Here is a 103747-nt window from a genome sequence, read left to right as displayed (position 1 = left end):
GCTGCGCCGCCGGGCCGCGTCCGCAGCTGCGGCCCGCTGCGCGGAGCTGCTCCCCTCCCCGCCCTTCCACCGTTCCCCGGGGCTCCCGCCCCGGACTACGCTTCCGGGCTGCGCCCGGGGACCCAGTTCCCAGCTGCGCCGGACTTCGCGTCCGGGCTGCGCGCGGGGTGCCGGTTTGGGGCTGCGCCCCGGGCCCCGGTTTGGGGGCTGCGCCGCCGGGCCGCGTCCGCAGCTGCGGCCCGCTGCGCGGAGCTGCTCCCCTCCCCGCCCTTCCACCGTTCCCCGGGGCTCCCGCCCCGGACCCCGCTTCCGGGCTGCGCCCGGGGCCCCGGTTCCCGGCTGCGCGCCGGACTCCGCTTCCGGGCTGCGCCTCCAACCCCGCTTCCGGGCTGCGCCCGGGGACCCGGTTCCCGGCTGCGCGCCGGACTCCGCTTCCGGGCTGCGCCCCCCACCCCGCTTCGGGGCTGCGCCCGGGGACCCGGTTCGGAGACTGCGCGGGCCGGGCCCCGGGTCCGGGGCTGCCCCCGCCCCCGCCCCGGGCCCCGGGTCCGGGGCTGTGCCCCCGCCCGCCGGCGCCCGGGCTTCCCCGTCGGTGCACGCGCCCCCGGGGCGGGCTCGCGTACGACCCCCGTGCCACCGCGCGACCGCGCGGCCCCCCTTGACGGGGGAATGCGCCGGGGAGACGCTCCCCGGGCTCATGACCGAGGTTGCAGCTGGGGGGCCGGGGATGCCGGAGGAGTCTGTCCAGACGGCGGGGGAGCTGCGGGCGCGGCTCGCGCGGCTCGGGGCGCGCTGGAGCGTCATCGAGCGCCTGTCGGACGGCGACCCCGTACCGAGGCCCGCGCTCGGGCTGGAGCCGGGGCCGAACCTGACGCCCGCCGCGCAGGCGGGTCCGGTGGACCTGCGGGCGCTGGTGGGGAGGCCGAGCGGCAACCCGCACCTGACCCGGCGCCGCGCCGCCCACGGGTTGCTACCGGGAACGGCCGGCGGCGGTCGCGGCGGCACCGCCCGCCCCACCGCCGTCGACTGGCGTGACCGGTGGGGCCGGCCCTGGCTGACGAAGGTCAAGGACCAGAACCCCTGCGCCGCCTGCTGGGCCTTCGCCGCGGCCGGGCTCGTCGAGTCGATGGCCCGGATCGAGCACGACGTGTGGGCGGCGCGCTCCGAGGGCGACGTCCACGGCGGCCTGAAGTCCGCCTGCGGGCAGGGCGGCGACCCGGAGACCGCCCTCGACTGGATCAGGGACAACGGCGGCCTCGCCGACCCGGACTGCCGGCCGTACAGCCCCCCGCCCCCCGGTCTGCCGGCCGAGCGGCGCGACGCCTGGCGTGCCGAGTACACGCCCGGCTGGGACCGCTCGGGCCGCACCGTCCGCATCACCGACTACGTACGCCTCGGCGACGTCGAGCAGCAGAAGGTGTGGCTGGACACGGTCGGCCCGCTCACGGCCTGCTTCGACGTCTACGACGACTTCTTCGGGCTCGGCTCCGGCGTCTACCACCGCACCAGCGAGCGGCTCGCGGGCGGCCACTGCGTTCTGGTGGTCGGCTACGACGACGCGGCCGGCTGCTGGCTGTTCAGGAACTCCTGGGGGACCGGCCACCACGTCGGCGGCTACGGCCGGATCGCCTACGGCGAGGCCGACATCGACCACTGGGCCAAGTGCGGCCTGCGCGACACCAACGTGGACCCCTGGAGCAAGCGCCGCCTGCATACGGGCAGCGTCTACGAGAGCGGCAACGGCCGGGCCCACCGCAACTTCGAGATGGCGGCCACCGCGGGCGGCGGCCGGCTCCAGCACTGGTGGCGCGAGGGCGAGACCCCCTTCGCCTGGTCCCGGGGCCGGACCTTCGCCTGCGACGCCTCCGGCCAGCCCGCCTTCACCGGCAGCACCTACAACCGCAACATGGAGTCCCTGCACGTCACCACCGGCGGCCGGCTGCGCCACTGGTACTACGAGCAGGCCTTCGGCGTCTGGCGCGACGGCGGCGCCTTCGGCCCGGGGGACGCGGCCATCGGCTCCACCCCGGCGTTCATCCAGAGCGACTACGGCAGTCCCGGCAACTTCGAGGTGGTCGTCCGCACCGCCGACGGCCGCCTCAACCACTGGTGGCGGATCAACGGCGCCCCCTGGACCTGGCACGACGGCGGCCGCTTCGCCTCCGGCATCGCGCACTACGGCCCCGCCCTCGTCCAGACCCGCTCCCGGACCCTCGACCTGGTGGCCGCCCGCACCGACGGCCGGATGCAGCTGTGGTGGCGCGACGATCCGAACGGCTTCGTCTGGCGGGCCGGGGAGGTCTTCGGCGGCGGCGCCGGCTCGGCGCCCTGCCTGATCGAGGGCCCGTGCGGCGCCGCCGACGAGGACACCGCCGGGAACTACGAGCTGTGCGTGGCCCGCACCGACGGCCGGGTCGAGCACTGGTGGCGGGGGAACGAGGCCGGCGCCCCCTGGACCCGCGGCGCCGTCTTCGGGCACGACGCGCTCGCGGTCACCGGGATGCTCCAGGGCAGCTTCGGGTTCAACCTGGAGGTCGTCGTCCTGCGCACCGACCGTCTGCTCCAGCACTACTGGCGCGACGGGGCGGGCTGGCACGAGGGCGCGGTGATCGGCCCGGCGTGACGGCCCGGCGTGACGGCCCGGGGAGCCGGCCGGTGGAAGCCGTTCGTGCCGGAGGCCGGGGTCACCGGCGCCGGGTGAGCGCCCCGCCCCGTACGACCCCGGCCACGGGTCCCCGGCGTCCACATCGCGGACGGGGCAGATCGTTGTGTCCCTCATGTATCTATCCTGTGCGCATGCCATCAGCCACCCCTGTCACCACGGCCGCGGACCGGGTCTACCGCCACGTCAAGCAGGGCGTGCTCGACCGCCGTTACGAGGGCGGGATCCTGCTGACCGAGGGGGAGCTCGCCGGGGCGGTGGGCGTCTCCCGCACCCCGGTCCGCGAGGCCCTGCTCAGGCTGGAGACGGAGGGCCTGCTCCGGCTCTACCCGAAGAAGGGCGCGCTGGTGCTGCCGGTCTCCGCGCAGGAGATCGCCGACGTGGTCGAGACCCGGATGCTCGTCGAGGAGTTCACCGTACGCAGGGCCGTGCCGGCCCCGCCCGCCCTGCTGGAGCGGCTCGCGGAGCTGCTGGAGGAGCTGCGCCGGTGCGCGGCCCGGGGAGACCTGGCCGCGATGACCACCGCCGACCGGTGCTTCCACGCCGAGATCGTCCGCAACGCCGGGAACGAGATCCTCAGCCGGCTCTACGACCAGCTCCGCGACCGGCAGCTGCGGATGGGCGTGGCCCTGCTGCACGCGCACCCCGAGCGGGTGGAGCGTACCCTCGACGAGCACGCGGAGGTCCTGGACGCCCTGCGCGCCGGGGACGCGGAGGCCGCCGCCGCGGCGGTGCGCCGCCACGTGGCCCGGGCCGGGGCGCTGGCGCGGGGCTCCGGCGCCGGCGACGGCCGCGACACCCGCGACACCCGCGACGCCCGCGACGGCGGTGGGGAACGATGACCGCCGATCCGCGCGGCGGCCGCACGGCCGTCGCCGTCTGGTGCGTCGGCGTCGCCGTCTACTTCGTCGCCGTCATCTTCCGCACCAGCCTCGGCGTGGCCGGCCTGGAGGCGGCGGACCGCTTCCACGTTAACGCCTCCGCGCTCTCCACGTTCTCCCTGCTCCAGCTGCTGCTCTACGCGGGCATGCAGGTCCCCGTCGGCCTGCTGGTGGACCGGCTCGGCACCAAGAAGGTGCTGACGCTGGGCGCCGTCCTCTTCACCGCCGGACAGCTCTGCTTCGCCCTCTCCCCCTCGTACGGCATGGCGCTGGCCGCCCGCGCCCTGCTGGGCTGCGGCGACGCGATGACCTTCATCTCCGTGCTGCGGCTCGGCACCCGCTGGTTCCCCGCCCGGCGCGCCCCGGTGATGGGGCAGCTGGCCGGGCTGGTGGGGATGGCGGGCAACCTGGTCTCCACCCTGGTGCTGGCGCCCGTCCTGCACGGCTTCGGCTGGGTGCCCGCCTTCGCGGGCAGCGCGGTGGCGGGCCTGATCGTCCTCGTCCCCCTCGTCCTGTTCCTGCGCGACGAGCCCGAGGGGCACGGGCCCGCGCCCGCCGGCCCCGGCACGGGGGGCTTCGTACGCCGCCAGATCCGGGAGTCCTGGCGGGAGCCGGGCACCCGCCTCGGCCTGTGGGTGCACTTCACCACGCAGTTCCCCGCCATGGTGTTCCTGCTGCTGTGGGGCATGCCGTTCCTGGTCGAGGCGCAGGGGCTGTCGCGGACCACCGCGGGCGGGCTGCTGACCCTGGTCGTCGCCTCGAACATGGCCTTCGGCCTGGTCTACGGCCAGCTCATCGGACGCCGTCCGGCCGCGCGCCTCCCGCTGGCGCTGGGCACCGTCGGCGTCACGGCGCTGCTGTGGGCGTCGGTCCTGGCGTACCCCGGCGACCGGGCGCCGATGTGGCTGCTGGTCACCCTGTGCGCGGTGCTCGGCACCTGCGGGCCCGCCTCGATGATCGGCTTCGACTTCGCCCGGCCCGCGAACCCGGCCGACCGCCAGGGCACCGCGTCGGGGATCACCAACATGGGCGGCTTCCTCGCCTCGATGACCACCCTGCTGGCGGTCGGCGTCCTGCTCGACGCCACCGGGGACGACTACCGGACGGCCTTCTCGTCGGTGTTCGTGGTGGAGCTGCTCGGCCTCACCCAGATCCTGCGCCTGTACCGGCGGGCCCTGGCCCGGGAACGCGAAGCCTCCGCGCCGGAACGCGACGCCCCCCGCCCCGAACGCGACGCCCACGGCTCCGCCGCGCCGCCGGCCGGGGAGGGCTGCCGGAAGTCCGTCCGGCCGGCGCCCCGCTGACTTACGGGGTCACGGCGAACGCCCGGAGGATGGCGGCGGCCAGCTCGGCGTCGCCCTCCACCTTGACCCGGTCGGCGACCGCGCGCGGCCGGACCCGGCCCGCGGCCAGCCGTACGTACGTCTCCCAGTCCATGGCCAGCGACACCGCCGGGCCCAGCGAGGGGGTCTGGTCGAGGGTGGCGCGGCCCGCCGCGTCGACCCGTACCGTCCGCAGGAACTCCACCGGCCCGTGCACGTCGATGACGACCGCAGAGTTCGGCGGCGCGCCCGCGCCCTTCGCGACGACCTTCGGCAGCCCCGCCAGCAGGATGTCCCGCGCCACGAACGCGCCCGGCGAGTCCCAGTTCCCCGGCACGCCCAGCGCGGCGCGCAGGTCCTGCTCGTGGATCCAGGTGTCGAAGGCCCGCAGCCGCAGCGCGAACTCCAGCGTGATCTGGTTCCCCTGCGGCCCGCGCACCATCGTCGTGGCCGGATCCCGCTTCTCGTTCCGCAGCTGGCGTTGGCGCCGGATGACCGTGTACTCCAGCTCCGAGGTCATCTCCGGGGCGGTGTGGTGGCGGCGGACGTCGACCGGTACCTCCATGTACCGGGTGAACTCGTCCACCACGTGTCGCAGGTCGCGCGGCAGCGTGTGGATCGGCCGGGGATCGCCGAGCATTTCCAGCTCGAGGCCGATGATGTGGGACACGACGTCGCGCACGGACCATCCCGGGCAGGGCGTCGGAAGGTTCCACCGGGCCTCCGGGAGGGGGAGGACCAGCTCGGTTATCGCCTCGATGGAGTGGGTCCACGCGTCGGCGTAGGGCTCAAGGCTGGGATGGACGGTCAACGGGACCCCTCGCTGGCTGTTCAGTGGCGCGTTGTGGACTATTCCCAAAACTACGCTGCCGATGAGCACCCCGGCAGCGCTTTCGTGTGACGATCGTAGGCCTTGAGTTGACCGGCTGACATGCCAGGACGGTGGTAGCGTGCGCGCCTCGCTGATTCAAATCGCGGTGAACGAAGCGGAGTCGGTGGCGTCCCGCCGCCAGCGGGCCGCCGGACTCGTACGGGAGCAGAGCGGCTCCGATCTCGTGGTGCTGCCGGAGCTGTGGACCGTCGGCGCCTTCGCCTACGAGCAGTTCGAGACGGAGGCCGAACCGCTGGACGGCCCGACGTACGAGGCGATGTCCAAGGCGGCGCGCGACGCGGGGGTGTGGCTGCACGCCGGGTCGGTGGTGGAGCGCGCCGGTGACGGCTCGCTCTACAACACCGCCCTGGTGCTGTCCCCGTCCGGTGAGCTCGCCGCCACCTACCGCAAGATCCACCGCTTCGGCTTCGACCAGGGCGAGGCGGTCCTGATGTCCGCCGGTGACACCCTGACCACGGTGACCCTGCCGGAGCAGACCCTCGGCCTCGCCACCTGCTACGACCTGCGCTTCCCGGAACTGTTCCGCGGCCTCGTCGACGCCGGTGCCACGACGATGGTCGTCGCCGCGGGCTGGCCGGCCCGGCGGCGCGAGCACTGGACCCTGCTGAACCGGGCGCGGGCGGTGGAGGACCAGGCGTACGTACTGGCCTGTGCGACGGCCGGTACGCACGCGGGCGTGGAACAGGCCGGGCACAGCCTCGTCGTCGACCCGTGGGGCGAGGTGCTGGCCGAGGCGGGCCCGGGAGAGGCCGTGCTGACGGTGGACCTGGACCCGGCGAAGGTGGCCGCCACCCGGGAGCAGTTCCCCGCCCTGAAGGACCGCGCCCTGGGCCTCCACCCCCCGGTCCGCCCGTAGCCCGCCGGGGGCGGGGGCGGAGCTCCGGAACACCCGGCTCAGCCGTCGGAGTCCCCGTCCCCGCCGTCCTCCTCCCGTTCCTTCTCGGCCATCCTGATCACGCACACGGCGAGCGCCACCAGCAGCGCCGCGTCCGCGTCCTCCCGGACCACGTCGACGGCGTACGTCTCGCGGATCCGGTACCACTGGCGGGAGACCAGCGCGAGCAGCTCGCCCTCGTACTCGACCTTGAACTCGCGGTCCAGGATCCGTCCGCTGACGTCGAGTTCCGTGCCCTCGGCCATGGTCACGCGGAAGTGGTTGCGCAACAGGGACAGCCGCTTGCGCCGGATCACCGCGAGGCGCCGGCCGTCCCGCTCCAGGGTCATCGCGTCCCGCAGGGCGAAGAGCTTCTCCCGCAGGGTGAGCAGGATCCGCCCGTCGGGGTCCTTCAGCTCCAGGGTGTCGCGGAAGCGCAGCGCCTTCCCGTCGACGAGGAAGGCGTGCCGGCCGTCCTCGTCCTCGATCCGGTAGTCGTCCCCAATGGCCAGCATTTTGTCCCGAACGAGGTATTTCATGCGGTCATCGCTGCCCGGGATAGCGTGACCCCATGCCCCTCACGCGTCTCCTCTACGTGACCGACCTGGCGTACCCGGCGCGCGGCCGCCGCTACGGCGACGAGGACGTCTTCCTCACCGCCCGCCTGCGCGAACACTTCCGCCTGGCCCTGTGCCACCCACTGGACGCGCAGGCCCTGATGCCCGCCTTCGACGCCGTCGTCATCCGCAACAGCGGTCCGGTCCTGGGGCACCGGGAGGCCCACGACGCGTTCCGCGCGGCCGCCCTCGCCACCGGGACCCCCGTGTACAACCCGCTCACCGGCCGGGGCGACATGGCCGGCAAGCAGTACCTCCTCGACCTCACGGCCGCCGGGTTCCCGGTCATCCCGACCGTGGACGACCCCGCGCACCTGGACCGCCTGCCGAGCACCGGCACGTACGCGGTCAAGCCCAAGCAGGGCGCCGACTCCATCGGCCTCGTCTTCACGGCCACCCCGTCCGGCCCGCCGGGGGAGATCCTCATCCAGCCGCGGATCGACTTCGCGTACGAGGTGTCCTTCTACTTCGTCGACGACGCCTTCCAGTACGCCCTCCACGCCCCGGACCCCGCCCGCCGCTGGGAGCTCACCCCCTACGAACCGACCCGCGAGGACCTGGCCTTCGCCCGCCGCTTCATCGACTGGAACACCCTCGACCACGGCATCCAGCGCGTGGACGCCTGCCGGGCCCCGTCCGGCGAACTGCTGCTGGTCGAACTGGAGGACCTGAACCCGTACCTCTCCCTGGACCTGCTGCCCCGCCCCGTCCGCGACTCCTTCGTGCGGTCGCTGGTCACCTCCCTGGACTCCTTCCTCACGAGCCGCTGACCCGTCCCGCCGGGCTCGGCCGCGGTGGCCGGCGGGCAGCTGGCAAGCTTGAAGGATGAACGATGCTGCCCCGGCGCCCACCCCCGCGCCCGCACCCCGCAAGCGTGCCCGTGTCCGTGCCCCCGAGCTGATCGGCAAGGGGGGCTGGCTGAACACCGGCGGCAAAGAGCTGACCCTCGCCGACCTGCGGGGCAAGGTGGTCGTTGTCGACTTCTGGACGTTCTGCTGCATCAACTGCCTCCACGTCCTCGACGAGCTGCGCGAGCTGGAGGAGAAGCACCGGGACACCGTGGTGATCATCGGCGTGCACTCGCCGAAGTTCGTCCACGAGGCCGATCACGCCGCCGTCGTCGACGCCGTCGAGCGGTACGAGGTCCACCACCCCGTGCTCGACGACCCCGAGCTCGCCACCTGGAAGCAGTACGCCGTGCGGGCCTGGCCCACGCTCGTGGTGATCGACCCCGAGGGGTACGTCGTCGCGCAGCACGCCGGTGAGGGGCACGCGCACGCCATCGCGCGGCTCGTCGAGGAACTGGAGGCCGAGCACGGGGCGAAGGGCACCCTGCGGCGCGGGGACGGGCCGTACGTGGCGCCCGAGCCCGTGGCCACCGACCTGCGGTTCCCCGGCAAGGCGCTGGTGCTGCCCTCGGGGAACCTGCTGGTCTCCGACTCGACGCGGCACCAGCTCGTGGAACTGGCCCCCGACGGGGAGAGCGTCGTACGCCGCATCGGCAGCGGTGAGCGCGGTTTCGGGCCGGACGCCTTCAGCGAGCCGCAGGGACTCGCCCTGCTGCCCGACGGGCGGGTCGTGGTCGCCGACACCGTCAACCACGCGCTGCGGGTCTTCGACCCCGGGACGGGGGCCGTCGAGACCGTCGCCGGGACCGGACGCCAGTGGTGGCAGGGGTCCCCGGCCTCCGGGCCGGCGCTGGAGGTGGACCTGTCCTCGCCGTGGGACGTCGCCTGGTGGCAGGGCAGGGTCTGGATCGCCATGGCCGGCGTGCACCAGCTGTGGACCTGGGACCCCGAGGCGGGGACCGTCGCCGTCGCCGCCGGGACGACGAACGAGGGGCTCGTCGACGGGCCCGCCGCCGAGGCCTGGTTCGCGCAGCCGTCCGGGCTCGCGGCCGCCGGGGACCGGCTGTGGATCGCCGACTCGGAGACCAGCGCCCTGCGGTACGTGGAGCGCGAGGGGGACGGCTACGCGGTCCGGTCCGCCGTCGGCACCGGCCTGTTCGACTTCGGGCACCGGGACGGGGACGCCGGGCAGGCACTGCTCCAGCACCCGCTCGGGGTGACCGCCCTGCCGGACGGCTCGGTCGCGGTGTGCGACACGTACAACCACGCGCTGCGCCGCTACGACCCCGCGACCGGGCAGGTCTCCACCCTCGCCACCGACCTGCGCGAGCCCAGCGACGCCGTCCTGGTGGGCGAGGACATCGTGGTGGTGGAGTCCGCCCGCCACCGGCTGACGCGGCTGCGGCTCCCGGAGGAGGCCGTACGGGTCGACGCCGTCGCGCACCGCACGCGGCGCGCCGCGACCGAGGTGGCCCCCGGCACGCTCCGCCTCGACGTGGTGTTCCAGGCCCCGGCCGGCCAGAAGCTGGACACCCGCTACGGGCCGTCCACCCGGCTGCTGGTGTCCTCGACCCCGCCGGAGCTGCTGGCGGAGGGCGGGGGCGCGGGCACGGACCTGTTCCGCGACCTGGTGCTGGACCCCGCCGTCACCGAAGGGGTGCTGCACGTCTCGGCGATGGCCGCGTCCTGCGACGACGACCCGGAGAACGAGTACCCGGCCTGCCACGTCCACCAGCAGGACTGGGGCGTCCCGGTCGTCGTCACGGCCGCTGGCGCCGCCCGCCTGCCGCTGGTGCTGGCGGGCATGGACGCCTGACGGCGCGTCGGCCGGCGGGCGCTTCCTGGAGGGCTCAGCCCTCCAGGAAGACCAGCAGGGCGTTGGCGAGGAGGAACGGGTCGTCGGAGCCGCAGAGTTCGCGGGCCGAGTGCATCGACAGGATCGCGACGCCGATGTCCACGGTCTGGATCCCGTGGCGGGCGGCGGTGATCGGGCCGATCGTGGTGCCGCACGGCATGGAGTTGTTGGAGACGAACGTCTGCCACGGCACCCCGGCCCGCTCGCAGGCGGCGGCGAACACCGCGCGCCCGCTGCCGTCGGTGGCGTAGCGCTGGTTGACGTTGACCTTCAGGATGGGGCCGCCGTTGGCGCGCGGGTGGTGCGAAGGGTCGTGCCGCTCGCCGTAGTTGGGGTGGACCGCGTGCCCGGTGTCCGAGGAGAGGCAGATGGTGCCGGCGAAGGCCCGGGCCCTGTCCTCGTACGAACCGCCGCGCGCGAAGACTGAACGTTCCAGCACGTTGCCCAGCAGGGGGCCGTCGGCGCCGGTGTCCGACTGGGAGCCGTTCTCCTCGTGGTCGAAGGCGGCCAGGACCGGGATGTGGTCCAGGCCCTCGGAGGCGGAGACGGCGGCGAGCGCCGCGACGCCCGCGTGCACCGACAGCAGGTTGTCCATGCGCGGACCGGCCAGCAGTTCGCGGTCGCGGCCCAGGTAGGCGGGCGGCTCGATCGAGTGGACCATCAGGTCCCAGCCGGCCACGGAGCCCTGGGGCAGTTCCTCTTCCTCCTCCAGGAAGGAGATGAGGTCGCCCTCGCGGGCCTCGCCCAGCCCCCAGACCGGCTGCATGTGCCGCTGCTTGTCGAGCTTGAGGCCGTCCGTGTTGACCGACCGGTCGAGGTGCACGGCGAGCTGCGGGACGCGCAGCAGCGCGCGGTCCACGTTCACCAGCCGCTCGGTGCCGTCGCGCAGGGTCAGCCGCCCGGCGAGGCCGAGGTCGCGGTCCAGCCAGGTGTTGAGCAGGGTGCCGCCGTAGATCTCCACCGCGACCTGCCGCCAGCCCTGCGAGCCGGTGTCGGGGACGGGCTTGACCCGCAGGTTGGGGGAGTCGGTGTGCGCGCCGATGATCCGGAAGGGGGTGTGCGCGGCCGCGCCCTCCGGCACGTACCAGGCGATGATCGCGCCGCCGCGCAGGACGAACCGGCCTCCCGTGCCCGAGTCCCAGGCGTCCGATTCCGACAACTGCCTGAAGCCCGCCTTTTCCAGCCGCTCCGCCGCGTTCGCCACGGCGTGGTACGGCGACGGACTGGCCGTCAGGAAGGTCATCAGATCGTCGGTGTGGCCGCGGTCGAAGCGGGCGGGAGAGCTCATGTGGTTCACCTTAACGACGGTCGTGTTCGTCATGGCCGGGCAGCGGCGGATCGCCGAAAGGACGAGGACCGCGGGGGGATTGCCCCGTGGTCCCGTCGTTCTCAGCCCGGCGGACGCTCGAATCTGCGCTGCAGTTGTCTGCGCTCGCCCCGGCGGATGCGCGGAAGCATCTCGGGGGTCTGCGGCGGGCGCTGCGCGCGTCTTTTGCGTCCGGCGCAGAAGATACAGGCCTCACCGGGAGGGGCATCGGGGTCGATGGGCGCGCCGGGGTGCTCGGAGCATCCGGAGGCGTTGCGCGGCCGGGACAGTTCGCGGGCCACGATGAAGGCCCGGTGGAGGTCGTCGGCGATGCGGACGAAGTCCCGGTCGGGGGAGCCGAGGGTGAGGTGGAAGCGCTGCTCGTCGATCACGCGCAGGTAGTGGCGCAGGACGTCGAGGGTGTACGGGGGCTCGGGGACCGGGTACCCGAGGCGCCGCTGTTCGCCGGCGGGGGCGGGCCCGGCGGCCCGGCCGCCCTGGAGGCGCCGGCCGAGGCGGCGGCGGTCGTTGCAGATGAGGCAGCGGCCCCAGCCCTCGGGCGCCTCGGGGTCGAGGGCGCCGTTGGGGTGCTCGGGGCAGCCGGTGTAGCTCTTGGCGGGGGCCAGGCCGGCGGCCGTCTGGAAGGCGACGTAGAGGGCGTCGGCCACGGGGTCGTACTCGGCGGGGTGGGCGCCGTCGTAGAGGTCCTTGATCCGGTCGCCGAGCGCGCCCACGTTCGCCTGCAGCTCCTTGAGGGCGTACGGCCGCCCGGTGGGGACGGAATACCCCCTGCTGCTGTGCTGCTCCTGTGGACTCATGTCTACGAGCGTCCCATGAACCGCCGACAACGGCCGAAACGGCCGGACGGCAGTGGCCGGACCCTCCGCGGGGAGGGTCCGGCCACGGGGCGTACGTACACCGCGTACGGCTGTGTCCGGCGGGGCGGTGTGCCTTAGAAGGCGGCCTCGTCGAGCTCCATGAGGGAGTTGTCGACGGCCTCGGCCAGCGCGCGCTGGACCGAGACGCCGGGCAGGACCTGGCCGGCGAAGAACTTCGCGGCGGCGATCTTGCCGGTGTAGAAGGGGACGTCCTTGGCGGAGGCGCCCTCGAGCTTCTCGGCGGCCACGGCCGCGCCCTTGAGCAGCAGGTATCCGACGACGACGTCGCCGGAGGCCATCAGCAGGCGGGTGGTGTTCTGGCCGACCTTGTAGATGTTCTTGACGTCCTCGCCGGTGGCGGTGAGGTCGACGATCATCTGGCCGACGATGGCCTCGAGGTCGACGGCGGCCTTGGCGAGGGCGTCGCGGGCGGGGGCGAGGTCCTCGCCGCCGGGGCCCTCGGCGAGGAACTTCTTGATCGTCTCGGAGAGGATGTTCAGCGAGGCGCCCTGGTCGCGGACGATCTTCCGGAAGAAGAAGTCCTGGCCCTGGATGGCCGTGGTGCCCTCGTAGAGGGTGTCGATCTTCGCGTCGCGGATGTACTGCTCGATCGGGTACTCCTGCAGGTAGCCGGAGCCGCCGAAGGTCTGCAGGGACTGGGCGAGCTGCTCGTAGGACTTCTCCGAGCCGTAGCCCTTGACGATCGGCAGGAGCAGGTCGTTCAGACCGATCTCGGCGGAGGCGTCCTCACCGGCGGCCTGCTTGACGGCGATCTCGTCCTGGACGGAGGCCGTGTAGAGCACCAGGGCGCGCATGCCCTCGGCGTAGGCCTTCTGCGTCATGAGCGAGCGGCGCACGTCGGGGTGGTGCGTGATGGTGACCTTGGGCGCGGTCTTGTCCATGAAGTTCGCGAGGTCCGGGCCCTGCACGCGCTCCTTGGCGTACTCCAGGGCGTTCAGGTAACCCGTCGAGAGCGTCGCGATGGCCTTCGTGCCGACCATCATGCGGGCGAACTCGATGATCATGAACATCTGGCGGATGCCGTCGTGCTTGTCGCCGATCAGCCAGCCCTTGGCGGGGTGCTGGTCGCCGAAGGTCATCTCGCACGTGTTGGAGGCCTTGAGGCCCATCTTGTGCTCGACGTTGGTGGCGTAGACGCCGTTGCGCTCGCCCAGCTCGCCGGTCTCCCAGTCGAAGTGGAACTTCGGGACGAGGAAGAGCGACAGGCCCTTGGTGCCGGGGCCGTGACCCTCGGGGCGGGCGAGGACGTAGTGGAGGATGTTCTCCTCCATGTCGTGCTCACCGGACGTGATGAAGCGCTTCACGCCCTCGATGTGCCAGGAGCCGTCCTCCTGCGGCACGGCCTTGGTGCGGCCGGCGCCCACGTCCGAGCCGGCGTCCGGCTCGGTGAGGACCATGGTGGAGCCCCAGCGCTTCTCGACGGCGATCTGCGCGATGCGCTTCTGGGCCTCGTTGCCCTCCTCGTGGAGGACGCCCGCGAAGGCCGGGCCGGAGGAGTACATCCACACGGCGGGGTTGGAGCCGAGGAGCAGCTCCGCGTACGCCCAGATGAGGGAGCGGGGCGAGGTGGTGCCGCCGATCTCCTCGGGCAGGCCCAGGCGCCAGTACTCCGAGTCCATGAAGGCCTCGTAGCTCTTCTTGAACGAGGCCGGCACGGGGGCGGTGTGGGTGGCCGGGTCGAAGACCGGCGGGTTGCGGTCGGCGTCCGCGAAGGACTCCGCGAGCTCGTTCTCCGCGAGGCGGGCGATCTCGGACAGGATGCTCTTGGCGGTCTCGGTGTCCATCTCGCCGAACGGGCCGGTGCCGTACAGCTTGTCGCGGCCGAGCACCTCGAAGAGGTTGAACTCGATGTCGCGGAGATTCGACTTGTAGTGCCCCATGGCGACGGCTCCGTTAAGGCTCGGGGAGACAGGTTCCTCGTACATACCAATCGGTAACGTAATGATGCTACCCGCGAGTAATAAGGCGCAACCCCTACGGCGTGGAGTGTGACGGCTCTCTCGGCAGCTCGCACCACACCGTCTTGCCGTCACGCCCCCGGCTCACCCCCCACCGCAGCGACACGGCGGCCAGCAGGGCCAGGCCGCGTCCGGACTCCGCCGTGTCGCAGGCCTGCCGCGGCAGGGGCCGGGTGCGCGGATCGGGGTCGGTGAGCTCGACCCGCGTACGGGTTGCCCTTCCGCTCCCGCTGATCCGCAGGGTGACCGGGGTGCCCTCGCCGAGGTGGGCGATCACGTTGGCCAGCAGCTCGGTGACGCAGAGCTCCGCGTCGGGGGACGCCCCAGACCCGAGGTGCTCGCGCACGGCGTGCCGGAGCATGCCGGCGGCCTTGGGGACGGCGAGCAGCCGGATGGTCAGGTCGCTCACCGCTCGTCCAGCGCGGCCGTCAGGAGCCGGGCGGTGGCGACGTTGCAGTTGCCGAGGCTGATGAGGGGTGGGGTGCAGTGGCTACTGGCGTAGGAGGGGAGGTGGAGGTCGAGGGAGGGGAGGGTGATCCCGCGGGCCGCGAGGGCCTGCCGGAGGTGGTGGAGGGCGTCGATGGCTTCGCGGTCGTGGGCGTGGTTGCTCATGGGGGAATCCGTTCCGGTGCGACTGGCTGTGACGAACTGCTCACAGCGTGACGTCGCGCGGCGTAGCGTGGGAAGGGTTTCCGATTGCGCTGGGCAAGTGGCAAATGGCGGTGGTGGGTTGTGCCCTCTCGTAAGGACCCCGACGCGTCGGCGAACGTGCCGTCCTTCTACGGTGCCGAGCTGCGCTACAAGCGGGAGTCGGCCGGGCTGACGCTGGAACAACTGGCCGAGGGCAGCTTCCGGGGTGTCCCATTCCTGAGCCAGATCGAGCGCGGCGAGCGCCGCATGCCGGTGGATCTGGCCCGGCACGTGGACGGGAAGCTGGGGACGGACGGCTTTTTCGAGCGCCGCTGTGAAGATGCGCGCAAGGCGAAGCAGTCGGGGCATGCGGAGTACTTCGCGGACGTGGCGGAGATGGAGCCGTTCGCGGAGACCATCGAGGAGTGGGCCCCGATGCTGGTGCCGGGGCTGTTGCAGACAGCCGCGTACGCGCGGGCGCTCACGCGAGCAGCGATGCCCCGAGCCCTCGACAGCGAGGTCGAGGAGAAGGTGCGAGCCCGCATCTCGCGGGCTCACCTGTTCAAAGAGGAGAGGCCTCCGGCCTACTGGGTGATCCTGGACGAGTCGCTGATCCGTCGGCGGGTACTCGATGCGGAGCCGATGGCCGAGTTGTTGGAGCACATCGCGAACCTGGTCAGGGACACCCGCTCCATTCTGCAGATCGTTCCGGAAACCGCCGCCGCTCACCCATTCATGATGGGCATGGCAAAGGTGATGACCTTCATGGACGCACCCCCCGTCGTGTACACCGAGAGCCTGCACAGCGGCCAACTCATCGACTATCCGGCGCTCGTGCAGGAGTACCGCAGGTCGTACGATCTGCTCAGGGCTGCCGCGTTGTCACCGGAGGCGTCCCTCGCGATGATCGACGCAGCTGCAGAGGACTTCCGACATGGCAAGCACCGACATTGACTTGACGTCCGCCCTGTGGCGCAAGAGCAGCTACAGCAACGGCACTGGTGGGGACTGCGTCGAAGTCGCCGAGGCGTTCCCCGGCGCTGCCCGGTGGCGGACGAGCAGCTACACCAATGGCGACAACGGCGACTGCGTCGAGGTGGCCGACGGGCTCCCCGGGCTCGTCCCCGTACGGGACTCCAAGCGGCCCGACGGGCCCGTGCTCGTACTGTCGGCCACGGCGTGGGCCCCCTTCGTGGCGGAGCTCAGGGCGGGGCTCTGACCGGAACTCGGCGCCCTGGGCCCCCCGGGCCTCGGTAGGCTTCGCCTCATGTACGGCTACGACCAGAACCCGGGCGCCCAGCAGCAGTACGCCCCGCAGCAGCCCCCGCAGGGCTACGCGCCGCCGCTGTACCCCGAGCCGTCCCCGCCCTCCCTCGCCGACGCGGTCCGGGCCTTCACCACCGGGTCGCTGTCCGCCGAGGACTTCCAGCAGATCTTCGCCACCTCCAAGGTCTACTGCCCCCGCGGCGACACCCCCGGGTTCCTCGCGCTGCACAACACGCAGCAGCCGGTCATCCCGATGTTCACCACGCTCAAGGAGCTGCGCCGGTACGCCGGCAAGGAGTCCAAGTACTTCGTGATCACCGGCGCCGAGGTGATCGACCTGCTGCCGACCGGCTACGGCTTCGTCCTCGACATGGAGGGCGACCACCGGATGGTGTTCGACGCGAAGGCCGTCGAGCAGATGGTCGACTACGCCATGCGCCGGATGTACGGCTAGGAAAGTCCGGCGGGCCGCGGCCCGTCTCACCGTCCCCGGGCCGCCGAACCGCGCCGCCGCCACAGGACGATGCCCGCGGCCGCCACGGCCAGCGCCGCCGCTCCGTACGCGTACAGCAGCGCGGGGTCGGGGCGGTGCGCCAGGGAGAGGCGGATCCCGGCGAAGGCCGGGAGGGCGACCAGGCTCCAGCGGCCGTCGTAGTCGATCCCCGAGGTCGCCCACTGCAGGAGCAGGGAGGCGAGGAAGGTCAGCGCCGCCCACGCGCCGAGGTAGGGCCAGGGCGAGCCCGGCAGGGGTTCCATCGGCAGCCCGGTGGCCGCCCAGCGGTGGACGGCGTACCCGGCGGCCGTCATCGCCGCGCTCATGGCCGCCGCCAGGGCGAGGGCGCGCAGCCGCGGCGGCGGGCTCCACCGCTGTCGGCCGGGGGCGGTCTGCTCGGTTTCGGGGTGGACGTCGCTGCTCTCCATGTCCTCTCAGACGGCCCGGACGGCCCCGCTGGTTGTCAGGTACGGGGAAATGGCCCCCGGGAATGCCCCGGCCCGGCGCGCCGTTCCTCCTGGCGTGGCAGAAAGTTCGAGTTTCAACTAAACTCGAAGCAGAAGGAGGTCCTGACCATGCCCGCAGTGACTGTTGAGAACCCGTTGACCCTTCCGCGCGTGGCCGAGCCGCAGGCGGCCGCCGCCCGCAAGGTGCTCGCCGTGACCACGGCCCCGGGGGGATTCGAGGGCGAGGGCTTCCCGGTGCGCCGCGCCTTCGCGGGGATCAACTACCAGTACCTCGACCCGTTCATCATGATGGACCAGATGGGCGAGGTGGAGTACGCGCCGGGCGAGCCCAAGGGCACCCCCTGGCACCCCCACCGCGGCTTCGAGACCGTCACCTACCTGCTCGACGGGACCTTCGTCCACCAGGACAGCAACGGCGGCGGCGGAGTCATCAACGACGGCGACACCCAGTGGATGACCGCCGGTTCGGGCCTCCTGCACATCGAGGCCCCGCCGGAGCACCTCGTCGTCAGCGGCGGGCTCTTCCACGGCCTCCAGCTGTGGGTGAACCTCCCGGCCTCCGACAAGATGATGCCCCCGCGCTACCAGGACATCGGCGGCGGCAAGGTCAAGCTGCTGACCACCCCCGACGGCGGCGCGCTGCTCCGCGTCATCGCCGGGGAGCTCGGCGGGCACGAGGGCCCGGGCATCACCCACACGCCGATCACGATGGTCCACGCGACCGTCACCCCGGGCGCGCAGCTCACCCTGCCGTGGCGCGAGGACTTCAACGCCCTCGCGTACGTCATGGCCGGGCGCGGATCGGTGGGCACCGACCGCAGGCCGGTCCACACCGGGCAGACGGCCGTCTTCGGCGAGGGCGGCTCCCTCACCGTCCGGGCGGACGAGTCCCAGGACTCCCACACCCCGGACCTGGAGATCGTCCTGCTCGGCGGCCGGCCGATCCGGGAGCCGATGGCGCACTACGGACCGTTCGTCATGAACACCCGGCACGAACTCCAGCAGGCGTTCGACGACTTCCAGGCGGGCCGGCTGGGCCGGATCCCCACCACCGCCCGGGCCGGCCTGGGCCACCGCGGGGCGGGCGCGGCCGACCCGGAGGAGACGGCCTGAGGCCCTCCGGCCTCCGGAGGAGCCGTAGCGGCCGGGACCTACCCGGCCGCCGCGGCGCCGTCCCCGCCCGGGACGCCGTCGGCGGGCTTGGAACGCTCGTACAGCTCGAACCAGATCGACTTGCCGGCGCCCCTGGGGTCGACGCCCCAGGTGTCGGCCAGCATCTCCATCAGCAGGACCCCGCGCCCGCTGGAGGCCATCTCGCCGGGGTGCCGCTTGTGCGGCAGCTCGTCGCTGCCGTCGGCGACCTCCACGCGCAGCCGCCGGGTGCCCAGCTCGCCGGCCGCCTCCGCGACCAGCAGCGCGTCGCCGTCGGTGTGCACCAGCACGTTCGTCACCATCTCCGAGACCATCAGCTCGGCCGCGTCCACCTGCTCCGGGTCCGCCCAGTCGTGCAGCAGCTCCCGGACCTGCCGGCGGGCGCCCGCGATCCGCTCCGGCTCCGCCTGCGCCACGGTCAGCACCGTGCGCCGGGCGGGCCGTACCGGGTGCGGCACGTCCGTCCCGCAGCCGCGGCCCGCGCCCTCGCGGCAGAGCAGCACCACGGCTATGTCGTCCTCGCGGCGGTCGGCCAGCGGTCCGGTGGTGTGGTGCGAGGACGGCCCGTGCACGGCCTGGACCAGCAGGTCGGCGAGGCGCTCCAGGTGGCCGGAGGTGAGTCCGGCGCCGCCGGACGCGCCGGCCCCGTACGTCTCCGCGTCGGCCTCCAGGACCGCCCGCAGCCGCGCCCAGCCGGTGTCGAGGTCGTGTCCGCCGGTCTCGATGAGCCCGTCGGTGCACAGCATCATCGTCTCGCCGGGCTCCAGGGTGAACCGGGTCGTCGGATAGTCGGTGTCGGGGACGATCCCGAGCGGCAGCCCGCCGGCCGTGGGCCGCATCAGGACGGTGCCGTCCGTCATCCGGACCACCGGGTCGGGGTGTCCGGCGCGGGCCACCTCCAGCGTGCCGGTCGCCGGGTCGCACTCGACGTACAGGCAGGTCGCGAAGCGGGGGCTGAGGTAGTCGGACTCGCCGCCCGGGCCGCGTCCGCCGGCCTCCGCCTCCGCCTCCCCCTCCTGCTCCTGCGAGGAGCAGAGCCCGGCCAGGAAACGGGACGCCCGGGAGAGCACCGCGTCCGGCCGGTGGCCCTCCGACGCGTAGGCCCGTACGGCGATCCGCAGCTGGCCCATCAGCCCGGCGGCCCGTACGTCGTGCCCCTGGACGTCGCCGATGACCAGCGCGAACCGGCCCGAGGGCAGCGGGATCATGTCGTACCAGTCGCCCCCGACCTGGAGCCCGCCGCCGGTGGGCACGTAGCGCGCGGCGAGCGTCATACCGGGGATCTCCGGCCCGAGCTGCGGCATCATCGACCGCTGCAGCCCGGTGGTGAGCTCCCGCTCGGACTCGGCGACGCCGGCCCGCTGGAGGGCCTGGGCCAGCATCCGGGCCACCGTCGTCAGCACGGACCGTTCGTCGGGGGAGAAGGTCACCGGCTGCTTGAACGCGGCCATCCAGGCCCCCATGGTCCGCCCGGCCACGATCAGCGGGAGGAAGGCCCAGGAGCTCCGGCCGAAGGGCCGGGCCAGCGGCCAGGTGACCGGGAAGCGCCGCTCGTAGTCTTCCGGTGTGGGCAGGTAGATCGCCCGGCCGGTGCGGACGACCTCCGCGGCCGGGTAGTCGGTCGCCAGTCCCATGTCGGTGAAGGGGGCCTCGTCGCCGGGGTCGTGCCCGTGGTGGCCGATGACCGACAGCCGGTCGCCCGCCACCCCGAAGACGGCCAGCCCGTCGGGGCTGAAGCCGGGCATGGACAGCGAGGCCGCCACCCGCAGCACCTCGGCCGTGGACCGCGCCTCGGCGAGCGCCCGGCCGGCGTCGAGGAGGAAGGCCTCGCGGGAGCGCCGCCAGTCGCCCGTGATCGGGGTGTGGGCGGCGGTGGTGCCGGGCTGCGGCTCGGCGATCTCCTGGATGGTGCCGATCAGCTCGTAGTCGAGGCGGCCGTCGGCCGTACGGTTCTCCACCGGTTTGGAGCGGCTGCGTACGGTGCGCAGCACCCGCCCGTCCTCGTCCATGATCCGCAGCCGCGCCTCGGCGAGGGTGCCCTCGGCGACGGCGAGGTTCACGATGCCGTTGATCTCGTTCCAGTCGACCGGGTGGAAGCGCGAGCGCGCGGCGGCCTCGGGCAGGACGACGGGCTCGGCGGGCAGCCCGAGCAGCCGGGCGGCCTCGCTGTCGAGGGTGACCGTCCCGGAGGCGTTGTCCCATCGCCACAGGCCCGTCGCGATGGCGGCCAGGACGTCCTCGGTGCGCACCCGGTCATCTTTACAGGTCATCGCACGGGGCTGCCTGTTCAGGATCCCCTCGCGACCCCCGCAGGACCCTCTCCGGGCCCTCTCCGGGCGCGCCCGCGCGGTGCCCGGCCCGGGCGGTAACCTTGGGAGGGTTGAATCCACCCTGGTATCGCGTAGAACTGGATGACTGATGCATCGGTACAGGTCCCACACGTGCGGCGAGCTCCGTGCCTCTGACGTCGGCACCGACGTCCGGCTGAGCGGCTGGCTGCACAATCGTCGAGACCTGGGCGGCATCCTCTTCATCGATCTGCGCGACCACTACGGCATCACGCAGCTCGTCGCCCGCCCCGGCACCGCCGCCGCCGACGTCCTGGACAAGCTGTCCAAGGAGACGGTTGTCCGCGTCGACGGCAAGGTCGTCTCCCGCGGCACCGAGAACGTCAACCCCGACCTGCCGACCGGTGAGATCGAGATCGAGGCCGCCGAGGTCGAGGTGCTCGGCGCGGCCGGCCCGCTGCCCTTCACGATCAACACCGACGACGGTGTGAACGAGGAGCGCCGCCTGGAGTACCGCTTCCTCGACCTGCGCCGCGAGCGCATGCACCGCAACATCATGCTGCGCTCGGCGGTCATCGCGTCCATCCGCTCGAAGATGGTGGCCCTCGGCTTCAACGAGATGGCGACCCCGATCCTCACCGCGACCTCCCCCGAGGGCGCCCGTGACTTCGTCGTCCCGTCCCGCCTCAACCCGGGCAAGTTCTACGCCCTGCCGCAGGCGCCGCAGCAGTTCAAGCAGCTGCTGATGATCTCCGGCTTCGACCGCTACTTCCAGATCGCGCCCTGCTTCCGCGACGAGGACGCCCGCGCGGACCGCTCGCCGGGCGAGTTCTACCAGCTCGACGTGGAGATGTCCTTCGTCGAGCAGGAGGACGTCTTCCAGCCGATCGAGAAGCTGATGACCGAGCTCTTCACCGAGTTCGGCGGCGGCCGCCCGGTCACCTCGCCGTTCCCGCGGATCCCGTTCCGCGAGTCGATGCTGAAGTACGGCAACGACAAGCCCGACCTGCGCGCCAAGCTGGAGCTCGTCGACATCACCGACGTGTTCGAGGGCTCGGAGTTCAAGGCGTTCGCCGGCAAGCACGTGCGGGCGCTGGCCGTCCCGGACACCGCGGGCCAGCCGCGCAAGTTCTTCGACGGTCTCGGCGAGTACGCGATCTCGCTGGGCGCCAAGGGCCTGGCGTGGGTCCGCGTGGGCGAGGACGGTTCGCTGACCGGCCCGATCGCCAAGTTCCTCACCGAGGAGAACGTCAAGGTCCTCGGCGAGCGTCTGGGCCTGGCGCCCGGGCACGCGGTGTTCTTCGGCGCGGGCGAGTTCGACGAGGTCTCCAAGATCATGGGCCCGGTCCGGGTCGAGGCCGCCAAGCGCGCCGGCCAGTTCGAGGAGAACGTCTTCCGCTTCTGCTGGATCGTCGACTTCCCGATGTACGAGAAGGACGAGGAGACCGGCAAGATCGACTTCTCGCACAACCCCTTCTCCATGCCGCAGGGCGGCATGAAGGACCTGGAGGAGAAGGACCCGCTCGACATCCTGGCCTGGCAGTACGACATCGTCTGCAACGGCATCGAGCTGTCCTCCGGCGCCATCCGCAACCACGAGCCCGAGGTCATGCTGAAGGCCTTCGAGATCGCCGGTTACGAGGCCGAGACCGTCGAGCGCGAGTTCGCCGGCATGCTGCGCGCCTTCCGCCTCGGCGCCCCGCCGCACGGTGGCATCGCCCCGGGCGTCGACCGCATCGTGATGCTGCTGGCCGACGAGCCGAACATCCGCGAGACCATCGCCTTCCCGCTCAACGGCAACGCCCAGGACCTGATGATGGGCGCGCCGACGGTGCTGGAGGAGGCCCGCCTGCGCGAGCTGAACATCGCCCTGCGCAAGCCGGTCGAGACGAAGGCCGCCGACGCCAAGCCGGTCGCGGAGGCCGTCCACCCGGACGCCGCGCGCTAGTCGCGTCCGCTCCCGTAGCGGGAAGGGCCCGGGATCCGAGGATCCCGGGCCCTTCGTCCTGTCCTGCCGTCGTCCTGCCGTCGTCCTGCCCTGGTTCGGCCCGCCGGGATCAGAACCGCTCGAGGACGCCCTTGAGGAGGGCGGCGGAGGTCAGCTCCGCGGGGGCCGGGCCGGCGTGGAAGAAGCCGGCGTTCTCGGCGTCCAGCTTGCGCAGGAAGTCGAAGGCCTTCGCGTCGTGGTCGCCGAACGCGACGAACTGCCAGTGGATGCCGGGCGCGGTGGCCGCCGCGTCGGCGAGCGCCTGGCGGGCGGGACGGACGTTGTCGGGCGCGCCGTCGGTCTGGAACACGACCAGGGCCGGGCCCGTGCCGCCGTCCTTCCGGTAGCGCTCGACCACGGCCTCGACGGCGACGTGGTAGCTGGTGCGGCCCATCCGTCCGAGCTCGGCGTGACGGGCCTCCACCCAGGTCGCGTCGTGCGCGTCGAGGGTCAGCTCGGCGGTGCCGTCCAGCTCGGTGGAGAAGAACACCGTGTGGACGGTGGCCTCCTCGTCGAGGTGCGCGGCCAGGGCGAGGGCGTGGTCGGCGAGGTACTGGGCGCTGCCGTCCTTGTAGAAGCCGCGCATGGAGCCGGACCGGTCCAGTACGAGGTACACCTTCGCGCGGGCCCCGGCCTTCCCCTTGGCCCGCAGCACCTGCCCGGCGGCCTTGTACGCCCCGGAGATCCCGGCGGCCCGCCGCCGTACCGCTGCCGCGGCGATGGCGGGCCCCTGCGCCGGGTCCGCCTGCTCGGGCCCGGCCTGCTCGGGCTCGGCCTGCTCGGGCCCGGCCTGCTCCGGCTCCGGCTCGGCGGCGACGGCCGCTTCGGGCTCGGCGGCTGCGGCGACCGGCTGCGGCGCCTCGGCGACGGGCTCCGCGGCGGGCTCCGGCTCCGGCTCGGCGGCGGGTGCCTCCTGGGCCTGCGGCTCGGCGTCCTGCGGCTCGGGCTCCGGCTCGGTGGCGGGCTCGGCCTCGGGCTCCGCTTCGGCGGCGGCCGGCTCGGCCTCGGCCTTGGCCCCGGGCTCCGGTTCGGCGGCCGGCTCGGGCTCGGCCTCGGCGGCGGCGGCGGCCTCGGCGGCGGCCGGCTCGGGCTCGGCCTGGGCCTCGGGTTCCGCTTCGGGCTCGGCCTGCGGCTCGGCCTCGGCCTCGGCTTCGGCGGCGGCCGGCTCGGGCTCAGGCTCCGCCCCGGCGGCGGGCTCGGCGTCGGCGGACGCGGCCGGCCCGGCGGGGGTGCCCGGGGCCGCGGGGCCCCCGGCACCTTCCGCAGCCGCCGGCGGCACGGGGCGGCGGGCTTCCGGGACCGTGGGGTCCGCCGTCGGCGCCGGGGCGGCGGTGAGCAGCGTGCCCGGTTCGCGGTCCCGGGGCGCGGACTGCGGCGGGACGGTCGGGTTGTCGAAGGACGCCGCCACCAGATCGGCCGCCACGTCCAGGGGGGTGCGTTCGGCCTGGCTCGGGACGGCCGCCGAAGGGGCGTCGGACGTCTCGGGGACCGGCTCCTCGGTCCGTCCGAACACCTTGCGCAACAAGCTCCGAATACCCATGGGCCAGGCCTTTCGCATGAGTGCGTGCGTCATTTGTCCGTGCTGCGCGGTTGATCCCTGCCCAGAGTGGACACGTAAGGTTATCGGCCGCTCGGCTGGAACTTCGGCAGGGGCGCCTTTCGTGGCGCCCGGCCGTCCACCCAACCGTGGCCCTTACCCGAACTTCCCCTCCGCCGTGCCGGGTTCATCCACCGTTCATCCCCGCGCCGCCGCACCGGCGCCACCCGCGCCTAGCGTCACCGCTGATTCGTACCGACACCGGAGGACACCCTCGTGCGCAAGCTCCTGCCGTTCCTCGGCAATCCGCATGGCAGCGGCCGTTCCGCTCTCACCTGCCGCTACCGCTGCGGCGACGCATGCTTCCACGAGGTGCCCAACACCAGTGACAACGAGTACGCCGGCGACATCATGGCCCGTGCCTACTCCCGCCGCTCGATGCTGCGCTCCGCCGCGGTCGTCACGGTCGCCACCGCCGCCGGCACCGCCGTCACCCTCGGCGCGGGCGGCGGCCAGAGCGCCAGCGCCGCCCCGGTGCCCGGGGACGAGGCCAGGCGCGCGGGCGAGGCCGCCCGCGGCCTCCGCTTCAAGCCCGTCGCCCCGAACACCGACGACAAGGTCACCGTCCCGGAGGGCCACGAGCAGAACGTGGTGATCCGCTGGGGCGACCCGATCCTGAAGGGCGCCCCCGGCTTCAACCCGGACAAGCAGACCGCCGCCGCCCAGGCCGGTCAGTTCGGCTACAACAACGACTTCCTGAGCCTGCTCCCGCTCGGCGGCGACTACGAGCGCCGGCAGCTGCTGGTGGCCAACCACGAGTACACCGACGAGAACCTCATGTTCAAGGGGTACGACCCGGCCAACCCGACCCGCGAGCAGGTCGAGATCGCCTGGGCCGCGCACGGCCTGTCCGTGGTCGTCGTCCAGGAGGACCACCGCGGCGGCAAGCTGACCGCCGTCGCCCGCCACCAGCTCAACCGCCGCCTGACCGCCACCAGCGAGTTCAGGATGGCCGGCCCGGCCGCGGGCGGCGCCCTGCTGAAGACCTCGGCCGACCCCACCGGCACCAAGGTGCTCGGCACCCTCAACAACTGCGCCGGCGGCACCACTCCGTGGGGCACCACCCTCCACGGCGAGGAGAACTTCAACCAGTACTTCGGCAACGCCGGGCAGGTCACCGACCCCACGCAGGCCGCCCGCCTGAAGCGCTACGGCGTGACCTCCGGCGCCACCGAGCGCAAGTGGGAGTGGTTCGACAAGCGCTTCGACGTCGCGCAGGAGCCCAACGAGCCGCACCGCTTCGGCTGGGTCGTCGAGCTCGACCCGTACGACCCGGACTCCGTCCCGCGCAAGCGCACCGCGCTCGGCCGCTTCAAGCACGAGGCCGCGCAGCCCCGCCTGACCGAGGACGGCCGTCCGGTCGTCTACATGGGCGACGACGAGCGCTTCGACTACTTCTACAAGTTCGTCTCGTCGAAGCGGATGAAGAAGGGCGACTCGCGCGCGGCGAAGGAGCACAACCTCACGCTCCTCGACGAGGGCACCCTGTACGTCGCCAAGCTGACCGGTGACTCCCCCGCGGCCCAGATGGACGGCTCCGGGAAGCTGCCCGCCGACGGCGAGTTCGACGGTTCCGGCGTGTGGATCAAGCTCGCGACCGGCAACGTCTCGCACGTCGAGGGCATGACCGCCGAGGAGGTGTACGTCTTCACGCGCCAGGCCGCCGACAAGGTGGGCGCCACGAAGATGGACCGCCCGGAGGACGTCGAGCCCTCCCCGCGCACCGGCCGCGTGTACGTCGCGCTGACCAACAACACCGACCGCGGCAAGCCCGGCAAGGCCGAGGGCGCGACCGAGGCCAACCCGCGCAACCTGAACAAGCACGGCCAGATCCTGGAACTCGCCGAGAACTTCGACGACCCGGCCGGCGACGGGTTCGCCTGGCGGCTGTTCCTGGTCGCCGGTGACCCGAACGACCCGGCGACCTACTTCGCCGGCTTCCCGAAGGACAGGGTCAGTCCGATCTCCTGCCCGGACAACGTGGCCTTCGACCCGCACGGCAACCTGTGGATCTCCACCGACGGCAACCAGCTCGGCTCCCACGACGGCCTGTTCGGCGTCGCGACCACGGGTGAGCGCCGCGGCGAGCTGAAGCAGTTCCTGACCGTCCCGCGCGGGGCCGAGACCTGCGGCCCGGTCATCCAGGACAAGCGCGTCCTCGTCTCGGTGCAGCACCCGGGCGAGATCGACGGCGCGTCCGTGGAGAAGCCGCAGTCGGTGTGGCCCGACGGCCCGGGCAAGATCGTCCGGCCGGCGGTGGTGTCCGTGTGGCGCAAGGACGGGAAGAACATCGGCGTCTGACGTCCCGGTGAGGGGGCTGACCGCCCGGCCGCCACCCCCGGCCGGTCAGCCCGGCTCCGGCAGCCGTCCGACCGGCAGCCGGAGCGTCGTCAGCGCACCCCCGTCCGGGGCGTTGGCGAAGCTCAGCCCGATCTCCAGCACCGCCGCCTGGCCCGCCGCGATCGTCAGGCCCAGGCCGTGGCCGCGCCCGCGTCCGGGGTCCCCGGTGCGGAACCGCTTGGGACCCCGCTCGATCAGCTCGGCGGGATAGCCGGAACCGTGGTCGCGGATCACCACCACCGGGCCGTCGACGGTCACCTCCACCGGCGGCCGCCCGTGCTTGTGGGCGTTGACCAGCAGGTTGGCCAGGATCCGGTCGAAGCGCCGGCGGTCGGTGCAGACCACCGCGTCCCGCACGATCCGTACCTCGGCGGGTAGTCCGGTCCCGGCGACGGCCCGTTCCACGGCCCGGCCCAGCTCCAGCCGGGCCAGGTCGGCGCGTTCCACCCCGGAGTCCAGGCGGGAGATCTCCAGCAGGTCCTCGGTGAGCAGGTGCAGGGCCTTGAGCCGGTCGTTGATCATCTCCTTCGGCCGGCCCTCCGGCAGCAGCGAGGCGGCGGCCAGCGAACCGGTCAGGGGAGTGCGCAGCTCGTGCGCCACATCGGCGGTGAACCGTTTCTCGGCGTCCAGCCGCTCCTGGAGCGAGGCGGCCATCGAGTCCAGGGCCAGCGCGACGTCCCGTACCTCGTCGCGGTAGCGGCGCCGGCCGGACCCGGTGTCCACGGCGAGGCCCACCCGGGCGTCCAGGTCCCCGGCGCTGATCCGGCGGGCCACGGCGGCGACCGTCGCGAGGCGGCGGCTGATCCGGTCGGCGAGGAACACGCCCGCCAGGGCCACCACCCCGGCCGCGAGTGCCGAGGAGGCGAGGATGGCGGTGTCGATGTCGCGCAGCCGGTCGCGGGTGGCCCCGTACGGGATCCACACCGCCAGGGCCTTCCGGTCGGCGGGCGCGGCGGCCCACATGACGGGCTCGCCGTCGTGCGCGCCGACCATGCTGCCGGTCCGCCCGCGGGCGACGAGCTCGCGCAGCGGGCGGGGCAGGCCGGGCGGGTCCAGGGCCACGTTCACGTCCCCGTGCGAGGTGCCGTACTCGTAGTGGCCGAGGGCGTGGTCGAGGTCGCGTTCGACGTCCTTGCGGACCTCGCCGACCACCTGCCGCGAGACCACGTTGTGCACCAGGATCCCCAGGGCGGCGGCCACCGCGCAGCACACCAGGGTGGTGGTGAGGGCAATCTTCCAGCGCAGGCTGCTCAGCGGGCGCATCGGAACCGTCCCTCGCCCAGCGGGACGTCCGAGATGGCCGGGCACTCGTCGAGGGTGAGCTGGGACAGGCTCATGCTGCGGGCCCCGGGGTCCCACACGTAGTCGGAGACGGAGATGTAGGCGGGGTTCGAGGTCGGCTCGCGGACCGCCAGGTGCTCGGCGGCGACCTCCACCCCTTCGAGCACCGCGCGCCGGGACAGGATCCGGACGATCCGGCCGTCGCCCCGGACGGTGTAGACGCGCAGCTCGCTGACCCGGCCGTCCACGTCGAGGGCGGTGATCAGCTCCTGCTTGCCGTCCCCGGTCAGGTCGTGGAGGACTCCGGGGCGGACGGGGCAGTACGGACCGCCGTCCACAGCCTGTGTGCAGAGCGTGAGCCGCTGGACGGCGCGGGGATCCACGAGCCGGCCCGTGCCGGCGTCGGCGGCGGCGGAGGAGGTGATGTCGGCCCGTACGACGGCCAGCGCGTCCACCCCGCGCATGTCCGGCCCCTCCGGCGCGGGCAGCCCGGGCACCACGGCGGCCGCGCCGGGCTGCTGGCCGGGACCGGGCGGGTCGGGCCGGTAGGCCTTCCACAGGCTCCGCGGGGCGTGTGCGGTGCCCAGGTCGCCGGCGCTGCGCAGCCCTTCCGCGTCGGCGCAGCCGGCCGTGGCCGTCAGGAGGGCGGCGAGGGCGGCCAGGCCGTGGGGGCTGCGCATGTACCCGATGCTGCCCCGCCACCGGCCTCCCGGCCCGGTCACTGCTCCATCCGGGCGGCCTCGGCGGGCGTGCGGAGGCCCAGTGCGACGGACGCGTCAGGACGGGCGGTGGGAGAGGGCGCGGGCCGCCGCCAGTTCGTGCCGTACGGGGGCCAGGACGCCGGTCTCGTCGTCCTCCTCCGGGGGCGTGTCCACGCGGACGGGTACGGGGCTGCTGCGGACGGCCCCGGCCAGTTCGCGGAGCTGCCGCGCGATCCGGCCGACCTCGTCCGCCGAGGGCGTGGCGGCGCCGTGGTTGACGCGGACCCGCGCGGCGGTGGTGGCGTCCACGATGCGTTCCAGGGCCACCACCAGCGGCCACCAGGCCGCGGCCCTGGCCCCGGTGGGCGGGGGCTCGGTCAGGGCCCGCTGGAACTCGGTGCGGACCCCGGAGAGGTCGCGGTAGATGCGGCGCCGGGCCTGGAGGCGGGACTGCCGGGCGGCCCGCAGCGCGGTTTCGTCCGCGACGGGGGCGAAGGCGTGCTCCACGTAGCGGGCGGCGTCGTCGACGGCGTCGGCGAGCCGGTCACCGATCCGGGTGTGCCAGCTCTCGGGCCACAGCAGGTAGCCGGCGACCAGGGCGATGGCGCAGCCGATCATGCTGTCGAGGAGCCGGGGCAGGATGAGGTCGAAGCCCTCGTGGTTGAGCTGGTCCGACAGCAGCAGGATCACCGGGGTGATGGCCGCGGTCTGGAAGGCGTACCCCTTGACGGAGAACACCGGGATCAGCGCCGCGAGCGCCACCATCACCGGCACGTCCCACCCGCCGCGCGGCACCTCGGAGAGGACGGCGGCGGCGAGGACGAGCCCGGCGGCCGTGCCCAGGGCGCGCAGGACCGCCCGGGAGAAGACCGAGCCGAAGTCGGGCTTGAGGACGAAGGTGACGGTCAGGGCCACCCAGTAGGAGCGTTCCACTTCGATCAGGGAGACGAGGGACTGGGCGAGGCCGATGCACAGGGCCAGGCGCAGCCCGTACCGCCAGGAGGCCTCGGACAGCATCATGTCGCGCACCCCGCGCCGCGCCCGCACGCGCAGGGAGGCCGGCCGGCCGAGGCGGTCGTCGACGTTGTACGGGTCGGGCTCGGCGAGGTGCACGATGACCGCCGCGTGCCGCAGCGCGGAGTCGATGGCCCGCTCGGACGGGGTGTGCGGGGCGGGCAGGTCCAGGACGGGGGTGCCGGTGCGGCCCTCCTCGACGGCCACGGCCAGGTCCCGTACGGCCGCCGGGATGCGGGGTGCCGGCGGGCGGCCCCGCAGGTGCGCGGCGGGCGCGGCCTCGACGAGCGGGATCAGCACGTTCAGCTGGGCCAGCATCCGCACCAGGGAGGGGCTGCGCCCGTGCACCCGGGCGCGGCGGCCCAGGACGAGGTCGTAGGCGTGGTCGAGGGCCTGTGTGACCTGTCGGCGGCGTTCGTCGTAGGCGTCCTGGGGTCCGCCGCCGGCTTCGAGGGCGTCGGCCAGCGCCCGGTACGCGGCGGCGACGGCGGCCCGTTCGGGCTGCCGGCCGCGTACGGGCCAGCCCAGCAGGGTCAGCGCGAGCACGAACAGGCCGCCGGTGGTGAGCAGCAGCGGCGCGGTCCACCAGGGCTGGGGCATCGGCAGACCGGCCCCGACGACGGCGTTGAGCAGGAGCAGCAGCCCGGACACGGAGGCGACCGAGCCGATCGAGGAGATCATCCCGGAGAGCAGGGCGATCAGGGTGAGGACGGCGACGGCCAGCCAGCCGCGCCCGTAGACGAGGGTGCCGAGGGCGACCCCGACGGCGCCGAGTGCCTGCGGGACGGCGATGTTCAGGACCCGCATCCGGTAGGCGTCGGCCGTGTCGCCGATCACCCCGGCGAGGGCGCCCATGGACACGAGGGCCCCGTACTCGGGTTCGTCGAGGGCGAAGCCGACGGCGAGGGGGGCGGCCATCGCGATCCCGGCGCGGGCGGCCGCGGCCCAGGGGATGCGGCCGCTGCTGGGCCGCAGTCCGGCGAGCAGCCAGGCGGGCGGAGCCAGGGGACGGGGCCGGGGGCGTCCGGGCGGTATGTGCTCGCTGCGTCGTTGGGTGGTCATTCCGCTTCCGTGTCGCCGCTCTTCCGTGTCGCCGCTCGCGAATCGGTCGTTCTGGGGTGTTCTGCGGAGGATGGGTGTCTTCCGAGCTTATGGGGTGCGGCGTAGCCGGCCCATCAGCCATGCGGTCAGCGCGGTGGCCAGCCCGAGGGCGAGGACCACCCACGCGGTGGTCCGCAGGAAGGCGGTGAGCGCGTCGTACACGGCCGCGGCGGCGGGCCGGTCGATGTCGGCGGGCAGGTCGTCGAGGGTGACGCGGCGGCACACGCCCACCGCCGCCCACAGCAGCAGGGATCCGGCCGCGAGCCCGGCACCGGTGGCGAGGAGGGCCCGCCGGCGCCGGACGGCGACGGCCACGGCGGCCACGGCCAGCAGCACCGTGAGGACGGGCAGCCAGACTCCGGCGATCTGGAGCACGTGGAACCCCTCCCGGAGCGCGCCGAGGTTGTCGTACTCCATGACCTTCACGGAGAGGTGGGTCTCCGGGATGCGGTCCGCGAAGGGCACGTCGTCCGCCACCAGTTCCTCCTTGACCTGTGCGATCACGGGTGCGAGGTCGACGGTGACGGCGTCACCGCGGCCGGTCTGGAGGGCGTCGAGGAAGGCGGTGTGCGCGGCCCGGTTCGCGGTCTCCCACGCCGTCCGGTAGGCGGGGGTACCGGTGAAGGAGTGCAGGGCCTCGCCGATCAGGGCGTCGACGGCGCCCTGGAAGGGGCCGGCGTCGATCTGCCCGGAGAGGGCCCGGGTGGCCTGGGCGGTGACCACCTCCCGCACGGCCGGGTCCTGGGCGAGCGGGGCCATGGCGGCGGTGTAGTGGTCGGCGTCACCCAGCCGGCGGTCGCCCCAGTACGCGACCGCGCTCGCGGGCACGAGCAGGGCCACGAGCACGATCAGGGCCGCCGACAGATAGGTGCGCACGTCACCAGGGAAAGCGGACGCGGCGTACGGCGCTACCCCCGCTGCTGCGTCCGGGGGCCCCGATTCCCTCCCCGGTCCGGGCGGGAACCGCCCGGACGGGTGATCCACTTGCCGGTCCCGGGTGCCGGGTGTGCCCTTGAGGGTGGAAGAGAGGAGCCCCGCCATGGCACATGCGGCACCCACCGCCCCCCGGCGGCACCGCCCGATGACGTCGGCGGACGCGCAGCGGCACACCGACCGCGGCGCCCTGATCCGCGCGCTGCTCATGGGCCTCGTCTACGGGGTCTGGGCGGCCTTCATCCAGCGTCAGACGGGCCCGGTCGACGCGGGGAACGTGTTCTACGGGATCCTGTGCGGCGCGCTGTTCGCCGCCTGCATGTTCGCGCTCGCGCGGGTCGGCCCCAGGCTGGGGCGGGAGGTGCACGCCACCGCGTACGGGGTGTTCGGCGGCATCGCCGTCGGCTACCTCCACAGCCTGACCCACGCGTCCGTGCTCCGCTCGACCGTGATCGGCCTGTTCGTGGCGCTGGGCGTCGGGCTCACGGCGTTCTACCGGTACTACACGCACGAGGACTGAGCCCGGCGCCGGTTCCCGCACCCGCTGGGAGGGTGCGGGAACCGGCGCCGTCATGTGGCGTTACGCCGCCGAACCGGCGGTGTCCGGCCGTGGCTCGCTCCCGGCGACGGCCGCCGCCGCGGCGCCGGACTTCGGCGCGCCGGGGCTCGCGGGCTGCGGGACGGTCGGATCGGCGGCGGCCCGGTCGGAGGCGACCCGGCCCGGGGCCCGGCGGTCGGCGAGCGGGCGTTCGGTGCTCCGGAGGTCGGCGCTCCGGAGGTCGGCGCTGGGGCGGTCGGCGCGCGGGCGGTCCGAGAGGGCTTCCTCCTGCCGGGCCGGCGGCGAGAAACGGGCGACCTCGGCGCGGAGCATGGCGTTCAGGGCGGCGTACGGGTCGATGGGCATGACGGAACCTCACGGTGGCTCGAGGGTGTGGGGGGTCGTTCACGCTGCTCGGCCCGCTCAGCAGCGCAGGACCATGCTCCGCACCGTCCGCCGGGGCAGGGCCGGTGCGGCCGTCCCGTACGAGGCCGCACGGGCGACCTGACCCGCGTGTTTCACGTGAAACATCCGCTGCGGCAGCCGCCGTACCGCCGGGGCAGCGCGCACGGCCGTCCGCAGCGCGGCCCGGCCGACGGCGTCCCCTGCCGGATCCGACTGTCCCTCGGTGGGGTCGGCCGGTGCCGAGGAGACGGGGCGGGGCTCACCGCCGGCCGTGGCCGTCGTCGCCGGACCGGCGCCGAACAGACACAGCAGAGCCACGCAGACCACCGTCAGGGCCCGCGCCAGTGGCGCCCGCGCGTCCCGCGCACCGTTCATGGGGCCTGCATGCCCCGACACGCCGTACGGCTCTCCGCGGAACCCCGAGAAGCCGCCGACCGGGGGACGAAGACGCCCCCCAACGGCCGACTCAGCCGGTACGCCGGGGACCCGTCAGCCGGGCCAGCACGGAGGTCTCGCCGCTGACCAGCCGCAGCCGGGCGAGACCGGCGTCCCCGGCCGGCGCCGCGACCGGGTGCGGGGAGACCCGCTCGACGGTGAACACCGCCGTACGGTGGTCCGCGCGCGGGATCTCGATCACGCGGCCCCTCCGCAGCCCGGCGAGCGGGAGCCCGTCGCCGGTGACCACGGCGGTGCCGGCGGATCCGGGAGCCGGGCCGTCGGCGTCCCAGCCGGCCCTGCCCTCACCGTCCTGCGGACCCGCGGCCAGCGGGACGTCCACCCCCAGAGCGGGGATGCGCAGCCGCAGCGGCCGTGAGGCCCGCATCGGCGGGGCGGACACCGTCCGGCGTTCCGCGCCGGGACCGCGCGCACCGGCGTGTTCCAGCCCGCGTACCAGCCGGCGGTGCCCGGACAGGCCCAGGGCCCGGGAGGGCAGGGCGTCGGTGACGCTCGCGGTGGCGGGCTCCGCGCCCGCGCTGCCGCGCAACAGGCCGATCCCGGTGCAGAGCAGAGTGACCGTCAGGGCGGCGGCGGCCCACCGGGCGCGGGACATGGCATTCCTCCTGTCCGGCTCGGGCGGCCGGTCCTGGGAGCAGTGGACCGCTCCCGGCCCGCCCGCACATCACCGCCCCCCGCGGAAATGACGGCGCGTCACGGGGCGTTCGCGGCCCGGACCCCCCGTCCTCCCAGCTGGCGGCGGGTGTGCCGGCCGTACACGGCCGGCCGGGCTGCTACGCCCGAAGGGGTGAGGGGTGAAGACGGTTACAGCGGGCGGGCCGGCCAGTCCAGCAGCCGGGCTCCGATGACGGCCGTCTGGAGGGTGTACCGCTGCACGGGGTCCCCCGGGTCGGTGCCCGTCAGTCGGTGGATCCGCTCCAGCCGGTAGGTCAGCGCCCGCACGCTCAGGTTGAGCCGCCGGGCCGCCTCCGCCGCCACGCACCCGGAGTCGAAGTACGCGGTCAGGGTGTCCAGCAGCGGCGCCGCCCCGCCCCGCCCGGCCCGCAGCGGTCCGAGGGCGGTCAGCACCAGCTCGGCCATCGCCGCCCGGTCGCGGGTCAGCACCGGGAAGACCAGCAGGTCGGCGGCGCGCAGCAGCGGGCCCTCGAGGCCGAGCCGGTCCGCGAGCTCCAGTGCGTCCAGGGCCTCCGCGTACGAGACCGCGACCCCGCCCGGGCCCGGCTGCGGGCGCCCCACCGCGACGATCCCCCGGCCCGCGGACTCGTCGTGCAGGAGCTGTGCGAAGTGGGCCAGTACCGCGTCCTGGTCGCCCGGCGCCACGCAGACCAGCCGGCCGTCCTTGGTGGTGAGGAGGAAGGCGCGGTCCCCGGAGCGCCGGGCCAGGGCCGACTCCAGCCGGTGCTGTTCCGGGCTCCCGTCCTCGTACGGCCCGGGGCCGCGCGCGACGGCCACCGCGTGCGTCCGTGCCGGGCGCAGTCCGAAGCGGGCGGCGCGTTCGCCGAGGCGGACGGGGTCGCCGCCGGCGAGGAGCAGGTCGTCGACGAACTCACGGCGGGCCGCCGTCTCCCGGTGCGCGGCCGGCCCGTGGGCCCGTTCGTACCCTTCGGCGAAGGCGTCCACCGCCTCTTCGACCGCCGCCAGCAGGTGGTCGGGGGCCGCGCGTCCGGCGAGTACGGTGCGGGTCGCGATGAGGTGGGCGCCGATGAGGTGCCGCAGGCCGTAACCGGCCCCGGCGGCCTGCTCGCCGAGTGCCCGGCGGGCGTCGAGTTCCGCGCGGTCCGGGCTCCGGCCGGTGGCCGAGACGCCGGCGAGCATGCGCACGTACCCGTCCAGATACTCCTCGGGTATGTCCCGCCCTGACCCCACACCAGCTCCCCGGTTCGTCCGAACCCCCATTCTCACCCGGACCAAGATCAACTACTGGCCGGGGAGGAAGCGGGGGTGCTCAGACCACCACCAGCGCCACTGCCGCCGCCCCCATGAGGGCGGCGGCGAGGTGCATCGCGGAGTGGCCGTAGTCCCCGAACCAGAGCTGGCGGGCCAGGCCCCCGAGGGCGGCCAGGGCGCCGATCACGCCGATCTGGGCGAGGAGGGTGGCGGCGGTGAAGGGTGCCAGGATCAGCAGGACCGAGTTCAGCCAGAACGGCGCGGCGCCGGTCCAGCCCCGCCATTCCCGGATCGCGGACTGCACGCCGGCTCCCACCTCCACACCCGTCACACGCGCAACAGGCGTGTCTCGCTCAACTCGTCGGCTGTACAGCCTCCTTGGGTGCGGCTGCCGGGGCAAGTGCGCGTTCGGCTAGAAAGCCGGGGGGCCAGGCCGAAAGTCGTCCCCGGCGCCCCAGGCGTCCCCGGCGCCCCCGGCCTCCCCGGCGTCCCGGGACAGCGCGGGACGCGCGAGAGCACGCTCCCGCCCCGGGCGTGCGCCTACGCTCCCCGCATGTCATCGGTACGCGTGCACCTCACCACCCCGCCGCTCGACGCCGCCGCCCGCGAGGGGCGGTTCGGGTACGGGGAGCCCTGCCCGGGCCACGACGGCCTGGCCGCTCCGTCCATGGGGGACTGGGCGGGCCGGACGCTGGAGGAGGTGGCCGCCGAGGACCCCGAGGGCATCCGCCGCTGGCTCACCGACCCGCGGTACGCGCCCCCGGGCGGCGGGGAGCCACTGGCCGCGCTCCTCGTCCGGACGGGCGCCTACCTGAGGGGCCTGGGCCCCGGCCGGCACCACGCGGTGGTCGCGCAGGCCGTCGTGCGCGCGGCCGTGGTGGCCGCACTGGAGCTGCCGGCCGCGGCCTTCTGGCGGCTCGACGTACGGCCGGACACCGTGACGGTCCTCAGCGGGCGGGCGGGCCGCTGGAACCTTCTGGTGGGGCGGCCCGCGGCGGAGGACCAGGAGTGAGCCGCGGCGGGCAGCAGGACGGCCCGGACCCCGCGACGCGGTCCGGGCCGGCTGGACGGCACGGGGGGCCGGAGACCGGTCAGGCGACGATCCAGTCGGAGGTCGCGATCACCGGCTGCACGCCGTCACGGTGGACGGTGCCCTCGATCAGGCCGTACATGCGGTCCGCCGCGAAATACACCTCGTTGTCGTTCTTGAGGCCGAAGGGCTCCAGGTCGACGAGGAAGTGGTGCTTGTTGGGCAGGTTGAGGCGCACCTCGTTGACCTTGGGGCAGTTGTCCAGCACCCGCTCGGCCATCTGGTTCAGGGTCTGCTGGAGCGAGTAGGAGTACGTCTCCGCGAAGGCCTCGAGCAGGTGCTTGCGGACCTTCTTGTACGACTGGTCCCAGTCGTACCCCGCGTCGTCGCCCGCCAGCGCCGAGTGCGCCCAGCGGGCGGTGACCTTGGTCGCGAGGATGCGGTCGTACGCCTCCTTGAGCGTCGTGTACTTGTCCTTGATGTAGCCGTGGAACTCGGAGTTGGTCGAGTTCATCACGGTCAGGTCCTTCAGACCCGAGATCACCTGGAGGCCGGTGGTCTCGCTGTAGGTGACCTGCGCGGTACGCACCTCCTGGCCCTTGCGGACGAAGGAGTGCTGCTCCTTGCGGGTCGGGACGGGGATCCGCTCCCAGGCGTACTCCTCGATGCGGATCTGCGCCTCGCGGATCGGGGCCTGGGAGGAGACGAAGTGCTTCGCGAGGAGGATGCCGAAGGCCTCGGGAGAGGCGATGCCGTGCTCCTTGCCGAAGGCGTACACCGTGTTCTTGGTGGTGTCGGTCGGCAGGCAGTTGGCGTTGTCACCGGTCAGGTGGACGTCGCGGAACTCGCCGCGCAGGGCCACCGAGACGTTCAGGTCGCGGATCTCGTGCCAGGAGCCGTCGTTGCCCTTGCGGGTGACCACGACGATGCGGTTCTCGGCCTTGCCGTACTGGTTCTGGCCCAGGACGTGCTTGCTCATGCTGTCTTCCTTCGGGTACTCGGGAACACGGAGTCCGTTGGTCTGGATCCCGTACGCCCGGCGTCCAGCGCCCGCCCTCCTCGAAGGACGTCCCGCTCCCCGCCGTTCGGCCCCGCAGGACCGCCCCGGGACTGACGTGCATCCCGGTCCGTAGGTGCTGAGTCGTACTGAAGTACTGACGGGATTGCACCATGTGCGCGGCCCCTTCACCACCGCACGGAACATCCCAACACCAGCACCCACGGATTGGGCGACCGCACAAGCTCGCAGGTCAGGCCATGTGCGCATCCGCGACGGACAGGGCCTCGTCGATGATCGCCAGCCCCTTGGCCACGTCCTGCTCCGCGATGTTGCAGGGCGGTGCGACGTGGATGCGGTTCCCGGCGAGGAGGGGCCACAGGCCGGCCTTCTTCAGGGCCGCGCCGAAGGCGGCCATCGGGGCGTTGTCGGCACCGGAGGCGTTGTACGGGACGAGCGGCTCGCGCGTCCGCCCGTCGCGCACGAGTTCCAGCGCCCAGAAGGTGCCCATGCCGCGGACCTCGCCGACGGAGGGGTGCCGGCCGGCGATCTCGCGCAGACCGGGCCCCAGCAGCTCGGCGCCCGTGCGGGCCGACTGCTCGACGACGCCCTCCTCGGCCATGGTGTTGACCGTCGCCACGGCGGCGGCGCAGGCCAGCACGTGCCCCGAGTACGTCAGCCCGCCCGGGTACGGCCGGCGCGCGAAGGTCTCGGCGATGGCGGCGGAGATGGCGACGCCGCCGAGCGGCACGTAGCCGCTGGTGATGCCCTTGGCGAAGCAGAGGAGGTCCGGGGTGACGTCCCAGTGGTCGGCGGCGAACCAGGCGCCCGTGCGGCCGAACCCGACCATGACCTCGTCCAGGATGAAGACGATGCCGAAGCGGTCGCAGAGCTCGCGCACGCCCGCCAGGTAGCCGGCGGGGGGCACGAGCACGCCGGGGGCGCCGCCGACGGTCTCCAGGATGATCGCGGCGATGGACTGCGGCCCCTCGAAGACGATCGTGTCCTCCAGGTGGCGCAGGGCGCGCTCGCACTCCTCGGCCTCGGTGGTGGCGTGGAAGGGCGAGCGGTAGAGGAACGGTCCCCAGAAGTGGACGACGCCCGCGGTCGCGGAGTCGTTGCCGAAGCGGCGGGCATCACCGGTGAGGTTGATCGCGGTGCTGGTCGCCCCGTGGTACGAGCGGTACGCGGCCATCACCTTGGGCCGGCCGGTGTGCAGCCGGGCCATGCGGACGGCGTTCTCCACGGCCTCGGCGCCGGCGTTGGTGAAGAAGATCTTGTCGAGGTCGCCCGGGGTGCGCTCGGCGATGAGGCGTGCGGCCTCGGAGCGGACGTCCACGGCGAAGCCCGGCGCCAGGGTGCAGAGCCGGTGGGCCTGCTCGGCGATGGCGGCGGCCACCTTGGGGTGCTGGTAGCCGATGTTGGTGTAGACGAGGGAGCTGGAGAAGTCGAGGTAGCGGTTGCCGTCGTAGTCCCAGAAGTACGAGCCCTCGGCGCCGGCCACGGCCAGCGGGTCGATGAGCTCCTGCGCCGACCAGGAATGGAAAACGTGCTTCCGGTCTGCTTCCTTGACTGCGTCTTTCACGGCGGCGGTGGCATCGGCTTCTGCGTTCATATATCGAGGGTAGTTGTCCATGATGTGGACTCCGGGGTGCCTCGGTCCCGACACCCCGCGCCGACGACTTGACGGATCGCGGACCGGGTTCTCGACGCGCCCGGGCAGCGCGCATAGCGTCCCCCGGACCGGCCGCTCCACGGGGGAGAACGGCGGGACACTCATGGCGGGAGCCCTTCGCGGTTCCGCCTGAAGCCGGGGGCGCGTCCAGGGCCGCCGCGCGGCCGCCCTGGACGCGCCGTCCAGGCGCCCTCGACGGGCCCTCGAGGCCCCTTCGCGACCGCCCCACCGCCCGGCCGCGTGCCTGTGGGCGTGCGGCCCGGGGGCCGGGCGGCGGAGGGCCCCGCCGTGACCTCTCCCTGCCGCGTGCCGTGCTTCCCCGTACACACTCGGCAGTAGCGTGGTGCCCGTGCGGGATTTGTCCGTCCCGGCCGGGGGTAGGTGCGGCGCCGGGGGAGCGGTGTCGGAGACAGGAGAGCCTGTGGCGGAGCAGACGCGGCGGCTGGTCCTGGGCGGCGCCACGACCGGGGTCGTAGCCCGGTGCCGGGACTTCACGCGACGGGCCCTCACCGACTGGGCGTGGCCCGAGGGCTCGGAGGCCGAGGAGGACGTGCTCCTGCTGGTCTCCGAGGTGGTGACCAATGCCTGTCTGCACGCGGGCGGCCCGCGCGAGCTGGTGCTGCGGCACAGCCCCGGCCTGCTGCGGGCCGAGGTCAGTGACGACAGCCCCGAACCGCCCGTGCGCCGGGCGACCCGCGACCGCTCCCGGCCGGGTGGGCACGGGCTGGTCCTGATGGAGCGCCTCGCCAAGAGCTGGGGCTCCGTGCCCGCCGCGGACGGCCGTGCCGGCAAGACGGTCTGGCTGGAGATGACGGCCCCCGGGGCCGCGGTCGCCGCTCCCACGCCCGAGGAAGGCTCCGGCCCCACGCCCGAGGAAGGCCCTGTTCCCACGCCCGAGGAAGGCTCCGGCCGGGCCTGAGTCCCTGCCGCCCGAGCGGCGGCGGGCACCCCGGCCCTGGCGGCCGGGGGCGACCCGGCCGCGCCAGGGGTGCACCGTCATGCGGCCCCGGGGTCAGGCGTCGGTGAGGAGGCCGCCGCGCAGGCGGGTCAGGGTGCGGTTCAGCAGCCGGGACACGTGCATCTGGGACAGGCCCAGCCGGGCGCCGATCTCGGACTGGGTCAGCTCCTGCCCGAACCGCAGCGACAGCAGCTCCCGCTCCCGGGCGGGCAGCTCGGCCAGCATGGGCTTGAGGGACTCCAGGCACTCGATCCGGTCGTACGCGGGCTCCTCCTCGCCGATCGAGGACCGCTCCGCGGCCGGGTCCCGCTCCGAGTCCTCCTGCACGGGTGCGTCCAGGGAGCGTGCGGAGTACGCGCTCGCCGCCTTGCGGCCCTCGCTGAACTCCTCCGGTGTGACGTTCAGCTGCTCGGCCATCTCGGCGTCGGTCGGCTCGCGCCCGAGGTCCTGCTCCAGCGCGTCATGGGCCTTCGCGCTGTCGATCCGCAGTTCCTGGAGGCGGCGGGGGACCTTGACCGCCCAGCTGGTGTCACGGAAGAACCTCTTGATCTCCCCGCTGATCGTGGGCATCGCGAAGGTGGTGAACTCCACCCCCCGCCCGGGGTCGAACCGGTTGATGGCCTTGATCAGGCCGATCGTGCCGACCTGGACGATGTCCTCCATCGGCTCACTGCGGCCGCGGAAACGCCTCGCCGCGTACTTCACCAGGCTGAGGTTCAGCTCGACCAAGGTGTTGCGGACGTACGAGTAGTCGGCCGTTCCCTCGTTCAGCTCCGCGAGGCGGTGGAACAGGGCGGTGGACAGTGCCCTGGCCTCGAGGGTGGCCGCGTCCATGCGGTCGGTGCTTTCGGTGTGGTCGCGCTCGGTACGGTCCATTGTTCTGCGCTCCTCCGACGGGCGGTCCCGGGTCGCGGGGCCGAGTCATGCGCTGTGGGCCCTCACCATCCAGGTGGATATACCCGGTCAAAGCGGGCGATACCCTCCCTTTTTTCGGTCCCACGTGGGTTCCCGCCTCGTTCCGGCGTTTCACGTGAAACCACGCCCGGACGAAGTGCCTGGTCACCGCGGCAGCGGCGGCCCCGGGAGGGGCCCCGGATCGACACCGCCGCGGGACCTGACGCGACCGGCCGGTCGGGGGCCGCGTGCGAGGAGCTCCCCCGTGGCTCCCCGCACGCGACTCCGGACCGGCCGGGTGGCGTTTCCCGTCCCTGGACGCCCTACGCCGCCAGCTCGTGCTCCACCCGGGCCGCGACCCGGTGGCGCAGCAGGACGAGCGCCACCGCGCAGAGCAGGCCGCCCGCCAGGGCCGTCCACCACAGGGCCGCGGGGCCGACGCCCGCGTACAGCGTCACGCCCAGCGTCAGCGCGGCGAAGCGGGCGACGCCCCAGGTCCAGCTGAAGGCGCCCTGGTAGCGGCCGCGGGCTTCGGCGGGGGCGAGGCCGGCGATCACCGAGGCCGCGATCCCGGCGACGACCACCTCGCCGAGCGACCAGACGACCACCGAGGCCGTGTACCCCGCCAGGGTGTCGGCGAGCCCGGTCGCCGCCACTCCGGCGGCGATCAGGGCGCTGCCGGCCGCGTGCACCGGGAGCTGCGGCAGCTTCGCGAGACGGGCGGTCACCAGCGGCTGCAGGCCCACCACGAGGACCGCGTTGACGGCGGCCATGGCCCCGTAGGCGGCGGGAGTCAGGCCGCTGTCGCGCATGGACAGCGGCAGGGCCACCTCGGTCAGCGAGTACACGAACAGCTGGACGCCGAAGACCGGCAGCAGCGCCATCATCAGCCGGTCGCGCAGCACGACCCCGTAGCCCAGGGTCCGTGCGGTCCCGTCCGCCGGGGCCTCCCGGCGCGGCTCGCGCAGCCGGGCCACGACGACGGCCGCGTACACCAGCAGCGTCCCGGCGTCGACGGCGAAGAGCAGCCAGTAGCCGTGGGCGGCGAGGAAGCCGCCGAGCACTCCGGCGACGGCGGTCCCGATGTTGACGCCCCACCCGAACAGCGCGTAGGCCCGCTGCCGGCGCTCCCCGTCGACGGTGTCGGCCATCAGCGCGTACGTGGCCGGGCCGACCGTCGCCGAGGCCGCGCTGAGCAGGAGCGCGGCCGCGCCCATCGTCAGCACGCCCGGCGCGAGGAAGAGCGCGCCCTGTGCCGCCGCGGCCCCCAGCAGCCCGATGAGCATCGTCGGCCGGCGCCCGATCCGGTCGGCGAGCATGCCGCCGAGCGCGGGCCCGAGCAGGTTGCCCGCGCCGAGCGCGCCGAGGACGTACGAGGTCTCGGTGCCGGTGATCCCCCGGTCGGCCAGCAGGAACACCAGGAACGGGGTGACCAGGTGGCCGAGCCGGTTGACCACGGTGCCGGCGAACAGGGTCCAGACGGTGGGCGGGAGTCCGCGGAAGGAGGAGAGCATGCGAGGAGCCTGCACGCCCGGCTCCGCCGGCCGAACTGATTAAGCTCAGACCGAATCCACGGGGCGGGACGAGGGGGCGGGGCCGTGCGGACGGGCTTGAGTTTTTCGGCGGGTGACCTGGCGCAGACCCGGTTCGCGGTCTCCCCGATGTGGGAGGTCGTCACCAGCTTCCGGCGGCTGCTGGACCCGGCCCCGCCGCACCTGCACGGGAGCTGGGCCGCGCAGGTGCGGCCCCGGATCGCGCGGGCGGGTCTGGGGCGGGGCTGGCTGGCCGAGCTGGTCCCGGCGCGCGGCTACCTGGCGGACTTCCTGAACCCGACCCCGCCCGGGCCCTTCCCCGATCTGTCGGCGGAGCTGCGGGCGGTCCGCGCGACCCGGCCGGAGCAGGTGCGCACCGACCTCGCCGGGCTGGGCGCGGGGGCGGACTCCTCGCCCCGGCTGAGGCAGCTGCTGGAGGAGCCGGAGACGGCGCTGGAGAAGGTCGCGGCGGAGATCGAGGTGTACTGGGAGCTGGCGCTGGCGCCCTACTGGGCGCGGATCCGCCAGGTGCTGGAGGCGGACGTCTTCCACCGGGCCCGCCAGGTCGCCGAGCACGGGGCGGCGTCCGTACTGAACGAGCTGCACGAGTCCGTGTGGTGGGACGCGGACACCCTGCGCCTGGTCCGGGCGCACTGCGGGCTGAGCCGCGAGCAGTCCGGGGCCGGCCTGCTGCTGGTGCCGTCGGCCTTCGCCTGGCCGCGCGTCCTGACCCGGACGGTGGCCCCGGACCCGCCCCAGCTGGCCTATCCGGCGCGCGGCGTCGGCACGCTGTGGGAGCCGCGGGCCTGTTCCTCCGCCGACGCGGTGGCCGGGGTGCTGGGCCGCTCCCGGGCGCTGCTGCTGGCCGAGCTGGACACCCCGGCGTCGACCACGCAGCTCGCGCGGCAGTGCGGGCTGTCCGCGGCCGGGGTGTCGCAGCACCTGACGGCCCTGCGCAACGCGGGTCTGGTCACCGCCCACCGGGCGGGCCGTTCGGTGCTGTACGCGCGCACGGCGATCGCGGACGCCCTCCTCACGGCCTGAACGGGCACCGCCTACGCTGCGGTGCATGGAGTCGTACACGATCGGCCAGGCGGCCCGGCTGCTCGGCGTCAGCAGTGACACCGCCCGCCGCTGGGCGGACGCCGAGCGCTTCCCGACGCGGCGCGAGGGGAACCGCAGGATCGTCGACGGGCCGGACCTGGCGGCGTTCTGCGTCGAGGTGGCGCAGGAGGCCGGGGAGGACGGGGAAGGCCCGTACACCTCGGCCCGCAACGCCTTCCCCGGCATCGTGACGGGCATCAGGCTGGGCTCGGTCGCGGCGCAGGTGGAGATCCAGGCGGGCCCGCACCGGGTGGTGTCGCTGCTGACCCGGGAGGCGGTGGAGGAGCTGGGCCTGGAGGTCGGCATGCGGGCCACGGCCCGGGTGAAGTCCACCAGCGTCTTCGTCGACCGCGCCTGATCCCCGCGCGGGCCGGGTGAGGGGCCGGCCTCAGGGGCTCCGTACGAAGGCCCCCGCGCGGGCCGCCGCCACCGCCGCCGTGGCCGCCCGCCGGGCCGCGGCCTCGTCCAGCGGGGCGTCGCTGGTCAGCAGCCGGTAGTACAGCGGGGCGGAGACGGCGCGGACCACCTCGGCGGCGTCGGTGCCGGGGGGCAGTTCGCCCCGCGCGACGGCCTCCTGGACGCAGGGCGCCCACTCCGCGACCCGGACCGCGTAGAAGCGGTGCAGGGCCTCGGCGGTCCGGGCGTCGCCCGTGGCGGCGGCGATGACGGCCTGGAACAGGGGGCTCTGGCGCGGGTCGGACAGGGTCCGCCGGACGAGTGCGGCGTTGGCCAGCAGGTCCTCCTCCAGCGAGCCGGTCTCGGTGCGCGGCAGCGACTGTTCGGCCATGTCCGTCAGCAGGTCGGCGACCAGCCCGGCCACGGTGCCCCAGCGCCGGTAGACGGTGGTCTTGCCGACCCCGGCCCGCCGGGCGACCTCGGCCAGGTCCAGCCCGTGGAAGCCCTGCTCGGCCAGCATGTCCCCGGCCGCCTCCAGTACGGCGGCCCGTACCCGGGCGGTCCGGCCCCCGGGGCGCACGGTCCCCGGCCCGGTGGACGCGTCCCCGGCGTCGGCCGCGTCCCCGGCGTCGGCCGCCCCCACCGCGTCGGCCGCGTCCGCCGCGTCTCCGGCGTCCCCCGGGGCAGCACTCGGCAGTGTCATAACGGGTCCTCGGTTCCATTAGTGGTGTCCAGCTGTTACGTTGGGACCACCTTAAAGGGTCTGCGGTGCCATTACCGCTCGTGCCCGCTCACGGGGAGGACTCCGTCATGGAATACAGGCAGCTCGGTGCGTCCGGTCTCAAGGTCCCCGCCCTCGGTTTCGGGGCCGGCACCTTCGGCGGCCGGGGCCCCGTCTTCGGCGCCTGGGGCAGCACCGACGCCCAGGAGGCGCGCCGGCTGGTGGACATCTGCCTGGAGGCGGGCATCAGCCTGTTCGACACCGCCGACGTCTACTCGGCGGGCGCCTCCGAGGAGGTCCTCGGACGGGCCGTCAAGGGACGCCGGGACCAGGTGCTGATCTCCACCAAGGCGGGCCTGCCCACCGGCGACGGCCCGGGCGAGTACGGAACCTCCCGCTCCCGCCTCATCGGGGCGGTCGAGGACGCCCTGCGCCGGCTCGGCACCGACCGGATCGACCTCTTCCAGCTGCACGGCTTCGACGCCGCCACCCCCGTCGAGGAGGTGCTCTCCACCCTCGACCAGCTCGTCCGGTCCGGCAAGGTCCGCTACGCCGGCGTCTCCAACTTCGCCGGCTGGCAGCTGATGAAGTCCCTGTCCGCGGCCGAGAAGCACGGATTCCCCCGCTACGCGGCCCACCAGGTGTACTACTCCCTCGTCGGCCGGGACTACGAGTGGGAGCTGATGCCGCTCGCCCACGACCAGGGCGTCGGCGCGATGGTGTGGAGCCCCCTCGGCTGGGGCCGCCTCACCGGCAAGCTGCGCCGCGGCAGCCCGCTGCCGGCCGGCAGCCGGCTGCACGAGACCGCCGACTACGGGCCGCCGGTGGACGAGGAACACCTCTACGACGTGGTCGACGCCCTCGACGGGATCGCGGAGGAGACCGGCCGGACCGTCCCCCAGGTGGCCATCAACTGGCTGCTGCGCCGCCCGACCGTCTCCACCGTGCTCGTCGGCGCCCGCGACGAGGAGCAGCTGCGGCAGAACATCGGCGCCGTCGGCTGGGAGCTGACCCCCGAGCAGGTGGCCCGGCTCGATGCCGCCAGCCACCGGCCGGCGCCGTACCCGTACTTCCCGTACGAGCGCCAGGAGGGCTTCGCCCGCCTCAACCCCTCGCTGCTGGCGCGCGGGTGACGCGGTGCGCCCCGCGCGGGCGAACCGGGCGAACGTGATCGCCTGCGAGGCCACGTCCGCCGCACCCCGCCGCAGCAGCTTCCCGCCGTCGGAGCGGGCCACCACCTCGGGGCCCAGAACGGCGACGAGGGCGTCGGGCTCCCCGCCCCGGGCGGCCGTCAGGAACGCGTCGACGACCTCCTGGCGCCGGACCGGGCCGGAGCCGGGGGCCGGTGCGGCCCCCTGGACCCGGCGCCGCGCCCGGCTGGCGAGCCGGCGCGCGGAGGCCGGCGTCCGGCCGAGGACGGGGGCGATCTCCTCGAAGGGCACGGCGAACATCCCACCGGCTCCACCAGCCCCACCAGCCCCGTCCGCATCGGAGCGGCTCAGCCTGAACAGGCCTCCTGGACGGCGTCGTCGGCGTCGCTGAGCGAGCCCAGCATCCGGTAGCCCACCGCGCGCAGGTGCGGCCGGTGCTCGTCGAACCGCCGTGCCGGATCGTCCTTCGCGTTCATCCGTCCGGTCCCCCCGTAGTGGTCTCCACCCGTTCCGGGGGACGTCAACCCCTCGCCGGCGTGCGGCTGAAGGCCCTGCGGTAGGACCGGGGCGGCACCCCGCGGCGCCGTACGAACTGCTCCCGCAGGACCGCCGCGCTGCCGAAGCCGACCAGCCGGGCTATCTCCTCGACCGGCAGGTCCGTGGTCTCCAGCAGCTCCTCGGCACGGCTGAGCCGCAGCCCGAGCAGCCAGGCGTGCGGGGTGGTGCCGGTCGAGGCCGCGAAGCGGCGCGCGAAGGAACGCCTGCTCATCAGGGCCCGGCGGGCCAGTTCGGCCACCGGCAGCGACTCGTGGAGGTGGGCACGGGCCCACGCCAGCACCTCGGCGAGCTTCTCGTCCCGGCAGTCCTCGGGGACCGGCGTCGCCAGGTACTGGGCCTGTCCCCCGTCGCGGTGGGACGGCAGCACCAGGTCCCGGGCGATGGCGTTGGCCGTGGCGGCGCCGTACTCGCGCCGCAGCAGGTGCAGGCACAGGTCGAAGCCGGCGGCGGCACCCGCGCCCGTGACGATCCGGCCCTCGTCCACGTACAGGGAGTCGGGTTCGACGCCGACCCCCGGATGCCGCTCGGCCAGCAGGCCGGCGAACCGCCAATGGGTGGTGGCCCGGCGCCCGTCGAGCAGTCCGGCCGCGGCGAGCGCGAACGCCCCGACGCAGTGCGCGGCCACCAGCGCGCCCCGCGCGTACGCCGTGGCCAGCGCGTCCAGCACCGCGGGCGGCGGAGGCGTACGGAAGCCGGCCCAGGGCAGGGCGATCACCAGGTCGGCCGAGGCCAGCCGGTCCAGGCCGTGTTCGACCATCAGCGGCAGCCCGACGTCACTGCGCACCGCTCCGGGCCGGTCCGTGCAGAGGGCGAAGTCGAACCGGGGCAGGCCCTGGCCGCGCTCGTCGAACACCTCGGAGACGATCCCGGCGCCGAGCATGCCGACCCCCGGCGGGGCGTACGCGGCGACGGACACGAAGGGCGGCATGCGGGCAGTCTGGCACGCGCGGCGTGAACGGCACCCCGCGCGCCCGGGGCGCACGCCCCCGCCCGCGTGGCACGATTCCCGCGATCAGTGGCAGTGCGGCCACTCGTGAAGTACCGCGGCCCCGAGAAGACTTGGGGGCATGACGAACGCACCGCTCGGCCGCAGCGCCCGCTTCCGCATCCTGACCACCGGCTACACCCTCTCCACCGGCCCCGGGGTGGCCGCCACGGTCTCCTACGCCCGGGACGGGGACCGCCACGTGATCGTGGACCCCGGCATGGTGGCGGGCCGGGACCGGATCCTCGGCCCGCTCGCGGAGATGGGGCTCGGCCCCGAGGACATCACCGACGTGGTGCTGAGCCACCACCACCCCGACAACACGATGAACGTCGGACTGTTCGGCCACGCCCGCGTCCACGACCACAAGGCGATCTACGAGAACGACCAGTGGACCGACCGCGACGCCGAGGGCTACGAACTGACCCCCGCGCTCCGGCTGATCCGCACCCCGGGCCACAGCCGCGAGGACATCACGCTGCTGGCCGGCACGGACGAGGGCGTCGTGGCCTTCGTGGGCGACCTGTGGTGGCGCCCCAACGGCCCGGTCGACGACCCGGTCGCCCCGGACCACGACGTCCTGCGGGCCTCCCGGGAACGGGTGCTCGCGGCCGCGGACGTGATCGTCCCCGGCCACGGCCCCGCCTTCCCGGCGGACGACAGCGCGCCCCTGTAGGGGTGCCCGCCGGATCAGCCGGCCGCCTCCGCGCGGGCGGCGGCGCGGCGCGCGGTCAGGTAGGCGTACGGCGACCGGCCGTAGGCGCGCTCGAACTCGCGGCCGAGCCGCCCGGCCGGCATGTCCACGGCCCGCGCGAGGGCCAGGAGGTCCAGCGGCCGCGCGTGGTCCCGGTCGATCAGGTCACGGACCCGGCGCAGCCGCGCGAGTCCCCCCAGGTGCTGTGCCTCGGTGAGCGCGCGCGCCCATCCGGGGCGGCACATCAGGCCAGTTCCTGGATCCGGACCAGGTTGCCCGCGGGGTCGCGGAAGGCGCAGTCGCGCACGCCGTACGGCTGGTCGGTGGGTTCCTGGACCACGTCGGCGCCGGCGGCCAGCACCTTCTCGAAGGTGGCGTCCAGGTCGCGGGTGGCCAGCAGGATCCAGCCGTAGGTGCCCTTGGCCATCATCTCCAGGATGGTGCGGCGCTCGGCCTCGGTGATCCCCGGGTCGACGGCCGGCGGCGCCAGCAGGATCGACGTACCGGGCTGGCCGACGGGGCCGACGGTGATCCAGCGCATCGTGCCCTGGCCGACGTCGCTGCGGACCTCGAAGCCGAGGACGTCCCGGTAGAAGGCCGCGGAGGCGTCCGGGTCGGTGTGCGGGAGGGCGGTGGTGTGAATGCTGATGTCCATGCCCGCAACGGTAGGCGCGGGGTCCGGGGCGGCGCTTCTCGAATCCTGACCGGTCCTGCCGCGTCCGCCCGTCCGGCGCGGCCCGTCCGGCCCGGTTCAGTTCCTCCTGGCCGCGGCCGCGGCCCTGGCGTGCATCCGGCGGCGCCCCCACGAGCAGGCCAGCCCGAGCAGCCGGACCGCGGTGAGCACCCACACCGCGGCGAAGAGCCACAGCAGGACCGGCGAACCCGTCGCCACGGCCCGTACGAACAGGGACGCGCAGGCGACGGCCAGCAGGGACGTCCACACGCCCCGCCGGCCCCACGTGCCGCTCCACGGTCCGATCCCGCGGCGCAGCGTACGGAGCCTGCGGTCGAGGCGCGCGTCCGCACGCAGGCCGCCCTCGATGCCGTCGAGGATCATCCGCTCGCGTTCCGAGAGTTCGGGGCCGTCCATGGCAGACCTCCCGGGGAGTCCCGTACCCGCGCCTCCCGCGGCGCGGACGCGCACGTCGCCTACCCGGCGGGCCGCCGCCCACACCCCCGCGCGCCGTCGGGCCGGCGGGACGCGGGGGCCGCCCGGCGCGGCGTCCCACCCGGATGGCCGGTGACGTATCCGGGGCCTTCTCGTTGCCGCTCGTAAAGGATCAGGTTGCGGAGGCCGGCAGTGAGCGGACAGCGGACGAGGACGAACGGGCGGCGGCTGGTCCTGGACGACGCCGAGGACGTGCGGGCCGCGGCGGGCGCGCTGGCGGAAGGGTGCGCGGTGGCGCACGGTTTCGGCAACCTGTACGCCGTCACCGCCGGCGCCGACCGGGCCGCCGTCGAGCGCGTCAGCCGGCTGAAGGGGCGCCCGGAGGGGCGGGTCGCCAGTGTCACCACGGTGCGCGAGCGCGTTCTGTCGCTCTTCGACTGGAGCCGGGTCCCGGCCGCCCTGCCGCGCCGGCAGCTCGGCCAGCTCGTCGAGGAGCTGTTCCTGCTCGGCCCGTTCGGTTTCCGCGGGCCCGCCGCCGCGCACGTCCCCCGGCACCTGACGGCCGTCCGGGACGGAGTGGCCACCGTGCGGCTCGTCGGACCGGGCTACCGCTGCCCCTCCAACGGCTTCCTCGCCGAGGCGCTGGAGCGCACGGGCGGCGCCCTGCTGTCCATCACCTCGGTGAACCTCTCCCGGCACCTGACCGGCGCGGAGCCCGAACCGGCCCACTGGCGCGCCGAGGGCGTGGTCGCCGACTTCGGCCACCGGCCCGACGTCCGGATCCTCGTCCACGACGACGAGCCCGCGGCCCGCGGCCGCTACCCCCACCACGCCCCGACGCCGGCCACGGTGCTCTCCTTCCACCACGCGCCGGGGCGCGGCCGTTCGGGCCTGCCCGCGCTCACCCTCGAACGGCACGGCTCGCTGTCCGCCGACCACACCCGGGCCATCGCGGCCAACCACGGCTTCGCCCTCGTCCCCGCCCCCCGGGCCGGTCGCCGCCTCCCGGCCCGCGCGTACGCGGACTGAGCGGGCGGGGAGGGCGGCCCGGAAAACCGGGTCGTCGGGGGCACCTCACATTTCGCGGAGCTGCGTCGTCGGACCGGCGAGAGATCACCGATCCACCGCCGCGAGGCAGAAGAGGGGGGCCGCGTCATGGCCACACGTACGACGGCAGTACCGGGCGGGTTCACGTTCCCGCGGGTGGCGATCGCCCTGCAGACCTCGGCGCTGTTCTTCCAGGCGCTGACCGCCGGACTGCTGCTGTCCTCGTCGTACGGCGAGACGCTGCACGGCGTCGGCGCGCGCGTGATGTACGGGGCCTCGATGCTGTACGTGCTGGCCGCGGTCCTGGCGTGGCGGCCGGGCGGCGGCTCTCCCCGGCCCGTCCTGTACGCCTCCGGCTTCCTCGTGCTGGCTTCGGTGCAGGTCGTGCTGGGCATCGCGCGCGTGCCGTCGCTGCACGTGCCCCTGGGGGTGCTGATGTTCGGCCTGAGCGTGCTGGACCTGGGCCGGGTGCTGTCGTCCCCCGCGCGCCGGGGCGCGGCGGCACCCGGCGGCAGCGGAGTCGAGCACCGGTGAGCGGTCCTCCGGCGGGGCGGCGTCCGGGCCGCTGCCCGGTCGGGCGGGCTCCCGTCAGGCGGAGGCCTGCGGTCCGGACGATTCGGCGGCGCGACGGTACTCGGCGTTGATGCGCTGGGCTTCTTCGAGCTGGTCCTCAAGGATGATGATGCGGCAGGCGGCCTCGATGGGCGTGCCCTGGTCGACCAGCTCACGGGCGCGGGCGGCGATGCGCAGCTGGTAGCGGGAGTAGCGGCGGTGACCGCCCTCCGAGCGCAGCGGGGTGATCAGGCGGGCTTCTCCGATGGCGCGGAGGAAGCTCTGGCTGGTACCGAGCATTTCCGCGGCCCGGCCCATCGTGTAGGCGGGGTAATCGTCGTCGTCGAGACGTCCGTACGAGTCGTCTGCTGTCATTTGCACCTCTCTGTGAAACGCGTCGAGGGGCCCTGGCGCCGTACGGCACCAGGGCCCCGAAGGAACTACTACACCACCTGCCGGCCCTGCTACTGCGCCGGCGTCTTGTGTCCGCGGATCCGACCCGGGTGCTGTCGGAGGCGCGGGGATCGCTGTTGCCTGACCGGAGACCACCTCACTATCGATGTCCTGCGGTACCCGGGCTCGACTTCGTCCCGGGCGATCCTGATGGCGCGGGTTCCTCCGTTCTTCCTCTTGATCACTACCTACCACGGGGGTACTGCGTACTGCGAACTCGTACCGCGAACTGCTCGCGGGACCGCTCCTGCCATGACGGCGGTCCCGCCACGGCGGCCCCTGATCACTGCGGGCCACCCGGTCCGGCGGTCAGTCCCGTCACCGTCCTGCGAAAAACCTGGCTCCGGAACTCCACCGCCGTACCGCTCTGCACATGCTGCTGACCGGCAGTTCGTCTCTGCCAGGCCTCTGTGTCTCTCTGGGCTACGAGAGAAACCATAGCCAGATCACCGACCAATGTCTACTCCGGCGAGAGTAGATTTCTGTTCGTCCGGCGATGAGGAAATCGGCAGTGCCCGGAGGTGGTCGGGGGAGGGCGGCACCGTCGCCGCCGGGACGCGGTGGTGGCCGGAGTGCGCGACCGCACTCCCCGGTCCCCGCGTACGGGCATAGGATCGGCTTTCATGTCGAAGCCTGACGAGCTGCTCGTTGACGTCGCCACCCTGGTGGAGTCCGGGCAGAGCAATCAGATGTCCCTGACCGTGGTCACGGGCGGAACTGTCATCACCGGCCGGCTGGCCCCCGAGGCGGTGTGGCGGCAACGGGTGTCGGAGGTCCTGGCCGACTCGTCCAGCCTGGGCGAGTTCTCCGCCGTCTTCACCGCCCGGGCGCGGAGTGAAGGACCGCCCACGCACCTCCACTTCCATATGGCCCGGATCCTCCAGGGCACGGTGGGCATCCCGGAGACGGGTGGCATGTACCGCGTCTCGATCGAGAACGTCAGCGCCTGGACCATGGGCGACTTCAGCTACTCCGATCACTGACTCCGCGTCCCGCGCGCAACCCCACCCGTACGCGAGAGGGCCCCCGCCGGCACGTGCCGGCGGGGGCCCTCCTGGCTGTCCGGGGTCGGCTCGCGCTCCTCCCGGCTCGTGGTCGTACGGTCAGGCGGTCACGCGATCGCCGGGACGCCGAGCAGCGCGGAGGCGTGCTCGAACGCGCCGGTGGCGCGGGCGGGCGCCGCGTCGCGCGGCAGGCTCCGGCAGGTGAACCCGAGCTTGGTCAGGGCGCGGACGACCTCGGCGGTGCTGAAGTCGCGGCGGTCCTGACGGGTGATGACCTGGCCGACCTGCTTGACCGGGTAGGTGCGGCGGCCGACGATCACGGACTCACCCGTCACCTCCTCGGGCTTGACGCCCTTCATGGAGGCCAGGACACCACTCTTGGTGAGTTCGAACGGGAAGCGGGCGATGACACAGCGCACGATGCCTCACAGGGGAGAAGGGGAGTTGGTTCCGCCGCGGTGAGGCGGCTCAGCGGGCGGGGGCGAGGAGCCCCCGCGCACTGTCCTGTCCGTCCCCCGGGCACCGGGCGACGAGCGGGCGGTGGCGCGGGGCGCGCCCGGCCGCCGGGGTGGCGGGCGGGGCGGGCGGCCCGCCGTCGCCCGTGACGTCGCGCAGCCGGAGGCGGTCCGAGTAGGCGGAGCTCTCGCGCACGGCGGTGAGCTGCGCCCGTGTGACCAGCCCGGTGCACACGCCGTCGGCGTCGGTGACGCTCAGGTGCCCGGTGAGGGCACTGGCCATGACGGACAGCGCCACCTCGACGGTCATGTCGTCATGGACCCGCGGTCCCGCCGTGTCCATGGCCTCGGCCGGCGCCAGGTGCAGCGGAGCGGCGCTCGCCGAGCGGGGTTGCGTCTGGACCAGCGTCACGACGTGCCTCCTGCAGAGATGGATGAACGTTCGGATCACGCGGTGTTCAGGCCGCCGCGTCGAACGCCGACTGCCTCGCGCCCAGGCGCCGGGACGTCGAACCGGGGCCGCGCCGGCCGCGGGCGGACGACGTGCCGCGCTTGGGCCGTGCGGGCGCCGGCGCGGTGATCGTCACGGGGACGCCGGAGGGGGTGCGGGCGCCGGTGATCCGGCTGAGCGCCTCCTCACCGGAGCGGACCTGGGTGGTCAGGGGGGTGATGCCGGCGGCCGCCATGAGGCGGGTCATGTCACGGCGGTGGTTGGGGGTGACCAGCGTGACGACGCTGCCGGACTCGCCGGCCCGCGCGGTACGGCCGCCGCGGTGGAGGTAGTCCTTGTGGTCGGTGGGCGGGTCCACGTTGACGACCAGGTCGAGGTTGTCGACGTGGATGCCGCGGGCCGCCACGTTCGTCGCGACGAGGACGGTGACGTGCCCGGTCTTGAACTGGGCGAGGGTGCGGGTGCGCTGCGGCTGTGACTTCCCGCCGTGCAGGGAGGCGGCCCGGACGCCGCAGTCCAGGAGGTCCTGGGTGAGGCGGTCCACGGCGTGCTTGGTGTCCAGGAACATGATCACCCGGCCTTCGCGCGCCGCGATCTCCGTCGTCATGCGGTGCTTGTCGGCGGCGTGCACGTACAGGACGTGGTGCTCCATCGTCGTCACCGCGCCCTGGGAGGGGTCCACGGAGTGGACGACGGGGTCGGCGAGGTAGCGGCGGACCAGGAGGTCGACGTTGCGGTCCAGGGTCGCCGAGAACAGCATCCGCTGGCCCTCCGGCCGCACCTGGTCCAGGAGCGCGGTGACCTGCGGCATGAAGCCCATGTCGGCCATCTGGTCGGCCTCGTCCAGGACGGTGACCGCGACCCGGTCGAGCCGGCAGTCACCCCGGTCGATGAGGTCCTTGAGGCGGCCGGGGGTGGCCACGACGACCTCGGCGCCACCGCGCAGCGCGGCCGCCTGCCGGCCGATCGGCATCCCGCCGACGACGGTGGCCAGGCGCAGCCTCACGGCGCGGGCGTAGGGGGTCAGGGCGTCGGTGACCTGCTGGGCGAGCTCCCGGGTGGGGACCAGGACCAGGGCCAGCGGCTGGTGGGGCTCGGCGCGCTGGCCGGCCGTGCGGGCCAGCAGCGCCAGGCCGAAGGCGAGGGTCTTGCCGGAGCCGGTCCGGCCGCGGCCGAGGACGTCACGGCCCGCCAGGGAGTTCGGCAGCGTCGCGCCCTGGATGGGGAACGGGACGGTCACGCCCTGCGCGCAGAGCGCGGCCAGGAGCTCCTTGGGCATGTCGAGGTCGGCGAACGCCTCGACGGACGGCAGCGCCGGGGTGATCGTCTTCGGCAGGGCGAACTCGCCCGAGGCCGAGGAGGCACGCCGGCCGTAGCCGCCGGAGCGGCCGGGAGCGCCGGAACGGCTCGGGGCGGCGGAACCGGAGCGGCCGCCCCGGACGGGGGCCGTGCCGGAGTCGTACGTGTGGCCGCCGGTGTGGCGGCGGGTGCGGGAGGAGCGGCTGTTCGTGCGTGCGGGGTTCATTCAGAACCTTCCTGGATACGGTACGCATCAAGGAATTCCCGCAGTGGAAGAACGGTGCGGAGAATCGCAGGCACGGACCGAATGGAATGCGAAAGCGGACGCGGACCACGGGGAAATCCGTGTCGGCGCGGGAGGGAATGCGGGAGGGAGTGGGGATGGTGCACGGAAATGAATCCGGCGCACCGGCGGAGCGGGTGAGGCTCCGGTGATGCCGTCCCTCGGATCCCGGGTGGAGCGGGTGCGTAAAAGCGTGCAGCTGGGGCCCGCACCCCGAGGGATGCGGGCCCCAGCTGCAAAATGTGCGTGAGCGTCAGGCGGAGACGATGTTCTCGGCCGTCGGGCCCTTCTGGCCCTGAGCGATGTCGAAGGACACCTTCTGGCCCTCCTGGAGCTCACGGAAGCCCTGGGCGGCGATGTTCGAGAAGTGGGCGAACACGTCAGCGCCGCCACCGTCCTGCTCGATGAAGCCGAAACCCTTTTCCGCGTTGAACCACTTCACGGTGCCAGTAGCCATGTCATATCTCCTTTGGGCATTGCCTCGGAATCCGCGCTTTACGGATGCCGTGTCGCCGCGATGATGCCCCGACCGGAAAATGACCGGAAAGACGAAGCGCTTCCGTCCGGCCGTAACCGGGCGGAGGCGCTTGAAGTTTTTGGGTACCAAAACTGCAACTGACTTCGACAGTAGCACGCCATGGCGGATCGTGTGGGCCGAACATTTTCCCCGGTGTGGTGCCCGTAAAAACTCTCCCCGCGAGGACCGTCAAATTCTCCGGCCGCGGAGACAGGTATTCATTCCCCGTGGCGGGGGTCTGCCGGTGGCCGGTCAGTTCTCCTCGGCCTCCGCCCCGGTCCCGGTACCGGTCCCGGTCCCGGCGCCGACGTCGGTGGAGGACCTGCTGGTGGCCAGCCAGGAGCGGGCGGGGCCGGCGACGGCTTCGGTGTCGACGGTGAGGTGGAGCCGGGTACCGCCGCCCGGGGCGGGGTAGCTGCGCTGTTCCGTCGCGTCGAAGCAGCGGCGCAGTACCTCGGCGACCGCGCGGGCCGCTTCGGGACTGGCGGCGACGATCCGGACCTCGGCGTTCCCGGCCACCGGGAGCGCTTCTGTCTCGTGGGGGTCCAAAGGGGGCGTCCTTTCGTCAGGGGCGGTGCTCACCGCCGGGTGTCCCCGGGTACCGGGAGGGCCCGTCGCCTCCCGACGAGGTCCCCGGAGCGCGCCGTGCGGGCCCCGCCTTCGGCTTCCCAGACGTCCTCCTGGTTCCCGGCATCGCGCATGCCGCGGCCGATGGCGGCCTCGGCGGCGACCAGGGCGCCGACGGTCAGGACACTGCCGGGGATCGCCGCGGCGGTCATCAGGCGGGCAGCGGCGGCGGGCTCGGTCTCGGGAGGGACGACGAGCAGGTCCCAGCGGCCGACGGTGAGGGACAGCAGGATCAGCTGGTCGGGGTGCTGCTCGGTGAACCAGCCGACATGGACAGTGTGCCCGGTGGCCGGCACCTTGTGCGGAACGCCGTGCCAGCGGGTCGGGTTCACGGTGACGCGGGTCATGCGTCCCCATGCCTCGTCGAGCAGGGCCACGAGCGGGGGGAGTTCGGCGTACAGGTCGCGGGAGCGGGGCCACCAGGCCCCGTCCAGCCGGCCGGCGAGTGTGGTCCCCGGGGTGAGGGACACGCGTGCCGGGAGGTCTGTGGCGAGGTCGTGGGGTGCGGTCCGGTCGGTGGTGGTGGTCATGGTGTGACCTGCCCCCGGGCCGCGCGTCGGCAGCCCGGTTCCTCGTGATCCCCGGAAACGACACCCGCGCGGGAGCCGGTGTGCGAAGTGCTCCCGGTGCTTTCACTGTACGCCCGCCCGGCGCCCGCCAACCCGCCCCGACCAGGCATTTTTCCGGGGCCGCGCGGGTGGCCGGACCGGGCGGCGCCCCGGCGCCGGGGGTACGGTGAAAGGACGGCAGTGCCGCGTTCGCCCCGGCGGGCGCTCCGGGTACCGGCGCCGGTCCGGGCCGGGCGCGGCCGTACTCCGCAGACGGGCGGACCATGATGGCTGACGCCGACACCCCGCGCACACCCCCGATGCTGTTGCCGGACGCGATCCATGCCGCGGTCCGGCCCGGTACCGCCCTGCTGCGGCTGGAGACCACGCACGCCCGGGAAGGAGTCCTGGACGGCGCGTGGTGGCCGCGCTCGCGCGACGTCGAGAGCGAGCTCCCCGCACTGATCGGCGCGCTGACCGAGCACCTCGGGCCCATCACCCGCGTGGTCCTGGACGCCTCGGCCTGGGACGGCCTGCCGGCCCGTCTGGTCGTCGACGACCGCGTCGTCCACCTCGACACCGACCCCGTCGGAGACGACACCGTCCTCATCACCCGCGGGGACAAGGACCACTTCGCCCTGCTGGTGGTACCGCCCGGCACCACGCCGGACGCCGCACGCGCCGCCATGGCCCGCGCCGTCCGCGCCGACAACATCACCTCGGCCGCGGAGATCCTCGTGGCGGCCGGACCCCCTGCCGCGTCCGGGCAGGGCGAGCCGGCGTGATTCCGGGCGCGGACATCCGTGAGTGGCGCACCCAGAACGTGGTGGGCGGCCCCTGCGACGGTCTTCCCGTCACATCGACTCGTCGTGGAGGTCCTCTTCGCGCAGCAGGTCGTCCTCACCGCGGCGCGAGGGCTCCTTCCGCCCCCGCTCCCGTCCCCGTTCACGGGACTGCCTGCCCGGCTGCGGGTGCGCGGGGTCGCCGGGGCGCTGGTGCCCCTGTGCCTCGCTCCCCTTGCCCGGCTCCTCACGCCCGTCCTGCGCACCGCCCATGACCCGGACTCCTTCTGTCCTGCGGGGACCGCCGTGGGGGGTCGGATCCCTCCGGACCACGCTCACACGCACGATGGCGCACCGCATCACGTCGAGCGCGATACGGGGCACTCGGGTGACGGCACACGAGGGAGGCCGCCGCTCGCCTTCCAGGAGCTTCCCGGCCCGGAGGCTCTGCACCACAGGCTCCCCAAGGACCGGTAGAAGCGGTCCGGCAGGAACACGGCGTCCGCGACGATCATCACTCCGGAGAAGACCGGAAGCCCCAGGAGGACCGCGATTCCGAGGTGCAGGCCCACCAGCATGATCAGGACGGGGTATTTGAGCCTGCCGAACAGGACGAACGGGAACGCGACCTGCAGCAGCACCGTCAGGTATCCGGCGATGGCCACCGCGACCGGGTGTTCGTCCAGCAGGAGGGACAGCGCGGGCCACGGGCGGAAGAGGTCGAGGTTCAACACGTAGTGGAGCGCGGTGCCGTTGCCCCAGGAGCCGCCCTGCACCTTGTACAGACCGGCGCATCCGTAGAGGAAGCAGACCTGGGTGGCGATGACGAACATGCCGCAGTTGTGCAGCACGGTGCTCGCGGTGTCGCGGAACTCGCGGAGCTCGCGGAACCGGCGCCGGTGCCGGCCGCCGTCCGGTGCCGGAACCGCCTTCCTGCGTGCGTCCAGCGACCAGCGGCGGCCGCACGCGGTGAAGACCAGGTACACGGCCATGAGGAGGAAGAGGTTGTCGCCTCCGTCCGTCATGTAGACCGCCCGGGCGTGGAAGGACGCCACCACGACCGCGAACAGCACGGACACCGCTCTGGTCCGCCAGCCCAGCACGAAGAGGGCGGACGTCACGACGGCCGCCGCGTAGCAGGTCTCGAAGTACGCCCGGCTGTCGGACAGGGTCAGGATGCTGAACCACTCGGTCTGATCGAACAGCTGCCGCGCCAGCGCGGGCGTCCAGGGCGATCCAGGCCCCCAGATCTCGTCGCGGTGCGGGAACTCGCGCAGGAGGAAGACGAGGTAGAGCAGCCCGTACCCGATGCGCAGGACGGCCGCGGCGTACAAGGAGACCGGCCGGTCGACCAGCAGGGCGATGACCCCGCTCATGCGGTCGAGTACGCGCTGCCCCACCGGTCGGGCGGTCGGGGCTGCCGGTGCCGGTGCCGGGTCAGTCTGTTCCATGTGGAGCCACCTTCCACCAGGGCAGGTAACGGGTGTCGATGGGCGCGACCGGGCGGGTAGCGCCCGACGCGGTCGGAGCGGCGACGGGGAGCGTGACCACCCGCAGCTGGACGGAGTCGAAGGGTCCGCGCCGGTGGGCGGCGACGCGGGCCGCCGTGATGTTGCGCAGGTACGTCCGCATCATCACGGCACGCTCCGAACGCGGCTCGTCGTCACCGCCGAACGCCTCGAGGTAGGAACTCCAGGAGCGGCGGAGCATGTTCTGCGCCGTGTGGCTCGGGAAGGCGTTGTGCTCGACGGCGGACTTGTCCACGGCGCTCAGGTCGAACCAGCCGCTCGTCCGCACACTGCCGTCAGGGGCGGTGTGCCTGGTCCTCACGGAGATCTGCCGGTTGACCGACTCCGGGTCCGGGGCGAAGAGGCGCCAGTTCTGCTCGAAGAGCGGATAGACCCATGCGTTGACCGGCCCGCTGTACAGCTGCGAGACGGCGTTCGCCGGAGCCACGTGCAGGAAGACCGCGAGCACATGGATCAGCGTGGCGGCCAGGCACAGCACGATGACGGCCGCTGTTCCCGGCCCGGGCGGGCGTCGCGGCCCGCGGCCGTCCGGGACCGCTTCCGGACCACCGTCACGGCCCTTCCCCGCAGGACCGGCTCCTGAGTGCTCCGTTCTCTCCGCGTCCGCTGAAATGACGCCACTCGGCACGACCCCACCCGGCCTTCCCATCCCGACTGTTCATCCATCCGTTCCTTCCGGCTTGCGCGAGCGGCGCGCGGCGGAGCCGAGGACGGTCCGCCGCGCGCCCCCGTCCTACTGGTGTGTCACGCGTGACCGCCTGGCCGTACAGGCCCCCGGAGGAGCCACGGGCGACTCACCGTCTTCGGGCCGCCCCGTGTGCGGCGCGTTCACCCGTCGTGGCCCGGGCCGTCGTGCTCGCCGTGCGGGTCCCCGTGGTCGGGCCGGCCCGGCTTCCCGTGCTCGTCGTGACCGGGTCCGCCGGGGCCGTCGTGGCCGTCGTGACCGGGTCCGCCGGGGCCGTCGTGGCCGTCGTGACCGGGCCCGCCAGGACCGTCATGGCCGGGCCACCCGGGCCATCCGGGCTGGTCCGGCCATCCGGGCTTGCCGGGCTTGCCGGGGGGCGGCTTGGGGATACCGCCGGTCACGCCCCCGTTGGTCCCGCCCGTCGTAGCGCCCGTGACGCCGCTCGTCGTGGTACCCGCGATGAGACCACCGCTCGTCGTCACTCCGCCGAGCACGCCGCCGAGAAGACCGCCGTTGGTGCCACCGGTCGTCGTGCCCCCGAGAACGCCACCGAGGACGCCACCGGTCGTGGTGCCTCCCGTCGTGGGCCCACCGGTCGTGGTGCCTCCCGTCGTGGGGCCTCCGGTCGTGGTGCCTCCCGTCGTGGGGCCTCCCGTCGTCGTGCCTCCCGTCGTCGTGCCACCGGTCGTGGTGCCGCCGGTGGTGCCGGCGGCACACGATCCGCGGTTGATCACGTTGGTGTCCATGGTCACCGCGCCGTTGCGGGCCAGCGCCCGTCCGTCGATGTCCGCACCCGTGGTCAGGCTGATGGAGGTGAGGGCCATGATGGTGCCGACGAAGTCGGTCTCGGTGCCCAGCGTGGCCGAGCTGCCGATCTGCCAGAACACGTTGCACGGCGAGGCCCCGTTGATGAGGGACACGCTGCTGGAGCTCGCCGTCGTCAGTGCCGAACCGACCTGGAACACCCATACGGCGTTGGGGTCGCCCTGGGCGTCCAGGGTGAGCGTGCCGGTGAGTCCGAGGGTGGACGGGGCGGTGTACACACCCGGCACCAGCGTCAGGCCTCCGGCGTCCGGGGGAAGGATCGCGTCCGTGGACTGACCAGCGGCGTTGTTGTACGCCACGACCAGGTCGCTCTTGGCCTGGAGGCCCACGGGGTCGACCGGACCGGAGTGCACGGTGCCGTTCACGATGCCGGGCGGAAATCCGCTGATGGCGGTTCCCGGGCTCACCCCGAGGTCGCCGGTGATCACCGAGGGGCCGGTGTTGGTGATCTCGGAGCCGGCCAGCACGGCAAAGCTGGCGGCTGTGCCCAGAGGTACCGGTGTTGCGATCGCGTGCGCGCGGACCGGTGTCACGGCGACCACGGCAGAGGCGATCACCGTGGCCAGTGCCGTCGCGATCCAGACGGGCGTCGTGCGCTTGAGCGCCGCGCCAGAGATTTTCAGCGTCATCGAGGGGCCAACTCCTGTGGTGGATGGTGGCGTATCTGATGGTCTCGGCCGCATAGGGCCGTCTCACTGTCGCTGGCATATTACGCAGCAACCTGTAAAAGACCCGGCATTTGTCCGGCAATTTCTGCGCCCTGCGGCATTCGCCTCCACGGGTGAATAATGCGCATAGCCGAACGGCTTTAATGGGCCGTGTGGGGGAAACGGTGATTCCTCTCGTCCCCGCCCCGGGCGGCGAGGATCCGCGAGGCGAGGGGGTGGGCGAGGGTGCCCTCGTCCAGTGGGCGACACGGTGCCGGGGCAGGGCCAACTGCCCGTCGGCGTATGCGATTCTGCTCGCCGGAGCAGGACTTCTCGGAGCGGAGGAACGCACCCCGTGGGCGTCAATGTCAATCCCACCGTCAGCAGGCGCCGACTGGGATCGGAGCTGCGCCGGCTCCGGCAGGCCAGTGGCATGACGACGCGGCAGGTGGCGGAGCGCCTGCTGATCTCGCAGCCGAAGATCAGCCTTCTGGAGAACGGCCGCCGCCTCGTCAAGCCCCGCGACGTCCGCGACCTCTGCCGGCTGTACGCGGTCCAGGACGCGCGGCTCGTCGACGACCTGATGCGGCTGGCCCGTGAATCGGGCCGTCAGGGCTGGTGGAACGCCTACGGTGACATCCGCTACGGCGCCTACATCGGCCTGGAGGCCGAGGCCGCCTCGATCCGGACCTACGAGCCCCTGGTGATCCCGGGCCTGCTGCAGACCCCCGCCTATGCCCGGGCGGTCATCGCAGGAACGATCCCTCACGCCGCCGCGGACCAGGCCGCCTCGCGCCTCCACGTACGGCTGCGGCGCCAGCGCCGCCTGGCCGCCCCCGACGCCCCGCTGCGCTTATGGGCCGTACTGGACGAAACGGCACTGCGGCGCGTGGTGGGCAGCCACGAGGTGATGCGCGAGCAGCTGGAGCATCTGAACAGCCTCGGTGCCCAGCCGCACATCACCGTGCAGGTTCTCCCTCACGACGTGGGGGCGCACCCGGGCATGTCCGGACAGTTCTCGCTGCTCGAATTCTCCGACTCCACCGATGTGAGCGTGGTGTATCTGGAAAGGTTCACCAGCGACCTCTACCTGGAGAAGCAATCCGACGTGCGGCTCTTCGGCGATATGTATGCCTACTTGCAAGCCCAGGCGCTGAGCCCCGACAACACGAGAGAGTTCCTGGCCGAAGTCGTGAAGACGTACGTCGGCACGGAATTCCGGGCGGCGTCCTGAGGAGCGGTGCGGGGTCGGTCGTACGGGCCCTCGGCGTGCGCGTCGTGCGACGACGCGGGTGTGTGGCCTCGCGGGCGGGACGGTCCTACCGTGGAGAAACAGCTACCAGACCTCTGGAGCGCGCCATGCTCGTCATGCTCGGACTCGTCCTCCTGATCGCCGCGCTGGTCGTCGGCGTGGCCGGCGTCCTCACCAACGACGGCACCGCCCACCAGCTGACCGACGGATTCTCCGTATTCGGCTACCACGTCACCGGCTCCACGGGCACCCTCTTCCTCTACGGCATCGTCGTGGGGGCCGTGGCCCTGCTCGGGCTGAGCCTGATCGCCGCCGGTGCCCGCCGTACCTCGTACCGCAGCCGTGACGCACGCCCCGCACGCGCGGCGCGCCGGGGGACAGCCGCCGCCGACGACCGCGCGGACGTCGTGGACCGGCGGGACACCGGCGGCCCGGAGGCAACGGGTGGGCGTGAGCTCCACCCGGAGGGCGAGCGCCGCGGACGGCTCAACCCGTTCAAGCACCGACAGGAACCCCGGTAGCCCGCCGCATACCGGCACACGGCCTGCCAGTGACCCGGGTCCGCGGATCGGCGTTAGGCCGGCAGGGGCGCTCTGGTCCCAAGACGGCGCCCCCGTCGGCACCCCGTGCCCCGTGGGCCGTGCCGGAGCGCGCGGACGGGGTATGCGGGCCGACGTGAGGCCGCGACCGCGCACCGCCTCACCGACTCACCGCCTTCGTCGATCGAGAGAGAAGCATGACCATCAAGGACATCGGGCCGGAACCTCAAACCTTCGACCTCGAGAGGGCGACGCTCGAGAACACGAGCTACCGCACGGTCGCCTGGTCCGGGAAGTACCTCCAGCTGACCCTCATGTCGATCCCCGTGGGTGGGGACATCGGCCTGGAGGCGCACCCGGAGACCGACCAGTTCCTCCGCCTCGACGCCGGCCGGGGCCGCGTCCAGATGGGCCCCGCGAAGGACCGGCTCGACTTCGACCGGGAGGTCGAGGACGGCTGGGCCGTCTTCGTACCCGCCGGCACCTGGCACAACGTCACCAACACCGGCGACGAGCCCATGCGGCTGTACGCCGTGTACGCGCCGGTCCACCACGCGGCGGGCAACGTCCACGCGACGGCCGCCGACGCGGAGCGCGACGAGGACTCGGGCGACGACGAACCCCCGGTCTGGTCGGTCCAGCCCGACCGGCAGCCGTCGGACGAGCACGCCTGACCAACGGGGCCCATCGCGCCCGTACGCCCCGGGAGCGTCACGCCGTCCGCGCTACGAGAGTGACGTGGGCTTCCGGGGTGGCGGCACGGCGCGGAGGAGTTCCCACAGGGGGCGGGAGCCGCCGGCCCACTGGGCGAGGAGGTGCCGGTCGACGAGGTGGAGGCGCTGGGACCGGGCGAAGTCGAGGGCGGGCCGGGAGAAACGGCCGTTGGTGAGCATGACGAGGACGTCGCCGCCGTGTATCTGGCGGCCGGTGCCGTTGAGGACCTGGAGGTCCGGGGTGCCGACCGCGGACCCCTGCCAGCCGGCCTTGCGGTGCTTGCACTGGATCACCCAGCGGCGGCCGTAGGGGTCGGTGGCTTTGACGTCCGCACCGTTGTCGCCCCGCCCGCCGACCTTCTCGGCGTCGGTGCAGCCGTCGCGGTGCATGAGGTCCCGTACGGCGAACTCGAAGTCGTTGTGGTGGAGGCTGTCGAGGTGCTCGACGGCGTAGCGCAGGCTCCGGGCCCGGACCCGCTCCCACCGCGCGGCCTCCTGGCGCCGGCGCGCCCACAGGGCGCCCGCGGCACCGGCTGCGAGGAGGCCGGCCACGAGAACCCGAGGATGGGCGGCCAGCCACGAAACCACCGCCATGACGAGAGAGAGGGCCACGAGACCGGCCAGGCCGAGGAGCCACGGCTCCTGCGAGCCGGTGGTCTTCCGCCGCCGTGCCGTGCCCGTGCGCCTACGCCTCTTGGCGGGCGGGCGGGGGCTCACCGGCTGTTCCCCGTGCCGGGGAAGACGATCGGGTAGGAGACCGTCGGTGTGGGTCGCGCCGCCGGGTGATTTTCCCACGCCGGCCACTTGATCGGGTAGACCACCGTCGACTGCGGCCCGGGTAACTGCTGACCCGAGCCTCCTCCGGCTCCGGCCCCGGCTCCGGCGGATGTCGTTCCGTTCCCGAAGACGATCACTCCGGCGACGATCAGGCCGAGCAGCGCGGTCTCCCGCCGCGCCCCGGCAGGGAGCCGGAAGTGGCCCTTGACCCGAGTGCCGTCCGACCTGAAGTAGTCATGGATCCAGGGCACAGCCGTATCCCCCCGCCCGTCGCGATGCGCCTCCTTGCGCACTGCGACCATGAAAGCATCCGCCACTGACCGCGCGTCACCCGTTTGTCACCATTCGTGATCGGCCGCTGCCCGGGGCCTTTCACTGCGGGTCCGGCAGCCAGGCGTTGTGGCTCTCGTCGTACCAGTACGTGTGGCCGGCGTTCAGGGCGACCGTGCGGAACGGGCGGCCGCGGTCGTCGATGCGGGTGGTGCCCTGGCGGTCGCCACTGCTCCAGGCCAGCTCCAGGTACCAGCTGACGTCCTGACCGAGTGTGGCGGCGTCGATGTTCAGCACCTGGGGGTCGGTGGCGGAGACCTTGTACGGGAAGTCGGTGGTAGCCGTCGGCCGCTCGCCCTCCTTGCCGGGTACGGGCCTGGCTCTCGGGGAGGCGTCGTCGAGGTTCACGGCGAAGGACGCCGGCACCAGCGCGCCGCCGCAACCGGCGCCCATGGTGTACGCGTTCCAGCCGGGAGCCTTGCGGCCGCTCACGACACGGACGTACAGCGCGTGCAGGACCGCGGGCTTGCCCTCGGTGCCCTGGACGGTCAGCTGCAGGCGCAGGTGGCCCGCCGGGGCGGCGTCCAGGGCGCGGGCCCACCCTTCGGTCGCCTGTCCGGCGGGGGGCGGGGGGACCGTGCCGGGGGCCTTGTCCAGGGCGAACCACTGGTCGCAGGGGCTGTCCCAGTTGTCGCGCAGGACGGTGACCGTGAACGGCGCGGCGGGGGAAGCCCCCTTCTGCGCGGTGGTGGCCGTCGGGGTGGACGCCGACGGTGCCGGGGGGGACGACGTTCCGGGGCCGGACGGGCGTGAGGAATCGGCGCTGGGCGTGGGTGACGGCGACCCGCCGGACGGCAGGGCCGGGCCCGTCGCCGCCGCCCGTTCGCGCGAGGACGGCTGGACGGCGCCGTGGCGCGTGTCCCCGTGACCGGTATCGCCCAGGGCGGAGACGGCGGCGGCGGTCCCCGCCACCGCGGCGGTGGCCACGGCGGCCGCGACGGCCAGCAACAGCCGAGGACGCCGGCCCCCTGGCCCGGAGGCCCGGGCGGGGCCCGGCCGGATCGGGCCCGCAGGGGCGTCCGCGGCCGCTTCCGGTGCCGCTTCCGCCGCTGGGGCGGGTGCCTCCGCGGCAACAGGTCCGGGCGCCGGGGTGGACCCGGCTGCGGGCGCCGGGGCCGGTGCGGGGCCGGTCTCCGCGTGCGGCCGGACCTCCGGTGCCCGCCCGGCCACGGCCGCCGCCCCCGCCGATGCGGGCGGCACCTCCGGCGCGGTGTCACCACCCGGCGGTGCCGCGGAGTTCGCCGCCCCCGGCCCCGGGGCCTGTCCCTCCGTCACCCCCCGCCGTCGCTCCACCAGCGCCAGCAGCCACTGCCGGTGCAGCGCGACCAGTTCGTCGGGCGAGGCGCCGCAGACTCGGGCGAACCGCTCCACCGGGGCGTAGTCCGTGGGCACCGCCGCGCCGCTGCAATAGCGGTGCAGCGTCGAGTTGCTGGAGTGCAGACGCTTCGCGAGCGTGCCGTAGCTGCGCCCCGAGCGCTCTTTGAATCCGCGCATCAGCTGCGCGAACCGCTCCGTCTCCGTGGCCATTCCGCCCTCCCCCTCGTCCCGGAAGCCCGTTCCAGGCTCGCCCGATCGCCCAGGTGAGAAGGGTCAGGAGCGTTCCAGGGTTCCTACTATCCCGGTCCGGACGCCACTGGGACAAAACCAGCTCCACAGTGGTGTCCTCGGCCCGCCGGTCCGCCGATCGGACCGGCGCGCTGATCCGGCTGTCGGTGGGGCGCGGGCCCCCCTCCCGCCCACCGGCAGCCGCCCTCGGCCGCCGGCGGCATCAGCCGGCCGGACCAGCAGTCCCACCCCACGTCTCGTCAGACCGGCGGCACCGGCCGCCGTCTGACGACCACACCCACACGGAGAGCCCCATGCGTACCCACCGACTCCGCACCACCGCCCTGGCCACCGCCACCGCCGGCCTCGCTCTGGCCCTGACCGCCTGCGGCGGCTCGGACAGCGCCGGCGGGCCGGCCGGGAACCCCGCCGCGACCAAGAGCCCGGGCAAGCCGGTCTCGACCGGGACCGTGACGCCGTCCGGGGAGGGCGCCTCCGCCGCCGCGTCCGCCGGCCGGGGCGCCGGAACCGGCACGCCCACCACCACCCCGGCGAAGGCCGGCTCGGGCGGCAAGAACACGGGGGGCACCACCGGTGACTCCTACGCCTACAGCCACCCCTGCTCGGCGCGCGACCTGACCGTCAAGGTCACTTCCCCGGCGGGGACCCCGGCCACCGTCCGCGTCATCTCCGTGACCAACAACGGTTCCAGCTCCTGCGGTCTGGACTACTTCCCCACCGTCGGCTTCAGCGCCAAGGGGAGCGCGCTCGGTCTCCAGGCCGCTGCCCCCGGCGGGCTGGGCGGCGCCCCGGCGTACCCGGTGCACCCCGGCGCCACCGCGTACGCGGCGGTGGACCTCGACCCGTCGGGTGCCACCGGCCCCGTGGCCGACGAGGTCAACGTCCTGGCCGACAAAGAGCACATGCCGAACGCGGACGGCGTCAGCCTGCCGCTGGCCAAGCCGGGCAGCGTCGCCAACCCGAAGGTCGGCCTGTACCGCACCACCACCCGCGACGCGCTGAGCGCCTTCTGAACGGAGTCCCCGGGACCCTCCCGGCCGTGGTGGGCCTACGCGGGGGCAGCGGCAGGGTCGAGGGAGTCGACGTCCTCCATGAAGGACAGCATCCGGGCGTTGACCACGTCGGGGTGGTCGATCTGCGGGCCGTGCCCGGTCGCGGTGATGATTTCGGCGCGGGCCCCCGGGACCAGGCGCGGTACGCGTTCCAGCTGCCGCTTGGGGTGGACGAGCAGGCTGTGCTTGCCCATGATCACGTAGAGCGGGGTCCGGATGGAGCGCAGTGCGTCCTCGGCCAGCGGCAGGGGCGCGGGGCGGCGGATCCGGTACGCGCGGGCGCCGAGCTGGATCCACCTGCGCATCTCGGGGACGGCGATGACCGGCTGGTCCAGCCACTTGGCGAGCCGGGGGCGCAGGGCCTTCGGGGCGAAGGTGGCGAACAGGCTCACGAAGACCCAGGCGAAGAAGCGCAGGCCGACCTTCTCCAGGCCGCCGGGGTCGAGGGCGGTGACCGAGGCGAGCCGTCCGGGCCGCCGGTGGGCCTGGTTGAGCACGAGCCAGCCGCCGTAGGAAGAGCCGACGAGGTGGACCCTGTCGAGGCCGAGCGCGTCGAGGGCCTCGTCCATCCACTGGGCGGCGCGCTCGGGCTGCCACATGGGCTCGCGGTGGACGCTGCGGTTCGCGTCGCCCGGGGTGTCGAGGGCGTAGACGGGGCGGTCGAGGCTGAGTCCGGGGGTGTTGGGGTACCACATCGCCGAGCTGTAGCCCGCGCCGTGGATCAGGACGATCGGGGTCCGGGATTCGGCGGCGGGGTCCGTGGGCCCGTACCGGTAGACGTGGGTGGTGCCGAAGCTCGTCTCGACGTCCGTCTCGGAGCGGGCGGGTGCCCCCATCGCGTAGAGGACCTCGGCGGCGGCGAAGTAGCGGTCGCGCAGGGTGTCGTTGAGGTAGCGGCCGACATCGCGGCGTACGCGGGCGGTGTTCTGGGGCACGGCGGCACCTCCTGGGAAGACCCGTTCTTCGTGGTACGACCGTATCATTAATCTGGTACACCGGTATCATGAAGCTGTCCGGGCGGCGAGCGCGCCCACCATCGACGGGCGGAGACCGCGGGAACATGCCGAAGCGCGTGGATCACGAGGAGCGGCGCGCCCAGATCGCCGAGGCGCTCATCCAGGTCGCGGGACGGCGGGGGCTGCACGCGGTCGGCATGCGCGACGTGGCCGCGGAGGCCGGGGTGTCGCTCCGGCTGGTGCAGTACTACTTCGAGACCAAGGAGAAGCTGCTCTTCTACGGCCTGCGGCACCTGACCGACCGCTTCACCGCCAGGGTCTCCGCCCGCCTGGCCGCCGCCGGTCCGGACCCGGGCCCCCGCGCCACGGTGGAGGCGCTGCTGCTGGCCTCCCTCCCGACGGACGAGGAGAGCCGCACGTTCCACCTGCTGTACAGCTCCTACGCGATCCTGTCCGTGACCGACGGGGCGCTGGCCGCCCAGCCCTTCATCGACAACCCCGACGCCGCGGAGGACGCCCTGACCGGACTCCTGGAGCAGGCGCGGGAGGCCGGCCTGGCCGACCCGGACGCCGACGCCCGCACGGAGGCGATCAGCCTGCTCGCGATGGCGGCGACCTTGGGCACCAGCATCCTCGTGGGCCAGCGGAGCCCGGAGTCCGCCGTCGCGGTGCTCCGTCACCACCTGGACAGGATCTTCACGACTCCCGGGACGTCCTCGAGGGCAGCGGTATCACCCTGACGCGCGGCGGAGCACGCGCACGCCGCGCCGCGCGTGACGCCGGTCCGCACCGGCGTCACGGACGCACGTCAGCCGAGCCGGGCACGCGGGCGGACCCGTCGCCGGACCCGGCCGGGAGGGCACCGGGCGGTGCTCAGGCGGCTCCGGGGTCGTACTTGGACAGGGAGGCCTTGACCTCGCGGGCGTAGGGGCCTTCCCACCAGGGGATCGTCTCCACCAGGACCGGTTTGGTGCCCGACGCCAGGACGAGGGCCCGGCCGGGGGGCATCGAGCCCAGGTCGGAGACCTGCAGGACGCGCTCGCGGCGGACCGACTCGTTCACCGTGCGGTTGCCGGACCAGCCGCCGAACTCCGACTCCCGCGTCGCGGAGTACTCGCGAAGCTCGTACTCGCCCGCGAGCTCCGAGAGGTCGCCGAGGAAGCGGGTGTCGGAGACACCGCCGCCGTAGACCCGGATGTTCGCGGCGGACCAGAGCTTCTCCATGCCGCGGTCCCCCCACACCTCGACGCCCTGGGCCCAGGACTGGAGAATGGTCATCAGGACGATGCCGCGCGAGCCGTAGTGCGAGTAGAGGTCGGGCAGCGCGCGCCAGCGGCAGACGTTCGCCGCCTCGTCCAGGACGCCGACCATCGGGAGCGACAGCCGGCCGCCGCGCTGGGTGGTGGCGTACTCCTCGGCCGCCTCGACCACGGCCACGGTCAGGGCCGTCACCAGCGGACCCGCGGAGTCACTGCCCTCGCGGGAGAGCGAGTAGAGCGTCGAGCGGGTGCGGACGAACTCGCGGGGGTCGAACTCGGGGCGGTCGTCGGCCGGGCCGAGCGGGGTCACCCACTTGTTGACCTCGGGGTTGATCAGGCAGGACGCCATCTGCTGGGCGACGCCGTAGATGCCGCTGCGCTGCTTGTCGGGAGCGGTGATCACGCCGTTCAGGGAATCGGCGGGCATGACGTGCCCGGCGCCGCGCAGGATGCGCTCGGGGGTGTCGTCCTTCGGGTTGGACAGCCAGGTGTAGATCTGGGTGATGGAGGTCTTGGCGGTCGCCGCCGCGAGCAGCAGGTTGGCGAGGAGGTCCTGGCCGGCCGGATCGAAGAACGCGTCGGTGGAGGCGTCGGCGTCGCGCGAGCCCGAGGCGAAGTGGTCGGCCAGCTTGCGGGCCTTGGCCACGTCGGTGACGTACGAGAGGGGGTTCCACCACCAGGTCGGCGGCTCCTGGGCCACCTGCTGGGGGTCGAAGACCCACACCTGACCGTGAGCCTGGCGAGGCCCGCGCGTGCCGTCGACGATGTCGCGCTTGTTGGAGGTGACGAGTACCGCGCCCGGGGCGGACAGGATCGCCGGGATGGCGCGCCGGGTCGTCTTGCCGGTACGCGGGCCCCAGATGTCGACGTGCATGTCCTCGAAGGAGCCGAACAGCGGCTGCCGGCCCTTCACCGACCGGCCGATGAAGACGCCGGGCACCTGGGCCTTCACGCCGAGGCGCTCCGCAGTCGCGGCAGCCCCCTTCATGGTGAGCTTGCCGAGCTCCGCGCCGTCCGTCATGTGCTTGGCGGCCCGGTCCACGGCGGGTTTGTCGCGCAGCCGCCGGCGTATCCGGTACCCGGCGGTGATCAGGCCCGCGAGCAGCAGCGCCTCGGCGGCGGCGAGGGCGTTGGCCGCGCCGCCCGGCCAGGAGTAGTCGCCCTTGGCCAGGGCGATGGCGAAGGAGAAGGGGTTGCCCGGGGGCTCCGGCAGTTCGGTGAACGCCGCGCCGAGGCGGGCCGCGAGCCAGGCGGCGGACAGGAGGGCCAGGACGCCGACGACCAGGAGGACGATCTCGATCGTCCAGTCGTCTTCGGCGCGCGGCTTCTTCTGTGGTTCGGGGGCCATGGTCAGGGCGTTCCTTCCGCCGGGCCCGGGGTGGACGTCGGCATCTCGTTCCTGTGGGTGGTCCGCGGCGCTGTGCGCGCCGCTGGTCTAGGGGAAGCTCCCGGCCGTGGGCACCCGGTAGACGCCCGTGATCTCGCCCTGCCACTCCCAGTTGCTGAACTCGACGTTCTTGCCCGGCCTGGGGGCGTGCAGGATCGTGTGCTTGGCGGCATCCCAGACGATGCCGACGTGCTCGGAGCGGTTCTGGCCGCTGGGCTGGAAGAAGATCACGTCACCCGGCTTGGACTGGCTCAGGTCGACCTTGTACTTCGCGAGGTTGGGCTGCTGGTCGTAGGTGGTGGAACCGATGTTGATCTTGCCGCCGCTGGCTTGGTAGTACATCCACTGCGTGAAGCTGGAGCAGTCGAAGGACGTCGGGTGGTCGCCCTGGAGGCGGGGGGCGCCCCACTTGTAGGGCTTGCCGATGCCGCGCTGGGCCCAGGCGAGCGCCGAGCGGACGACCGTGTCGTCGACGTCGGGCAGGGGTCCGGTCGAGCCGGCGCCGTCCGGCGGGACGGCCGTGCCCTTGCCGTTCTCGGCGCAGCTGCGGTAGTCGGCGTCCTTGCCGTTGCCACTGCCTCCGGGAACGCCGCCGTAGTCGGGGCTTGCGGTGATCTTGCCGGCCAGCCATGCCGCCGGGTCGATCTGGCCCGGGCCGTTGTCCTGGCCACTGCGGAAGGGGTCGTCGACGCCCGGCATCAGCACCTCCCAGTGGAGGTGCGCGCCGGTCACGTTGCCCGTTTCACCGACCTTGCCGATCTGGTCGCCGCGCTTGACGGTGTCGCCCGTCTTCACGGAGATGCTGCTCTGGTGGGCGTACAGGGTGATGACGCCGTTGGCGTGCTCCAGGCGCGTCTGGTTGCCGTACGCGCCGCCGCTGGCGACCTTCACGACCTTGCCGTCGGCCGGGGCGTGGATCGGGGTGCCGGTGGGCGCTTCCAGGTCGACCCCGGTGTGGTAGCCGAGGCTCCAGTGCGGGCCCTCCTGGTGGTACTTGGTGCCGAGCTTGTAGGTGCCCTCCTTCATCGGCCACTGCCAGTCCTTGCCGCTGGTCGTCGCGGGCGGGTCGTCCGGGCGGAACGGGGCCGCGAGCGGACGGGAGAAGCCCATCGGCGCCATGGCCGTCGTCGTGCCGCCCTGTCCGCCTCCGGCGAGGGGCGGGGTGGACCAGCTGTGGGGGCCCTTGGAGCGGATGCTCAGCGCCTCGCTCGGCTGGGCGTCGTTGCCGACGGGCTCGGGGATGTCCGAGGCCTTGCCCAGGACCGGGAAGGAAGGATTCTTCTCGACGGTGGCCTTCAAGTGCGCGTACCAGCGGTTGATGAGGTCCTTGTCGCTGGTGAGGGTGCCGCGGTAGCGGGCGGCCTGGGTGAGGACCACGCGGGGGTAGACGGTGTTGGTCTTGAGCGAGCCGGAGTAACCGAGCAGCGCGTCCCAGGCGTTGCTCTCCACCTTCAGGGCGTGCATGTAGTTGGCCGCGGCGAAGGCCAGGTCGTCGATGCTGTAGCGGTCCTTCTGGCCGTCGCCGTTGCCGTCCTCGCCGTACTGGCCCCAGGCCCAGTCACCGAACTGCAGCAGGCCCTTGTAGCCGAAGCCGTTGTCGCCGCCGGGGGCCGCGGACTTGTCCTGGCCGTACCTCGTCTCCTGGTACATCTGCCCGGCGATGATCGTCCAGTCGAGGCCGTCGTAGCGCGCGGCCGCCCGCATCGAGGCGAGGATCATCTTCGGGGGTATCTCGTCGCGGGCGGTGTCGCTCGGCATGTACATCTTGCCCGCGGGCATGATCGGGTTCGTCGCGGCCTTGTCGCCCGTGTTGCCCGATCCCGCGTTCTCCCCGTAGTTGCCGCAGGCCGCCTGGGCGGCGCCGCCGCCGAGGCCGCCCACGAGGGCCATGATCAGGAGCATGACGAGGAAGACGACGCCCAGGGTCGGCAGCGAGCCGACGCCGGCGATGATCAACACCCACTTGAGGTTGTTCTTCTTCCCGCCTCCGCCTTTGCCGCCCTGTCCCGACGCGACCTGGGCCGCGCTCTTGGCGGCCTTCGCCACCTTGGCCGCCTTTGACGCCGCCGCCAGTACGGCAGGAGCCACCACGGGTGCCTCACCCTCCCTTGGGCTCGGGCGCGCCCACGTTGCCCAGGCCGTAGATGTCGAAGCCGTTCACCTGCCACGTCCCGCCGCTCTTGCGGGCGCTCACCAGCCAGGTGTTGGTCTCGGTCTCGGTCTTGCGGCCGTCGCTCGAGCGGGTCGCGGTCACTTCCACCACGCTCGAGATCGCCTGGCCGCTGCCGCGCGTGAGTTCGTCGGCGATCAGCGCGTCCCTGCGTACGGTGGCCCGCCCCGCGGAGGAGCACTTGGCCTGCTGACAGGTGGCCCATGCCTTGTCGGCCGGCAGCACGGTCAGCTTCTTCATCGTCTCGCCGCCGTCGGTGAGGGCCAGCAGACGGGGTGCCCAGGAGCCGGTGTTGTCGGTGTACTTGAAGGTGTTGAGGCCCGCCATGTAGTCGGCCATCGCGCGGTGGGCCTCCGCGAGGTCGGCCGGCTGGACGATGGGGGGCACTCCGGCGGCCGACCCGGACTGCGGCGCGGCCGCTCCGGCGGCGGGACCGGCGCCCGCGCCCGCGCCGGCGGCCGCGCCCGTGCCCCGTGTGGCGGACGCCTTGGGCTTGGCGTCGGCCGCGGGTTCGTCCTCGCCGCTGAAGACGGTGAGCACGACGAGGCTGCCGACCAGCAGGACACCCAGTAGTGCCAGCGCCAGTACCGCACTTCGCTTGTTCTCGGCGGGTGAGTCCACCGTCCCGGCCCTCCCTCAGTCAGTCAGGTCGCCGAGACACGGTAGGTGGCGGGACGGCTGGCGGAGCGCGCGAATTCCTCGTGGGGAAAGTTGAGGAAAAGCGGGGGGAGGGCGTCAGGAAAACGGTGTGGGCGGTGGGGGGTTGGGCTTGTGGGGGAACGGTGAGGACGCCGACCGGGTCCTCACCGTTCTCTCACAAGGGCTGGGCCTCGGGGTCGTACTCCTCCAGCGGGAGCGGGTCGAAGGGGTACGCGGTGTGTCCGCCCACCTTGGGGGAGCAGGCCGCGAACGGGCCGAGGTCCGTGTCCATGAGCACCCTCAGGTGCGGGTCGGCGTGGTGCAGCCACCACGTGGACAGGCCGAGGGTGGGCTCCAGGCGCAGCTGTTCCCAGGCGAGCCAGAGCGCGGAGAGGCGCGCGCCCGCTTCGGGGTGCTCCCACCAGCGGGGGCACCAGGTGGCGGAGGAACCGTTGAGGCGGCGGCGGACGGTCGGGGCGAGGAACTCGCTGACGAAGGCGAAGACGTCGGAGAAGTACAGCTCGACCTGCTCGCCGGGGGCGGGTACCGCTTCGGGGCCGGTCACAGGTCGATCTCCGGGGTCTTGGGGGCGGCCTCGACCGCCGGGTTCATCACGCCGTGCGTACTCGCCACGGCCGGGGCCGGGCGGGGCGGTACGACGAGGGTGCGGGGAAGGGTCGCACCGTGCAGGAACGAGGCCCCGTGCACGGGAACATGAGGCTCGGGCCGGGCGGGCGCCGTGGCTTCGGGCGCCGGCTGCCCGGCTGCGGGCTCCTTCTGCCCGGGCTGGGCGGGCGCGGGCTCCTCCGACTCGTGTTCCATGGAGCCGGGGTGCCGGGTTTCGGGTCCGGTCCGTTCGGGTTGCGCCGACTCGGTCTGGACGGGCCCGGGTTCGGTGAGCCCGGGCGGTGGTGTTTCGAGATCCTTGTAGCTCTTGGCAGTGCTCAGCTTGGCGACCGCCGCGGCGTGGGCCTGCCTCATGTGCTCGGGGACGTCGATGGCGGCGAGCTTCTTGGCGAACTCCTCGGGCGTCGTCGCCTCCGGGTGATAGTCCTCCAACCGCAGCTGGCAACGGACGGCGTCGTCGGCCAACAGGTCGTACATGTCCGCCGGAAGGTGCGCGTGGTGGGGGAAGTCGATCGAGAACCGCACGGCCTCCTTGCCGACGCCTTCGGGACCGATGATCCGCGGCATCTCCATTCTGCCCAGGACGGAGCCTGCGCCGATGTCGGCCGCGAAGACGGCGATCTCTCCGGTGGCCGCCTTGGCGTACTGCTCCGAGGCGGTGTCCCAGACCTTGGGGGCAGTGCTCGACACGGCTTCCTCGTCGAGGCCGAACCGCTTGACGAGCGCCTGCTGCACCTTGGGGTCCCACAGCTCGTACGACTCCAGCCTGCGGCCCACCGGGGTGTCCTCGAGAACCTGGTACCCACGGCTCTCACCACATGCCTGTGCCAGGAACCGGTTGCCGATCAGGCCCGGGGCGCCTTCCGGCTGAGACTTCCAGGACCAGAGCGCGCGGACGTCCCCGCGGCCCTCGACCGTGGGCGACTCGGTCTCCGCCACGTGGGCGGCGAAGGCCAGCACGTCCTTGAACTCGGTTTCGCCTCCCGCCGCGATCCAGTCCCCGTACAAGCGGTGGACGGCCTGCTTGACCCTGTCCGGGGGAAGCGGACGGCCCGCCTGGTACGCGTCCTCGAGGGCTCTGGCGCGGTCGATCTCCGCTCGTGTCGGCCGGTCGGCACGCGTCACTGGCCGGACTCCGTGGACTCAGCGGGCGGGTACACCTCGAGGGAGACAGCCGCGCCGCCTGCCATGTCGGTGGTCCAGGTGGGGAACGACACCGACTGTGCGAGCACGACGTACGGCCGGCCCGGGACGCCGCCCTCAGGTGCCCAGTAGGCGAAGCGATAGGGCTCACGGTTGAGCATCCGCTCGTCCCGGTCGGACCAGTACGACGGATCGGGCGGCTCGGGGAAGTCGACGGCATCCCAGTCGCCGGTCCACGTGGGAGCGCCGAGCACACCCACGGCAGCACCGAGGAAGTCCGGCCAGGTGGAGGTCATGGTGTCGAAGACGGCACTGTTCTCCGCCGCGGATTCGGCCTTGAGCTGCCAGGTGTAGTGCACGAGGCTGGCCAGGGGGCTCCACTGGCCACCCAGGCGGTCGTAGAAGGTCCACCGCCCGCCGCTGCGCGTCCGTACGCGCAGTTGCCGGTCGAAGGTCAGCGGTTCCCAGCCGTAGCGCTCGCACCACGCGTCGAACTCCGCCGTCCCGCCCTGCGGCGGGCCCGCCCAGACCGACGGCCAGTCGTTGACGGCGCGCAGGCCGGTCAGTTCGGCGGCAAGGTCCTGGGGCGTCCGGCCGGTGGTCTCCGTCAGCATGTTGGGGCTCCTTCGTGCGTGGCGTGCGGTTGACGGTATCCCGTCAGGAAAGCAAGATCCCCAACACGAAGAGGGCGACGACGACCGCGCCCATGATGAGGCGGACCTTCGGGTCCTCCCGCTCCCACAGTTCGTGGACCACGGCCCAGCCGGTCAGTCGTGCCGCGCGGCCGGTGTGGATGCTCGGGGTCTCCGCCGTCTCATGAGGTTCCGCGTCGTCCTCGGGCTCGGCGGCCTCGGAGTCGTACAGGGCGTCCGCCCCCGTCACCCCCTGCTGCTCCTGCGCGACCACCACCAGGCCCTCCAGGAGGTCCGGCATGGTGTGCGGGGTCAGGGGGTACGCGACCGTGCCGTGCGGGGTGCGCAGGCAGAGCTTCGACTGCCAGGGGTTTCCCGGCTCGTAGCCGGAGATCCAGGCGTGCTCGGCCTCCACCAACGGCGGTTCGGGGGCCTCGGGGGCGGTGCCCGCGTCCTGCCACGGGTGAAGCTTCTGCTCGCTCAACTCTCGTCCTTCGGGAGGTCGGGGACGGCTCCGCGCCCGCGACTGGGGCACAACCCGGCATTGTGACGGAGTCGTGGGCGGGTGGCCGCGCCGCCGCCCCTCGGTTTTCCTCACCGGGATTCCTTATTTTTTCCTCACCTCTCCCCGCGAGGAAAAGCGAGAGGGGAATGTCAGCTCGATTTGCCACACTGCCGTCCGCACCTGGTCTCGCCAGGGCCCGCCGCACGCCCGACCGGCGGACGGGGATCACACGCGGGGAGAGAACCGACTCGATGACGGACCACAGCAGTTCTGCGGACGGGATCGGCGAGGACCGGCCCGCCGGGCACCCCGCGCAGCAGGCGCCGGGTCCGTACGACTCCCCGGCCGTGCCCCAGCTCTCCGCCGAGGCGGCCCGCAGCCAGGTGGCCGCCGCGTGGGTGCGCGTGGCCCCGCAGTCCAACGTGCCGCCGGGTCAGGCGGCCGTACCGAACCTGCCGCCGCGCGCGGACCGGCCCGCCGCCGAGTCGAAGAAGGACAAGCGGGAGCAGGCGAAGGCCGAGCGCAAGGCCGAGTACGAACGCAAGAAGGCGGCCCGCAAGGCCGCGTACGAGAGCAAGAAGGCCGCGCGCGAGAGCCGCAAGGGGGGCGGGAAGGCTCCCGCCGCCGGGATACCGGCCGCCGCGGCCGCACCCGCTGCCGCCGCGGCTCCTGCCGCCGCACCCGCTTCCGCCGCACCCGCTTCCGCCGCGCCCCCGTCCGCCGCCGCCGTGGCCGCGCCCGAGCGCAGCGGCGCCAAGGGGCCGCAAGCCCGGTTCGAGGTGCCCCGCCCCGGAGGCCGGCTGCCCTCGAACGGCAGGAGCACGCACGTCGCCCTGCGCGCGACCCTGATGATCACCGCCTGCGCGTTCGCGCTCGGGTCGTGCGGTGTCACGGGCCTGGTCATCGGCAGGTCCTCCGTCTCCGTGAAGCCCGCCGCCCTGGACGGCAAGGACCTGGACCGCTACCGCCTCACCGACTTCCCGGTCCAGTCGGCGGCGGTCTTCGCCGAGGAGTACGCGTCCCTCTGCATGACGTACTCGCCGGAGACCACCGACAAGCGCCGCGAATCCCTCTCCCGCTACATCTCGGCCGGCGTCGACCGCGACTGCGGCTGGAACGGGAAGGGCAAGCAGCAGGTCAAGCAGGCGAACTGGGACGGGACCGTCGAAGAGCTCCCCGAGTACGGGAAGAACGGCCGGTACCTCAACATCCAGGTCACCTACACCGGCGGCCGCACCACCACCCTGTCCGTACCGGTGTACGTCAAGGACCTCGCCGGTGCGTCCGGGCTGCGGGTCGTCGGCAACGTCGGCGAGATGCCGCTGCCGATCCGCGACGCCGCGCCCGCGCTGGAGAAGGGCGAAGAGGTCGTCGACCAGGAACTCTCCGCGCAGCTCAGGGACCAGGTCCTGGCCGGCTACTTCAAGGCGTGGGCCGCGTCCGACACCACCGCCCTGACCCGCTTCACCACCCCCGACGCCACCCCCGCGGCGGTCGCGGGCCTGGCCGGCGTGCTGAACTCACCGGTGGTCCAGGAGGTCCAGGCGCTGGCGCCCGAGGGCACCGAAGCCGGCAAGAAGGTCACGTACAGCCAGGGCCAGGCGGTCCCGGCGCGGGTGACCGTCGTCTGGGGCGGCGGAGGGGCCGAGGACGCGAAGGCGGAGCTGGCCCTGAAGCGCTCGTACCGGGTGACCGTGGTGAACACGGCGCAGGGCTGGTTCATCAAGGACATCCGCGGCGGTGTCATGGACCCCACGGGCGGACGGGCGGACACACCCGCCACGGCCTCCCCGAGCGCCACCCCGGCCACCGGAGGGAACACCCCGCCCGCCCCGTCCGCCTCGGCTTCCCCGTCCGGCCCGGCCTCCCCCGGCGCCTCCCCATCGCCCAAGCCGTCGGCTTCCCCGTCGGCCCACTGACGCGTCATCGCGCACGGCGGCGTACCGGCCCTCCTGCCCGACGCGACACCCATCCGTACGCCCCTCACAACGAAGGACACGCCATGATCCTGGCAGCAACGACCCTCGAAGGCATGTTCGGCAAGATCCAGGGGATCCTGGCCGGCCTGGGCCTCACGGTGGCCTCCTGCGCCCTCCTCATCCTCGGCATCCGGATGCTGCTGTCGATGAAGCGCGGCGACGGCATGCGCGAGGCCTTCCAGGGCTTCGGCATGATCGCGCTGGCCGCGTTCATCATCGGTGGCGCCGCCGGTCTCGCCGGAATGCTCATCAGCCTCGGCGAGCAGATCGGCGGCAAGGGCTGATCCCCGGGAGGGGCCGTGAGGAACGGCACCCGGCCAGCGACCGTAGACGTGCCGCCCGCGATCGCGGCGCGGAGCACGCAGCCACACCAGAGAGGGGGACCGACTGATGACGCAGGACACGCCGGACGCACCGGCGCCCATGGTCGCCTACGACCACACGGACCTGCTGAACCGGCCCAAGCGCATCTGGAACTGGGGCAACATCCCGCTTCCCGGTCTGCTCCTGCCCGCCCTGGGCGCCGCCTTCGGTTTCGGCGTGCTGTGGTTCGTGCTGCTGCTGACGCTGTCGGCCCTCCTGCCCTTCCTGGGCCTGTCGCTCATCACGTCGGTCCTGTACCTCGGGCCGCCGGTCGGCGTCTACTTCGTCTGGGGCCGGCCGCTGCCCTCGTCCCTCACCCTCAGCCAGCAGGTGGTGGTGTGGGCCGACTACTGGATGCAGCCCAAGCGCCTCCAGGGCCTGGCCGCGGACCGCGAGCCGGAAGAGCTGCACTGGCAGGTCATTCTCTGGCAGCCGGGCGCGAGCCGCTGGCACAAGCGGTACGACGCGGCACTCGTGACGGCGGCCCTGCACGGCTCCTCGTACGCCGCGTCCGCTCCACCCCCGGTCGCGCCCTCACCCAGCGCACCCGCCGAGACCGCAACCACCGAGACCGCAGGATGACTCCTCCATGTTCGTGCTGATCTTTTTTGGCGGGGCGGTCGCTTTCTTCCTGATCGCCATGCTCCTCGCGTCCACTTCCTCGAAGAAGAACGCCGGGGCCAAGAACGGCGGCTCCGGCAGCCCGGGGAAGCCGCGCGGCGGCTCCTCCTCCCGTGGCCAGGCCCCGGCCAAGCGGCGCGAGGAGATGCGGCTGCCCTACCGGTACGCCGACGACATGATCTTCGTCCACGGGGACTCCGTCTGGACGGGCATCGCCCTGCCCACGGCCATCGACGAGTACCTCAACGCCGTCGAGCTCCAGGCCATGGCCGAGGCCCCGGCCCGCGCGCTGCTCAACCTCGCCCGCGGCGACCGCAACGTCGAGTGCCACTACCGCAAGGTGTACCGGCCGATCACCGCACAGGACTGGGCCGAGCAGCTCAACGCCGTGGCCTGGGAGCCGACGGAGAACTACAAGGCGTACAACTTCCGCAAGGCCGAGTACCAGGAGCGCATCGGCGCGCAGCGCGAGCGCAACATCCTGCTGGTCAAGCTGGGTTCGATGAAGCGGAAGTCCGGCAACGACCAAGGGGTGCTCCCCGGCGGGGACGACCCGGTCGAGGAGTCGGGCGTCACGCGCTCGGTGCGCGACGCCGCCGACGCGGCCGCGGCCGGTGCCACGGGCGTGCACGACGAGTACCTGTCGCCGGAGCTGCTGGCCCGCTGGACCCAGGTCGCCCGCGAGATCCACGAGGGCCTCGAGGGCCTCGGCGGCAGCCCGCTGAGCCGGGAGGAACTGGTCTGGCTGATCCGCAAGCCGCTCCACGGCGACCTGCCGATTCCCGCCGAGCCGGTGCTCGGCAGCCGGGCCTGGGGCCCCGACCAGTTCGACCTGGTCGTCGACTTCTCCGGTGAGAACCGCAAGACGCACATCGTGCTGCACCAGTACGACGAGATGACCGGCGAGCGGCGCACCAGCTACACGACCACCCTCGTCGCGGCCAGCTGGCCCACCGAGACCCGTTTCCGGCAGTCCACCGCGTGGGCCCGCTACGCGGCACAGCACGTCGACTTCCCGGTCGAGATCGACATGCGGTTCACCCTCATCCCGTACCTGAAGTTCCAGGACCGGGCGAAGAAGATCAGCGGCAACCTCGTCGACGAGATGAACGACATGGCCAACTCCGGCCGTGCCCCCGGCACCCAGCTCGCCGCCCAGGTCACCCGTGCCCAGAACCTCGTCGACGACGTGGAAGAGCACAAGATGCCGGGCATGGAGGCGCAGATACGCTTCACCATCTCCGCCCCCGACCTCACCGAACTCGAGAGGCGCCGCCGCGTCCTGGAGATGCAGTTCAAGCAGGACCTCAAGGTCACCCTGCTGCGCCCGAGCCGCCAGCAGTGGCGCCTGCTGCAGTCGCAGCTGCCGGGTGACGCGCCCAAGCTGCCGATCGCGCCGTACCTGCGGCTCCAGGAGGTCGAGCAGCTCGGCGCCGGACTGCCCACGGCCGGCACCGAGCTGGGCGACAACCCCGAGCGCCGGTCGGGCAAGCAGCTCGGCTGGGTCGGCAACCTGGTCGGCTGGGCCGGCAAGACCCCGGTCCACTACTCGCTGCACGTCGGCCCCGCCCGCAACGACGGCGGTGGCGTGGCCATCGTCGGCGCGTCCGGCGGTGGCAAGTCCTCGCTGGCCCTGCAGAAGTTCTACGAGGAGTCGGAGTCGGGCGTGCGCTGCCTGGTCATCGACCCCAAGACCGACTTCGCCCAGCTCTGCTACTACCTGGCCTTCGGATCCCAGGTCAACGACCCCGAGTTCCCCCTCGACGCCGAGGCGGGCCTGCTCGGCACCCCGCAGAGCCGCTTCCAGCCGGTGAACCCGGAGTTCTGGGCCGAAACCGAGGTCGTCGACCTCCTCAAGGGACAGGCCGGCGTGCTCGACCCGTGGGTGGTCGCCCGCGACGTGCCCTCCGGACGACTGCTCGCCGAGACCATGCTGCGCGGTTTCCTCGGTGACGAGGACTACCAGCGGGTGCGCCTGCCCGTCATCGAGGCGATGGCCACGGTGGTCGGCTGGTACAACTCCGCGATCCGGCAGGCCACCGAACAGGGCCTGAGCGCGCGTGACGCCGAACGGCAGGTTCCGCGGCCGACGCTGTGGCAGGTCGTCGACGAGGTCGTACGCGCCTACGACGACGCGGTGGCGAGCGGCGACCGCGAGGCCGTGAAGGACCTCAAGCTCGCCCAGATGCTGCTCACCGAGCTGCGTACCCTGCCGTACGCGCGACTCGCCTTCGCGGAGAAGCCGCAGACGCTGTCCGCGATGCGCAAGCGCCGCACGGTGATCACCCTGCGCGGTTTCCAGACCCCGGCCTCCTCCGACCCGCGCAGCTGGAACCCGGCCGAGCGGCTGGCCGCGACGGCGCTGATGGCGGTCGTGGAGCTGGGCAGCCAGATGCTCGACGTCGGCTACGAGAAGAACCCCGTGACGGGCGAGGTCGGACTGCGGCCCAAGGCGCTGTTCGTCGACGAGGCGTACGTCGTGACCGCGACCGAGAGCGGCCGCGACCTGATGCGGCGCGCGCTCAAGCAGGGCCGCTCGTACCTGGCGGTCATCGTGCTGATCACGCAGCAGGCCATCGACCTCGTCCAGATCGAGGACTCCGAGGCCCGCAGCGGTGGCGCCAACCAGATCCACACCGTCTTCGCCTTCAAGCAGAAGTCCGCCCAGGAGGCCTCGCTGGTGGCCCCGCTGCTCGGCCGGCCGGAGAGCGACACCAAGGTGTCCGACTCCCTCCAGGAACTGCGGACGGGTGTCTGCCTGCAGCGGGACGTGGACAAGCGGGTCGGCACGGTCGCGGTGGACCTGGTCTTCCAGGAGATCCTCGCCGCCACGGACACCAACGGCACCACCCGCCCCGGCCGCCAGTCCGTCGACCCGCCGCTCAGCGTGTGGGACTGGACCTTCATGCAGGAGGCCGCGCGCGAGGAGCGGTCGTCGGCCGAAGCTGAGCCGGCTGCCACACGGTAGCGACACTCCGCGCCGACGCCCATCCGAACGCCACACCCCAGGAGACACCATGCGTTTGACCAAGACCTTCACCGCCGTGACCGCGGCCGTCGCACTGACGGCACTGACCGGCTGCGGCGGGCAAGGGGAAGACGCGCCGCTGGCAGCCCTGGGCCTGCCGAAGGCAGAGAACATCGCCGGTATCGAAAAGCTGATCAACAACGGTGGGACCTGCCGCGAGCTCGAGGCGGGCCGCATGGGGAAGGACGCCGACAAGCGCCTCAAGGAGCCCGCGTTCGCCGTCAAGGAGACGGCGACCTGCAAGGACGAGCGGGGCAAGTACGCCACCCTGCTGCTCCTGTCCGACATGAAGAAGTTCCAGGAGGCGAACCAGAAGGCCCTGCAAGGCGACGCGGACTTCGACACGGGCTATTTCGTCGGGCAGGACTTCGCGGTCGTATCCGGCAGCGACGACGGCGCCAGGGGCCTGAAGCAGGCCGGGCTCTTCCTGATGTCCTGCAACGCCAAGTTCAAGGCCGAAATCCCCAGCGGCTACAAGGTCAACGAGGAACTGGTCAAGGGGTGCTTCGTGACCGACTTCCTCCCCTCGTAGCCCACAGGCCGTCCCAGCCCGCGCCCCGTCCCTTGCGGAAACCCAGAAGGAAGCCGATGTTCTTGCGCCGTAGCGCCAAGTCACGCGGAACTGCCACCGAAGGCGCGACGTTCCGCAACCGGGTGAAGGCAGCCGGCCGGGCCGCCAGGGCCGGTGTGTTCGTGGTCCTCGCCCTGATCGCGCTCACGCTGGCGGCTCCCGCAACGGCGTCCGCGGACTTCTCGTGCAGCTTCACCGGGGACGACGCCTACGAGCTGGACCAACCGGGCGCCAACGGCGAGGGATGGTTCCCCGCAGTCAACCAGTGGGAGAACGAAGCCCAGCGCGCCAAGAACCTCAACGACACCACGGGCATGGTGACCGGCGCGGTCAACATGCCCCGTGGAGCCAACCAGTACACCATGTACGAGCTGAACGGCGTGCGCGGCATGAACTGGTCCGGCACGCAGCGTGGCATCGGCGACGCCTCCCAGACCGACGCACGCGTGGACGCCAGTGGCGCCGACAACTGCGAGATCATGGACTTCGTCAACAACGGCATCGCGAACCTGGTCTTCGACGGCACGAAGATCCTGACGCGAGTGGCCATATCGATCAAGGAGTTCGCTTCCAACCCGAGGCCTCTCAGCGGGCTGTACAGCGGACGCGACAACGTCGTGGACACGCTGAAGGTGAAGGTCTTCATCCCCGCCGTCCCGGTCATGATCGCTCTTACCGGCATATGGGTCTTCGGCAAGTGGCGCAAGGGCGAGATGCGTGAAGCCTGGTCCGGCGTCGGCTGGGCAGCCCTGACCTCGATCGCGGTCGTGGCCCTCCTGACCGGCGGCAACTTCCGCAAGGTGATCGACGAGGCGGACACCGGTATCGCCGCAGCCAACAGCTACCTCAGCGAAGCGGTGCTCAGCGGCATGGCGGACGAGATGCAGCCGCCCTGCGACCTGCCCCCCAATGCCCCCAATCGTGGTCTGCGCATCTCGAGTTGTGCCATGTACGACACGATGGCGTTCCGGCCCTGGGCGCTGGGTCAGTTCGGTCCGGGCGGCACGAACTGCATCTTCAAGAGGGAGGGCGGCGGCGAGGTGGTCAACGGCACCTGCCGGCCGGCCAGCGCCGCCACCGAATGCGACTACGGCAAGGGCGCTCGTTGCGAGGACCTGCGCGTCCGTCAGATGGTCTCGCAGTCCATGACCAATATCGACGTCACCAAGGAGGTCAGTACCGAGGACAAGTACAAGAAGGACTGGTACGGCGTCCGCCAGGACATGGCCGGCGGTAAGGGCGCCAACCAGGAGAGCGATGACCCGAAGAAGCGCGTCTACCCCGTCGCGTTCGACGAATGGGCGGGGCGCAACGCCGGGAACCGGATCGGGCTGGCCGTCTACTCCCTGATCGCCGCGCTGATCGTCGGCATCATGGTGATCGTGCTCAGCGCGCTCACGCTGCTGTGGCACGCCGTCACCCTCATCATGATCATCATGCTGCCGCTGATCGCCACGATCGGCATCCACCCGTCCCAGCAGAAGGTGCTCAAGGGCTGGCTGCAGACGTTCATCCACAGCTTCGTGCTCCGTGCCGGTTTCGGCGTCATCCTGACGGTTCTCCTGGTGCTCTACCAGATGATCCTGCCCGCCAAGATCTCCCTCGGCATGCAGCTGCTGATGCTGCTGCTGGTCACCGTCGCCGTCGTGATGATGCTGAAGAAGCTGCTGTCGGGGGCCTACAGTCCGCAGATCGCCGGCGCCCAGGACGCGCTGGGCGTCGGGGACATGGCGAACACGGTGGGCGGCAAGCTGGGCCAGTACGCCCCTGGGGCCGCGGCCGGCGCCGCGAAGGCGACGGGCCGTGTCGCCGGCGGCACGGCGAGGGTGGCGAAGAAGGGCACACTGGCCGCTGCACGGACCTACGACAACAAGAAGAACGACGGCCGGTGGCAGAAGGAGGGCAAGCTCTCCACCCCCCAGCCCTCCAAGCGTGAACAGCGCAAGACCGCGTACCAGACCGCGACGGTCCAGAAGGACCAGCTCGCGGAACAGTACGCGGCAGTCGAGGCCAAGCGAGAGCGGCAAGCCGCAGAAGCCGAGCAGGCCCAGAGCAGCGGCGGCCGTCTCGTTGGCGGTGGTACGCCGTCGGTCTACGTGCCGCGGCCGCAGCCCGCACCGCCCCTGCCGGCACCGGCACCGGCCCCCGCGCCCGCCGTCCCCGCGCAGCAGGACCCCCGCTCCTCCAGGGGCCGCGTCAACCCGCCGGACAACGGAGCCGCGCGCCAGCAGCCGCGCGTGCCCGCGCCCGAGCCGCGCGCCACGCCGACACCGCCCACCCCGCCGACGCTGCCCACCCCGCCGACGCCGCGGGACGGCGGCGACGGCCGGGTGTCCCGCTAGGAAGGCCCGAGCATGGCAAGCGTCCTCACCGACCACCCCCCGCAGCAGCTCGCCGCCGAGCTGGGCGCGCTCCTGCGGGTGGACTGGCGTGCCGTGTGGCCAGGCGTACCGGACGGCGAGGCCGAGCGCGCCGAGTGGTGCGCGGGCTTCGGCTGGGAGCCGCTGTGGTCCCAGTCGGGCCTGTGGGTGCGTACGCGGCGGGGCGGCCGCCTGCACCTGGCATCACGGGCCGGCCTCGGCCGGCCCGTGACCCGGGCGTCGTACACGGTCTGGAAGGTCGCGGCTGCCGGGGACTCCGAAGGCGGGACCGTGCTGGCGGTCGCTCTCGACCGGTACGCGGCCCACCTCGCCCGGATGACCGCCGCGCTGGGCGCTGCGGGCTGGGAGGGCGCCTGGGACAGCCCCGACTTCCCGGAGCCGCCCGCTCCGGGCCGGTGGGGCGACGCCGAGGAGCGGCGGCAGCTCAGGGCCCCGTACCGTCTGGCCCAGTGGAGGTACCCCAACCCGCTGGCCCCGGTCATCGTGCTCGACCTGGACCACCGGGAGGGCGGGTACGCGGGGGGCGGGACGATCTCGCTCACCTTCCACGGACCGGCCGATCCGAGGGCGCTCGACGGCCCCGGTTGGCTGCTGTGACGTACGCGACGCGAGAAAGAGAGACCACGACATGGGCACGCCCTTCGAACCGCCGGTGAACCGCACCCCGCAGGAACTCGTCACCGAGCTGCGCGGGCTGAGCGACGTCCACTGGGAGACCGTCTGGAACGGGCCGCCCCTGCCCAGCCAGGGGCTGGATGAGTGGTGTGCCCAGTTCGGCTGGACGCCGACCCAGTTCGAGTACGTCCTCAACGTGGTCACGCGGACCGGGGGCACGATGACGCTGAACGCGCTGGGAGGCAGCTGGGCGCCCGTGCAGAGTCTGTCGCACTGGGTGTGGGGCGAGTCGGCGATGAACCCGGAGGGCAACGCGCAGGTGCTGGCCGAGGCCGACCGGGTCTGGCCCCTCTACCGCGACGCCGTGTCCTCGGTACTCGGCGCCCCGGCCTGGGACGGCGCCTGGGACTCGACGGACTTCCCCGACGAGCTCCCTCCGTACGCCGTCCCGAAGCCGGAGAGCCGTCTGAGGGAGAAGCGCCCCTACCGCATCGCCTACTGGGAGCTCGCCGCACCGCACGGTGCGCTCGTCAGCCTGACCATCACACCTGCCATGGGCACCGCCGACGGGTCCGACGCCGGAGTGGTCAACATGAGCCTTCGGGTCTATCCCCGTCCGCTGGGGGTCTGACCACGGTGAGTCCGGAACCGATACCCGAGGGCATACTGAGCGGCGCTCTGCTCCGGGCGAAGGCCCGGGAGAAGGCGGCCCTGGATGCCAAGAGCGACCCGGAAGCCGTGGTGGCGCGCATCAAAGCCGCCGCTGCGGCCGCGAACATGAAGCCGAAGGCCTACATCGACGCCCTTGCCACGGACAAGACGAAGCTCTCGCCGCCCGAAGGGACGAAGCCGGTCAGTGCCTTCTGGTCGTACGGCATCGAGCACCCGCAAGCGCCGGAGAACGACCGGGGCGTCCCGTTCCTGTCCCAGCGCTTCATAGCGGAGGAGTGGGCCGCACAGCAGAACGCGACCGATCCCGGGACCGCACAGACCCTGGAGACGACCCCGGGCGGTCGTGAACTCGACGACATGTTCCTCTGGGAAGACGAGGTCATTGAGGCGCTCGGTGGCGCGCGCGCGGGCTTCGGCCCGGGCTACGCCAAGGCCAAATGGGACGAGATCTCCGCGACGTACGGCGGGCTGGCCGAAGGGCGGGTGGTGGTCTTCGCGGACATCGGCAACACCAGGGCGGTCCTGCACCAGAAGGAACTCGGCACGCTCTGCGAGAACGAGAACGTCGGACTGCACAACATCCACTTCGTGTACGAGGCCCCCCAGTCCTGGCCCGAGGTCACTCGGGCCGAGGCCGGCACGAACGCCGTGCGGGCCGTCGCGCAGTTCGACAACAAGGACCTCCCCCGCTACATCGACCCGTACGCCTTCGCGGCCGACACCCCCGAGGCCCGCAAGGCGAAGATCGACAATCTGATGGAGGCCGTAGCCCCGGGGCAGGCACAGGTTCCCGCCGTCGAGGCGCCCGAGCAGCAGCAGGCCACGCCGAAGCGCCCGCCCAGCCCGCTCTGGCAGATGGGCTTCCAGCAGCCGACGACCATCACCCGGCGCGAGACCGCCGGACCGGTCTCCGGAGCTGAAAGCGCGGGCGCTCCGGTCCTCACCCTCCGCGCCCCCGCAACAGGTATGGACGGTCCGTGATGTCCCTTCGCCCCTTCCGCGACTCCTTCGCTCGGCTGCTCCGTCAGGAGCGTGACGACGCGTGGGCCGTGCGGCTGCTCCGCCGGATCGTCTTCGGCATCGCCGGCGCCTACACCCTCTTCGTGCTCGCCTCGACCAGCATGGCCTCGTTCATCACGATGGCCGCGCTGCTGGCCCTCGCCCTGCTTGTGTGGCTGCTGCGCCGTCGCGGCCAGCTGCTGCTCGGTCTCGCCTCGACCGTCGTCACCGCCGCGATGACCGGCTACCTGGCGGCCGCCGGCGACATCGCGCGTGGCTCCTCCGGCGGACTTCTGAGCGGCCAGGCGGTCTTCGGCTACTGGGCGCTCGGCGGCATGGCGCTGCTGGGTGCCTGGATGCTCAAGCGGCCCCGGGGCCGCCGGGGCGTCACCGTCGTACTGGCCGACGTACTGCTCGTCGGCGCGTCCGGGGTGGGAATGGTGGCGCCGCTGTACGGCGTACCCCTTGGATTCCTTTGCGTCGTAGGCGTTCTGACGCTCCGTAGCGGAGCGTTCTCACGCGTAAACCGGCGTGAACCCAGGCTGGGGCGCCGGGGCCTCCGCCGGATCGCGGCAGCCGCTGACACGGATGCGCGGTGAGGTGGTGGCCCGGCATTTCCGTTGTGTAATAAGTGGTCCACAGCAGGCGGTACGGCTTTGCCGCTGCCAATTGACCTGCTCTAGAGTCCCCGTTGGTCACAAAGAACATCGGGGGACTTCTTTCATGGCGAGGACAGCGATGAGAACCCGGCCGGCAGCGCTACTGCCGGCCACCACGACGCTTCTGCCTTGCCAGCGGCGGCCCGACATCTTCGCGGAGCCGCTCCTGACACGTCCGTCCGCAGGTGCTCCGGAACTGCCCTTCCGCATGAGGCGGAGCCAGGCCCTCACCCATGCGGCCCGGCAGCTGTGCTTCTCCTGCCCCGTGTGGGCCGAATGCCTGCAGGGCTCTGTCATCCGGTCCGATCCGGGCGGTTACGCGGCTGCCACCACGGAGCAGGACCGGCGCTGGATCCGCAGGCGGCTGCACATCGGTGACAGCCTGGGACGCCTGACCGCCACCGCGTCCGCCACGGGTGACGGCTGCGGTGAAGCGGTTGAAGCAGCCGCGGTACTGGACGCGTTCAGCGCCCTCCAGGAGCACCGGGCACGCCGGTCACCGGGTTCCGGCCCGGGGCCGGGCCCGGGGCCGGTACCCGCCCAGCGGCAGGATCCGGCACAGCACTACCCGGCGGACCGCCGACCGCGCACCGACACGGACGAGGTGTCGAAGGCGGGCGCTCCGGCCGCGTCGGGAGCACGCATCGCCTACTCCCTCGCCGATCCGGCCCTGGCCATACAGAAGAGCGTGCTCGGTCCGCTGGCGTCCGCCACGCTCCCCATGCTCAAGGTCACCGAGCAGCTCGCCGGGATGCTCGCGTTCACCCCGTCCGCCGCGGTGGCGCCCGAGCTCCTCGCGGCGGTCACCCGGACCCGCACGAGCCTGGAGTCCTGGCGTGCGGCCGTAGGCGACGAGACCGTCTACGAGCTGACGGACAGCGCCCTGACCGGTTCCGTGAGCGTCGAGCTGGCGACCAGCGATCCCGTCGCCGCGCTGCGGCAGGACATCCTCGAGCCCCTGCTGCGCCGCCTGGCGGACTCCCTGCACCATGTGGAGGCCATCACCGCGGTGCTCGTCCCCGCGGCCCCCAGCGCGGACCCGGCCGCCGTCGCGCACGCCCGGAACCTGGCGGCCGTACGGGAAGCGGTGCGCGAGCTCGGCTCCCACCTGAAGCGCTACCAGCCCCTCACCCCGCGCCAGGACCACGGCGAGGGCCACGTCGGCGCCCCGTGCGACGATCACCCGCACCACTCCGCCCCGGGGGCGGGCGGGGCCGGCCCCTGGGGCGTCCCCAGCCTGCGGCGCGCGGTGGAGACGGTGGTTTCCTCCTTCCCCGGTCACTTCACGGGCCGCGACGTGGTCGCAGCGCTGCCTCCGGGTGCGTACCAGGACGCGGGGAAGTCGGTCAGCAACGCCCTGTCCGCCATGGTCAAGGCGGGCCGGCTCCTCCGGGTCTCGCGCGGCACCTACATCGTGAACCGGCCGTCCACCCGCGAAGCCGTCCCGAACTCCTGAAAGGCAGTCGTCGTGCAGCCCACCCCTCCGGTCGCGGAAGTCCGCGTCTTCTCCCACCACGCGGGCCTGATCGACGAGGTCCCCGTGACGGCCCCGCCCTTCGGCAACATCCAGGACGTCGTCATCGGCATCCTCCAGCAGCGCGCCCAGCAGCTCGGCTTCCCGACCCCCGCGGTGATAACCGACGACCGCTACGGCGGTGCGGTCCGCCTCCTCATCCACCCCGACGGCAGCACCGAAACCCTGCCCGACGACCAGCCCTGACCGCGTTCCGCAGGACGCCTCCACCCCCCGTCGCTTCCCTGACCCCCGAGGGCGGGCTGCCGCGCCGACCGGGCGCGGTACGGGACGGGCCCCGCCGCGTTGCCCATGCGACGCGTTTCGGCCCTCGCCCCCACTGCGGACGGGTTCATCTGCCGAGTCGACGAGTACGCTCCGACGCTGGATTCCGGGGGACGGTTCTCCGGCCATGCGGATCACACGTGCGACTCACGCCCTGACCGGGCCCCGAAGTGGCTGGTGCACGCATGGACGACGCTCACGCCTGGCGGGTCGGGGGTGAGCGTGCGGGCTCTGCGTTGCCCTGCCGGTCGGAGGGGCGTCGACTGCCGCGGTCGGGCCGGCGGGTGGGCGAAGCCGGATCCTCGTTGGCGCGGAGAATCGGGGCAGCGCCTGAGGCGGCCGGGCCAAGAGCTCGGACAACGAAGAAGCCCAGGCCGCTGACCTGGGCCTTCTTGCAAGAGCGGATGACGGGAAGCGAGTCCTTGCCGGCGCCCAGGCCCTTGGCACGAAACGCCACCGTTCGGCTCCAGCGGGTGCCCGGCGACAGCGGGCGGCCCAGCCCGGCTGGGGCCGGGCGCATGTTTGTGCCCGCGCCGTCGGCATCCGTGCGGACTGCTCGGGCGAGGTGATCCTCACAGGGGCACGGCACCAACCTGACGCCCCGATCGGGTAGTTATGGCACAGGGGCACGTTGCGGCACGCACTTTCCAGTGACGCGAGCGCGAGGGAATCCCCATAGTCGTGTGATCCAGCGCACATCACTGGGGGCGATTACTTCGCCTCTTGCCGTCGGTCATACCAGCGAAACCGCCGACGGAAGGAAGGCCCCCATGACCCACACGCTGACCGCCCCGCACGACATCGTCTCCAGCGCGCCCGCACCGCGCCCGACGGCGCGGTGGGCGGTGACCGGCGGCATGGTGGCCGGCCCGCTGTTCCTGGCGGTCGGACTCGGCCAGGGCTTTGCGCGGGACGGCTTCGACGTCACCCGGAACGCGATCAGCCAGCTTGCCCTTGGCGAGTCGGGCTGGGTCCAGACGGTGAACTTCCTGCTCGCCGGCGCGCTGTTGATCGCCGGCGCGGCCGGACTGCGACGGGTGCTGCGCGGCGGACCGGGTGGGACCTGGGGCCCGGTCCTGGTCGGCGTGTTCGCCCTCTCCTTCTGGGTCGCTGCGGCCTTCCCGGCCGACGCCGGGGCGGGCTTTCCCGTCGGCGCCCCCGACGCGACCGTGATGAGTGGGCGCGGCGTCGTCCACATGGTCGGCGGGATGGTCGGCTATCTCGCTCTGTGCTCGGCGTTCGTCGTCCTGGCCCGTCCGCTGGCCGCCCGGGGCCTGCGGGGCTGGGCCGTCGCCTCCCGCGTCGTGCCGGTGGTCGTCCTCGCGGGATTCCTGACCTCGGCCGTCTCCGTCCTGGCTTTCACCGCCGGCGCGGGACTCGGTCTGCTGTGGCTGACCGGGGTGACGGCTCGGCTGGCCGGCACCCCGGCGAACCGCTAGCGGACCGCTTCTCTCGCCGGCGTCATCGACACCACCACGATCATTACTGCCGTCCGATCGCCGAGTGGAAGGACCTCATCCGCTGTCCCCGCTGACGAAGCACATGGAGCTCGTCAACTGGCTCATGCCCGAGCACGGCCTGGGCCACGGCCGCGCCAACGCCCTCGTCACCCACACCCTCGCCGAGAACAGCGGTCAGTGAACGCGATCGTGGTCCCGCCGTCCGGCCGGTGGCAGATCACGTGACGTCTTCGAGGAACCGATCGAGTACGTGCCGCAGGACGTTCGTCCGCTCCAGATGAACGTCGTGCCCCGTCCCGGCCACGGTCAACGCCACGGTCTCCGGCCGTCGCCGGAGCATCTCGTCGATCTCCGCAGGCGCGATGATGCCGGTCTGGCCGAGGACGGCCAGGGTCGGGCACGTCACGTTCGACCACTCGTCCCAGAAGGACCGCTGGGCGATCTCCGCCAGTGACTCGACCATCACGTCTCGGTCGAAGCGCGGCCACCAGCCGCCCTCGCGTTCCACCAGGCCGGCCGCCCAGCCCTCGCCGACCGGGCCGCCGCCGAGGAATTCGACGGCAGCCTCCCGCGACGGGAACGGCCTGGGCCAGGAATCGAGCCAACCTCCGATCTCCGCCTGGACCTGACGGTTTGGCCCACCCGGCCCCGCCTCCACGAGGACGAGCGCGCGGAAGAACCCGGGGTGCGCGGCAGCGGCGAGCATGGCGGTGTGGCCGCCCAGCGATTGGCCTACCAGGACGGGTTGTTGGAGGCCGAGCTGTTCGACCACGGCGACGGCGTCCGCCACGTACGCAGCCCGGGAGACGTCCGCCGGCCGGCGCTCGCTGGCACCGTGGCCGCGCTGGTCGACAGCGACGACCCGGTAGCGGGGGCTCAGGTCTCGGGCGATGGCGTCCCATTCGCCGGCGTGGCCGGCCAGCCCGTGCAGCAGGACGACAGGTGCCCCTGATCCACCCCAGTCACGGCAGGAAACACGGACGTTCTCACGGACGACGGTGCGCTCTGCCCAGGTCATACGGGGTCCTTCAGGCGTTCAACGGAGGAGTTCGGGTCGATGCGTGCGGGCAGGCCGAAGAGGGGGAACAAGCGCTCGGTGTCGCGGAAGGCGTTGATGCCGCTGATGCGGTTGCCGGAGAATTCGATGACCTGGAGTGCCCAGGGTTCGTAACCCGTTCCGCCTGGGCTCGGCCGGTACTGGCCGAAGGCGGGGGTGCCGTTCGCCGTGGTCGGGATCAGACGGGAGCCGCGGCAGCCGACGGCCGGGCCGTTCAGCCACGCCTGAATGTCGGAGACCCCGCGCATCCACTTCGCGTACGGAGGCAGGCACAGGGTGGCGTCGACGTGGAGCAGCATGTTCAGCTCTTCCATGTCGTAGCGGGAGAAGGCAATCGCATACCGCTCGGCCAGCGTCCGGCGGACGGCATCGGGGGGCTGGGTGCCGGAGTCGTCGACGGGGCCGCGGTGCGCGGCGAGTGTGGCTCGGGCCCGCTGCAGAGCGCTGTTGACCGAGGCGACGGTCGAGCCGTGCAGCTCGGCCACCTCGCGGGCCGAGAAGGCCAGCACGTCCCGGAGGATGAGTGTGGCTCGCTGCTTGGGCGGCAGGTGCTGGAGCACGGCGATGAACGCCAGTCGTACCGACTCGCCCGCCGTCGCCACCGCCTCGGGGCCCCCGCCGGGACAGGGCCCGATCCACAGGGCGGCCTCCTCTGGGGCTCCCGGGGGCGACGCTCCGGGTGACGGCTCCGAGAGGTCCATCGGCAGAGCCCGCCGCCTGCCCGCGGCCAGGGCGTCCAGACACACGTTGGTGGCGATCCGGTAGACCCACGACCGCAACGACGAACGGCCCTCGAACCGCTCGACGTTCCGCCAGGCCCGGACCATCGTCTCCTGCACGGCGTCGTCGGCCTCGGCGTACGACCCCAGCATCCGGTAGCAGTACCTGGTCAGTTCGTCCCGGTATTCCTCAAGCCTGGTCGTCGCCCCTGGTGCCACGGTGTCCCACATGCTTCCCCCTCCCGGCCTCGTGCGGTCGGTTCCCCGCCAAGGCTGCGGCAACGATACGCACGACGAAGGACCAGATCACCGACCCCCCTCGTTCACGGGCGCACGCTCTGCGAGGTCTTGCCTCGGAGGGGCGGGGGCTGCCCGGATCGCCCGCGGTCCAGTTCGGTGGGGCGCCTGTACGCCGCCCCGGGCTGGCGGCGCTGATCTGTGGGCTCGTCAGGGAGGCGGCACTGCCTGTGCCCGACCCTGCGGAGCGGCACGTGCTGAACGCTCCACCGCGAGAGCGACACCCACGGTGCGCATACTGGCGGCTGCTCCTACGCCCTCGTGACGTTCCTGGAAGTGCCCGAATCGCCTGAGGAAGGCGGGCCGGCTGGAGTGCGCCCCCGACGCCGTCTTCCCGCGGGACATCACCACCGGTCCGGCGCTGACCGCGCCGGCGACGCCTGCCTGCGGCGCAGCGACACCACAGCGCACCGCGTCGCCCCGCTCACCCGGACCGGAGTACGCCGCAAGGTCCACCTGATCGGCCTCCGCACCTCCCGCCCCCCTTCCGACCGGAGCGACCGGTCGGTCGGCACAGCCGGCTCGCCCCTGCTGCAGCTGAACGAGGCGCTGGTTCTCCAGGCCTGTACCTGCAGCGGTCCATGGTGAACACCTCCCGCCCGGAAGCTCTTCCTGATCAACACGGTCGTGACCGTCGTCCCGCAGCCCCGGCTGTCCCGCAGGCTCACCGATGCGGCCACCGCCGGCCGGGCCCTGGTCCAATCGGGCTGCATCCTGGCCGCCGGCGCCACGGCCTTCCTGATTGCCGGCCTCACCACGGCCTGGGCGACCTCCGCGACCCTGGTTCTCGGTGTCACCCTGCTGTCCGCGGGCGAAGCCCGGTTTACCGGGGCGGTCTGGTGGTTCTCGGTAGAGCTCGCCCCGGTCGACAAGCGCCCCCGATTCCTCGCCGTCTACAGCCTCAGCGCTACGGCCGAACGCGTCATCGGCCCGCTGTTCGCGTCCTTCGTCGTCGTCCGGCTGGGGGCGGCCGGCTGGCCGGCTGCCGCCGCGGTCTTCGTGATCTGCGCGGTCACCGGCCGGGTCTTCCGCCCCGCCGCCCCTAGGCACACCAGGAAGCTCAAGCCCCGGTGGGGTCCTGAGATGACGTCAATCCTGAAGGAGACCCCGGTGCCACCGGGGTCAGGTCCACCAGCTCGAACAGCCGCTCCCGCCGCGCCGGCCGCCAGCCACCCCCCAGCTCCTGCCAGGCGTGCACCCAGCGGCTCGACCGCCTCGTCGGGGCCGACCACGGCGGTCGGCCCGATGCCTGAGGCCGCCGCGCGGCCGGCCCCGCGGCCGCCGCGTCCCAAAGCTTCACGGAGTTCATGAGTGGCTTCCCTTCCGGCGTCGCCATCGTCACCACCCGCTCCCCGGAACACGGCCCACAGGGACTGACCTGCTCCTCGCTCATCAGCGTCACCCGAACCCCGCCGACCCTGCTCGTCTCCATCAAGAGCCACAGTCCCGTCCTGGCGGCGATATGCCACCGCGGACGCTTCGCCGTCAACCTGCTCCGCGAAGGGAGAGAACGGTCCGCCGAGATCTTCTCCTCGCCGGTGGCCGACCGCTCCGGCGAGGTCGCATGGCGTGATTCGCCCGCACTGGGGCTGCCGTGGCTCACCGACGACGCGTTCGCCATGGCCGAGTGCACGCTCGCCGACACCCGTCGACGCACCGCACCGCGAAGGCCGCGCAGATCTAGGCAACGGCGAAAGCCCAGGTCGCTGACCTGGGCCTTCTTGGAAGAGCGGATGACGGGAATCGAACCCGCGCTACAAGCTTGGGAATCACCGATGCCCAGCCGGGTAATCAAGCGCCTGACCTGCGGCACGGCTGGGGCACGGTTCCCCAAGGGTTGGACACCGGTGCATCGCGTTTCCACGCAGCAGGGCGCTGGGTGGGGTGATGACCCCGCTGTGTCCGACGATCCACTCCGCGTCCTACGGGTCCGTGACGGACCACGCGGAGCCGAGGGACGTGTTGCGGCGACCGCACGAACAGCTGCGGGCGTTCTGGCGAACGCCTGCTCCCGAAGCCGTGTGACACCCCGCCGCATGCCCCCGTACGCGACGTACGGTGTCCCGTGATCGTTCCCGTCTCGCGAAAGGCGCAGCACATGTCAGAGAGCGACACCCCCCTGGAGATCGTCTCGGATCCGGTCGGTCGGATCGTCGGAGGCCGGGCCGAGGTCCGGGACGACGAATGGGGCGAGGTGTCGGCGGTGATCCGGCTGGACGAGCGGTTCGAGCCCGACGCGCTCGCGGGCCTGGACTCCTTCTCGCACGTGGAGGTCGTCTACCACTTCGACCGGGTACCAGTGGAGAAGGTGGAGACAGGGGCCCGTCACCCACGCGGCAACACCGACTGGCCGCTGGTCGGCATCTTCGCCCAGCGCGGCAAGAACCGCCCCAACCGTCTCGGGGTCTCCCGCTGCCGCCTGCTGCGAGTCGACGGACTCGACGTCCATGTGCAGGGCCTGGACGCGGTCGACGGCACCCCCGTACTCGACATCAAGCCGTACATGGCCGAGTTCGGCCCCCGCGGCACCACCACCCAGCCCGAGTGGGCCACCGAGATCATGCGTGAGTACTACTGATCCCCTTGTCTCGGCATCCTGACGACTCCGGCGCCTGTGAACCCCCACTTGCTACACGACGAAGCCCCAGGTCACCGACCTGGGGCTTCGCAGAAGAGCGGATGACGGGAATCGAACCCGCGCTATAAGCTTGGGAATCACCGTCCCTCGGGTTGATCACCTAACGCCTGAACTGCGGTGATGCGCTCTGGTGGTGTTTGTTCCGCAGACCGGTGTGCACCCGTGTCGACCGCTGATGCCCGTTCCGAAGGGCACGTTCGGGGCACGCACCCTCTCCGCCTACCAGCCGTCCGTGAGGTTGCGGGCAGCGTTGAAGGTGGTTCGCCCCGGCCCGACCAAGCCTTCAGCGTGCCGGTCGCGTTGTCGCGGGCGACGATGTCCGCCTTGCCGTCGCCGTCGATGTCACCGGCCGCGGCGGTCTGGGAAAAGCTCCAGCCGCCGGTGACGTTGACCGGGGCGTTGAAGTAGCCGCCCGCGTTGTGGGTCCACATCTTGAGCGAGTTGGTGGCGGGGTCGCGGGCGATGATGTCGGCGGCTCCGTCGCCGTTGAAGTCGGCCGCGGTGGTCTGCGCGAAGGCCCAGCCGGCGGTGAGCTGGGCGGGCGCCTTGAAGGTGCCGTCGCCCCGGCCGGCCCAGATCTTGAGGTTGCCGTCGGAGTCGCGGGCGATGAGGTCCGTGGCGCCGTTGCCGTCGAAGTCGGCGGCGGTGGTCTGGGTGAAGTCCCAGCCGCCGGTCACGTTCGTGGGCGCCAGGAAGCTGCCGTCCCCTCGGCCGACCCACAGACGGAGCGTGTCCCCGGCAGGACGTTCCTCGTTGATCGGGCTCTCGTAGCGGGCCATGATGTCGGCCTTGCCGTCGCCCGTGAAGTCTCCGGCCACGGTCTCCGAGTAGTCCTGCCAGCCGCCGGTGACGTCCTTCGCGGCGGAGAAGGTGCCGTCGCCGCGGCCGAACCACACCTTCAGGGTGCCGGTGGGGTCGTGCCGGGCCAGGAGATCGGAGACCGAGTCACCGTTGAAGTCGGCGGTCGTGGTCTCCCCCATGGGAAGCGACGCCCTGGTCACCCGGTCGGCCATGGTGCGGCCGAGGAGCTCGGTGCCGGCGTCGTTGAAGTGGAGCTTGTCGGTGTCCACGATCGCCGGCCGGACGGCGTCGATGACCCCGACGACCGGCACCATGCGGCCGCAGCGGTGGCTGCAGGGGCGGACGCGCTGATCACGTGGAACCTCCCCGACTACCCTGCCGCTGACTTGGCTGCGCGCGGAGTGCGGGTGATCGACCCGGATTCGTATCTGTGCGGGCTGTGCGGCGAACTGCCACATGAGGTGGCGGAGACGTTGGTCAGGCTCGCCGGCGAGAAACGCAACCCGCCGGTCATGATTGTCGACGCCGTCGTGTGGCTTGCGAAAGCCGGCCTCCGGCGCTTCGCGGACCTCCTGTCGCATCACCTCGAACATCGCGCGAGGTGCTGCGGGCGCGGTGTGGTGCGAGAGGCATAGAAAGGTCTAGGTAACGACGAAGCTCGGGAACCCCCTGTCTTCGGGGCCGTTGAGGCGCTCTCACCAGCGAAAACAGGCGCCCCGTCTGGCGCGCGTTCTGTCACGATTGTCTCCCAGGCTTGCCTGGGAGACGCGAGGTTGGCGCCGTCTGGTCTGTGGACCTCACCGGTTCTGCGTCCGCGTCCGTGCCGCAGCACCACCTATTTCTGCTCTCCGTACGCAGACCTCAAGCGTCGCCGTCGAACGATTTCCTTTCCGGCGTAAGACGAGACAGTGAAGAAGATGGCGTACTTGATCACGACGGGCGTTGTGTCAGCGATGCCTTCTAGAGTGGGTCGGCTCAGATCGAGCCAGTGCCATTTTGTGGCCAATGCGAGGTAGTAAATCGAGAGGACAGGTCCGTAGGACATGACGCGCAGAATGATTGGACGTCTGCCGAGTCTGGCTTCGTAGAGAACGAGGCAGGCGCTAAGGATGGTGAACCCGTAAAGGGAGGTCATCCACATCCATGTGGGGCCAGACGCGGCGTATGAGTCGGCAAACTCCCAAAAAGTTGGCCACATGGCGAAGAGGATAATAAGACCCACGAGGTGGGCGACTGAGATCGCGAACCACGCGATAGCCGTGGGATGCTTCTCGATGAACAGGGCCACAGGTAAGAAGAACCTGTTGGGGTGCCCGCCGAGCGGTGAATCGGTCCGTGCGATCGATTCCAGGTTCAGGGTGAACCTCTTCTGCGCCTCCTTGAATCCAGCCTTTTCTCTTGCCTCCGATACTTCGATGAACCTCCTCATGTCGCGGGCGAAGGTCGATACTGTGTCGTCGCTGAGAATGGCGGACTCGTCGATTCGTATGGAGCGAAGGGGGATGCCGTCGGCCTTGTATTCTCGCAGCACTTTAGTTGCGTTCTCCCAGTAGAGCATCTGCATCTCTGGGTCGTATACGACGCAGACGACCGGGACATTGCTGCCCCGCCAATCATCCGCATGTTTCCTGGTTGAAACCGCATAACCTGATGCTCGGCGAAATGAGAGGCCACCCTTCACTTGAATGGCAATGAGATCGCCCGTTCTGCGGCCATTCTGAACGAATGAGACATAGAGGTCCTCTCCGAAGTCGCTCCCGCCTTCAACTTCTTGGACGATGTGTCCATGTCGTTCCAGGAGTGACCGCACCTCATTGACGGCGGCTCGTTCAACTGTCCGACTCGCAGGAACCTTCGTCACCACTCCTCCAAGCGCCGTGCCCACCTCAGGGTCACCAACTCTAGGAAGCCCCACTGACAGCTGGGTTGACTTGGGCGAACGTGAGGAGGGCTGGGCTCTCGTGGCTGTTGGCAGCGCAAGCCGGCGCGCGTAGAGGTGCTGCGTGCGAAGGCTTCAGCGCGAAACTGACACGGGAGCCCCGAGAGGTCTAGACAACGATGAAGCCCCAGGTCGCTGACCTGGGGCTTCATTCACGAGCGGATGACGGGAATCGAACCCGCGCTATAAGCTTGGGAAGCTCATGTTCTACCATTAAACTACATCCGCAAGGTGGGCCAGCTGCCTGGATCCCTACCGTTGCACACTGTACCCCATGATCGACCCCCGGTGAATTCTCCCCTCGGGGTCGTTCTCGTTTCCGGGGTGCAGGAGGGTTCGTGGGGGCGGGAGTTGGGGCGTACCGTGGGGGTGCGGAGCGGCGGCTGGAGTGGGTCCCGATCATCCCCTAATGTGGCGATTCATCGCAGTACGGCTCGTTGGGGAAAGGGACTCGATGGAGCACACAGTCGTCCGTTGTGCCGAAGGGCATGTTTTCAACACCGCTTCGTTCCCGTTGCAGCACCTCGGTGCCGGCCGGATCGGACCCGGGCGGCTGCTGCGGTGTCCGCGGTGCGCGCGGCTGCGGCACGCGGTGCCCGTCGGCGGCGTCAAGCGCTAGGGCGGCGGACCGGCAGTCACGGGCGCGCGGGACCGTTCCCGATTGGGGCGGCCCGCGCGCTCTGCGTATCCTCGGGACGTGCTTCTCTCCGACAAAGACATCCGGGCCGAGATCGACAGCGGACGGGTTCGCATTGACCCGTTCGACGAGTCGATGGTGCAGCCCTCCAGCATCGATGTGCGTCTCGACCGGTTCTTCCGGGTCTTCGAGAACCACCGCTACGCGCACATCGACCCCGCCATCGAGCAGCCCGACCTGACCCGCATGGTCGAGCCCGAGGGCGACGAGGCCTTCATCCTGCATCCGGGTGAGTTCGTGCTCGCCTCGACGTACGAGGTGATCTCGCTGCCGGAGGACATCGCCTCCAGACTGGAGGGGAAGTCCAGTCTGGGCCGCCTCGGTCTGGTGACGCATTCGACGGCCGGTTTCATCGATCCCGGGTTCTCGGGCCACGTGACCCTCGAGCTGTCGAACCTGGCCACCCTGCCGATCAAGCTCTGGCCGGGCATGAAGATCGGGCAGCTGTGCATGTTCCGCCTCAGCTCGCCCGCGGAGTTCCCGTACGGCAGCGAGCGGTACGGCTCCAGGTACCAGGGGCAGCGCGGGCCGACCGCCTCGCGTTCCTTCCAGAACTTCCACCGCACCCAGGTGAGGCACGAGGCATGAGCGAAGTACGCGAGAACCTGAGCTACGAGGGCTTCGGCCGGGCCGTCCGCGAGCTGGCGCAGACCATCGCCGACGACGGCTACGAGCCCGACATCATCCTGAGCATCGCCCGCGGCGGGGTCTTCGTCGCCGGCGGTCTGGCGTACGCGCTCGACTGCAAGAACATCCACCTGGTGAACGTGGAGTTCTACACCGGTGTGGGCACCACGCTGGAGATGCCGGTCATGCTGGCGCCCGTGCCCGAGGCGATCGACTTCACCGACAAGAAGGTCCTCATCGCCGATGACGTGGCCGACACCGGGAAGACGCTCAAGCTCGTCCACGACTTCTGCCTCGGCCACGTCGCCGAGGTGCGCTCCGCCGTGATCTACGAGAAGTCCCACTCGCTCGTGCAGTGCGAGTACGTGTGGAAGCGCACCGACGACTGGATCGAGTTCCCCTGGTCCGTCCAGCCGCCCGTGGTGAAGCGCGAGGGCCAGGTCCTCGACGCCTGATGTACTAGTACGGAGTACGGAGTACGAGGAAGGGCCCGCCGCGCGACTCGCGCGGCGGGCCCTTCTCCGTACGGGTGCGTACCGGGCGGCGGCTAGAGCGTGCCCAGCTTGATCATCGAGAGCAGGGCGACCAGCTGGATCGCGGACGCGCCCAGCGCCTTCTGCCAGGGCAGGTCGTGCGATTTGCTGACCATCGAGGTGAAGAGCGCGCCGGCCGCCAGCCAGGTCACCCAGCCCAGCACCTGCACCACCATGTTGTCGCCGCCCAGGAACACCGCCACCAGCAGGCGCGGCGCGTCCGTGATGGACATGACCAGCATCGACAGGCCCACGGTCGGCTGCCACGCGCCGTCACCGCCCAGCTGGCGGGCCAGGGTGTGGGTGACCGCGCCGAGGATCAGGCCGCACAGGACGAAGGCCACGCCGGCGCTGAGGATGATCGGGATCACCTGGGTGAGGGTCGCCTTGATGGCGTCCTCGCGGGCCTTGTCGAAGCCGAAGACCGCGAGCATGCCGTAGACGAAGGTCACGACCAGCGCCGGACCCCAGACGGCGTAGTCCCGCATCTGGAAGAAGGTCGGCCCCGGGCGCAGCACGATGCCGCGCAGCAGGTCCTTCCAGTGCAGCCGCGGTCCGACGGGGGCCGCCGGGGCCGCGCCGGCCTGGTACGTCGCGCCCTGGCCGTACGGGTCCTCGCCGATGGAGAACGCCTGGGTGTAGCCCGGGTCGTTCGCGTACGAGGGCTCGTGCGGGGCCGCGTACGGGGTGTGCGGCGGCTGCGGCTGGGCGTACTGCCCGTGGTGGTCGTGCCGGCCCGCGGGGCCCTGCTGGCCGTACGGGTCGAAGTACTCCGGCTCGCCGTGGTCGCCCGCGGCGCCCTGGGCCGGCCAGTGCTGCTGCGGTGGCGGACCGGCGGGCGGGTAGGGCTGATGGCCGTACGGCGTCTGCGGCGCTTGCTGCTGACCGTACGGCTGCTGCCGCGGGGTGTGCGGGGGTTGCTGCGGGGGGTGGTTGTCGTCCCTGCCGCGTCCGATCCTGAATCCAGCCACGTGATCGAAAGTACCTGCTCCGCCGGGCGGCCGTGGCCGGGCCGCCGGAACCGGCGGCCTTTGCGGCTGACCTGTGACATCCCCTAGGGGGAGTGCGGGTGGGTGGTTTGCCCGAGTGTGGGGGGCTGTGGGGCGGTTCGCTGCGCGGTTGGCGGAATGCGTACGTATCGGGGCCGGGGTGCGCCCCGGCCCCTGCCCTCTGGGAACGCGGAACGGCCGGTCCCCCGTACGTACGGGGAACCGGCCGTCTCGCTGCGCCGTCCTGGCGGGCCTGCGGCTACTTGGCCGCCTCGGACTTCGTCCCGCCCTTGTCCTCGGACTCGGGAGCCTCGGGCTCCGCCGTCCCGGCCTGGGGCTGGGCCGGGGCCTCGGCCTCGGCCTTCGGCTCGGCGGCGGCGTCGCTCTCCGGCTTCGCCGGGGCCGCCTTCGGCTCGGCTGCCTTCGGCTCGGCCGGCGTTTCCGCCGCGGCCTCGGTCTTCACCGGAGCGGCCTCGGCCTCGGTCTCCGCCTCGGCCGGGGCGCCGGCCTCCGGTTCGGCTTCGGCCTCCGGCTCGGCGTCGGCATCGGCGTCGGCGTCGCTCTCCGGCTTCGCCGGAGCCGCCTCGGGCTCGGCGGCCTCAGCCTCGGCTCCCGACTCCGCCTCGGCAGCGGCCTCAGCCTCGGCCTTCGCCTTCGCTTCCGCCTCTTCCTTCGCCTTCGCCTCGGCAGCGGCGGCCTCCGCCTTCGCCTTGGCCTCCGCTTCCGCCGCGGCCTTCGCAGCGGCCTCCGCCGCCTCCGCCTCGGCCTCCGCCTTCGCCTCGGCCTCCGCGGCGGCGGCCGCCTCGGCCAGCTCCTCCTCCGTCGGCTCCGGGGCCTTCACCGACTCCAGCAGCAGCTGCGCCACGTCCACGACCTGGACGGATTCCTTCGCCTGGCCGTCGTTCTTCTTGCCGTTCACCGAGTCGGTCAGCATCACCAGGCAGAACGGGCACGCCGTCGACACGATGTCCGGGTTCAGGGACAGGGCCTCGTCGACGCGCTCGCTGTTGATGCGCTTGCCGATCCGCTCCTCCATCCACATCCGCGCGCCACCGGCGCCGCAGCAGAAGCCCCGCTCCTTGTGGCGGTGCATCTCCTGCTGACGCAGCCCCGGCACGGCCGACATGATCTCGCGCGGCGGCGTGTAGACCTTGTTGTGCCGGCCCAGGTAGCAGGGGTCGTGGTACGTGATCAGGCCGTCGACCGGCGTCACCGGCGTCAGCCGGCCCTCGTCGATCAGGTGCTGGAGCAGCTGCGTGTGGTGGATGACCTCGTACTCGCCGCCCAGCTGCGGGTACTCGTTCGCGATGGTGTTGAAGCAGTGCGGGCAGGTGGAGACGATCCGCTTCGCCGACTTCGGCTTCTTCGTCGACGGGTCGTCGTCGTCCTCGCCGAAGGCCATGTTCAGCATGGCCACGTTCTCCTGGCCCAGCTGCTGGAACAGCGGCTCGTTGCCCAGACGGCGCGGCGAGTCACCGGTGCACTTCTCGTCACCGCCCATGATCGCGAACTTGACGCCCGCGATGTTCAGCAGCTCCGCGAAGGCCTTGGTGGTCTTCTTCGCCCGGTCCTCCAGGGCGCCCGCGCAGCCGACCCAGTACAGGTAGTCGAACTCCGAGAGGTCCTCCGCGTCCTTCCCGATGATCGGGACCTCGAAGTCGACCTCCTTCGTCCACTCCACGCGCTGCTTCTTGGCCAGGCCCCAGGGGTTGCCCTTCTTCTCCAGGTTCTTGAGCATCGTGCCCGCCTCCGACGGGAACGCGCTCTCGATCATCACCTGGTAGCGGCGCATGTCGACGATGTGGTCGATGTGCTCGATGTCGACCGGGCACTGCTCCACGCACGCACCGCAGGTGGTGCAGGACCACAGCACGTCCGGGTCGATGACGCCGTTCTCCTCGGCGGTGCCGATCAGCGGGCGCTCGGCCTCGGCCAGCGCCGCGGCCGGGACACCGGCGAGCTGCTCCGCCGTGGCCTTCTCGTTGCCCTCCATGTCCTTGCCGCCGCCCGCGAGCAGGTACGGGGCCTTCGCGTGCGCGTGGTCGCGCAGCGACATGATGAGGAGCTTCGGGGACAGCGGCTTGCCGGTGTTCCAGGCGGGACACTGCGACTGGCAGCGGCCGCACTCGGTGCAGGTGGAGAAGTCGAGGATGCCCTTCCAGGAGAACTGCTCGACCTGGGAGACGCCGAAGACGTCGTCCTCGCCGGGCTCCTCGAAGTCGATCTCCTTGCCGCCCGAGGTCATCGGCTGGAGGGCGCCGAGCGCCGTCGAACCGTCGGCGTTGCGCTTGAACCAGATGTTCGGGAAGCCGAGGAAGCGGTGCCAGGCCACACCCATGTTGGTGTTGAGCGAGACGGTGATCATCCAGATGCACGAGACGCTGATCTTCACCATGGCGGTGAAGTAGATGGCGGTCTGGAGGCCGCTGTACGAGAGCCCCTTGAAGGCCAGGACCAGCGGGTAGGAGGCGAAGTACGCCGGCTCGTACGACTCCACGCCGTGGATCGCGCCCTCGAGGCCGCGCAGGGCGAGGATCGCGAACCCGATCGTGAGGATGACGTACTCGACGAAGTACGCCTGCCAGGCCTTCGAGCCGGCG

At 72.4% G+C, this 103747-nt stretch carries 103 protein-coding genes, 1 tRNA gene and 3 pseudogenes (1 of these 107 running past the window's edge); 49 read left to right on the top strand and 58 right to left on the bottom strand.

The genetic code is table 11. The annotated features are described in order from the left end of the window. Positions 1-727: 727 nt before the first annotated feature. From ACZ514_RS11455 to ACZ514_RS11445, 3 genes are all read left to right on the top strand, one after another. Positions 728-2623 carry a C1 family peptidase gene (locus tag ACZ514_RS11455; RefSeq protein ID WP_469124605.1) on the top strand — a complete coding sequence of 632 codons (1896 nt, stop codon included), beginning with the start codon at positions 728-730 and terminating at the stop codon, positions 2621-2623. Positions 2624-2796: 173 nt separating this feature from the next. After that, positions 2797-3504: a GntR family transcriptional regulator gene (locus ACZ514_RS11450; RefSeq protein WP_469124604.1), complete on the top strand. Its 708-nt coding sequence runs from the start codon at positions 2797-2799 to the stop codon at positions 3502-3504. Beyond that, complete coding sequence (locus ACZ514_RS11445; protein WP_469124603.1) at positions 3501-4847, top strand: MFS transporter; 1347 nt, start codon at positions 3501-3503, stop codon at positions 4845-4847. The genes ACZ514_RS11450 and ACZ514_RS11445 overlap by 4 nt, the downstream gene beginning before the upstream one ends. 1 nt (position 4848) lies before the next feature. Here ACZ514_RS11445 and ACZ514_RS11440 read toward each other — a convergent pair whose 3' ends face one another. Further along, a complete protein-coding gene (locus ACZ514_RS11440) occupies positions 4849-5676 on the bottom strand; it encodes a maleylpyruvate isomerase family mycothiol-dependent enzyme (RefSeq protein ID WP_468163880.1) in 828 nt (275 codons plus the stop codon). A gap of 139 nt (positions 5677-5815) precedes the next feature. Here ACZ514_RS11440 and ACZ514_RS11435 point away from each other — a divergent pair, with 139 nt between their 5' ends. Next, complete coding sequence (locus ACZ514_RS11435; protein ID WP_468163878.1) at positions 5816-6613, top strand: carbon-nitrogen family hydrolase; 798 nt, start codon at positions 5816-5818, stop codon at positions 6611-6613. A 38-nt stretch (positions 6614-6651) separates the two neighbouring features. On the opposite strand, the gene ACZ514_RS11430 is transcribed toward ACZ514_RS11435, so the two are convergent. Then, a complete protein-coding gene (locus ACZ514_RS11430) occupies positions 6652-7170 on the bottom strand; it encodes an LURP-one-related/scramblase family protein (protein WP_468163876.1) in 519 nt (172 codons plus the stop codon). A gap of 32 nt (positions 7171-7202) precedes the next feature. On the opposite strand from ACZ514_RS11430, the gene ACZ514_RS11425 reads away from it, so the two are divergent. Together ACZ514_RS11425 and ACZ514_RS11420 are read left to right on the top strand one after the other, a co-directional pair. Next, positions 7203-8018, top strand: a complete 816-nt coding sequence (locus ACZ514_RS11425; RefSeq protein WP_469124602.1) for an ATP-grasp domain-containing protein — start codon at positions 7203-7205, stop codon at positions 8016-8018. 55 nt (positions 8019-8073) lie between these two features. Further along, positions 8074-9912, top strand: coding sequence for a thioredoxin-like domain-containing protein (locus tag ACZ514_RS11420; RefSeq protein WP_468698546.1), 1839 nt, complete (start codon positions 8074-8076; stop codon positions 9910-9912). Between the two features lie 34 nt (positions 9913-9946). Here the strand turns inward: ACZ514_RS11420 and ACZ514_RS11415 are convergent, their stop codons facing one another. The 5 genes from ACZ514_RS11415 to ACZ514_RS11395 all read right to left on the bottom strand — a co-directional run bounded on the left by ACZ514_RS11415 (position 9947) and on the right by ACZ514_RS11395 (position 14726). Further along, positions 9947-11239 (bottom strand): M18 family aminopeptidase, encoded by a 1293-nt coding sequence (locus tag ACZ514_RS11415; RefSeq protein ID WP_469124601.1) that lies wholly within the window; start codon positions 11237-11239, stop codon positions 9947-9949. Positions 11240-11340: 101 nt separating this feature from the next. Further along, positions 11341-12075 (bottom strand): hypothetical protein, encoded by a 735-nt coding sequence (locus ACZ514_RS11410; protein ID WP_468163868.1) that lies wholly within the window; start codon positions 12073-12075, stop codon positions 11341-11343. 134 nt (positions 12076-12209) lie between these two features. Continuing rightward, entirely contained in the window at positions 12210-14036 is a 1827-nt protein-coding gene (locus ACZ514_RS11405; RefSeq protein WP_468164358.1) for an acyl-CoA dehydrogenase, read from the bottom strand. Positions 14037-14130: 94 nt separating this feature from the next. Continuing rightward, positions 14131-14523 carry an ATP-binding protein gene (locus ACZ514_RS11400; RefSeq protein WP_469124600.1) on the bottom strand — a complete coding sequence of 131 codons (393 nt, stop codon included), beginning with the start codon at positions 14521-14523 and terminating at the stop codon, positions 14131-14133. Beyond that, positions 14520-14726: a hypothetical protein gene (locus ACZ514_RS11395; RefSeq protein ID WP_468698539.1), complete on the bottom strand. Its 207-nt coding sequence runs from the start codon at positions 14724-14726 to the stop codon at positions 14520-14522. Before ACZ514_RS11395 ends, ACZ514_RS11400 begins: the two co-directional genes overlap by 4 nt. A gap of 120 nt (positions 14727-14846) precedes the next feature. Here ACZ514_RS11395 and ACZ514_RS11390 point away from each other — a divergent pair, with 120 nt between their 5' ends. Genes ACZ514_RS11390 through ACZ514_RS11380 form a run of 3 tightly spaced genes read left to right on the top strand, consistent with a single transcriptional unit; the run spans position 14847 to position 16464 of the window. Continuing rightward, entirely contained in the window at positions 14847-15698 is an 852-nt protein-coding gene (locus ACZ514_RS11390; RefSeq protein WP_469124599.1) for a helix-turn-helix domain-containing protein, read from the top strand. Continuing rightward, complete coding sequence (locus tag ACZ514_RS11385) at positions 15679-15963, top strand: DUF397 domain-containing protein (RefSeq protein WP_469124598.1); 285 nt, start codon at positions 15679-15681, stop codon at positions 15961-15963. The genes ACZ514_RS11390 and ACZ514_RS11385 overlap by 20 nt, the downstream gene beginning before the upstream one ends. 48 nt (positions 15964-16011) lie before the next feature. Then, entirely contained in the window at positions 16012-16464 is a 453-nt protein-coding gene (locus ACZ514_RS11380) for an SseB family protein (protein ID WP_469124597.1), read from the top strand. Positions 16465-16490: 26 nt separating this feature from the next. On the opposite strand, the gene ACZ514_RS11375 is transcribed toward ACZ514_RS11380, so the two are convergent. After that, the gene (locus tag ACZ514_RS11375; RefSeq protein ID WP_469124596.1) at positions 16491-16931 is read right to left on the bottom strand and encodes a hypothetical protein; all 441 of its coding nucleotides are present in this window, start codon (positions 16929-16931) and stop codon (positions 16491-16493) included. Positions 16932-17078: 147 nt separating this feature from the next. Between ACZ514_RS11375 and ACZ514_RS11370 the strand changes: the two genes are divergently transcribed. Next, positions 17079-18083 carry a pirin family protein gene (locus ACZ514_RS11370; RefSeq protein ID WP_468163854.1) on the top strand — a complete coding sequence of 335 codons (1005 nt, stop codon included), beginning with the start codon at positions 17079-17081 and terminating at the stop codon, positions 18081-18083. A gap of 38 nt (positions 18084-18121) precedes the next feature. On the opposite strand, the gene ACZ514_RS11365 is transcribed toward ACZ514_RS11370, so the two are convergent. Then, positions 18122-20371, bottom strand: a complete 2250-nt coding sequence (locus ACZ514_RS11365; protein WP_468698735.1) for a SpoIIE family protein phosphatase — start codon at positions 20369-20371, stop codon at positions 18122-18124. Between the two features lie 169 nt (positions 20372-20540). On the opposite strand from ACZ514_RS11365, the gene aspS reads away from it, so the two are divergent. Further along, a complete protein-coding gene (aspS, locus tag ACZ514_RS11360) occupies positions 20541-22358 on the top strand; it encodes an aspartate--tRNA ligase (RefSeq protein WP_468163852.1) in 1818 nt (605 codons plus the stop codon). A gap of 109 nt (positions 22359-22467) precedes the next feature. Here the strand turns inward: aspS and ACZ514_RS11355 are convergent, their stop codons facing one another. Next, positions 22468-23937: a VWA domain-containing protein gene (locus ACZ514_RS11355; RefSeq protein ID WP_469124595.1), complete on the bottom strand. Its 1470-nt coding sequence runs from the start codon at positions 23935-23937 to the stop codon at positions 22468-22470. A 273-nt stretch (positions 23938-24210) separates the two neighbouring features. Here ACZ514_RS11355 and ACZ514_RS11350 point away from each other — a divergent pair, with 273 nt between their 5' ends. Further along, on the top strand, positions 24211-26295 hold the full coding sequence (locus tag ACZ514_RS11350; RefSeq protein ID WP_469124594.1) for a PhoX family protein: 2085 nt from the start codon (positions 24211-24213) through the stop codon (positions 26293-26295). Between the two features lie 45 nt (positions 26296-26340). On the opposite strand, the gene ACZ514_RS11345 is transcribed toward ACZ514_RS11350, so the two are convergent. From ACZ514_RS11345 to ACZ514_RS11330, 4 genes are all read right to left on the bottom strand, one after another. After that, positions 26341-27597 (bottom strand): sensor histidine kinase, encoded by a 1257-nt coding sequence (locus ACZ514_RS11345; protein WP_468163846.1) that lies wholly within the window; start codon positions 27595-27597, stop codon positions 26341-26343. Then, positions 27585-28295, bottom strand: a complete 711-nt coding sequence (locus ACZ514_RS11340) for a hypothetical protein (protein ID WP_468163844.1) — start codon at positions 28293-28295, stop codon at positions 27585-27587. The genes ACZ514_RS11345 and ACZ514_RS11340 overlap by 13 nt, the downstream gene beginning before the upstream one ends. A 96-nt stretch (positions 28296-28391) precedes the next feature. Then, positions 28392-30392, bottom strand: a complete 2001-nt coding sequence (locus tag ACZ514_RS11335; RefSeq protein ID WP_469124593.1) for an FUSC family protein — start codon at positions 30390-30392, stop codon at positions 28392-28394. Positions 30393-30479: 87 nt separating this feature from the next. Further along, on the bottom strand, positions 30480-31307 hold the full coding sequence (locus ACZ514_RS11330) for a hypothetical protein (protein ID WP_469124592.1): 828 nt from the start codon (positions 31305-31307) through the stop codon (positions 30480-30482). Positions 31308-31470: 163 nt separating this feature from the next. Between ACZ514_RS11330 and ACZ514_RS11325 the strand changes: the two genes are divergently transcribed. Further along, complete coding sequence (locus tag ACZ514_RS11325) at positions 31471-31884, top strand: hypothetical protein (protein WP_468163838.1); 414 nt, start codon at positions 31471-31473, stop codon at positions 31882-31884. Between the two features lie 60 nt (positions 31885-31944). Here ACZ514_RS11325 and ACZ514_RS11320 read toward each other — a convergent pair whose 3' ends face one another. The 5 genes from ACZ514_RS11320 to ACZ514_RS11300 form a co-directional block, all read right to left on the bottom strand. Next, positions 31945-32268 (bottom strand): hypothetical protein, encoded by a 324-nt coding sequence (locus ACZ514_RS11320; protein ID WP_469124591.1) that lies wholly within the window; start codon positions 32266-32268, stop codon positions 31945-31947. Positions 32269-32325: 57 nt separating this feature from the next. Continuing rightward, complete coding sequence (locus ACZ514_RS11315; protein ID WP_468163834.1) at positions 32326-32682, bottom strand: hypothetical protein; 357 nt, start codon at positions 32680-32682, stop codon at positions 32326-32328. A gap of 91 nt (positions 32683-32773) precedes the next feature. Then, positions 32774-33358, bottom strand: a complete 585-nt coding sequence (locus ACZ514_RS11310) for a class F sortase (RefSeq protein WP_468163832.1) — start codon at positions 33356-33358, stop codon at positions 32774-32776. A gap of 209 nt (positions 33359-33567) precedes the next feature. Next, a complete protein-coding gene (locus ACZ514_RS11305; protein ID WP_469124694.1) occupies positions 33568-34578 on the bottom strand; it encodes a PucR family transcriptional regulator in 1011 nt (336 codons plus the stop codon). A gap of 130 nt (positions 34579-34708) precedes the next feature. Continuing rightward, a complete protein-coding gene (locus ACZ514_RS11300) occupies positions 34709-34954 on the bottom strand; it encodes a hypothetical protein (protein ID WP_467885671.1) in 246 nt (81 codons plus the stop codon). Positions 34955-35203: 249 nt separating this feature from the next. Between ACZ514_RS11300 and ACZ514_RS11295 the strand changes: the two genes are divergently transcribed. Next, on the top strand, positions 35204-35662 hold the full coding sequence (locus tag ACZ514_RS11295; protein WP_468163830.1) for a histidine phosphatase family protein: 459 nt from the start codon (positions 35204-35206) through the stop codon (positions 35660-35662). Between the two features lie 79 nt (positions 35663-35741). Here the strand turns inward: ACZ514_RS11295 and pucL are convergent, their stop codons facing one another. Both pucL and ACZ514_RS11285 read right to left on the bottom strand, forming a co-directional pair. Then, positions 35742-36659: a factor-independent urate hydroxylase gene (gene pucL / locus ACZ514_RS11290; RefSeq protein ID WP_468163827.1), complete on the bottom strand. Its 918-nt coding sequence runs from the start codon at positions 36657-36659 to the stop codon at positions 35742-35744. Positions 36660-36930: 271 nt separating this feature from the next. Continuing rightward, a complete protein-coding gene (locus tag ACZ514_RS11285) occupies positions 36931-38292 on the bottom strand; it encodes an aminotransferase class III-fold pyridoxal phosphate-dependent enzyme (protein ID WP_468163824.1) in 1362 nt (453 codons plus the stop codon). 481 nt (positions 38293-38773) lie between these two features. On the opposite strand from ACZ514_RS11285, the gene ACZ514_RS11280 reads away from it, so the two are divergent. Continuing rightward, positions 38774-39271, top strand: a complete 498-nt coding sequence (locus tag ACZ514_RS11280; RefSeq protein WP_469124590.1) for an ATP-binding protein — start codon at positions 38774-38776, stop codon at positions 39269-39271. A gap of 93 nt (positions 39272-39364) precedes the next feature. Here ACZ514_RS11280 and ACZ514_RS11275 read toward each other — a convergent pair whose 3' ends face one another. After that, entirely contained in the window at positions 39365-40186 is an 822-nt protein-coding gene (locus tag ACZ514_RS11275; protein WP_469124589.1) for a SigB/SigF/SigG family RNA polymerase sigma factor, read from the bottom strand. Positions 40187-40527: 341 nt separating this feature from the next. Next, entirely contained in the window at positions 40528-41718 is a 1191-nt protein-coding gene (locus tag ACZ514_RS11270; RefSeq protein WP_469124588.1) for an MFS transporter, read from the bottom strand. Between the two features lie 96 nt (positions 41719-41814). Here ACZ514_RS11270 and ACZ514_RS11265 point away from each other — a divergent pair, with 96 nt between their 5' ends. Both ACZ514_RS11265 and ACZ514_RS11260 read left to right on the top strand, forming a co-directional pair. Beyond that, positions 41815-42780 carry an ArsR/SmtB family transcription factor gene (locus tag ACZ514_RS11265; protein WP_468163816.1) on the top strand — a complete coding sequence of 322 codons (966 nt, stop codon included), beginning with the start codon at positions 41815-41817 and terminating at the stop codon, positions 42778-42780. A gap of 25 nt (positions 42781-42805) precedes the next feature. Further along, positions 42806-43198 carry a TOBE domain-containing protein gene (locus ACZ514_RS11260; RefSeq protein ID WP_468163814.1) on the top strand — a complete coding sequence of 131 codons (393 nt, stop codon included), beginning with the start codon at positions 42806-42808 and terminating at the stop codon, positions 43196-43198. Between the two features lie 30 nt (positions 43199-43228). Here the strand turns inward: ACZ514_RS11260 and ACZ514_RS11255 are convergent, their stop codons facing one another. After that, a complete protein-coding gene (locus ACZ514_RS11255; RefSeq protein WP_469124587.1) occupies positions 43229-43939 on the bottom strand; it encodes a TetR/AcrR family transcriptional regulator in 711 nt (236 codons plus the stop codon). A gap of 107 nt (positions 43940-44046) precedes the next feature. Between ACZ514_RS11255 and ACZ514_RS11250 the strand changes: the two genes are divergently transcribed. Beyond that, positions 44047-45090: an aldo/keto reductase gene (locus ACZ514_RS11250; RefSeq protein WP_469124586.1), complete on the top strand. Its 1044-nt coding sequence runs from the start codon at positions 44047-44049 to the stop codon at positions 45088-45090. A 365-nt stretch (positions 45091-45455) separates the two neighbouring features. On the opposite strand, the gene ACZ514_RS11245 is transcribed toward ACZ514_RS11250, so the two are convergent. Then, positions 45456-45584 (bottom strand): sigma factor, encoded by a 129-nt coding sequence (locus tag ACZ514_RS11245; RefSeq protein ID WP_469124585.1) that lies wholly within the window; start codon positions 45582-45584, stop codon positions 45456-45458. Between the two features lie 44 nt (positions 45585-45628). Next, positions 45629-46594 (bottom strand): GlxA family transcriptional regulator, encoded by a 966-nt coding sequence (locus ACZ514_RS11240; protein ID WP_468163808.1) that lies wholly within the window; start codon positions 46592-46594, stop codon positions 45629-45631. Positions 46595-46733: 139 nt separating this feature from the next. On the opposite strand from ACZ514_RS11240, the gene ACZ514_RS11235 reads away from it, so the two are divergent. Next, complete coding sequence (locus ACZ514_RS11235; protein WP_468163806.1) at positions 46734-47327, top strand: MBL fold metallo-hydrolase; 594 nt, start codon at positions 46734-46736, stop codon at positions 47325-47327. Positions 47328-47341: 14 nt separating this feature from the next. On the opposite strand, the gene ACZ514_RS11230 is transcribed toward ACZ514_RS11235, so the two are convergent. From ACZ514_RS11230 to ACZ514_RS11220, 3 genes are all read right to left on the bottom strand, one after another. Then, a complete protein-coding gene (locus ACZ514_RS11230) occupies positions 47342-47590 on the bottom strand; it encodes a hypothetical protein (RefSeq protein WP_468163804.1) in 249 nt (82 codons plus the stop codon). Beyond that, positions 47590-48000 carry a VOC family protein gene (locus ACZ514_RS11225; RefSeq protein WP_468163802.1) on the bottom strand — a complete coding sequence of 137 codons (411 nt, stop codon included), beginning with the start codon at positions 47998-48000 and terminating at the stop codon, positions 47590-47592. The genes ACZ514_RS11230 and ACZ514_RS11225 overlap by 1 nt, the downstream gene beginning before the upstream one ends. Positions 48001-48096: 96 nt before the next feature. Next, positions 48097-48435, bottom strand: a complete 339-nt coding sequence (locus tag ACZ514_RS11220; protein ID WP_468698500.1) for a DUF3040 domain-containing protein — start codon at positions 48433-48435, stop codon at positions 48097-48099. A 210-nt stretch (positions 48436-48645) separates the two neighbouring features. Between ACZ514_RS11220 and ACZ514_RS11215 the strand changes: the two genes are divergently transcribed. Both ACZ514_RS11215 and ACZ514_RS11210 read left to right on the top strand, forming a co-directional pair. Further along, the gene (locus ACZ514_RS11215; RefSeq protein WP_468163798.1) at positions 48646-49482 is read left to right on the top strand and encodes an L-threonylcarbamoyladenylate synthase; all 837 of its coding nucleotides are present in this window, start codon (positions 48646-48648) and stop codon (positions 49480-49482) included. A gap of 126 nt (positions 49483-49608) precedes the next feature. Beyond that, positions 49609-50034 (top strand): hypothetical protein, encoded by a 426-nt coding sequence (locus ACZ514_RS11210; protein ID WP_468163796.1) that lies wholly within the window; start codon positions 49609-49611, stop codon positions 50032-50034. A gap of 54 nt (positions 50035-50088) precedes the next feature. Here the strand turns inward: ACZ514_RS11210 and ACZ514_RS11205 are convergent, their stop codons facing one another. Beyond that, the gene (locus ACZ514_RS11205; protein WP_468163794.1) at positions 50089-50427 is read right to left on the bottom strand and encodes a MerR family transcriptional regulator; all 339 of its coding nucleotides are present in this window, start codon (positions 50425-50427) and stop codon (positions 50089-50091) included. A 701-nt stretch (positions 50428-51128) separates the two neighbouring features. On the opposite strand from ACZ514_RS11205, the gene ACZ514_RS11200 reads away from it, so the two are divergent. Continuing rightward, positions 51129-51488, top strand: a complete 360-nt coding sequence (locus ACZ514_RS11200) for a hypothetical protein (protein ID WP_468163792.1) — start codon at positions 51129-51131, stop codon at positions 51486-51488. A 128-nt stretch (positions 51489-51616) separates the two neighbouring features. Here ACZ514_RS11200 and ACZ514_RS11195 read toward each other — a convergent pair whose 3' ends face one another. From ACZ514_RS11195 to ACZ514_RS11170, 6 genes are all read right to left on the bottom strand, one after another. Beyond that, the gene (locus ACZ514_RS11195) at positions 51617-51928 is read right to left on the bottom strand and encodes an SCO5918 family protein (protein ID WP_468163790.1); all 312 of its coding nucleotides are present in this window, start codon (positions 51926-51928) and stop codon (positions 51617-51619) included. Positions 51929-51977: 49 nt separating this feature from the next. Further along, the gene (locus ACZ514_RS11190; RefSeq protein WP_469124584.1) at positions 51978-52376 is read right to left on the bottom strand and encodes a CBS domain-containing protein; all 399 of its coding nucleotides are present in this window, start codon (positions 52374-52376) and stop codon (positions 51978-51980) included. A gap of 46 nt (positions 52377-52422) precedes the next feature. Further along, complete coding sequence (locus tag ACZ514_RS11185; RefSeq protein ID WP_469124583.1) at positions 52423-53940, bottom strand: DEAD/DEAH box helicase; 1518 nt, start codon at positions 53938-53940, stop codon at positions 52423-52425. Between the two features lie 310 nt (positions 53941-54250). Next, entirely contained in the window at positions 54251-54454 is a 204-nt protein-coding gene (locus ACZ514_RS11180) for a cold-shock protein (RefSeq protein WP_072489439.1), read from the bottom strand. A gap of 312 nt (positions 54455-54766) precedes the next feature. Further along, on the bottom strand, positions 54767-55063 hold the full coding sequence (locus ACZ514_RS11175; protein ID WP_469124582.1) for a hypothetical protein: 297 nt from the start codon (positions 55061-55063) through the stop codon (positions 54767-54769). 29 nt (positions 55064-55092) lie between these two features. Further along, a complete protein-coding gene (locus tag ACZ514_RS11170) occupies positions 55093-55671 on the bottom strand; it encodes a DUF5994 family protein (protein ID WP_469124581.1) in 579 nt (192 codons plus the stop codon). A gap of 305 nt (positions 55672-55976) precedes the next feature. Between ACZ514_RS11170 and ACZ514_RS11165 the strand changes: the two genes are divergently transcribed. Then, a complete protein-coding gene (locus tag ACZ514_RS11165; protein ID WP_468163780.1) occupies positions 55977-56474 on the top strand; it encodes a DUF5994 family protein in 498 nt (165 codons plus the stop codon). A gap of 69 nt (positions 56475-56543) precedes the next feature. On the opposite strand, the gene ACZ514_RS11160 is transcribed toward ACZ514_RS11165, so the two are convergent. From ACZ514_RS11160 to ACZ514_RS11145, 4 genes are all read right to left on the bottom strand, one after another. Then, on the bottom strand, positions 56544-56744 hold the full coding sequence (locus tag ACZ514_RS11160; RefSeq protein WP_468163778.1) for a hypothetical protein: 201 nt from the start codon (positions 56742-56744) through the stop codon (positions 56544-56546). Between the two features lie 86 nt (positions 56745-56830). Next, on the bottom strand, positions 56831-57847 hold the full coding sequence (locus tag ACZ514_RS11155) for an HTTM domain-containing protein (RefSeq protein WP_469124693.1): 1017 nt from the start codon (positions 57845-57847) through the stop codon (positions 56831-56833). Between the two features lie 61 nt (positions 57848-57908). Further along, the gene (locus tag ACZ514_RS11150; RefSeq protein WP_468163776.1) at positions 57909-58448 is read right to left on the bottom strand and encodes a DUF5819 family protein; all 540 of its coding nucleotides are present in this window, start codon (positions 58446-58448) and stop codon (positions 57909-57911) included. Between the two features lie 380 nt (positions 58449-58828). Next, positions 58829-60139, bottom strand: coding sequence for an ice-binding family protein (locus tag ACZ514_RS11145; protein ID WP_469124580.1), 1311 nt, complete (start codon positions 60137-60139; stop codon positions 58829-58831). Between the two features lie 373 nt (positions 60140-60512). Here ACZ514_RS11145 and ACZ514_RS11140 point away from each other — a divergent pair, with 373 nt between their 5' ends. From ACZ514_RS11140 to ACZ514_RS11130, 3 genes are all read left to right on the top strand, one after another. Next, on the top strand, positions 60513-61391 hold the full coding sequence (locus ACZ514_RS11140) for a helix-turn-helix domain-containing protein (RefSeq protein WP_469124579.1): 879 nt from the start codon (positions 60513-60515) through the stop codon (positions 61389-61391). A gap of 125 nt (positions 61392-61516) precedes the next feature. Beyond that, entirely contained in the window at positions 61517-61930 is a 414-nt protein-coding gene (locus ACZ514_RS11135; protein WP_469124578.1) for a hypothetical protein, read from the top strand. A gap of 215 nt (positions 61931-62145) precedes the next feature. Then, positions 62146-62622, top strand: a complete 477-nt coding sequence (locus ACZ514_RS11130; RefSeq protein WP_469124577.1) for a cupin domain-containing protein — start codon at positions 62146-62148, stop codon at positions 62620-62622. A gap of 51 nt (positions 62623-62673) precedes the next feature. Here the strand turns inward: ACZ514_RS11130 and ACZ514_RS11125 are convergent, their stop codons facing one another. The 3 genes from ACZ514_RS11125 to ACZ514_RS11115 form a co-directional block, all read right to left on the bottom strand. Beyond that, a complete protein-coding gene (locus ACZ514_RS11125; protein WP_469124576.1) occupies positions 62674-63378 on the bottom strand; it encodes a restriction endonuclease in 705 nt (234 codons plus the stop codon). Then, a complete protein-coding gene (locus ACZ514_RS11120) occupies positions 63375-63740 on the bottom strand; it encodes a hypothetical protein (RefSeq protein WP_469124575.1) in 366 nt (121 codons plus the stop codon). Before ACZ514_RS11120 ends, ACZ514_RS11125 begins: the two co-directional genes overlap by 4 nt. 70 nt (positions 63741-63810) lie before the next feature. Then, complete coding sequence (locus tag ACZ514_RS11115; protein ID WP_469124574.1) at positions 63811-65295, bottom strand: helix-turn-helix domain-containing protein; 1485 nt, start codon at positions 65293-65295, stop codon at positions 63811-63813. A 332-nt stretch (positions 65296-65627) separates the two neighbouring features. Between ACZ514_RS11115 and ACZ514_RS11110 the strand changes: the two genes are divergently transcribed. Beyond that, positions 65628-66347 carry a DUF4232 domain-containing protein gene (locus tag ACZ514_RS11110; RefSeq protein ID WP_468698474.1) on the top strand — a complete coding sequence of 240 codons (720 nt, stop codon included), beginning with the start codon at positions 65628-65630 and terminating at the stop codon, positions 66345-66347. Positions 66348-66382: 35 nt separating this feature from the next. On the opposite strand, the gene ACZ514_RS11105 is transcribed toward ACZ514_RS11110, so the two are convergent. Then, complete coding sequence (locus ACZ514_RS11105) at positions 66383-67321, bottom strand: alpha/beta fold hydrolase (RefSeq protein WP_469124573.1); 939 nt, start codon at positions 67319-67321, stop codon at positions 66383-66385. Positions 67322-67446: 125 nt separating this feature from the next. Here ACZ514_RS11105 and ACZ514_RS11100 point away from each other — a divergent pair, with 125 nt between their 5' ends. Continuing rightward, entirely contained in the window at positions 67447-68082 is a 636-nt protein-coding gene (locus ACZ514_RS11100; RefSeq protein WP_469124572.1) for a TetR/AcrR family transcriptional regulator, read from the top strand. Between the two features lie 133 nt (positions 68083-68215). Here the strand turns inward: ACZ514_RS11100 and ACZ514_RS11095 are convergent, their stop codons facing one another. The 7 genes from ACZ514_RS11095 to ACZ514_RS11065 form a co-directional block, all read right to left on the bottom strand. Next, positions 68216-69949: a type IV secretory system conjugative DNA transfer family protein gene (locus tag ACZ514_RS11095; protein ID WP_468163754.1), complete on the bottom strand. Its 1734-nt coding sequence runs from the start codon at positions 69947-69949 to the stop codon at positions 68216-68218. Between the two features lie 87 nt (positions 69950-70036). Then, entirely contained in the window at positions 70037-72079 is a 2043-nt protein-coding gene (locus ACZ514_RS11090; protein ID WP_469124571.1) for a peptidoglycan DD-metalloendopeptidase family protein, read from the bottom strand. A 7-nt stretch (positions 72080-72086) separates the two neighbouring features. Beyond that, a complete protein-coding gene (locus tag ACZ514_RS11085; protein ID WP_468163750.1) occupies positions 72087-72779 on the bottom strand; it encodes a hypothetical protein in 693 nt (230 codons plus the stop codon). Between the two features lie 193 nt (positions 72780-72972). Further along, entirely contained in the window at positions 72973-73362 is a 390-nt protein-coding gene (locus ACZ514_RS11080; protein ID WP_468163748.1) for a DUF4913 domain-containing protein, read from the bottom strand. Continuing rightward, positions 73359-74549 carry a hypothetical protein gene (locus ACZ514_RS11075; RefSeq protein ID WP_468163746.1) on the bottom strand — a complete coding sequence of 397 codons (1191 nt, stop codon included), beginning with the start codon at positions 74547-74549 and terminating at the stop codon, positions 73359-73361. The genes ACZ514_RS11080 and ACZ514_RS11075 overlap by 4 nt, the downstream gene beginning before the upstream one ends. After that, positions 74546-75181 carry a hypothetical protein gene (locus ACZ514_RS11070; RefSeq protein ID WP_469124570.1) on the bottom strand — a complete coding sequence of 212 codons (636 nt, stop codon included), beginning with the start codon at positions 75179-75181 and terminating at the stop codon, positions 74546-74548. Before ACZ514_RS11070 ends, ACZ514_RS11075 begins: the two co-directional genes overlap by 4 nt. Before the next feature lie 43 nt (positions 75182-75224). Then, positions 75225-75683: a hypothetical protein gene (locus tag ACZ514_RS11065; RefSeq protein WP_468163742.1), complete on the bottom strand. Its 459-nt coding sequence runs from the start codon at positions 75681-75683 to the stop codon at positions 75225-75227. Positions 75684-75955: 272 nt separating this feature from the next. Between ACZ514_RS11065 and ACZ514_RS11060 the strand changes: the two genes are divergently transcribed. The 14 genes and pseudogenes from ACZ514_RS11060 to ACZ514_RS10995 form a co-directional block, all read left to right on the top strand. Continuing rightward, positions 75956-77623 carry a conjugal transfer protein gene (locus ACZ514_RS11060; protein WP_469124569.1) on the top strand — a complete coding sequence of 556 codons (1668 nt, stop codon included), beginning with the start codon at positions 75956-75958 and terminating at the stop codon, positions 77621-77623. Between the two features lie 83 nt (positions 77624-77706). After that, complete coding sequence (locus tag ACZ514_RS11055) at positions 77707-77967, top strand: hypothetical protein (RefSeq protein ID WP_388933220.1); 261 nt, start codon at positions 77707-77709, stop codon at positions 77965-77967. Positions 77968-78073: 106 nt separating this feature from the next. Further along, positions 78074-78628 carry a hypothetical protein gene (locus ACZ514_RS11050; RefSeq protein ID WP_468163738.1) on the top strand — a complete coding sequence of 185 codons (555 nt, stop codon included), beginning with the start codon at positions 78074-78076 and terminating at the stop codon, positions 78626-78628. A 7-nt stretch (positions 78629-78635) separates the two neighbouring features. Continuing rightward, positions 78636-81635 (top strand): ATP-binding protein, encoded by a 3000-nt coding sequence (locus ACZ514_RS11045; RefSeq protein ID WP_468163736.1) that lies wholly within the window; start codon positions 78636-78638, stop codon positions 81633-81635. A 49-nt stretch (positions 81636-81684) separates the two neighbouring features. Further along, the gene (locus ACZ514_RS11040; protein ID WP_468163734.1) at positions 81685-82227 is read left to right on the top strand and encodes a hypothetical protein; all 543 of its coding nucleotides are present in this window, start codon (positions 81685-81687) and stop codon (positions 82225-82227) included. A 56-nt stretch (positions 82228-82283) separates the two neighbouring features. Next, positions 82284-84608 carry a hypothetical protein gene (locus ACZ514_RS11035; protein WP_469124568.1) on the top strand — a complete coding sequence of 775 codons (2325 nt, stop codon included), beginning with the start codon at positions 82284-82286 and terminating at the stop codon, positions 84606-84608. 12 nt (positions 84609-84620) lie between these two features. After that, positions 84621-85244 (top strand): hypothetical protein, encoded by a 624-nt coding sequence (locus ACZ514_RS11030; protein WP_468163730.1) that lies wholly within the window; start codon positions 84621-84623, stop codon positions 85242-85244. 31 nt (positions 85245-85275) lie between these two features. Then, positions 85276-85893, top strand: a complete 618-nt coding sequence (locus tag ACZ514_RS11025; RefSeq protein WP_469124567.1) for a hypothetical protein — start codon at positions 85276-85278, stop codon at positions 85891-85893. Positions 85894-85898: 5 nt separating this feature from the next. Next, positions 85899-86915 (top strand): hypothetical protein, encoded by a 1017-nt coding sequence (locus ACZ514_RS11020; RefSeq protein WP_469124566.1) that lies wholly within the window; start codon positions 85899-85901, stop codon positions 86913-86915. Then, positions 86915-87532 (top strand): hypothetical protein, encoded by a 618-nt coding sequence (locus tag ACZ514_RS11015; protein WP_468698443.1) that lies wholly within the window; start codon positions 86915-86917, stop codon positions 87530-87532. Before ACZ514_RS11020 ends, ACZ514_RS11015 begins: the two co-directional genes overlap by 1 nt. Then, a complete protein-coding gene (locus ACZ514_RS11010; protein WP_469124565.1) occupies positions 87522-89048 on the top strand; it encodes a WhiB family transcriptional regulator in 1527 nt (508 codons plus the stop codon). Before ACZ514_RS11015 ends, ACZ514_RS11010 begins: the two co-directional genes overlap by 11 nt. A gap of 12 nt (positions 89049-89060) precedes the next feature. Further along, positions 89061-89312, top strand: coding sequence for a hypothetical protein (locus ACZ514_RS11005; RefSeq protein WP_468163720.1), 252 nt, complete (start codon positions 89061-89063; stop codon positions 89310-89312). Between the two features lie 848 nt (positions 89313-90160). Then, positions 90161-90829, top strand: a complete 669-nt coding sequence (locus ACZ514_RS11000) for a DUF998 domain-containing protein (RefSeq protein WP_469124564.1) — start codon at positions 90161-90163, stop codon at positions 90827-90829. A gap of 44 nt (positions 90830-90873) precedes the next feature. Continuing rightward, positions 90874-91031 (top strand): annotated as a pseudogene (locus ACZ514_RS10995) (DUF4287 domain-containing protein); the annotation flags it as partial. A gap of 36 nt (positions 91032-91067) precedes the next feature. Here the strand turns inward: ACZ514_RS10995 and ACZ514_RS10990 are convergent. Together ACZ514_RS10990 and ACZ514_RS10985 are read right to left on the bottom strand one after the other, a co-directional pair. After that, complete coding sequence (locus ACZ514_RS10990; RefSeq protein ID WP_469124563.1) at positions 91068-91868, bottom strand: alpha/beta fold hydrolase; 801 nt, start codon at positions 91866-91868, stop codon at positions 91068-91070. Continuing rightward, entirely contained in the window at positions 91865-92857 is a 993-nt protein-coding gene (locus ACZ514_RS10985) for a sigma-70 family RNA polymerase sigma factor (RefSeq protein WP_469124562.1), read from the bottom strand. The genes ACZ514_RS10990 and ACZ514_RS10985 overlap by 4 nt, the downstream gene beginning before the upstream one ends. A gap of 282 nt (positions 92858-93139) precedes the next feature. Here ACZ514_RS10985 and ACZ514_RS10980 point away from each other — a divergent pair. The 4 genes and pseudogenes from ACZ514_RS10980 to ACZ514_RS10965 all read left to right on the top strand — a co-directional run. Continuing rightward, positions 93140-93511 (top strand): annotated as a pseudogene (locus ACZ514_RS10980) (HalD/BesD family halogenase); the annotation flags it as partial. Positions 93512-93550: 39 nt separating this feature from the next. Next, positions 93551-94234, top strand: coding sequence for a hypothetical protein (locus tag ACZ514_RS10975; protein ID WP_469124561.1), 684 nt, complete (start codon positions 93551-93553; stop codon positions 94232-94234). Beyond that, a complete protein-coding gene (locus ACZ514_RS10970; RefSeq protein WP_469124560.1) occupies positions 94231-94992 on the top strand; it encodes a flavin reductase family protein in 762 nt (253 codons plus the stop codon). The genes ACZ514_RS10975 and ACZ514_RS10970 overlap by 4 nt, the downstream gene beginning before the upstream one ends. Positions 94993-95021: 29 nt before the next feature. Beyond that, the gene (locus ACZ514_RS10965) at positions 95022-95501 is read left to right on the top strand and encodes an SAM-dependent methyltransferase (RefSeq protein ID WP_469124559.1); all 480 of its coding nucleotides are present in this window, start codon (positions 95022-95024) and stop codon (positions 95499-95501) included. A 137-nt stretch (positions 95502-95638) separates the two neighbouring features. On the opposite strand, the gene ACZ514_RS10960 is transcribed toward ACZ514_RS10965, so the two are convergent. After that, on the bottom strand, positions 95639-96541 hold the full coding sequence (locus tag ACZ514_RS10960; RefSeq protein ID WP_469124558.1) for an FG-GAP repeat domain-containing protein: 903 nt from the start codon (positions 96539-96541) through the stop codon (positions 95639-95641). Here ACZ514_RS10960 and ACZ514_RS10955 point away from each other — a divergent pair. After that, positions 96479-96997 carry a VapC50 family PIN domain-containing toxin gene (locus tag ACZ514_RS10955; RefSeq protein WP_469124557.1) on the top strand — a complete coding sequence of 173 codons (519 nt, stop codon included), beginning with the start codon at positions 96479-96481 and terminating at the stop codon, positions 96995-96997. The two genes, ACZ514_RS10960 and ACZ514_RS10955, sit on opposite strands and share 63 nt — an antisense overlap. A gap of 200 nt (positions 96998-97197) precedes the next feature. Here the strand turns inward: ACZ514_RS10955 and ACZ514_RS10950 are convergent, their stop codons facing one another. After that, on the bottom strand, positions 97198-98247 hold the full coding sequence (locus ACZ514_RS10950; RefSeq protein WP_469124556.1) for a DUF4365 domain-containing protein: 1050 nt from the start codon (positions 98245-98247) through the stop codon (positions 97198-97200). Between the two features lie 211 nt (positions 98248-98458). After that, positions 98459-98529 (bottom strand) — tRNA-Gly (locus ACZ514_RS10945). Between the two features lie 469 nt (positions 98530-98998). Between ACZ514_RS10945 and dcd the strand changes: the two genes are divergently transcribed. Then, positions 98999-99586 carry a dCTP deaminase gene (gene dcd / locus ACZ514_RS10940; protein ID WP_007265045.1) on the top strand — a complete coding sequence of 196 codons (588 nt, stop codon included), beginning with the start codon at positions 98999-99001 and terminating at the stop codon, positions 99584-99586. Beyond that, positions 99583-100080: a phosphoribosyltransferase gene (locus ACZ514_RS10935; protein ID WP_388933271.1), complete on the top strand. Its 498-nt coding sequence runs from the start codon at positions 99583-99585 to the stop codon at positions 100078-100080. Before dcd ends, ACZ514_RS10935 begins: the two co-directional genes overlap by 4 nt. A gap of 92 nt (positions 100081-100172) precedes the next feature. Here ACZ514_RS10935 and ACZ514_RS10930 read toward each other — a convergent pair whose 3' ends face one another. Both ACZ514_RS10930 and ACZ514_RS10925 read right to left on the bottom strand, forming a co-directional pair. Further along, entirely contained in the window at positions 100173-101129 is a 957-nt protein-coding gene (locus tag ACZ514_RS10930; protein WP_469124555.1) for a Yip1 family protein, read from the bottom strand. 838 nt (positions 101130-101967) lie between these two features. Then, positions 101968-103747, bottom strand: a pseudogene (locus ACZ514_RS10925) (heterodisulfide reductase-related iron-sulfur binding cluster) (its annotated part continues 437 nt past the right edge of the window); the annotation flags it as partial.

Source organism: Streptomyces sp. NPDC034086, assembly GCF_055575515.1.
The sequence above is the reverse complement of the archived record's forward strand: the minus strand, read 5'-3'. Positions and strand labels throughout refer to the sequence as shown.

What these genes read in the sequence shown, in the direction of transcription:
- ACZ514_RS10935 (WP_388933271.1), top strand. Translation starts at nt 99,583, where the DNA reads ATGAGCGAAGTACGCGAGAACCTGAGCTACGAGGGCTTCGGCCGGGCC.
- ACZ514_RS11110 (WP_468698474.1), top strand. Translation starts at nt 65,628, where the DNA reads ATGCGTACCCACCGACTCCGCACCACCGCCCTGGCCACCGCCACCGCC.
- ACZ514_RS11185 (WP_469124583.1), bottom strand. Translation starts at nt 53,940, where the DNA reads ATGAACCCCGCACGCACGAACAGCCGCTCCTCCCGCACCCGCCGCCAC.
- ACZ514_RS11135 (WP_469124578.1), top strand. Translation starts at nt 61,517, where the DNA reads ATGCTCGTCATGCTCGGACTCGTCCTCCTGATCGCCGCGCTGGTCGTC.
- ACZ514_RS11425 (WP_469124602.1), top strand. Translation starts at nt 7,203, where the DNA reads ATGCCCCTCACGCGTCTCCTCTACGTGACCGACCTGGCGTACCCGGCG.
- ACZ514_RS11200 (WP_468163792.1), top strand. Translation starts at nt 51,129, where the DNA reads ATGTCGAAGCCTGACGAGCTGCTCGTTGACGTCGCCACCCTGGTGGAG.
- ACZ514_RS11320 (WP_469124591.1), bottom strand. Translation starts at nt 32,268, where the DNA reads ATGCCCATCGACCCGTACGCCGCCCTGAACGCCATGCTCCGCGCCGAG.
- ACZ514_RS11455 (WP_469124605.1), top strand. Translation starts at nt 728, where the DNA reads ATGCCGGAGGAGTCTGTCCAGACGGCGGGGGAGCTGCGGGCGCGGCTC.
- ACZ514_RS11230 (WP_468163804.1), bottom strand. Translation starts at nt 47,590, where the DNA reads ATGTGCCGCCCCGGATGGGCGCGCGCGCTCACCGAGGCACAGCACCTG.
- ACZ514_RS11375 (WP_469124596.1), bottom strand. Translation starts at nt 16,931, where the DNA reads ATGGAGAGCAGCGACGTCCACCCCGAAACCGAGCAGACCGCCCCCGGC.
- ACZ514_RS11355 (WP_469124595.1), bottom strand. Translation starts at nt 23,937, where the DNA reads ATGGGTATTCGGAGCTTGTTGCGCAAGGTGTTCGGACGGACCGAGGAG.
- ACZ514_RS11245 (WP_469124585.1), bottom strand. Translation starts at nt 45,584, where the DNA reads ATGAACGCGAAGGACGATCCGGCACGGCGGTTCGACGAGCACCGGCCG.
- ACZ514_RS11035 (WP_469124568.1), top strand. Translation starts at nt 82,284, where the DNA reads ATGTTCTTGCGCCGTAGCGCCAAGTCACGCGGAACTGCCACCGAAGGC.
- ACZ514_RS11220 (WP_468698500.1), bottom strand. Translation starts at nt 48,435, where the DNA reads ATGGACGGCCCCGAACTCTCGGAACGCGAGCGGATGATCCTCGACGGC.
- ACZ514_RS11170 (WP_469124581.1), bottom strand. Translation starts at nt 55,671, where the DNA reads ATGACCACCACCACCGACCGGACCGCACCCCACGACCTCGCCACAGAC.
- ACZ514_RS11240 (WP_468163808.1), bottom strand. Translation starts at nt 46,594, where the DNA reads ATGCCGCCCTTCGTGTCCGTCGCCGCGTACGCCCCGCCGGGGGTCGGC.
- ACZ514_RS11450 (WP_469124604.1), top strand. Translation starts at nt 2,797, where the DNA reads ATGCCATCAGCCACCCCTGTCACCACGGCCGCGGACCGGGTCTACCGC.
- ACZ514_RS11030 (WP_468163730.1), top strand. Translation starts at nt 84,621, where the DNA reads ATGGCAAGCGTCCTCACCGACCACCCCCCGCAGCAGCTCGCCGCCGAG.
- ACZ514_RS11305 (WP_469124694.1), bottom strand. Translation starts at nt 34,578, where the DNA reads ATGCTCGCCGGCGTCTCGGCCACCGGCCGGAGCCCGGACCGCGCGGAA.
- ACZ514_RS11045 (WP_468163736.1), top strand. Translation starts at nt 78,636, where the DNA reads ATGTTCGTGCTGATCTTTTTTGGCGGGGCGGTCGCTTTCTTCCTGATC.
- ACZ514_RS11000 (WP_469124564.1), top strand. Translation starts at nt 90,161, where the DNA reads ATGACCCACACGCTGACCGCCCCGCACGACATCGTCTCCAGCGCGCCC.
- ACZ514_RS11025 (WP_469124567.1), top strand. Translation starts at nt 85,276, where the DNA reads ATGGGCACGCCCTTCGAACCGCCGGTGAACCGCACCCCGCAGGAACTC.
- ACZ514_RS11395 (WP_468698539.1), bottom strand. Translation starts at nt 14,726, where the DNA reads ATGAGCAACCACGCCCACGACCGCGAAGCCATCGACGCCCTCCACCAC.
- ACZ514_RS11295 (WP_468163830.1), top strand. Translation starts at nt 35,204, where the DNA reads ATGTCATCGGTACGCGTGCACCTCACCACCCCGCCGCTCGACGCCGCC.
- ACZ514_RS11340 (WP_468163844.1), bottom strand. Translation starts at nt 28,295, where the DNA reads ATGCGCAGCCCCCACGGCCTGGCCGCCCTCGCCGCCCTCCTGACGGCC.
- ACZ514_RS11270 (WP_469124588.1), bottom strand. Translation starts at nt 41,718, where the DNA reads ATGCTCTCCTCCTTCCGCGGACTCCCGCCCACCGTCTGGACCCTGTTC.
- ACZ514_RS11210 (WP_468163796.1), top strand. Translation starts at nt 49,609, where the DNA reads ATGGCCACACGTACGACGGCAGTACCGGGCGGGTTCACGTTCCCGCGG.
- ACZ514_RS11250 (WP_469124586.1), top strand. Translation starts at nt 44,047, where the DNA reads ATGGAATACAGGCAGCTCGGTGCGTCCGGTCTCAAGGTCCCCGCCCTC.
- ACZ514_RS11385 (WP_469124598.1), top strand. Translation starts at nt 15,679, where the DNA reads ATGGCAAGCACCGACATTGACTTGACGTCCGCCCTGTGGCGCAAGAGC.
- ACZ514_RS11420 (WP_468698546.1), top strand. Translation starts at nt 8,074, where the DNA reads ATGAACGATGCTGCCCCGGCGCCCACCCCCGCGCCCGCACCCCGCAAG.
- ACZ514_RS11095 (WP_468163754.1), bottom strand. Translation starts at nt 69,949, where the DNA reads ATGGCCCCCGAACCACAGAAGAAGCCGCGCGCCGAAGACGACTGGACG.
- ACZ514_RS11015 (WP_468698443.1), top strand. Translation starts at nt 86,915, where the DNA reads ATGTCCCTTCGCCCCTTCCGCGACTCCTTCGCTCGGCTGCTCCGTCAG.
- aspS (WP_468163852.1), top strand. Translation starts at nt 20,541, where the DNA reads ATGCATCGGTACAGGTCCCACACGTGCGGCGAGCTCCGTGCCTCTGAC.
- ACZ514_RS11050 (WP_468163738.1), top strand. Translation starts at nt 78,074, where the DNA reads ATGACGCAGGACACGCCGGACGCACCGGCGCCCATGGTCGCCTACGAC.
- ACZ514_RS11180 (WP_072489439.1), bottom strand. Translation starts at nt 54,454, where the DNA reads ATGGCTACTGGCACCGTGAAGTGGTTCAACGCGGAAAAGGGTTTCGGC.
- ACZ514_RS11415 (WP_469124601.1), bottom strand. Translation starts at nt 11,239, where the DNA reads ATGAGCTCTCCCGCCCGCTTCGACCGCGGCCACACCGACGATCTGATG.
- ACZ514_RS11335 (WP_469124593.1), bottom strand. Translation starts at nt 30,392, where the DNA reads ATGACCACCCAACGACGCAGCGAGCACATACCGCCCGGACGCCCCCGG.
- ACZ514_RS11225 (WP_468163802.1), bottom strand. Translation starts at nt 48,000, where the DNA reads ATGGACATCAGCATTCACACCACCGCCCTCCCGCACACCGACCCGGAC.
- ACZ514_RS11255 (WP_469124587.1), bottom strand. Translation starts at nt 43,939, where the DNA reads ATGACACTGCCGAGTGCTGCCCCGGGGGACGCCGGAGACGCGGCGGAC.
- ACZ514_RS11370 (WP_468163854.1), top strand. Translation starts at nt 17,079, where the DNA reads ATGCCCGCAGTGACTGTTGAGAACCCGTTGACCCTTCCGCGCGTGGCC.
- ACZ514_RS11115 (WP_469124574.1), bottom strand. Translation starts at nt 65,295, where the DNA reads ATGGCCACGGAGACGGAGCGGTTCGCGCAGCTGATGCGCGGATTCAAA.
- ACZ514_RS11405 (WP_468164358.1), bottom strand. Translation starts at nt 14,036, where the DNA reads ATGGGGCACTACAAGTCGAATCTCCGCGACATCGAGTTCAACCTCTTC.
- ACZ514_RS11040 (WP_468163734.1), top strand. Translation starts at nt 81,685, where the DNA reads ATGCGTTTGACCAAGACCTTCACCGCCGTGACCGCGGCCGTCGCACTG.
- ACZ514_RS11205 (WP_468163794.1), bottom strand. Translation starts at nt 50,427, where the DNA reads ATGACAGCAGACGACTCGTACGGACGTCTCGACGACGACGATTACCCC.
- ACZ514_RS11060 (WP_469124569.1), top strand. Translation starts at nt 75,956, where the DNA reads ATGACGGACCACAGCAGTTCTGCGGACGGGATCGGCGAGGACCGGCCC.
- ACZ514_RS11380 (WP_469124597.1), top strand. Translation starts at nt 16,012, where the DNA reads ATGTACGGCTACGACCAGAACCCGGGCGCCCAGCAGCAGTACGCCCCG.
- ACZ514_RS11235 (WP_468163806.1), top strand. Translation starts at nt 46,734, where the DNA reads ATGACGAACGCACCGCTCGGCCGCAGCGCCCGCTTCCGCATCCTGACC.
- pucL (WP_468163827.1), bottom strand. Translation starts at nt 36,659, where the DNA reads ATGAGCAAGCACGTCCTGGGCCAGAACCAGTACGGCAAGGCCGAGAAC.
- ACZ514_RS11325 (WP_468163838.1), top strand. Translation starts at nt 31,471, where the DNA reads ATGGCACATGCGGCACCCACCGCCCCCCGGCGGCACCGCCCGATGACG.
- ACZ514_RS11285 (WP_468163824.1), bottom strand. Translation starts at nt 38,292, where the DNA reads ATGAACGCAGAAGCCGATGCCACCGCCGCCGTGAAAGACGCAGTCAAG.
- ACZ514_RS11130 (WP_469124577.1), top strand. Translation starts at nt 62,146, where the DNA reads ATGACCATCAAGGACATCGGGCCGGAACCTCAAACCTTCGACCTCGAG.
- ACZ514_RS10970 (WP_469124560.1), top strand. Translation starts at nt 94,231, where the DNA reads ATGAGTGGCTTCCCTTCCGGCGTCGCCATCGTCACCACCCGCTCCCCG.
- ACZ514_RS10985 (WP_469124562.1), bottom strand. Translation starts at nt 92,857, where the DNA reads ATGTGGGACACCGTGGCACCAGGGGCGACGACCAGGCTTGAGGAATAC.
- ACZ514_RS11120 (WP_469124575.1), bottom strand. Translation starts at nt 63,740, where the DNA reads ATGGTCGCAGTGCGCAAGGAGGCGCATCGCGACGGGCGGGGGGATACG.
- ACZ514_RS11445 (WP_469124603.1), top strand. Translation starts at nt 3,501, where the DNA reads ATGACCGCCGATCCGCGCGGCGGCCGCACGGCCGTCGCCGTCTGGTGC.
- ACZ514_RS11070 (WP_469124570.1), bottom strand. Translation starts at nt 75,181, where the DNA reads ATGCTGACGGAGACCACCGGCCGGACGCCCCAGGACCTTGCCGCCGAA.
- ACZ514_RS11100 (WP_469124572.1), top strand. Translation starts at nt 67,447, where the DNA reads ATGCCGAAGCGCGTGGATCACGAGGAGCGGCGCGCCCAGATCGCCGAG.
- ACZ514_RS11315 (WP_468163834.1), bottom strand. Translation starts at nt 32,682, where the DNA reads ATGAACGGTGCGCGGGACGCGCGGGCGCCACTGGCGCGGGCCCTGACG.
- ACZ514_RS11310 (WP_468163832.1), bottom strand. Translation starts at nt 33,358, where the DNA reads ATGTCCCGCGCCCGGTGGGCCGCCGCCGCCCTGACGGTCACTCTGCTC.
- ACZ514_RS11165 (WP_468163780.1), top strand. Translation starts at nt 55,977, where the DNA reads ATGGCTGACGCCGACACCCCGCGCACACCCCCGATGCTGTTGCCGGAC.
- ACZ514_RS11160 (WP_468163778.1), bottom strand. Translation starts at nt 56,744, where the DNA reads ATGGGCGGTGCGCAGGACGGGCGTGAGGAGCCGGGCAAGGGGAGCGAG.
- ACZ514_RS11275 (WP_469124589.1), bottom strand. Translation starts at nt 40,186, where the DNA reads ATGGACCGTACCGAGCGCGACCACACCGAAAGCACCGACCGCATGGAC.
- ACZ514_RS11145 (WP_469124580.1), bottom strand. Translation starts at nt 60,139, where the DNA reads ATGACGCTGAAAATCTCTGGCGCGGCGCTCAAGCGCACGACGCCCGTC.
- ACZ514_RS10960 (WP_469124558.1), bottom strand. Translation starts at nt 96,541, where the DNA reads ATGGGGGAGACCACGACCGCCGACTTCAACGGTGACTCGGTCTCCGAT.
- ACZ514_RS10990 (WP_469124563.1), bottom strand. Translation starts at nt 91,868, where the DNA reads ATGACCTGGGCAGAGCGCACCGTCGTCCGTGAGAACGTCCGTGTTTCC.
- ACZ514_RS11010 (WP_469124565.1), top strand. Translation starts at nt 87,522, where the DNA reads ATGCGCGGTGAGGTGGTGGCCCGGCATTTCCGTTGTGTAATAAGTGGT.
- ACZ514_RS11155 (WP_469124693.1), bottom strand. Translation starts at nt 57,847, where the DNA reads ATGAGCGGGGTCATCGCCCTGCTGGTCGACCGGCCGGTCTCCTTGTAC.
- ACZ514_RS11345 (WP_468163846.1), bottom strand. Translation starts at nt 27,597, where the DNA reads ATGCGCCCGCTGAGCAGCCTGCGCTGGAAGATTGCCCTCACCACCACC.
- ACZ514_RS11430 (WP_468163876.1), bottom strand. Translation starts at nt 7,170, where the DNA reads ATGAAATACCTCGTTCGGGACAAAATGCTGGCCATTGGGGACGACTAC.
- ACZ514_RS10965 (WP_469124559.1), top strand. Translation starts at nt 95,022, where the DNA reads ATGTCAGAGAGCGACACCCCCCTGGAGATCGTCTCGGATCCGGTCGGT.
- ACZ514_RS11260 (WP_468163814.1), top strand. Translation starts at nt 42,806, where the DNA reads ATGGAGTCGTACACGATCGGCCAGGCGGCCCGGCTGCTCGGCGTCAGC.
- ACZ514_RS11410 (WP_468163868.1), bottom strand. Translation starts at nt 12,075, where the DNA reads ATGAGTCCACAGGAGCAGCACAGCAGCAGGGGGTATTCCGTCCCCACC.
- ACZ514_RS11055 (WP_388933220.1), top strand. Translation starts at nt 77,707, where the DNA reads ATGATCCTGGCAGCAACGACCCTCGAAGGCATGTTCGGCAAGATCCAG.